The sequence below is a fragment of the Methylobacterium sp. UNC300MFChir4.1 genome (assembly GCF_900110155.1).
GTDB lineage: Bacteria > Pseudomonadota > Alphaproteobacteria > Rhizobiales > Beijerinckiaceae > Methylobacterium.
The window spans coordinates 1-110,035 of the sequence record NZ_FOCS01000016.1 but is presented as its reverse complement, the minus strand read 5'-3'; the positions used below and the strand labels follow the sequence as shown (position 1 = coordinate 110,035).

110 protein-coding genes (1 of these 110 cut by a window edge) are annotated in these 110,035 nt (G+C 72.4%); 59 read left to right on the top strand and 51 right to left on the bottom strand.

The genetic code is table 11. The features are described from left to right. From BMY19_RS20650 to BMY19_RS20640, 3 genes are all read right to left on the bottom strand, one after another. Positions 1-323 carry the beginning of an MATE family efflux transporter gene (locus BMY19_RS20650; protein WP_100252787.1) on the bottom strand. Its footprint begins 1,114 nt before the window's first position, so 323 of the gene's 1,437 nt are visible here — the first part of the coding sequence; the start codon lies at positions 321-323; its stop codon lies beyond the left edge, outside the window. Positions 324-340: 17 nt separating this feature from the next. Further along, positions 341-2,314 (bottom strand): monovalent cation:proton antiporter-2 (CPA2) family protein, encoded by a 1,974-nt coding sequence (locus BMY19_RS20645; RefSeq protein WP_020093861.1) that lies wholly within the window; start codon positions 2,312-2,314, stop codon positions 341-343. Between the two features lie 185 nt (positions 2,315-2,499). Further along, positions 2,500-4,116, bottom strand: coding sequence for a glucosamine inositolphosphorylceramide transferase family protein (locus tag BMY19_RS20640; RefSeq protein WP_020093860.1), 1,617 nt, complete (start codon positions 4,114-4,116; stop codon positions 2,500-2,502). A 343-nt stretch (positions 4,117-4,459) separates the two neighbouring features. Between BMY19_RS20640 and BMY19_RS20635 the strand changes: the two genes are divergently transcribed. Beyond that, a complete protein-coding gene (locus BMY19_RS20635; RefSeq protein ID WP_020093859.1) occupies positions 4,460-4,759 on the top strand; it encodes a hypothetical protein in 300 nt (99 codons plus the stop codon). A gap of 38 nt (positions 4,760-4,797) precedes the next feature. Here BMY19_RS20635 and BMY19_RS20630 read toward each other — a convergent pair whose 3' ends face one another. Next, positions 4,798-5,298, bottom strand: a complete 501-nt coding sequence (locus BMY19_RS20630; protein WP_026605034.1) for an RT0821/Lpp0805 family surface protein — start codon at positions 5,296-5,298, stop codon at positions 4,798-4,800. A 92-nt stretch (positions 5,299-5,390) separates the two neighbouring features. Between BMY19_RS20630 and pdxH the strand changes: the two genes are divergently transcribed. After that, the gene (pdxH, locus tag BMY19_RS20625; protein WP_020093857.1) at positions 5,391-6,014 is read left to right on the top strand and encodes a pyridoxamine 5'-phosphate oxidase; all 624 of its coding nucleotides are present in this window, start codon (positions 5,391-5,393) and stop codon (positions 6,012-6,014) included. A gap of 71 nt (positions 6,015-6,085) precedes the next feature. Here pdxH and BMY19_RS20620 read toward each other — a convergent pair whose 3' ends face one another. From BMY19_RS20620 to BMY19_RS20580, 8 genes are all read right to left on the bottom strand, one after another. Beyond that, complete coding sequence (locus tag BMY19_RS20620; protein ID WP_020093856.1) at positions 6,086-6,769, bottom strand: 50S ribosomal protein L25/general stress protein Ctc; 684 nt, start codon at positions 6,767-6,769, stop codon at positions 6,086-6,088. Positions 6,770-6,958: 189 nt separating this feature from the next. Beyond that, positions 6,959-7,846 (bottom strand): ABC transporter permease, encoded by an 888-nt coding sequence (locus BMY19_RS20615; RefSeq protein WP_056523607.1) that lies wholly within the window; start codon positions 7,844-7,846, stop codon positions 6,959-6,961. A 2-nt stretch (positions 7,847-7,848) separates the two neighbouring features. Then, complete coding sequence (locus BMY19_RS20610; RefSeq protein ID WP_100252786.1) at positions 7,849-8,784, bottom strand: ABC transporter permease; 936 nt, start codon at positions 8,782-8,784, stop codon at positions 7,849-7,851. A gap of 277 nt (positions 8,785-9,061) precedes the next feature. Next, positions 9,062-10,324, bottom strand: coding sequence for an ABC transporter substrate-binding protein (locus BMY19_RS20600; protein ID WP_100252784.1), 1,263 nt, complete (start codon positions 10,322-10,324; stop codon positions 9,062-9,064). 11 nt (positions 10,325-10,335) lie between these two features. Continuing rightward, complete coding sequence (locus BMY19_RS20595) at positions 10,336-11,331, bottom strand: ABC transporter ATP-binding protein (protein WP_091681839.1); 996 nt, start codon at positions 11,329-11,331, stop codon at positions 10,336-10,338. Between the two features lie 48 nt (positions 11,332-11,379). Continuing rightward, positions 11,380-12,807, bottom strand: coding sequence for a dihydropyrimidinase (gene hydA / locus BMY19_RS20590; protein ID WP_100252783.1), 1,428 nt, complete (start codon positions 12,805-12,807; stop codon positions 11,380-11,382). Between the two features lie 235 nt (positions 12,808-13,042). After that, the gene (locus tag BMY19_RS20585; protein WP_100252782.1) at positions 13,043-14,113 is read right to left on the bottom strand and encodes a GlxA family transcriptional regulator; all 1,071 of its coding nucleotides are present in this window, start codon (positions 14,111-14,113) and stop codon (positions 13,043-13,045) included. Beyond that, positions 14,110-14,670 (bottom strand): isochorismatase family protein, encoded by a 561-nt coding sequence (locus tag BMY19_RS20580; RefSeq protein ID WP_020093849.1) that lies wholly within the window; start codon positions 14,668-14,670, stop codon positions 14,110-14,112. Before BMY19_RS20580 ends, BMY19_RS20585 begins: the two co-directional genes overlap by 4 nt. A gap of 120 nt (positions 14,671-14,790) precedes the next feature. Between BMY19_RS20580 and BMY19_RS20575 the strand changes: the two genes are divergently transcribed. The 3 genes from BMY19_RS20575 to BMY19_RS20565 all read left to right on the top strand — a co-directional run bounded on the left by BMY19_RS20575 (position 14,791) and on the right by BMY19_RS20565 (position 17,119). Beyond that, complete coding sequence (locus BMY19_RS20575; protein ID WP_100252781.1) at positions 14,791-15,504, top strand: SIR2 family NAD-dependent protein deacylase; 714 nt, start codon at positions 14,791-14,793, stop codon at positions 15,502-15,504. A gap of 282 nt (positions 15,505-15,786) precedes the next feature. Next, positions 15,787-16,011, top strand: coding sequence for a hypothetical protein (locus tag BMY19_RS20570; protein ID WP_012320868.1), 225 nt, complete (start codon positions 15,787-15,789; stop codon positions 16,009-16,011). A 313-nt stretch (positions 16,012-16,324) separates the two neighbouring features. Continuing rightward, positions 16,325-17,119, top strand: a complete 795-nt coding sequence (locus BMY19_RS20565) for a DUF1194 domain-containing protein (RefSeq protein ID WP_100252815.1) — start codon at positions 16,325-16,327, stop codon at positions 17,117-17,119. Positions 17,120-17,357: 238 nt separating this feature from the next. Here the strand turns inward: BMY19_RS20565 and BMY19_RS20560 are convergent, their stop codons facing one another. The 7 genes from BMY19_RS20560 to ispG all read right to left on the bottom strand — a co-directional run bounded on the left by BMY19_RS20560 (position 17,358) and on the right by ispG (position 25,454). Next, positions 17,358-17,741, bottom strand: a complete 384-nt coding sequence (locus tag BMY19_RS20560; RefSeq protein WP_020093846.1) for a hypothetical protein — start codon at positions 17,739-17,741, stop codon at positions 17,358-17,360. 74 nt (positions 17,742-17,815) lie between these two features. Beyond that, positions 17,816-20,146 (bottom strand): xanthine dehydrogenase family protein molybdopterin-binding subunit, encoded by a 2,331-nt coding sequence (locus BMY19_RS20555; RefSeq protein ID WP_100252780.1) that lies wholly within the window; start codon positions 20,144-20,146, stop codon positions 17,816-17,818. Beyond that, positions 20,143-20,622, bottom strand: a complete 480-nt coding sequence (locus tag BMY19_RS20550; protein ID WP_100252779.1) for a (2Fe-2S)-binding protein — start codon at positions 20,620-20,622, stop codon at positions 20,143-20,145. The genes BMY19_RS20555 and BMY19_RS20550 overlap by 4 nt, the downstream gene beginning before the upstream one ends. A gap of 462 nt (positions 20,623-21,084) precedes the next feature. Then, a complete protein-coding gene (locus BMY19_RS20545; RefSeq protein ID WP_100252778.1) occupies positions 21,085-21,489 on the bottom strand; it encodes a type II toxin-antitoxin system VapC family toxin in 405 nt (134 codons plus the stop codon). After that, on the bottom strand, positions 21,489-21,734 hold the full coding sequence (locus tag BMY19_RS20540; RefSeq protein WP_091681826.1) for a type II toxin-antitoxin system VapB family antitoxin: 246 nt from the start codon (positions 21,732-21,734) through the stop codon (positions 21,489-21,491). The genes BMY19_RS20545 and BMY19_RS20540 overlap by 1 nt, the downstream gene beginning before the upstream one ends. Before the next feature lie 63 nt (positions 21,735-21,797). Further along, the gene (locus BMY19_RS20535) at positions 21,798-23,816 is read right to left on the bottom strand and encodes a potassium transporter Kup (RefSeq protein ID WP_056523636.1); all 2,019 of its coding nucleotides are present in this window, start codon (positions 23,814-23,816) and stop codon (positions 21,798-21,800) included. 312 nt (positions 23,817-24,128) lie between these two features. After that, the gene (ispG, locus tag BMY19_RS20530; protein WP_026605032.1) at positions 24,129-25,454 is read right to left on the bottom strand and encodes a flavodoxin-dependent (E)-4-hydroxy-3-methylbut-2-enyl-diphosphate synthase; all 1,326 of its coding nucleotides are present in this window, start codon (positions 25,452-25,454) and stop codon (positions 24,129-24,131) included. A gap of 384 nt (positions 25,455-25,838) precedes the next feature. On the opposite strand from ispG, the gene BMY19_RS20525 reads away from it, so the two are divergent. From BMY19_RS20525 to deoA, 9 genes are all read left to right on the top strand, one after another. After that, a complete protein-coding gene (locus BMY19_RS20525) occupies positions 25,839-26,966 on the top strand; it encodes a patatin-like phospholipase family protein (protein ID WP_056523645.1) in 1,128 nt (375 codons plus the stop codon). A 246-nt stretch (positions 26,967-27,212) separates the two neighbouring features. After that, positions 27,213-28,904 (top strand): methyl-accepting chemotaxis protein, encoded by a 1,692-nt coding sequence (locus BMY19_RS20520; RefSeq protein WP_170863011.1) that lies wholly within the window; start codon positions 27,213-27,215, stop codon positions 28,902-28,904. A 148-nt stretch (positions 28,905-29,052) separates the two neighbouring features. After that, positions 29,053-29,619 carry a glutathione peroxidase gene (locus BMY19_RS20515; RefSeq protein WP_100252777.1) on the top strand — a complete coding sequence of 189 codons (567 nt, stop codon included), beginning with the start codon at positions 29,053-29,055 and terminating at the stop codon, positions 29,617-29,619. Between the two features lie 55 nt (positions 29,620-29,674). Beyond that, a complete protein-coding gene (locus tag BMY19_RS20510) occupies positions 29,675-30,310 on the top strand; it encodes a sigma-70 family RNA polymerase sigma factor (RefSeq protein ID WP_100252776.1) in 636 nt (211 codons plus the stop codon). Positions 30,311-30,411: 101 nt separating this feature from the next. Beyond that, complete coding sequence (locus tag BMY19_RS20505; RefSeq protein ID WP_026605029.1) at positions 30,412-31,179, top strand: anti-sigma factor; 768 nt, start codon at positions 30,412-30,414, stop codon at positions 31,177-31,179. Between the two features lie 64 nt (positions 31,180-31,243). Next, positions 31,244-31,684, top strand: coding sequence for a cytidine deaminase (locus BMY19_RS20500; RefSeq protein WP_020093835.1), 441 nt, complete (start codon positions 31,244-31,246; stop codon positions 31,682-31,684). Next, on the top strand, positions 31,677-32,501 hold the full coding sequence (locus BMY19_RS20495; RefSeq protein WP_100252775.1) for a purine-nucleoside phosphorylase: 825 nt from the start codon (positions 31,677-31,679) through the stop codon (positions 32,499-32,501). The genes BMY19_RS20500 and BMY19_RS20495 overlap by 8 nt, the downstream gene beginning before the upstream one ends. Continuing rightward, entirely contained in the window at positions 32,494-33,225 is a 732-nt protein-coding gene (gene deoC, locus BMY19_RS20490) for a deoxyribose-phosphate aldolase (RefSeq protein WP_100252774.1), read from the top strand. Before BMY19_RS20495 ends, deoC begins: the two co-directional genes overlap by 8 nt. 2 nt (positions 33,226-33,227) lie before the next feature. Beyond that, on the top strand, positions 33,228-34,526 hold the full coding sequence (gene deoA, locus BMY19_RS20485; RefSeq protein WP_100252773.1) for a thymidine phosphorylase: 1,299 nt from the start codon (positions 33,228-33,230) through the stop codon (positions 34,524-34,526). Between the two features lie 54 nt (positions 34,527-34,580). On the opposite strand, the gene BMY19_RS20480 is transcribed toward deoA, so the two are convergent. From BMY19_RS20480 to dnaK, 4 genes are all read right to left on the bottom strand, one after another. After that, positions 34,581-34,898: a hypothetical protein gene (locus tag BMY19_RS20480; RefSeq protein ID WP_100252772.1), complete on the bottom strand. Its 318-nt coding sequence runs from the start codon at positions 34,896-34,898 to the stop codon at positions 34,581-34,583. A gap of 109 nt (positions 34,899-35,007) precedes the next feature. Next, positions 35,008-35,646: a class I SAM-dependent methyltransferase gene (locus tag BMY19_RS20475; protein WP_100252771.1), complete on the bottom strand. Its 639-nt coding sequence runs from the start codon at positions 35,644-35,646 to the stop codon at positions 35,008-35,010. 139 nt (positions 35,647-35,785) lie between these two features. Continuing rightward, the gene (gene dnaJ / locus BMY19_RS20470; RefSeq protein WP_020093829.1) at positions 35,786-36,934 is read right to left on the bottom strand and encodes a molecular chaperone DnaJ; all 1,149 of its coding nucleotides are present in this window, start codon (positions 36,932-36,934) and stop codon (positions 35,786-35,788) included. Between the two features lie 251 nt (positions 36,935-37,185). After that, entirely contained in the window at positions 37,186-39,102 is a 1,917-nt protein-coding gene (gene dnaK, locus BMY19_RS20465) for a molecular chaperone DnaK (protein WP_029359089.1), read from the bottom strand. A 392-nt stretch (positions 39,103-39,494) separates the two neighbouring features. Here dnaK and BMY19_RS20460 point away from each other — a divergent pair, with 392 nt between their 5' ends. Beyond that, the gene (locus tag BMY19_RS20460) at positions 39,495-40,481 is read left to right on the top strand and encodes a hypothetical protein (RefSeq protein WP_100252770.1); all 987 of its coding nucleotides are present in this window, start codon (positions 39,495-39,497) and stop codon (positions 40,479-40,481) included. A gap of 145 nt (positions 40,482-40,626) precedes the next feature. Here BMY19_RS20460 and BMY19_RS20455 read toward each other — a convergent pair whose 3' ends face one another. Beyond that, the gene (locus BMY19_RS20455) at positions 40,627-41,265 is read right to left on the bottom strand and encodes a YqgE/AlgH family protein (RefSeq protein WP_100252769.1); all 639 of its coding nucleotides are present in this window, start codon (positions 41,263-41,265) and stop codon (positions 40,627-40,629) included. Between the two features lie 186 nt (positions 41,266-41,451). On the opposite strand from BMY19_RS20455, the gene BMY19_RS20450 reads away from it, so the two are divergent. The 3 genes from BMY19_RS20450 to BMY19_RS20440 all read left to right on the top strand — a co-directional run bounded on the left by BMY19_RS20450 (position 41,452) and on the right by BMY19_RS20440 (position 43,033). Further along, positions 41,452-41,709 carry a hypothetical protein gene (locus BMY19_RS20450; RefSeq protein ID WP_020093825.1) on the top strand — a complete coding sequence of 86 codons (258 nt, stop codon included), beginning with the start codon at positions 41,452-41,454 and terminating at the stop codon, positions 41,707-41,709. Between the two features lie 111 nt (positions 41,710-41,820). Continuing rightward, on the top strand, positions 41,821-42,300 hold the full coding sequence (locus BMY19_RS20445) for a peroxiredoxin (protein WP_020093824.1): 480 nt from the start codon (positions 41,821-41,823) through the stop codon (positions 42,298-42,300). 91 nt (positions 42,301-42,391) lie between these two features. Beyond that, positions 42,392-43,033 (top strand): DedA family protein, encoded by a 642-nt coding sequence (locus BMY19_RS20440; RefSeq protein WP_100252768.1) that lies wholly within the window; start codon positions 42,392-42,394, stop codon positions 43,031-43,033. A 6-nt stretch (positions 43,034-43,039) separates the two neighbouring features. On the opposite strand, the gene BMY19_RS20435 is transcribed toward BMY19_RS20440, so the two are convergent. Then, positions 43,040-43,798 carry a restriction endonuclease gene (locus tag BMY19_RS20435; RefSeq protein WP_020093822.1) on the bottom strand — a complete coding sequence of 253 codons (759 nt, stop codon included), beginning with the start codon at positions 43,796-43,798 and terminating at the stop codon, positions 43,040-43,042. A gap of 110 nt (positions 43,799-43,908) precedes the next feature. Further along, the gene (locus tag BMY19_RS20430; RefSeq protein WP_020093821.1) at positions 43,909-44,322 is read right to left on the bottom strand and encodes a Ros/MucR family transcriptional regulator; all 414 of its coding nucleotides are present in this window, start codon (positions 44,320-44,322) and stop codon (positions 43,909-43,911) included. A gap of 394 nt (positions 44,323-44,716) precedes the next feature. Here BMY19_RS20430 and BMY19_RS20425 point away from each other — a divergent pair, with 394 nt between their 5' ends. Further along, positions 44,717-47,404 carry a bifunctional acetate--CoA ligase family protein/GNAT family N-acetyltransferase gene (locus BMY19_RS20425; protein ID WP_100252767.1) on the top strand — a complete coding sequence of 896 codons (2,688 nt, stop codon included), beginning with the start codon at positions 44,717-44,719 and terminating at the stop codon, positions 47,402-47,404. Positions 47,405-47,458: 54 nt separating this feature from the next. Here the strand turns inward: BMY19_RS20425 and BMY19_RS20420 are convergent, their stop codons facing one another. Both BMY19_RS20420 and BMY19_RS20415 read right to left on the bottom strand, forming a co-directional pair. Beyond that, positions 47,459-47,992 carry a Dps family protein gene (locus tag BMY19_RS20420; protein ID WP_020093819.1) on the bottom strand — a complete coding sequence of 178 codons (534 nt, stop codon included), beginning with the start codon at positions 47,990-47,992 and terminating at the stop codon, positions 47,459-47,461. Positions 47,993-48,128: 136 nt separating this feature from the next. After that, positions 48,129-49,949, bottom strand: a complete 1,821-nt coding sequence (locus BMY19_RS20415; protein WP_100252766.1) for a L,D-transpeptidase family protein — start codon at positions 49,947-49,949, stop codon at positions 48,129-48,131. A gap of 383 nt (positions 49,950-50,332) precedes the next feature. Here BMY19_RS20415 and BMY19_RS20410 point away from each other — a divergent pair, with 383 nt between their 5' ends. Next, the gene (locus BMY19_RS20410) at positions 50,333-51,451 is read left to right on the top strand and encodes an acyltransferase family protein (protein WP_100252765.1); all 1,119 of its coding nucleotides are present in this window, start codon (positions 50,333-50,335) and stop codon (positions 51,449-51,451) included. On the opposite strand, the gene BMY19_RS20405 is transcribed toward BMY19_RS20410, so the two are convergent. Beyond that, positions 51,438-52,616, bottom strand: a complete 1,179-nt coding sequence (locus BMY19_RS20405) for an endo-1,4-beta-xylanase (RefSeq protein ID WP_100252764.1) — start codon at positions 52,614-52,616, stop codon at positions 51,438-51,440. The genes BMY19_RS20410 and BMY19_RS20405 overlap by 14 nt on opposite strands. A gap of 156 nt (positions 52,617-52,772) precedes the next feature. Between BMY19_RS20405 and BMY19_RS20400 the strand changes: the two genes are divergently transcribed. Continuing rightward, positions 52,773-53,615 carry an SDR family NAD(P)-dependent oxidoreductase gene (locus BMY19_RS20400; protein WP_100252763.1) on the top strand — a complete coding sequence of 281 codons (843 nt, stop codon included), beginning with the start codon at positions 52,773-52,775 and terminating at the stop codon, positions 53,613-53,615. Positions 53,616-53,764: 149 nt separating this feature from the next. Here BMY19_RS20400 and BMY19_RS20395 read toward each other — a convergent pair whose 3' ends face one another. After that, positions 53,765-54,052: a GIY-YIG nuclease family protein gene (locus BMY19_RS20395; protein ID WP_020093814.1), complete on the bottom strand. Its 288-nt coding sequence runs from the start codon at positions 54,050-54,052 to the stop codon at positions 53,765-53,767. 219 nt (positions 54,053-54,271) lie between these two features. On the opposite strand from BMY19_RS20395, the gene zwf reads away from it, so the two are divergent. Together zwf and BMY19_RS20385 are read left to right on the top strand one after the other, a co-directional pair. After that, positions 54,272-55,744 (top strand): glucose-6-phosphate dehydrogenase, encoded by a 1,473-nt coding sequence (gene zwf / locus BMY19_RS20390; protein ID WP_091681801.1) that lies wholly within the window; start codon positions 54,272-54,274, stop codon positions 55,742-55,744. A 122-nt stretch (positions 55,745-55,866) separates the two neighbouring features. Then, positions 55,867-56,067 (top strand): hypothetical protein, encoded by a 201-nt coding sequence (locus BMY19_RS20385; RefSeq protein ID WP_100252762.1) that lies wholly within the window; start codon positions 55,867-55,869, stop codon positions 56,065-56,067. A gap of 41 nt (positions 56,068-56,108) precedes the next feature. Here BMY19_RS20385 and BMY19_RS20380 read toward each other — a convergent pair whose 3' ends face one another. Then, entirely contained in the window at positions 56,109-57,623 is a 1,515-nt protein-coding gene (locus BMY19_RS20380; RefSeq protein WP_100252761.1) for an OpgD/OpgG family glucan biosynthesis protein, read from the bottom strand. 271 nt (positions 57,624-57,894) lie between these two features. On the opposite strand from BMY19_RS20380, the gene mdoH reads away from it, so the two are divergent. Both mdoH and BMY19_RS20370 read left to right on the top strand, forming a co-directional pair. Next, positions 57,895-59,823, top strand: coding sequence for a glucans biosynthesis glucosyltransferase MdoH (mdoH, locus tag BMY19_RS20375; protein ID WP_091681797.1), 1,929 nt, complete (start codon positions 57,895-57,897; stop codon positions 59,821-59,823). A 225-nt stretch (positions 59,824-60,048) separates the two neighbouring features. Then, the gene (locus tag BMY19_RS20370; protein WP_091681796.1) at positions 60,049-60,714 is read left to right on the top strand and encodes a L,D-transpeptidase; all 666 of its coding nucleotides are present in this window, start codon (positions 60,049-60,051) and stop codon (positions 60,712-60,714) included. Positions 60,715-60,934: 220 nt separating this feature from the next. Here BMY19_RS20370 and BMY19_RS20365 read toward each other — a convergent pair whose 3' ends face one another. Next, positions 60,935-61,255: a cupin domain-containing protein gene (locus BMY19_RS20365; RefSeq protein WP_020093808.1), complete on the bottom strand. Its 321-nt coding sequence runs from the start codon at positions 61,253-61,255 to the stop codon at positions 60,935-60,937. Between the two features lie 173 nt (positions 61,256-61,428). Further along, positions 61,429-61,851, bottom strand: a complete 423-nt coding sequence (locus BMY19_RS20360; protein WP_056523722.1) for a gamma-butyrobetaine hydroxylase family protein — start codon at positions 61,849-61,851, stop codon at positions 61,429-61,431. An 81-nt stretch (positions 61,852-61,932) separates the two neighbouring features. Here BMY19_RS20360 and moaA point away from each other — a divergent pair, with 81 nt between their 5' ends. Continuing rightward, complete coding sequence (moaA, locus tag BMY19_RS20355) at positions 61,933-62,985, top strand: GTP 3',8-cyclase MoaA (RefSeq protein ID WP_100252760.1); 1,053 nt, start codon at positions 61,933-61,935, stop codon at positions 62,983-62,985. Between the two features lie 106 nt (positions 62,986-63,091). Here moaA and radA read toward each other — a convergent pair whose 3' ends face one another. After that, on the bottom strand, positions 63,092-64,528 hold the full coding sequence (gene radA / locus BMY19_RS20350; RefSeq protein WP_091681792.1) for a DNA repair protein RadA: 1,437 nt from the start codon (positions 64,526-64,528) through the stop codon (positions 63,092-63,094). A gap of 45 nt (positions 64,529-64,573) precedes the next feature. Then, positions 64,574-65,683: an alanine racemase gene (gene alr, locus BMY19_RS20345; RefSeq protein WP_139215652.1), complete on the bottom strand. Its 1,110-nt coding sequence runs from the start codon at positions 65,681-65,683 to the stop codon at positions 64,574-64,576. A 276-nt stretch (positions 65,684-65,959) separates the two neighbouring features. Here alr and BMY19_RS20340 point away from each other — a divergent pair, with 276 nt between their 5' ends. The 5 genes from BMY19_RS20340 (at position 65,960) to BMY19_RS20320 (ending at position 70,776) form a co-directional block, all read left to right on the top strand. Continuing rightward, positions 65,960-66,568 (top strand): CvpA family protein, encoded by a 609-nt coding sequence (locus BMY19_RS20340; protein ID WP_056523728.1) that lies wholly within the window; start codon positions 65,960-65,962, stop codon positions 66,566-66,568. A 131-nt stretch (positions 66,569-66,699) separates the two neighbouring features. Continuing rightward, positions 66,700-68,175: an amidophosphoribosyltransferase gene (gene purF, locus BMY19_RS20335; protein ID WP_026605025.1), complete on the top strand. Its 1,476-nt coding sequence runs from the start codon at positions 66,700-66,702 to the stop codon at positions 68,173-68,175. A 64-nt stretch (positions 68,176-68,239) separates the two neighbouring features. Beyond that, positions 68,240-68,989, top strand: coding sequence for an SDR family NAD(P)-dependent oxidoreductase (locus BMY19_RS20330; RefSeq protein WP_100252759.1), 750 nt, complete (start codon positions 68,240-68,242; stop codon positions 68,987-68,989). A gap of 196 nt (positions 68,990-69,185) precedes the next feature. Beyond that, positions 69,186-69,596 carry a dihydrofolate reductase gene (locus BMY19_RS20325; protein WP_100252812.1) on the top strand — a complete coding sequence of 137 codons (411 nt, stop codon included), beginning with the start codon at positions 69,186-69,188 and terminating at the stop codon, positions 69,594-69,596. Between the two features lie 61 nt (positions 69,597-69,657). Next, positions 69,658-70,776 carry a carboxylate-amine ligase gene (locus tag BMY19_RS20320; RefSeq protein WP_100252758.1) on the top strand — a complete coding sequence of 373 codons (1,119 nt, stop codon included), beginning with the start codon at positions 69,658-69,660 and terminating at the stop codon, positions 70,774-70,776. A gap of 123 nt (positions 70,777-70,899) precedes the next feature. Here BMY19_RS20320 and der read toward each other — a convergent pair whose 3' ends face one another. The 3 genes from der to BMY19_RS20305 all read right to left on the bottom strand — a co-directional run bounded on the left by der (position 70,900) and on the right by BMY19_RS20305 (position 73,731). Continuing rightward, entirely contained in the window at positions 70,900-72,249 is a 1,350-nt protein-coding gene (der, locus tag BMY19_RS20315; RefSeq protein ID WP_100252757.1) for a ribosome biogenesis GTPase Der, read from the bottom strand. Positions 72,250-72,280: 31 nt separating this feature from the next. Beyond that, positions 72,281-72,991 (bottom strand): tetratricopeptide repeat protein, encoded by a 711-nt coding sequence (locus BMY19_RS20310; RefSeq protein ID WP_091927367.1) that lies wholly within the window; start codon positions 72,989-72,991, stop codon positions 72,281-72,283. Positions 72,992-73,119: 128 nt separating this feature from the next. Further along, a complete protein-coding gene (locus BMY19_RS20305; RefSeq protein WP_100252756.1) occupies positions 73,120-73,731 on the bottom strand; it encodes an NnrU family protein in 612 nt (203 codons plus the stop codon). 115 nt (positions 73,732-73,846) lie between these two features. Between BMY19_RS20305 and BMY19_RS20300 the strand changes: the two genes are divergently transcribed. Then, positions 73,847-75,115: a hypothetical protein gene (locus BMY19_RS20300; RefSeq protein WP_170863010.1), complete on the top strand. Its 1,269-nt coding sequence runs from the start codon at positions 73,847-73,849 to the stop codon at positions 75,113-75,115. A gap of 77 nt (positions 75,116-75,192) precedes the next feature. Here the strand turns inward: BMY19_RS20300 and BMY19_RS20295 are convergent, their stop codons facing one another. Next, a complete protein-coding gene (locus tag BMY19_RS20295; RefSeq protein ID WP_100252755.1) occupies positions 75,193-75,414 on the bottom strand; it encodes a hypothetical protein in 222 nt (73 codons plus the stop codon). A 137-nt stretch (positions 75,415-75,551) separates the two neighbouring features. Between BMY19_RS20295 and BMY19_RS20290 the strand changes: the two genes are divergently transcribed. From BMY19_RS20290 to BMY19_RS20280, 3 genes are all read left to right on the top strand, one after another. Continuing rightward, the gene (locus tag BMY19_RS20290; RefSeq protein ID WP_170863009.1) at positions 75,552-75,842 is read left to right on the top strand and encodes a hypothetical protein; all 291 of its coding nucleotides are present in this window, start codon (positions 75,552-75,554) and stop codon (positions 75,840-75,842) included. Between the two features lie 48 nt (positions 75,843-75,890). Next, positions 75,891-76,151: a hypothetical protein gene (locus tag BMY19_RS20285; protein ID WP_020093792.1), complete on the top strand. Its 261-nt coding sequence runs from the start codon at positions 75,891-75,893 to the stop codon at positions 76,149-76,151. A 72-nt stretch (positions 76,152-76,223) separates the two neighbouring features. After that, positions 76,224-76,994 (top strand): lytic transglycosylase domain-containing protein, encoded by a 771-nt coding sequence (locus BMY19_RS20280; protein ID WP_100252754.1) that lies wholly within the window; start codon positions 76,224-76,226, stop codon positions 76,992-76,994. Between the two features lie 6 nt (positions 76,995-77,000). On the opposite strand, the gene BMY19_RS20275 is transcribed toward BMY19_RS20280, so the two are convergent. The 9 genes from BMY19_RS20275 to BMY19_RS20235 form a co-directional block, all read right to left on the bottom strand. Next, a complete protein-coding gene (locus tag BMY19_RS20275) occupies positions 77,001-77,669 on the bottom strand; it encodes an SOS response-associated peptidase (protein WP_091927371.1) in 669 nt (222 codons plus the stop codon). Positions 77,670-77,783: 114 nt separating this feature from the next. After that, positions 77,784-78,959, bottom strand: coding sequence for a zinc-dependent alcohol dehydrogenase (locus tag BMY19_RS20270; RefSeq protein WP_056523740.1), 1,176 nt, complete (start codon positions 78,957-78,959; stop codon positions 77,784-77,786). A 185-nt stretch (positions 78,960-79,144) separates the two neighbouring features. Next, positions 79,145-80,386 (bottom strand): cytochrome P450, encoded by a 1,242-nt coding sequence (locus BMY19_RS20265; protein ID WP_100252753.1) that lies wholly within the window; start codon positions 80,384-80,386, stop codon positions 79,145-79,147. Next, positions 80,379-81,704, bottom strand: a complete 1,326-nt coding sequence (locus BMY19_RS20260; protein WP_100252752.1) for an NAD(P)/FAD-dependent oxidoreductase — start codon at positions 81,702-81,704, stop codon at positions 80,379-80,381. The genes BMY19_RS20265 and BMY19_RS20260 overlap by 8 nt, the downstream gene beginning before the upstream one ends. Beyond that, entirely contained in the window at positions 81,701-81,937 is a 237-nt protein-coding gene (locus tag BMY19_RS20255) for a ferredoxin (protein ID WP_020093786.1), read from the bottom strand. The genes BMY19_RS20260 and BMY19_RS20255 overlap by 4 nt, the downstream gene beginning before the upstream one ends. After that, positions 81,937-83,253: a glycosyltransferase gene (locus BMY19_RS20250; protein ID WP_100252751.1), complete on the bottom strand. Its 1,317-nt coding sequence runs from the start codon at positions 83,251-83,253 to the stop codon at positions 81,937-81,939. The genes BMY19_RS20255 and BMY19_RS20250 overlap by 1 nt, the downstream gene beginning before the upstream one ends. Before the next feature lie 303 nt (positions 83,254-83,556). Continuing rightward, positions 83,557-84,189 (bottom strand): TPM domain-containing protein, encoded by a 633-nt coding sequence (locus BMY19_RS20245; protein WP_091927376.1) that lies wholly within the window; start codon positions 84,187-84,189, stop codon positions 83,557-83,559. Further along, entirely contained in the window at positions 84,179-84,991 is an 813-nt protein-coding gene (locus BMY19_RS20240) for a TPM domain-containing protein (protein ID WP_100252750.1), read from the bottom strand. Before BMY19_RS20240 ends, BMY19_RS20245 begins: the two co-directional genes overlap by 11 nt. A gap of 34 nt (positions 84,992-85,025) precedes the next feature. After that, complete coding sequence (locus tag BMY19_RS20235; protein ID WP_020093782.1) at positions 85,026-85,661, bottom strand: LemA family protein; 636 nt, start codon at positions 85,659-85,661, stop codon at positions 85,026-85,028. Between the two features lie 218 nt (positions 85,662-85,879). On the opposite strand from BMY19_RS20235, the gene BMY19_RS20230 reads away from it, so the two are divergent. From BMY19_RS20230 to BMY19_RS20195, 7 genes are all read left to right on the top strand, one after another. Continuing rightward, the gene (locus BMY19_RS20230; RefSeq protein WP_020093781.1) at positions 85,880-86,254 is read left to right on the top strand and encodes a hypothetical protein; all 375 of its coding nucleotides are present in this window, start codon (positions 85,880-85,882) and stop codon (positions 86,252-86,254) included. Positions 86,255-86,279: 25 nt separating this feature from the next. Then, positions 86,280-87,200, top strand: a complete 921-nt coding sequence (locus tag BMY19_RS20225) for a LysR family transcriptional regulator (protein WP_100252749.1) — start codon at positions 86,280-86,282, stop codon at positions 87,198-87,200. A gap of 100 nt (positions 87,201-87,300) precedes the next feature. Further along, positions 87,301-88,494, top strand: coding sequence for a CaiB/BaiF CoA transferase family protein (locus tag BMY19_RS20220; RefSeq protein WP_020093779.1), 1,194 nt, complete (start codon positions 87,301-87,303; stop codon positions 88,492-88,494). Further along, a complete protein-coding gene (locus BMY19_RS20215; protein WP_020093778.1) occupies positions 88,491-89,417 on the top strand; it encodes a hydroxymethylglutaryl-CoA lyase in 927 nt (308 codons plus the stop codon). The genes BMY19_RS20220 and BMY19_RS20215 overlap by 4 nt, the downstream gene beginning before the upstream one ends. A 339-nt stretch (positions 89,418-89,756) precedes the next feature. Further along, entirely contained in the window at positions 89,757-91,085 is a 1,329-nt protein-coding gene (locus BMY19_RS20210; RefSeq protein WP_056523767.1) for an MFS transporter, read from the top strand. 475 nt (positions 91,086-91,560) lie between these two features. Then, entirely contained in the window at positions 91,561-91,968 is a 408-nt protein-coding gene (locus BMY19_RS20200) for a Ros/MucR family transcriptional regulator (protein ID WP_020093775.1), read from the top strand. A 3-nt stretch (positions 91,969-91,971) separates the two neighbouring features. After that, the gene (locus BMY19_RS20195; RefSeq protein WP_100252747.1) at positions 91,972-92,223 is read left to right on the top strand and encodes a hypothetical protein; all 252 of its coding nucleotides are present in this window, start codon (positions 91,972-91,974) and stop codon (positions 92,221-92,223) included. Positions 92,224-92,312: 89 nt separating this feature from the next. On the opposite strand, the gene BMY19_RS20190 is transcribed toward BMY19_RS20195, so the two are convergent. After that, positions 92,313-93,941: an inorganic phosphate transporter gene (locus tag BMY19_RS20190; protein WP_100252746.1), complete on the bottom strand. Its 1,629-nt coding sequence runs from the start codon at positions 93,939-93,941 to the stop codon at positions 92,313-92,315. Positions 93,942-94,150: 209 nt separating this feature from the next. Between BMY19_RS20190 and BMY19_RS20185 the strand changes: the two genes are divergently transcribed. The 7 genes from BMY19_RS20185 to phnE (BMY19_RS20155) all read left to right on the top strand — a co-directional run bounded on the left by BMY19_RS20185 (position 94,151) and on the right by phnE (BMY19_RS20155) (position 100,406). Then, entirely contained in the window at positions 94,151-95,299 is a 1,149-nt protein-coding gene (locus tag BMY19_RS20185; protein ID WP_100252745.1) for a ceramide glucosyltransferase, read from the top strand. A 25-nt stretch (positions 95,300-95,324) separates the two neighbouring features. After that, positions 95,325-96,011 carry a DUF1045 domain-containing protein gene (locus BMY19_RS20180; protein WP_091980041.1) on the top strand — a complete coding sequence of 229 codons (687 nt, stop codon included), beginning with the start codon at positions 95,325-95,327 and terminating at the stop codon, positions 96,009-96,011. Next, a complete protein-coding gene (locus tag BMY19_RS20175; protein WP_100252744.1) occupies positions 96,004-96,624 on the top strand; it encodes an LbetaH domain-containing protein in 621 nt (206 codons plus the stop codon). Before BMY19_RS20180 ends, BMY19_RS20175 begins: the two co-directional genes overlap by 8 nt. A 114-nt stretch (positions 96,625-96,738) precedes the next feature. After that, positions 96,739-97,587 (top strand): phosphonate ABC transporter ATP-binding protein, encoded by an 849-nt coding sequence (gene phnC / locus BMY19_RS20170; RefSeq protein WP_020093769.1) that lies wholly within the window; start codon positions 96,739-96,741, stop codon positions 97,585-97,587. Positions 97,588-97,718: 131 nt separating this feature from the next. Further along, a complete protein-coding gene (gene phnD / locus BMY19_RS20165) occupies positions 97,719-98,645 on the top strand; it encodes a phosphonate ABC transporter substrate-binding protein (RefSeq protein WP_012320793.1) in 927 nt (308 codons plus the stop codon). A 16-nt stretch (positions 98,646-98,661) separates the two neighbouring features. Continuing rightward, positions 98,662-99,543, top strand: a complete 882-nt coding sequence (gene phnE / locus BMY19_RS20160; protein WP_020093767.1) for a phosphonate ABC transporter, permease protein PhnE — start codon at positions 98,662-98,664, stop codon at positions 99,541-99,543. Continuing rightward, the gene (phnE, locus tag BMY19_RS20155) at positions 99,540-100,406 is read left to right on the top strand and encodes a phosphonate ABC transporter, permease protein PhnE (protein ID WP_100252743.1); all 867 of its coding nucleotides are present in this window, start codon (positions 99,540-99,542) and stop codon (positions 100,404-100,406) included. The genes phnE (BMY19_RS20160) and phnE (BMY19_RS20155) overlap by 4 nt, the downstream gene beginning before the upstream one ends. Before the next feature lie 163 nt (positions 100,407-100,569). Here phnE (BMY19_RS20155) and phnF read toward each other — a convergent pair whose 3' ends face one another. Next, positions 100,570-101,313 (bottom strand): phosphonate metabolism transcriptional regulator PhnF, encoded by a 744-nt coding sequence (gene phnF / locus BMY19_RS20150; RefSeq protein WP_100252742.1) that lies wholly within the window; start codon positions 101,311-101,313, stop codon positions 100,570-100,572. Positions 101,314-101,392: 79 nt separating this feature from the next. On the opposite strand from phnF, the gene phnG reads away from it, so the two are divergent. The 9 genes from phnG to phnN are packed head-to-tail and all read left to right on the top strand — an operon-like array spanning position 101,393 to position 108,099. Next, positions 101,393-101,875, top strand: coding sequence for a phosphonate C-P lyase system protein PhnG (phnG, locus tag BMY19_RS20145; RefSeq protein WP_091980051.1), 483 nt, complete (start codon positions 101,393-101,395; stop codon positions 101,873-101,875). Between the two features lie 2 nt (positions 101,876-101,877). Beyond that, complete coding sequence (gene phnH / locus BMY19_RS20140; RefSeq protein ID WP_100252741.1) at positions 101,878-102,465, top strand: phosphonate C-P lyase system protein PhnH; 588 nt, start codon at positions 101,878-101,880, stop codon at positions 102,463-102,465. Between the two features lie 3 nt (positions 102,466-102,468). Then, positions 102,469-103,581 carry a carbon-phosphorus lyase complex subunit gene (locus BMY19_RS20135; RefSeq protein ID WP_100252740.1) on the top strand — a complete coding sequence of 371 codons (1,113 nt, stop codon included), beginning with the start codon at positions 102,469-102,471 and terminating at the stop codon, positions 103,579-103,581. After that, complete coding sequence (locus tag BMY19_RS20130; protein ID WP_020093761.1) at positions 103,578-104,465, top strand: alpha-D-ribose 1-methylphosphonate 5-phosphate C-P-lyase PhnJ; 888 nt, start codon at positions 103,578-103,580, stop codon at positions 104,463-104,465. Before BMY19_RS20135 ends, BMY19_RS20130 begins: the two co-directional genes overlap by 4 nt. Before the next feature lie 8 nt (positions 104,466-104,473). Further along, entirely contained in the window at positions 104,474-104,947 is a 474-nt protein-coding gene (locus BMY19_RS20125; RefSeq protein ID WP_100252739.1) for a GNAT family N-acetyltransferase, read from the top strand. Next, positions 104,944-105,717 (top strand): phosphonate C-P lyase system protein PhnK, encoded by a 774-nt coding sequence (gene phnK / locus BMY19_RS20120; RefSeq protein ID WP_100252738.1) that lies wholly within the window; start codon positions 104,944-104,946, stop codon positions 105,715-105,717. The genes BMY19_RS20125 and phnK overlap by 4 nt, the downstream gene beginning before the upstream one ends. Continuing rightward, positions 105,714-106,421, top strand: coding sequence for a phosphonate C-P lyase system protein PhnL (phnL, locus tag BMY19_RS20115; RefSeq protein ID WP_100252737.1), 708 nt, complete (start codon positions 105,714-105,716; stop codon positions 106,419-106,421). Before phnK ends, phnL begins: the two co-directional genes overlap by 4 nt. An 11-nt stretch (positions 106,422-106,432) precedes the next feature. Continuing rightward, on the top strand, positions 106,433-107,569 hold the full coding sequence (locus BMY19_RS20110; protein ID WP_100252736.1) for an alpha-D-ribose 1-methylphosphonate 5-triphosphate diphosphatase: 1,137 nt from the start codon (positions 106,433-106,435) through the stop codon (positions 107,567-107,569). Continuing rightward, positions 107,569-108,099, top strand: a complete 531-nt coding sequence (gene phnN, locus BMY19_RS20105; RefSeq protein WP_100252735.1) for a phosphonate metabolism protein/1,5-bisphosphokinase (PRPP-forming) PhnN — start codon at positions 107,569-107,571, stop codon at positions 108,097-108,099. The genes BMY19_RS20110 and phnN overlap by 1 nt, the downstream gene beginning before the upstream one ends. Positions 108,100-108,266: 167 nt before the next feature. Here the strand turns inward: phnN and BMY19_RS20100 are convergent, their stop codons facing one another. Continuing rightward, complete coding sequence (locus BMY19_RS20100; RefSeq protein ID WP_020093755.1) at positions 108,267-109,130, bottom strand: outer membrane protein; 864 nt, start codon at positions 109,128-109,130, stop codon at positions 108,267-108,269. Between the two features lie 308 nt (positions 109,131-109,438). Here BMY19_RS20100 and BMY19_RS20095 point away from each other — a divergent pair. Beyond that, positions 109,439-110,035: GTP-binding protein (locus BMY19_RS20095; RefSeq protein ID WP_139215651.1), on the top strand; the 597-nt coding region annotated here is incomplete at its 3' end.

Genomic DNA, 110,035 nt, shown 5'->3' with positions numbered 1-110,035 from the left:
CTGCCGAGGACCAGCGCCGAGGTCGCGAGGCGCCGCGCCGCCGCGCGGTCGCGCGCGCCGACGGCCTTCCCGACCAGGGCGCCGGCGGCGATCATCAGGCCGATATTCACCGCCGTGGCGAAGAACTGGACGATGCCGGCGAAGCCGACCGCCGCCGTGAGGTTCGGGTCGCCCAGCGTCGAGACGTAGAGCAGCGACAGGAGATCGACGACGAAGATCGCCATCAGGCCCACCGAGCCGGTGGCCGCCATCACCACGACGTGGCGGAGGATCGAGCCGGTGACGAAGCGGCCCGCCTCCGCCGGGGGCGGCCCGTCGGACATGTCAGACATCCCGCCCGTCACGCATCCCGGGCGCTGCCTTCCGCCTCGAGCTCGGCCTCCGGATCGGGATCCTCGGCGGCTTCCGTCTCCTGCGGGGCCAGGGCGGGCTTCTCCAGGAGCCGCTCGGCGGCCTCGCGCCGGTCGCTGCCCACGAGGTCGCGGGTCTCGGTGCTGAGCGCCCGGGCCGGCCGGACCGGGGCGGTCAGCGGCTCGGGCTTCAGCCCGGCCGCGGCGCCGCGCATCCAGCTGGACCCGTCCGGCAGGGCGCCCGCCTGCTGCAGGACCAGCCGCGCGATGTCCCGCTTGCGCACGTCGTCGGTCCGGGCCGTGGCGGCCTCCGGCGACAGGCCGAGCCCCTCCAGAGCCGCCCGCCCGAAGGCGAGGGCGGATTCGGCGGTCTCGCGGATCTGGTAGTCGACGTCCCGGTTCATCAGCTCCACCGCGTGCAGGCGGTCGTAGGCCCGCACGAAGGTCCGCACGCTCGAGAATTCCTCGTGGACGATGTCGACGATCTTGAGGGCGCCCTCCCGGTCGTCGACGCAGATGCAGACCAGCTCGACCCGGCCGATCCCGGCGGCGCGGAGCACGTCGAGGCGCGTGCCGTCGCCGTAGTAGATGCGGAAGCCGAAGCGCGAGGCCGCGCGCAACTGCTCCACGTCCTTGTCGATCACCGTGACCGGGATGCCCTCGGCCATCAGCACGTGCGTCAGCACCTGCCCGAACCGGCCGAAGCCGATCACCAGCACCCGCGCGTCGCCGCTCTCGGACAGCTCGGTGGAGGGCTCCTCCAGCGCGAAGGTGCTGCGCGCGTTGCGCCGCTCGATCAGCTTGTCGAGACCCTTGGCGGCGATGGGGCCGATCAGCATGGTCAGCGCGGCGAGCGCCACCGCGAAGCGCGTCGCCGTGACGCCGGTGAGGCCGAGATCCTGGGCCTGCGGCAGCAGCACGAAGGCGAACTCGCCCGCGGGCGCCAGGACCGCGGCCCCCCGCAGGGCCCCGAGGGTATCCGAGCCGAACAGCCGGAACAGGCCGGCCACGATGGCGACCTTGACCAGGATCGCCGCCAGGGTCGCGCCGAACAGGGCCGGCCAGACCTCGCGCACGAGGGTACCGTCGATCGACATGCCGACGCTCATGAAGAACAGGCCGAGCAGCATGCCGCGGAACGGCTCGATGTCGGCCTCCAGCTGGTGGCGGAAGTTCGACTCGGCGAGCAGGATGCCGGCGAGGAACGCGCCCATCGCCATCGACAGGCCGACCTGCTCCATGAGCAGCGCGGTGCCGAGCACCACCAGGAGCGCCGCGGCGGTCATCACCTCCCGGGCGCCGCTCGCCGCGAGCAGCCGGAAGAACGGGTTCAGGCCGTAGCGGCCGACCAGCACCACCGCGAGGATCGCCGCGAGCGCCTTGCCGGTGGAGACCGCGGCCTCCCCGAGCCAGGAGACGTCGGTCGCCTCGCCGGCCGAGGCCAGCAGCGGCATCAGCGCCAGGATGCCGACCACCGACAGGTCCTGGAACAGCAGGACCGCGAAGGCGCGCGCGCCGTAGGCGCTGCCGAGATCGCCCCGCTCCTCCAGGAGCTGCAGGGCCACCGCGGTGGCCGAGAGGGCGAGCGCGAGGCCGATCACCGCGGCGGCGCCGAAGCTGAGGCCCGCCACGAGGCCGGCGCCGCCGAGCACGAGCGCGCAGACGACGAGTTGCGCGGCGCCGAGGCCGAAGATGTCGCGGCGCATCGAGACGAGCTGCGACAGGTGAAGCTCCAGCCCGACGATGAAGAGCAGGAGCACCACGCCGATCTCGGCGACGCTCGCGGCCGTGTCGGGCTCGGCGATCAGCGACAGGCCGGAGGGCCCGATCAGCACGCCGGCCACGAGGTAGCCGAGCACGGCGCTCTGCCCGATCAGCCGGAAGATCGGCACGCCGATCACGGCCGCCGTGAGGAAGGTCAGGACCGGCGGCAGGAAGCTCGCATGTTCGACGGGGCTCGCCATGGTGATCGTCCCGGCGGTTCTGCTGGATCGGCGCAGGTGGAGCCCCCGCTTAGCGCGCACGGGGCCGGGATGCGAGCCGTAAGCGGGTGCCGTTCGGCACCGACGGGCCCGCGCGGGGCGGTTCGGCCCCGGCTCGGCCCGAGAGGCGCGCTCAGCCCAGAGACGCGCTCAGCCCAGAGACGCGCTCAGCCCAAGAGGCGGGGGCGCGCCCGGTGCGATCCGTCGATGAACTCGAAGCCACCGGCGGCGCTCAGCATGTGCAGGCGCGTACCCGGCCAGGCCGCGCCCGGGCACAGGCGCGTCTCGACCTGCTGCGCGTAGGCCTCCTCGTCGAGGCGGAGGATCCGGGCGAGGCCGAGCGCCGCGCCGTAACCCTGGCGGCAATCCTGGACGGGCCGGATCAGGCCGCCGTCGCGCGCCACGATCGGGCCCGCGGCCCGGGCGGAGCCGATATCGATCAGCACCGGGTTGTGCCGGTGCGGCGTCCAGGGCCCGCGGAAATGCGGCGCGTGCCAGAGATGGAGCGTGTCGGAGTAGCTGCCGCCGCCGGCCCGGACCGTGGCGAACATCCACCAGTGGCCCCCGTGCTGCAGCAGGGTCGCGTCCCCGGCCACGACCCCGTCGAGGAGCACCGCCTCGTGGACCCAACCGCGCGGGAAGTCGGTGGCCCGGTAGAGGTCGATCGTCCCGGAGGCGTGGGATTCCGGGATCATCCAGACCTGCCCGTCCGCCTCGAACACGAACGGATAGGAGAGGTGGGTCTCGAGCTCGAGCACCGGCTCCGGGCGGCCGCGGGGGCCGTTCGCCCCGAAATCCACCGCGGCGATCACGCCCTTGCCGCGGCGGTAGTCGAACTCCTCCACGAACAGGGTCACGGCGCCGTCCCGAGCGATCGCGAAGGGGTCGGCGTAGAAGCGGCGCCCGTCGTCGGGAAGGACCTGCCAGCCACCCTCGGGATGCCGGCGCAGGTCGATCAGGTCGGGGCCGACGATCCGCCGCCAGCCCACCCGCCAGTGCGGGCCGTGGAAGCAGAGGGCGTAGAGCCGGCGGGCGATCTGCCGGGCGAGCCCCCCGGCGGCCCGGCGGCGGGCGCCCAGGCCGCCGAGGTCGTAGGCGGTCGCGGGCTGGAGGGGCGCCCCGGCTCCGTCGGGGAGCGCCGTCGAGGCGGCGCCGTCGAGGGCGGCGAGGATCAGCGTGATGGTCCGCGCGAGGTAACCCTCGAAGGCCGTGAGCATCACCGTGTGCGATTCCGTGCCGAGGCGGCCGATCGCCACCGGCGCACCGTCCGGACCGCGCAGGGCCGCCACCGGCGCCCCGTGGGCGAACAGGGCGGCGAGGAGGCCGGCCTCGCCCGGCATCCCGTCGTAATCGAGCCGCCAGGCCGGCGCCGGGCCCGGATCCGCGGGGCTGTCCGAGAGGTCGAGGACGAGGTCGGCGGCGCTCCCGCCGGGCTCCGCGCCGTCGGGGCTCGCCTCGTAGGGGGCGAGGGCCACCGGCTCCGCCGCGGTCGCCAGGCCCGGCCGCGGCAGGCCGTGGATGGCGGCCTCCAGGCGGAACAGGAGCTCCGCGTTCGGCGGCAGGCCCTCCGCGTGCTCGACCCAGGCGACGCGGATCCGATGGTCGGGCCGCTGCCCGAGCTGGTCGAGGAGCCGGATGTGCCAGCCGCGCAGGGACCGGCGGTCGAGCCGCACGACGATGGTCCGGGTGCGGGCGCGCGTCCCGGAGGGCGACGGCTCCGTCCGGGCGGGAGCCCGGCTACCGGTCGCCGACGGCCGGTCCGTGCCTCCGATCACCCGCTCCATCAGCCGGTCGGCCCCGCGCCCCGCGTGCCGGATTTCGTATCGACGCTCACGGCGGCCAGACCCAAGATGCGCCCGGCCTCGACCCTCGATACGGTCGAGCCAGGCTCGAATGCTGTTACGCCGCGCCACGATCAAGCACGGCCGCGTGGCTGTCTACAGGTTCAAGCTTAACGTGCGGGACGATTTCTGGACGATGAACCGGAAAAATCGAAACGCCGTCCTTCAAATAAACGCGTGTTGGCGGGTCGTGATACAATGTCGCGAGGCGGTGGCGGTTCGCCGAGGGGAACTCCACCTCCAGCTGGACCGTTCGCCAGTCAAGGACGTGGTGCGGAGACAGGACATGACGCGCAAGACGCTGACGATGCCCCTCGCGGCGATGCTCCTCGCCGCCATTCCGGGAACGGCCTTCGCCTGGGGCGGTGGCGGCGGTGGCGGCGGCGACAGCGGGAGCGGCCTCTCCCCCTACGCGGCGCTGAGCGGCAACGACCGCTCGGCCGGGGTCAACAACGGCAATTATCGCGACCCGGCCCTCGACCCCTACATCCGGACCTACGATCCGGAGGCCGCGGCCCGCTACGCGGCGCCGCCGGCCGCGCAGCCGCGCCTGCGCGTGCGGCCGTACTACGGCTACCCTTACTGAGGCGATCCGCGGAGGCCGTCGCGCGACGGCCTCGTCGTTCAGGAGCGTCCGAGGCCGCTCGCGGCCCGGACGCGCTTGAGCGTCCACGGTCCGCCCGAGAGCTTGCAGCCGGTGCCGCGGACGAAGCGGCTGCGGGTCGGCGCGATCACCGATGCCAGGAAGTTGCGGCAGATCAGCTCGTCCGAGACGTACGGGAGCCCGGTCGGATTGACCGACCCGTGGAGCCCGGTCTCCGGGTTGTCCCACTTGACCGGCCGCCCGTTGCCCTGCGGATCCAGGGCGACGCTCAGGGCGGCCCGCGCCCGGCGCCAATCCTCCTCGGCGAGGTCGTCCCCGAAGCTCACAGGCCGCTTCTCGATGCTGCCGGTGACGGTCGGCTCCTCGACGACGCGCGGCGGCGCCGCCGGCGGATCGCCCCGGAAGACCAGCAGGGGCTGGCTGCAGCCGCACAGGGCCATCGCCATCGCCATCGACACCACCGACACGGACGCGCAGATGCGCGACCGCCGGCTTGGCCCTTTACACGCGCATCCCCGCATTACACCTGACTCACGACGGGCTATTCGCTCGACCGAACATGCCGATGTCGGTGCCCCCTCAGGCCCTGGACGCGGCTGGCAGGAGTCTTGGCGTGGATCAGTTAAGGACCGATGACCCGAAGAGCGCGGACTTCACGCTGAGCGAGGACCCCGTCGGGCTGTTCGCGGCCTGGATGAAGGAGGCCGAGGCCTCCGAGCCCGAGGACGCGAACGCGATGGCGCTCGCCACCGCCGGATCGGACGGGCTGCCGGACGTGCGAATGGTCCTGCTGAAGGACTTCGACGCCCGAGGCTTCGTCTTCTACACCAACACGCAGTCCACCAAGGGGGAGGAGCTGGCGCAGAACCCCCAGGCGGCCCTGGTGCTGCACTGGAAGAGCCTGCGCCGGCAGGTGCGGGCCCGCGGGCCGATCACGCCGGTCACGGCCGCGGAGGCCGACGCGTATTTCCAGAGCCGCCGCCGCGAGAGCCGGCTCGGGGCGATCGCCAGCCAGCAATCCCGCCCGCTGGCCGACCGCGCCACGCTGATGAACGCGGTGGCGGAGCTGTCCGAGCGGTACGGCGACGGGCCGATCCCCCGGCCGGAGCACTGGACCGGATTCCGGATCGCGCCGGTGAGCGTCGAGTTCTGGCAGAACGGCGATTTCCGCCTGCACGACCGGGTCCGCTTCACCCGGACGGGCGCGGGCTGGAGCCGGGCGCGGCTCTATCCCTGACATCAAGCCGAAACGCAGAGAGCCCCGGCAGGGCCGGGGCTCTCGCGTCGCGTGACGGGTGGCGCTGAGGCTCAGGCCTCCTCGCCGTCCTTCTTCTCGTCCTCGGCGGACTCCTCGGCCTTCTCCTCGGCGGCCTCGGCCGACTGCGCCTCGGCGATGGCGGCCTCCTCGGCCTCCACCTCGGCACCCAGCACGGTCGGCGGCACGATGTTGGCCACCGGGTCGGTCTGCTCGCCGGTGTAGGTGCCGGCCGGGATCTTGATGTCGGAGACGTGGATGACGTCGCCGATCGCGCGGCCGGTCAGGTCGACCTCGATCGCGTCCGGGATCTGGTCGGGGGCGACGTCGAGGCTCAGCGTGTGGGCCACGATGTTGAGGGTGCCGCCGAGCTTCTTGATGCCGGGGGCCGCGTCCTCGTTGACGAAGTGCACCGGCACCTCGACCGTGACGGTCTGGCCCGAGACGACGCGCAGGAAGTCGACGTGCAGCGGCACGCCGGTCACCGGGTCCAGCTGGAAGTCGCGCGGGATCGCGCGGACCTTCTTGCCGCCGGCGTTGATCTCGAACAGCGTGGTCTTGAAGCCGCCGGCGTAGATCAGGGTGCGGGTGCGGATGAGGTCGACCGCGATGGATTGCGGCGGCTGGCCACCCCCGTAGATGACGGCGGGAACTTGGCCCTGGCGACGAACGGCCCGGGCGGCCCCCTTGCCGACCCGGTCGCGTGCCACGGCCTCAAGCGTCTTCACAGCGCTCATGGCGTGATCCTTTACGATTGCTGGAGCCGGAAAACGAAAAGGCCGCCCCTGGCGGACGGCCACATCCTTCCCGGCGCGCCCCTGCCTCCAAGGGTGTCTCGGGGGCGCGCCGTGCGCATACACGGGCGGGGGCGGATTGGCAATGCGGCGGCGCCGCCGACCCGCGGCGGCCCGGCCGTCCGGCATCGATCACAGGCCCGCCAGCGCCCGCCGCGCCCGGCGCTTCTGCAGCCACAGGGTCAGGCCGAGCGCGGTCCCGATCACCAGCGCCGAGACGGCCGTGGTGACCGTGCCGAGGGCGTAGATCTCCGGCGTCGTCACCGTCGTGGTCAGGCCCTGCAGCTCCAGCGGCAGGGTGTTGCGGCCGCCGATCGCCTGGCTGGTGCGGGCAAGCTCGTCGAACGACAGGGTGAAGCCGAACAGCGCGACGCCGACGAGCGCGGGCGCGAGGATCGGCACCACCACGTGCCGGAGCGTCTGCGGGCCGCTGGCGCCCAGGTCGCGGGCGGCCTCCTCGTAGGCCGGGTCGAACCGGTTGAACACCGCGAACATGATCAGCAGGCCGAAGGGCAGGGTCCAGGTGAGATGCGCGCCCAGCGCCGAGCTGTAGAGGCCCATCAGCGTGCCGTGATCCTGCAGGAAACCCCAGCCGGTGGCGGCGGCGAGCGCCTTCACGGCGTCGTCGAGGAGCCGGAACTCCAGGCCGATGCCCAGCGAGACCACGATCGAGGGCACGATCAGGCTCGAGACTGCCAGGGCGAAGACGAGGCCGGCCCCGCGAAACCCCTTCCGGAAGGCGAGGCCCGCGTAGAATGCGATTCCCACGGTGAGCGCCATGACCACGAGGCCGAGGGCCAGCGAGCGCCGCAGCGCCGCCCAGATGTCGATCACGCCGACGCCTTCCCACAGCTTGGCGAACCAGTGGGTCGAGACGCCGTTCATCGGGAAGGTCAGGCCGCCCGAGGGGCCCTGGAAGCTCAGCGCCAGGATCGTCAGAGTCGGCCCGTAGAGGAACAGGACGTAGAGGGCGAAGACCGCCGCCAGCAGGTAGAAGGCGCGGCCACGGGGCTGGTCCATCGCTACAATTCCCGCCGGAGGTCGATCATCCGGGTGAGCCCGAGGATCATCAGCAGCACGGCGGCGAGCAGCACCACGGCGTTGGCGGCGGCGGCCGGGAACTGCAGGTAGGACATCTGCACCTGGATCACCTTGCCGACGCTGGCGATCTGCTGGCCGCCCATCACGCCCACGGTGACGAAGTCGCCCATCACCAGGGTCGTCACGAAGATCGTCCCGATGGCGATGCCGGGCTTGGCGAGCGGCAGGATCACGTTCCAGAGGATCTGCGCGCCGGACGCGCCGCCGTCGCGCGCCGCCTCGATCAGCCGCCGGTCGATGCGCGCGAGGCTGTTGAAGATCGGCACGATCATGAACACCGTGTCGAGGTGCACGAAGGCCAGCACCACCGCGAAGTCGGAGTAGAGCAGGCCGTCGATCGGCTGCCGGATCAGCCCGAGGGTGCGGAGCGTGTCGTTGACGAGGCCGTTGCGGCCGAGCAGCGGGATCCACGAGATCATGCGGATCACGTTCGAGGTCCAGAACGGGATCGTGCAGAGCAGGAACAGGCCCATCCGCACTGTGCCGGAGCGGATGTGGAAGGCCAGGAAATAAGCGATGGCGAAGCCCAGCGGCAGGGTGATCGCCAGCGTCAGCGCGACGAACTTCACCGTCGACAGGTAGGTGCGCACGGTCGTGCAGAGGTCGGCCGACAGGCAGCCGTCGAACACGTCGGCGTAGTTCTGCAGGGTGAGCGCCGGGATGATCTCGTACTCGTTGTATTCCCAGAGCGAGACGATCCCGGTGAGCACCAGTGGCACCACCAGGAAGACCAGGAAGACGAGGGCCAGCGGCGCGGCCTGGAGGTAGGCGAGGGCGCGGCCGCGCGGGCGGGCCGCGACGGTGGGCGCTGCGGCCCGCTCGGCGGACGCGGCGGCGGGCAGGGCGAGATCGGTCATCGGATACGCCCCACGCGTGCCGACGCTTCCCTCCACCTCCGCGGGGTCCGACGTTCATACATCGGCTCCTGCGAGGCGCGCCGCGCCCCCTCTCCCGTGCGGGAGAGGGTTGGGATGAGGGGGCCGGTCCTTCCGGAGAAGTCGCATCCCTCACCCTGTCCCTCTCCCGCACGGGAGAGGGGACCCGCGTTCCATCCGGCGGCCGCGTCGCTGCGCCGGATGGGCGTCTCCGAGTGCCCTTGGAGAGAGGAGGGCGGGGAGGCGGCGCGCACCGCCCTCACGCCGCGATGAACTCGTTCCACTTGCGCACCATGTAGGTGTTCTCGTCCATCACGGCGTTCCAGCAGGCGACCGCGCCCATCCGCGCGTCGAAGGAGCCGCCGTCGCGGGTGGCGCCGCCCTTCTCGATCAGGGTGCCGTCGGGGCCGAGGATGTCCTTCTCGGCGGGCTTCCCCTCCATCCAGAAGGCCCACTCGTAGGGCTGCATGTTCGCCTGGGCGGTCTCCAGCACGGCGGAGTAGTAGCCTTGCCGGTTGAGGTACGCCCCGGCCCAGCCGGACAGGAACCAGTTGATGAAGTCGTAGGCCGCGTCGAGCTTCCGGCCGCTCAGCGTCTTGGGGATGCCGAAGCCCGAGGCCCAGGCCCGGTAGCCCTCCTTCAGCGGCTGGTAGGTGCAGGGCACGCCCTGCGCCCGCACCTTGGTGACGGCGGGCGACCACATCGACTGGATCACCGTCTCGCCCGAGGCCATCAGGTTCACGGATTCGTTGAAGTCCTGCCAGAAGGCGCGGAACTGGCCGGCGCGCTTGGCCTCGATCAGCACCTTGATGGTGCGGTCGATCTCGGGCTTCGTCATGTTGCCCTTGTCGCCGTAGGTGTAGTCGCCGGTCGCCTCCACCACCATGGCGGCGTCCATGATGCCGATCGACGGGATGTTGAGGATCGAGGCCTTGCCCTTGAAGGCCGGGTTCAGGAGCTCCTTCCAGCTCGTGACGGGCATCTTGATCAGGTCCGGCCGGATGCCCAGCGTGTCGGCGTTGTAGACGGTGGGGATCAGCGAGATCCACTGAGTCTGTTCGCCGGCAAATTTTTTGGAGTCGATGCCCTCCAGGTAGAAGACCTTCTTGGGCGCCGTGCCCTGGTCGCCGATCTTCTTGCCCGCGACCTGGCCCTTGGTGAAGACCGAAGAGATCTTGTCGGCGAGCTTGATCCGCTTGGCGTCCATGCCCTGCAGGTTGCCAGAGGGCAGGATCTTCTTGAGGCTGAAATACTCGGTGTCGATCAGGTCGAAGGAGTTCGGCTGGGTGACCGCCCGCTTGGTCACCTCGTCGGTCACCACCGGAATGTATTCGAGGGTGATGCCCAGATCCTCCTTCACCTTCTTGGCGATGTCGGCGGACTGGTTCACGGCGGTGCCGAGATAGCGGAGGGTCACGGGCTCGGCGGCGTGCACCGCCGGGAAGCCGGTCACCGGCGTCGCGGCGAGCGCGGCGGCCCCCTTCAGGAGCGTGCGCCGGCTCGGCTTCTGGGGCAGGTCCATGGTGGTCTCCGTTAGGCGTCGAGGCGGTGGGCGGCTGAAGCGTCCCAGCCGACCGGGATCATGTCGCCGGGGCGGAGCGGGCGGGCCGCGAACTCCGCGTCGCTGAGGATCGCCGTGAGGGCGGCGGGGCTCTCGGGCGCGCGCTCCAGCCCCTCGGCGTCGAGGCCGACATGGACGCTGGTGCCCTGGTACTCGACGGCCACCACCCGGGCCGGCCGCGCGGCGGGGCCGGCCTCGGCGCCGAGCCGCATCCGGTCCGCCCGAACGGCGACGAGCCCCTCCGGCAGCCGGATCACGTTGTGGCCGCCGATGAACCGGGCCACAAAGGCGGTGGCCGGGCGCTCGAACACGGTGCGCGGGTCGGCAGCCTGCTCGATCCGGCCGGCATTCATCACCACCACGAGGTCGGAGAGCGCCATCGCCTCCTCCTGGCTGTGGGTGACGTGGATGAAGGTGAGCCCGAGCTCGGTCTGGATCCGCTTCAGCTCGACCCGCATCCGCACCCGCAGGAACGGGTCGAGGGCGGAGAGCGGCTCGTCGAGGAGCAGCACCTTCGGGCCGGTGACGAGGGCGCGGGCGAGGGCCACGCGCTGCTGCTGGCCGCCCGAGAGCTGGGCCGGCAGGCGCCCGGCGAGGTGGCCCATCTGCACGAGGTCGAGCATGGCCATCGCCTTGGTCCGGCGCTCCGCCTTGCCGATCCCGCGCATCTTGAGGCTGAAGGCGACGTTGTCGCGCGCGTCGAGATGCGGGAACAGCGCGTAGCTCTGGAACATCATGGCGGTGCCGCGCTCGGCCGGGGCGGCGTCGCCCACCGCCTTCGGGCCGATCACCACGTCGCCCGCGCTGGCGCGCTCGTGCCCGCCGATCATCCGGAGCGTCGTGGTCTTGCCGCAGCCGGAGGGGCCGAGCAGGCAGCAATAGGCGCCGGACGGCACCTTCAGGTCGATGCGGTCGACCGCAATGGCCGCGCCGTAGCGCTTGGTCAGGCCGATCAGCTCGACGTCCATGCGGTTCTCCCCCGGGAGCTGCAGGCAAGCGGCGGGCCAGCGCGGCCGTCAGGCGTCCCGCCGCTCGGCCGGATCGACGGCCCGGTCGAGCACCCGCCCGCGCCCCGGCTCGGACAGGACCCGGCCGTCCTCGGCGATGACCTGCCCGCCCGCGATGGTCATGACCGGCCAGCCGGTGACGTCGAAGCCTTCCCAGGGCGTGTAGTCGGAGCCGTGGTGCAGGTTCGCCTGGCGGATGGTCTCGCGCCGGTTCGGGTCCCACAGGGTCAGGTCGGCGTCGAAGCCCGGGGCGATCGAGCCTTTGCGCGGGTAGAGCCCGTAGAGCTTCGCGTGGTTCGTGGCGGTGAGCGCGGCAAACTGGTTGAGGCTGATCCGCCCCTTCGAGACCCCCTCCGAGAAGAACACCGGCAGCCGCGTCTCGATGCCGGGAATGCCGTTCGGGATCCAGCGGAAGGAGGTCTTCCCCCGCGGGTTCAGCTTGCCCTGCGGATCGTCGTAGCGGAACGGGCAATGGTCGGACGAGACCACGTCGAAGATCCCGCGCCGGATCCCCGACCAAACCGCCTCCTGGCTCTCGACGTCCCGCGTCGGCGGCGAGCAGACGTACTTCGCCCCCGCCATGAGATCCTCCTGGCCGAGACCCTTCATGTCCTCGGCCGTGAGGGTGAGGTATTGCGGGCAGGTCTCGGCCCGGATCTTCAGGCCCCGCGCCTGCGCCCAGGCGATCTGCTCGGTGGCCTCGCGACCCGAGACGTGGACGATGACGATCGGCAGGTCGATCAGCTCCGCGTGGCTGATCGCCCGGTGGGCCGCCTCCCGCTCGACGATCTCCGGGCGCGACAGGGCGTGGCCGTAGGGCCGGGTCTCGCCCGCTCGCTCCAGCCGCTCGCTCAGGTAGCGGATCGCGTCGTAGCCCTCGGCGTGGACCATGACCCGGGCGCCTTGCCGCCGCGCGACGTGGAACACGTCGAGGAGCTGGCGGTCGCTCAGCACGAGGTCGTCGTAGGTCATGAAGACCTTGAACGAGGTGTAGCCGTCGGCCACCAGCGCCGGCAGCTCCTGGCCGAGCACCGCCTCGGTCGGGTCCGAGATGATCATGTGGATCGCCACGTCGACGTGGCACTGGCCCTCGGCCCTGGCCCGGTAGGCGTCGACGGCGCCGCGCAGCGAGGCGCCCCGGGGCTGGAGCGCGAAGGGCATCACGCAGGTGGTGCCGCCGGCCGCCGCCGCCCGGGTGGCGCTGGCGAAGTCGTCGGCCATGACGATGCCGGGGCCGGAATCCTGGGCGATGTGGACGTGGCTGTCGATGCCGCCCGGCAGGACCAGCAGGCCGGAGGCGTCGATCACCCGGGCCGCGTCGGCGATACCCTCGGCCACCGCCACGATCCGCCCGCCGCGCACGCCGATATCGGCCCGGACCGTGTCGCTCGCCGTGACCACCGTGCCGCCCCGGATGGCAAGGTCGAATTCGGGCATGCCGCTCACTCCTCCGCGCCAGCGGGCGCGCCGGGCCGATGCAGGGTCCGCGCCGATTCGGGCTGACCGGTTCGGCACGGCAGGAGGTCACAGGCCGCTGTTCGGGTCCAGCGGGCCGCGAGCGGCACGGCCTGACGCACGCGGTTCCAGCCGAAGCCTTCGGCCGTCGTCGCTCTCCCGTCATCACGAGCGCAGCGACGTGACCCAGGGGCGCGCGACGCCGGAAAGCGGAGCGCTACCCTGGATTGCTTCGCTCCGCTCGCAAGGACGGGTGTCTCGCGGGGTGCCTCGGTCGGACCGGCGCGGACGCCCCGTCCGCGGGTCCGGCACGCAGGCGCGACGGCGCCGCTGCGTGGAACTGCCGCCAGACGCGGCGCATGTGCCGGGCGGAGCCGAAGCCGGCGCGCTCGGCGACCCGCTCCAGGCCGAGGTCGCTCTGCGCGATCAGATCCCGGGCCAGCGCGACGCGGGACCGGTTGACCGCGTCCGTCACGGTCATGCCGGCGTGGAGCCGGAACAGCCGCGCGAGGTTGCGCGGGCTCGCGCCCGCGACCCGGCCGAGCAGCGCCGGCGACCAGTCCCGAGCCGGGTCGGCGGCGATCGCGTCCTGGGCCCGGTGGACCGCCGGGTGCAGGTGGCTGCGCCCCTCGAGCCAGGGCGAGAGCTGGGGATCGTCGGGCCCGCGCCGCATGTACACGACGAGCGTCCGCGCGACGGCGACCGCCGTCGCCGGACCGGCCCACTCCGCCACGAGGTGCAGCATCAGGTCGATGCCGGCCGTGACGCCGGCGCTGCTGAACCGGTCGCGGTCCTGCACGAACAGGCGGTTGTCCACGACTCGGGCCCCGGGGGCCGCCGCCCTCAGCCGGTCGCAGCTGGCATGGTGGGTGGTGCAGACGTAGCCGTCGAGGAGCCCGGCCCGCGCCGCGAGCAGCGCGCCCTCGCAGACGGTCGCCACGATGTGGCCCGGCCGGACCGCGACGCGCAGCCACGCGACGATCTTGGCCTCCGCGTCGGCGTCGGGCGCTCCAGCCGGCCCGTCGCCGAGCACCTGCGTGGCGGAGCCCGGCAGGAGCACGACCGTCCCGTCCGCCACCGTCTCCGGCAACGGTCCGGCACCGCCCAGGTCGAGCCCGATCGAGCAGCGGGTGAGCGCCCGCGGCGCCGCGTACGCCACCGCGAAGCCGACCCGGTCCTGGACGGTGCCGGCGATCCGCAGCACTTCCAGCGGGCCGGCGAGGTCGAGCAGCAGCGCGCGCGGCGGCAGGACCACGAGGACCGGGATGTGCCGCGCCGCCCCGCTCACGCGGCGACCGGCAGGTCCGGGCCGGCCAGCGCCTGGTCCACGGTGGCGATCCGGGCGAACCGGTCGGTCAGCACCAGCTCGGTGCGGGCCTTGATCTCGTCCGCGCCGAAGCGGCGGCCGTCCGGGTGGGTCATGGCGAAGGTCAGGGTGGCCTCGGTCACGTAGTCGACCTGCCAGCCGCTGTCGGAGGCGTGGCGGGCCGTGGTCTCGCAGCACTGCTCGGTCCGGATGCCCGACACGATCAGCCGGCGGATGCCGTGCTGCGTCAGCCAGCCCGACAGGCCGCTATCGACCAGGGCGCTGTGCCGGCGCTTGTGGAAGGTGGCCGTCGGCGCGATCACGACCGGCGCGAGGGTACGGACGTGGCCGGAGGCGATGGCGAACGGGCCGCTCTCGGCCACGTGGAACACCTGCAGGACCGGGATCCGCCGCGCGGCGGCGCCGTCGATGAGCGCCTGCAGGCGCGCGGTGAAGGGCGGGACATCGGCGTCGTTCCAGAAGGGCCTGTGCCGGAAGGATTCCTGGACATCGATGACCAGCAGCGCAACATCGGACATTTCGTGTCTCCCGTTCGGTGAAGCGAGCCGCAGCATTCACCGCCGGGACCCGGCGGGAAAGAAACCGCACCGCCAACGAGCGGACATATCCGGCCATTCTCGGGCGAACAGGAGCCGCGCGTGAGCGACCATCCCAAGACGATCTTCGTGCTGACCGGGGCCGGCGTCTCGGCCGAGAGCGGGCTCGGCACGTTCCGCGACCGCGGCGGGATCTGGGCGCGGTTCGACCCGATGAAGCTCGCCACACCGGAGGCCTACGCGGCCGATCCCGACACGGTGCTCGACTTCTACGACCATCGCCGCCGCGGCGTGGTCGCGGCCGAGCCGAACGCCGCGCACTTCGCTCTGGCGCGGGCCGAGGCGCGGATCGCCGACCGGGGCGGGCGGCTGTTCCTGTGCACCCAGAACGTCGACGACCTGCACGAGCGGGCCGGCTCGCGGGCGGTCACCCACATGCACGGCGAGCTGCTCAAGGCGCGCTGCTGCGCCTGCGGCGCGGTCACCCCGTGGCGCGCCGACCTGAGCAGGGCGGACAGCTGCCCCACCTGCAGCACTCCGGGCCGGATGCGGCCGGACGTGGTCTGGTTCGGCGAGATGCCGATGCACCGCGACGCGATCGAGGCGGCGCTCTCCGAGGCCGACCGGTTCGTGGCCGTGGGCACGTCGGGGGCGGTCTACCCGGCGGCCGGCTACGTACGGCAGGCCCAGGCCCTCGGCATCCCGACCTGCGAGGTCAACCTGGAGCCGTCCGACAACGCCGACGCCTTCGACGCGACCCGCTACGGGCCGGCGAGCGTCGCGCTGCCGCGCTACCTCGACGAGCTCGGCCTCTAGCGGGGCGACCGGCCGACGGCGGGGATTCGGGACCGGCCGCAGACGGGGCCGACCACGCGGCGTTCGCCTTCGGGCTCGCCAACCTGTTGTGCGAACGGGGTTTCTCGGCCCGTGATCCGCCGGACCGGGCCAGGATCAAAATCTTAAATGACGCGAATCACATCGGCGCGAGCTGTCAAGAACTGGTCGGGCAGTTGCCCACGGGTTACAACAGTCAAGCTCGGGATCGGCGTCGCGGCCTACCCGAGCGTTCGTTGAAGCCACAAGGGGAAGCAACTACCCATGCAGCACTTCACCGTAACCGACCGCGAGCGTGACACCGTCCTGGCGGCACTGCGCTATTACCAGTTCTACCGGATGCAGGGTCATCCGTTCGACCCCCGTCAGGATCACCTGATCGACACCATCGCCGGCCGGGCCGGCGAGGCGCTGGACCTCGCCGAGATCGACGATCTCTGCGCCGGCCTGAACGGCAACCCGCACGCCCTCGCCGCCGCGGCGGCCTGAGGCAGCTTCCGGGGCGGCCGAGGCCGCCCTCGACGACCCCGCGGCCGGCCCAGGGACGGGGCCGGAGGACGGGCAACCTCCGAGATGAGCGGGCCACCGCCGCCGGAGCGAACCTTCCTCACCGGGGCCGGGCTTCGCGCCCGAACCACACCCTGCCGACGCGCATCCGGGCCTGCCCCGCGGCGCGTCGGTCCGACGGGCGGGTCCGCGCGGCGGGCCCCCCGAAAGGCCGGTTTCGCGCGACGCCGAAACGTGGCCTAACGGATGCGCGACGGCCGCAGGGCCGCGCCTTCCGGGAGCGCCGAGGCCGATGATGCGGACGGGTTCGCGACGGATCCGCCGCGGCGTCCTGCGGGGCGCCGGCCTGCTGCTCCTCGGGCTCGCGCCCGCCACACCCGAGCCCGTTCAGGCCGCGCCCGAGAGCGTCGCCACCGCGCTGGTCGTCTCCGTGGACGTGTCGCAATCCGTCGACGACGCGCGCTTCCGGCTGCAGATGGAGGGCATCGCCGAGGCCCTGGAGGATCCGTCGGTCCTCGGCGCGATCACCGGCAATCCGGGCGGGATCCTGTTCGCGATGGTGACCTGGGCCGACCGGGCGACCCTCGCGGTCGGCTGGCGGCGGATCGCCGGCCGGGCCGACGCCGCGGCGGCCGCGGCCCTGGTGCGGGCGACGCCGCGCCAGGCGGGCGAGTTCACCTGCCTCGGCCAGATGTTCCGCACCGTGACCGCCGCCGTGCTCCCGGCGCTCCCGGTCCCGGCCGAGCGCGTGGTGGTCGACGTCTCCGGCGACGGGATCGACAACTGCACCGACGCCGCCAGTCTCGCGGAGGCGCACCGGTCACTGCTCGACACCGGCGCGACGATCAACGGCCTGCCGATCCTGGTGCCGGGCGAGAACGACGTGGTCGGGGCCGGGGCCTACCGGGCGCCCGGCTACGGCCTGCTCCCGACGCCGCTGCCGCAGGAGCGCACGGGCCTGGAGCAGTGGTACCGCGCCCACGTCATCGGCGGCCCGGGCGCCTTCCTGCTGGCGGCTGCCGGCTACGGCGACTTCTCGCGGGCGCTGCGGCGGAAATTCGTGATCGAGATCAGCGCGCTGGGGCGGTGACGGGGCTCTCCCCGGACGTACGTCACGCGGATCGAATCGCCCTCGCGGCCGGCCCTGGGCCTACCGTGACGGGCCGGCTCGGACCTGACGGAGGCTGGGGTATTACGTGCTCCGTCATCATGAGCGAAGCGACCCAGGGCAGCGCGACCTCGGAAGGCTTGGCGTGACCCTGGGTTGCTTCGCTCCGCTCGCAAGGACGGTGGGGCAGAAACGGATAACCGAGAAGCGTATCAGCCCCTCAGGGTGCCTTCTTCAGCTGCTGCTCGGCGCGGGTGAGCGCCGCCTCGCACGCCTGCGCGTCGCCCTTCTGATCCGCCGTGCGCGCCTCTTCCAGGGCGACCTTCGCCTGCTGGGCGGCGTCCGCGCCCTGGCCAGCCTGGGCCGACTTCTCTGGCGGCGCCTGCGGCGACTCGTTCGCCCGTTGGCCCTCCGTCCCGGTGACACCCTCGCCGCCGCGCTTGGCGGCGTTACCCTGGCCGCTGGTCGAGGCGGAGATCGACTGGGTCAGCTCGGACTGGACCCGCTTGGAGACGCCCTCGATCCGGTCGCCGCAGGGCGAGGCGAGGGCGGGGGCCGCCGTCAGGATCAGGGTGAGGCAGGCCGTCAGGGCGGGACGCATCATCGGGTCGAGTACTTTCCAAGAGAATGGGGCCGCGGGTTTCCCCACGGCCCCAACGCCTCGCGACGGGTGACGGTTCAGGCGCTCAGCTGATCGCGGATCGGCAATTGCCGGACCCGCCGGCCGGTGGCCGCGAAGATCGCGTTGGCGATGGCCGGCGCCACCGGCGGCACGCCGGGCTCGCCGACGCCGCCGAGGGGACCGTCCCAGCGGCCGCTGGGCACCAAGTGCACGCGGACCGCCTTCGGGGCGGCGTCGATCCGGAGGACCTCGTAGCCGTCGAAGTTGTTCTGGACCGCCCGGCCCTGCTTGAAGGTGATCTCGGAGGTGAGGGCGAGCCCCATCCCCATGACCACGGCGCCCTCCATCTGCGAGCGGATGCGCTCCGGGTTGACCTGCGGGCCGCAATCGACCGCGATGTCGATCGCCTTCACCTGGACCTGGCCCTTGTCGTCGACCTCCACCTCGGCCGCCACCGCCGTGTAGGTGACGAAGCTGTAGTGGCCGGCGATGCCGAGGCCGGTGCCCTTAGGCATCTGGCGACCCCAGCCCGCGCCCTTGGCGGCCGCCTCGATCACGCCGCGCAGGCGGTCGGTCTCGATCGGGTAGCGCTTCGGGTCCTCGCCGTAGTTCCAGACGTCGCCGATCTCGGTCGGGCTGATCTTGCGATCGGGTCCGATGAGCGCGAGCAGGTACTCCTTCGGCTCGCGGCCGGCGGCGTGCGCCAGCTCCGACACGAAGGACTGGATCGCGAAGGCGTGCGGAATGTTCGACACCGAGCGGAACCAGCCGATGCGGGCATGCGCGGCGGCCTCGGGGTTTTCCAGCCGCATGTTCGGGATGTCGAGCGGCGTGTTGACCAGCCCCATCCCGAGCTCGAACGGCAGCTCGTGCTTCGGGTCGGGCGCGAAGATCGAGCCGATCGTCGGCGCCACCGAGCGGTGCAGCCACGCCACCGGCATGCCCTTGTCGTCGAGGCCGGCCTCCAGCCGCTCCACCGAGATCGTGTGGTAGAAGCCGTGGTGGAGGTCGTCCTCGCGGGTCCAGGCGAGCTTCACCGGCGCGCCGTCGACGGCCTGCGAGCAGAGCGCCGCCTCGACCACGTAATCGGGCTTCGACTTGCGCCCGAACCCGCCGCCGAGCAGCGTGACGTTCACCTTGACCTTGTCGTCGGGCAGCTTGAGCGCCTTCATCAGGCGGTCGTTGGCGGCCTGCGGACCCTGGACGCAGGCCCAGGCCTCGCAGAACCCGTCCTTCACCCGGGCTACCGCCGCCGGGGGCTCCATGGGGGCCTGGGCGAGGTGCGGCACGAAGTACTCGGCCTGGACCTTGGTCTTGGCCTTGGCCATGGCGCCGTCGACGTCGCCCTGCGTGCGCACGACCTTGCCGGGCTTGCGCGCGGCGGCCTCCAGCTCCTTGCGGAACGCGTCGGTATCGTAGCCGGCGTTCGGGCCGTCGTCCCAGGTGATCTTGAGCGCGTCCCGGGCCTTCAGGGCCGCCCAGGTGTTCTTGGCCACCACGGCGACGCCGCCGAGCGGCATGAACTCCGAGGGGATCGGGGTGGCGTCGATCTTGAAGATCTTCACGACGCCCGGGACCTTCTTGGCCTCGCTGTCGTCGAAGGACTTCACCGTGCCGCCGTAGACGGCCGGGCGCGCGACGACCGCGTACAGCATCCCGTCGAGCTTGGTGTCGAGGCCGTAGACCGCCTTGCCGGTGGTGATGTCGAAATTGTCGATCAGACCGATCTTGCCGGTGCCGATGTAGCGGAAGTCCTTGGGATCCTTCAGCTTGACGTCGGTGGGCACCGGCAGCTCGGCGGCGGCCTTGGCGACCGCTCCGTAGCCGAGGGTGCGGCCCGACTTGGCGTGGGTCAGGGTGTGGTTGACGGCCGTAACCTCGGAGGCAGGCACGCCCCACTGCTTGGCGGCGGCCTGGATCAGCATCAGCCGCGCGGCGGCGCCGGCGTGGCGGAAGTGCTGGAAGAAGTGGCGGGTCGAGCGCGAACCGTCCGTGTCCTGGTTGCCGAAGCGGCTCTCGTCGCCCCAGGCCTGGACGACCTTCACCTTCGCCCAGTCGGCCTCCAGCTCGTCGGCGACCGTGAAGGCCACAGAGGTGCGGATGCCCTGGCCCATGTCGGAGCGGTGGTTGGTCACCGTGACGGTGCCGTCCGGCGCGATGGCGACGAAGACCTTCGGGTCGTCGCGCCAGCCGTGCGGCATGCCGTCGGCGCCGAACTTCTGCTCCTTCTGCTCCTTGGTCTGGGTCTCGTCGGCCCGGGCCGGGCGCAGCGAGAGGGCCAGAACCAGGGCGCCGGCGCCGCCGAGGATGCCGCGGCGGCTGACGTTGTCGAGGGCCGGCGTGGTGCCGGCGGCGTGCTCAGCGGTGAGCTTGGCGTCGTGGATCACAGGCGCTCTCCCTTGCTGGCGGGCGCCGTCTGGCCGGCGGCCTGATGGATCGCGGCGCGGATGCGCGGGTAGGTGCCGCAGCGGCAGATGTTGCCGCTCATCGTGGTGTCGATGTCGTCGTCGGTGGGCTTCGGCGTGTCCTTGAGGAGGGCGGCCGCCTGCATGATCTGGCCGCACTGGCAGAAGCCGCACTGGGCGACGTTCTGGTCGCGCCACGCCACCTGCACGGGATGGTTGCCGTCCGGCGACAGACCCTCGATGGTCACGACCTCCTGGCCGGCGGCCGCCGAGACCGGCGTAATGCAGGCGCGGGTCGCCGCGCCGCCGAGATGGATGGTGCAGGCCCCGCAGAGCGACACGCCGCAGCCGAACTTGGTGCCGGTGAGCCCGAGCTCGTCCCGCAGATACCACAGCAGCGGCATGTCGGGGTCGCCGTCGAAGCCGCGCGCAGCCCCGTTCACGGTGAGTTTGATCATCGTTGCGTCCTGTCTGGCGGCGCCGGAGCGGCGATCAGTCGGGTCCGAGCCGGGCCGGGGGCCTCGGCCGGCTTAGCCGGCTCACGTTCCCCGGTGCGGACAGGCCGCGGGGCGAACGCTCAAGCTCAGAATAATAAATATTCTAAGGCACGCGGCGGGGTCGGCGCAACGCGGGGACGCGGCCGGTCATCCCCGAGCCTCTGCGCCCCGGGCATGCCGCGTGCGGCGGCGCACATGGGCGACCATCGATGCGGAGACGCGGGCGGGTCGATTCAGGCCGGCGGCCCGGTCAGCCGCGCGCCGTGGCCGCGGTTGGTTCGAAGCGCGAACGCATCGTTACGCCCCGACATAGCGTGTCGATCCTCAGGCGTTTCGCTCGCGAGGACGGTGTTTCGCGTCCAACTCAGAGCCCCTGGCACTGACCCATTCCGGATGCAACCGAGGCACGTCGGTCGCAGACCGTCACGGCACGGTCTCTAGATCCGTCCTGCGGAACTCGTCGGCCGTGGCCAGGATCGGCGTGCGGTAGAACCGTGCCGCCGCGTAGTGGAGACAATCGCCGAGGTTGAGGCCGCGGCGGCCGGCCCGGTATCGATGCGCGGCCGACAGGGCGAGCGCCGTCGTCTCGCTGGCCGGCGGCAGGTCGCAGATCTCGATGCCCCTGGCCTCGAGAAATTCGAGGACGATCGGCCCGACCGCCTCGACCGTCATGTCGAACTTGTCGGGCCGCGCGAGGGCCAGCACCGTTTCGAGGACGGCAACGGGCGACGTTCTGCTTTGGTGTGCCGAGGCGAGCGCCGTGGAGATCCGCTCGGCCTCGGGCTCGTCGGCGAGCAGGGCCACGATCGCGGACGCATCCACGAACATCAGGCGCTTTCCCACATCGCGTCATACGCGTCCCGCGCGAGAGGCACGCGGGCGGTCTCGCTGAGCGCGACCCCGTGCTTCTGGCGCACCCGTGCGGCGGTCTCCCGCGGGGACTCCTCCCGGTGGCGGCGCTCGATCGCCTCACGCATGGCGATGACGATCGCCTCGGTGATGCCGACTCCCGCCAGGGCGGCGAACCGGCGTGTCAGCGCGTCGGCCTCGGGATTGTTGACGTTGATCGGCATGCGGTCGGCCCTCGGGCATGATGTAGATAAGCCCTTCCGCCGGTCTACACCAGCGTGCGGCCCTCAGACCGTCACCTGCGTCCCGACCTCCACCACGCGCCCGGTCGGGATCTGGAAGAAGTCCGTCGCGTCGTTGGCGTTCTTGGCGAGGGTGATGAAGATCCGGTCCTGCCAGAGCGGCATGCCGGAATGCGCCGCCGGCCGGATCGAGCGGCGCGACAGGAAGAACGACGTCGCCATGATGTCGAACTTGAAGCCCTGGCGGCGCAGCAGCACCAGCGTCTTCGGGATGTTCGGCGTCTCCATATAGCCGAACTTCATCACGACCTTGTAGAAATGCGGGCCCACCGGCTCGATCCGCACCTTGTCGGCCTCGTTCGAGCGCGGCGTGTCCACCGTCTCGACGGTGAGGATCACGTTCTTCTCGTGCAGCACCTTGTTGTGCTTGAGGTTGTGCAGGAGCGCCGCCGGGGCGATCTCGGGATCGCTCGTCAGGAACACCGCGGTGCCGCGCACGTGGTGGGGCGGGCTCTTCTCCAGCATGCCGACCAGCTCGACCAGCGGCACGTCGGTCTTGCGGGTCTTGTTGAACAGGATCGTCACCCCGCGGACCCAGGTCCACATCAGGATGATGAGGCCGCCCGCGAGCAGCAGGGGTACGTAGCCGCCCTCCACGACCTTGATCAGGTTGGAGAGCAGGAACAGGAACTCGAGGACGATGAAGGGCAGCATCACGGCCGCGGCCGCCACGGGCGACCACTTCCACATGCGCCACATCACCAGGAAGGTCAGCGAGGCGGTGAGCAGCATCGTGCCGGTCACCGCGATGCCGTAGGCCGAGGCCAGCGACGACGAGGTCTTGAACAGCACGGCGAGCAGCACGACGCCGAACATCAGGAGGGCGTTGATCTGCGGCAGGTAGATCTGGCCGGCATGCGACTCGGAGGTGTGGCGGATCTCCAGCCGCGGCAGCAGGCCGAGCTGGATCGCCTGCCGGGACAGCGAGAAGGCGCCGGTGATCACCGCCTGGCTCGCCACCACGGTCGCGATCGTGGCGAGCACCACCATCGGCAGCAGGCCCCAGGCGGGCACGAGCTGGAAGAACGGATCGGCCGTGTCGGGCTTTTCCAGCACCAGGGCCGCCTGCCCGAGATAGTTGAGGGCGAGCGCCGGGAAGACGAGGCAGATCCAGGCCACCTGGATCGGCTTGCGGCCGAAATGGCCGAGATCGGCGAACAGGGCCTCGGCCCCGGTCACCGCCAGGAACACCGCCCCCAGGGCGATCAGCGCGCCGCTGCCGTGGCCGAGCAGGTAGTGCACGGCGTGCCAGGGATTGAGCGCGCGGAACACCTCCGGGTGCAGGGTGATGTGCGGCAGCGCCGCGAGCGCCATGGCGAGGAACCACACGACGGTCACCGGCCCGAAGAAGGCCGCCACCTTCCCGGTCCCGCGGTTCTGCACGAGGAACAGCGCGACGATGATCACCACGGTGATCGGCAGGACGTACTCGTCGAGGGCGGGCGTGACGAGCTTCAGGCCCTCCACCGCCGAGAGGACCGAGATCGCCGGCGTGATCACCGCGTCGCCGTAGAACAGCGAGGCGCCGAGGAGCCCCAGCATGAACACGATGCGCGAGCCGCCGAGCGCCTTCCGGGCCAGCGCCATCAGCGAGAGGATGCCGCCCTCGCCGTTGTTGTCCATGCGCAGCAGGATCGCGACGTACTTGACCGTCACGATCATGAAGAGGGCCCAGAGGATCAGCGACACGGTGCCGATCACCTCTTCGGGCAGCAGGATGCCGTCGGTCCGGGCCGGGACCAGCGCTTCGCGGAACGCGTAGAGCGGGCTGGTGCCGATATCGCCGTAGACGACGCCGACGGAGCCGACCAGCAGCGTCCAGAACCCGGCATGGCCGTGCTGGGTCTCGGCCTTCTCGGGGGCGTCGAGGCTGCCGGCGGTGGCCGGCCCGTGCGTCGGCGCCGGGGCGCCGGTCTCGTCAGCGGCCTGGGCGGCCGCGCGCGCGGCGTCGGGGGCTGCGGGCGCGGGCTGGGGGGCTACGCCGGGTGCGAAGGTTTGGCTCATGCGGATGTCGGAAGCTCGGGCGTGGCCGGCGCTTCGCGGTTCGGCTCAGGGGCCAGTCGGGGCCGGGCAGAAAACGCGAAGACTCCGCCGAACCGTGCGGGCCGGCCACCGGGCCGACCGCTCGCGGGATCGTGCGGCCTTGCTATCATGCCCTCGTGCGCCCGGAAACCGTGTGCACCCGCGAAGAACGCGGAGCTGGGTCTCGGCACGGCGGGCCACGCCGCCAACGTTAACCGGACGCGCGGCGCCCCGGAGCGACGGTGGGAGGCGACGCGGTCTCCGTCTCGCGGGACCTGCGCGTCGGCCCGCCCGTCACTCGGCGGCGGTGCGGTTCCCGCCCTGGCCGAATCGGCGCTCGATGTAGTCGATCACGATCGTCTCGAAGTCCTTGGCCAGCGTCGGGCCGCGGAGCGTCATCGCCTTCTTGCCGTCGATGAAGACCGGCGCGGTCGGGGTCTCGCCGGTGCCGGGCAGCGAGATGCCGATATCGGCGTGCTTCGATTCGCCCGGGCCGTTCACGATGCAGCCCATCACGGCCACGTTCAGCCCCTCGACGCCCGGATAGGTCTTCTTCCACTCCGGCATGGAGGTGACGATCCAGTTCTGGATGTCGCGGGCGAGTTCCTGGAACGTGGTCGAGGTCGTGCGGCCGCAGCCCGGGCAGGCCGCCACCATCGGCACGAAGGTGCGGAACCCCATGGTCTGCAGGAGTTCCTGGCTGGCCTTGACCTCGACGGTCCGGTCGCCGCCGGGCTCGGGGGTCAGCGAGTACCGGATCGTGTCGCCGATCCCCTCCTGGAGCAGCACGCCGATGGCGGCCGAGGCGGCCACGAGACCCTTCGAGCCCATGCCGGCCTCGGTGAGGCCGAGATGGATGGCGTAGTCCGAGCGGCGCGCCACCTCGCGGTAGACGGCGATCAGGTCCTGCACCGCCGAGACCTTGGCCGAGAGGATGATCTTGTTCTGCGGCAGGCCGAGCTCCACGGCGCGGTCGGCCGAGCTGATCGCCGAGCGGACCATCGCCTCGCGCATCACCGCCCGGGCGTCGATCGGCCGCGGCGCCTTGGCGTTCTCGTCCATCAGGTGAGTGAGCAGCTCGCCGTCCAGCGAGCCCCAGTTGGCGCCGATCCGCACGGTCTTGTTGTGCTTGATCGCCTGCTCGATGATCGCCGAGAACTGCGTGTCCTTCTTGTCCTTGAAGCCGACGTTGCCGGGGTTGATCCGGTACTTGGCCAGCGCCTCCGCGCAGGCCGGATGGTCGGCGAGCAGCTTGTGGCCGATGTAGTGAAAGTCGCCCACCAGCGGCACGTGGACGCCGATCCGGTCGAGGCGCTCGCGGATCTTCGGCACTGCGGCCGCCGCCTCGTCGCGGTCGACCGTGATGCGCACGAGCTCCGAGCCGACCCGGGCGAGCTGGGCGACCTGCGCCACGGTGGCGTCGATGTCGGCCGTGTCGGTGTTGGTCATCGACTGGACGACGATCGGGGCGCCGCCGCCGACGGTGACCGCGCCCTCGCCCTCGCCGACCGTGACGCCGACGGTGCGGTGGCGCGGGGCGGGGCCGGCGATCTCCGGTCCGCCGCCGGCCAGCGGGTTGTCGGCGGGGTTCTCGGAACGGGTGGCTTCCATGACTTCCATCGTGGACTTTCGCGGGCGCGCCTCGCGGGTGCCGGAGCCGTGACGGCTGCCGGGCCGGTCCCGGGGACACGCCTCGCCGGAACTTCGGGGCTGCCGCGGGTTAGCTGCGGACGACCCGGCGCCGCGTCAACCCGGCGCCGCGCGGGACAGCATCGCGCAGGACAGCATCGCGGCTGTCATGTCGTATCCGGGCGCGGATGTCGAGTTTCCTGCACGTCCCGGAGGCACCCGCCGCCGTCGCCGGCCGGTTTTCGTCGGACTCTGTTGCCGATTCGCTCAGGCCGGGACAGGTGCCGGCGCGGGGCGGGCACCCCGCCGCGATCCCGTCGCACGGTTGATGCTGCATCGCAGCATCCCATCTGTGTGGTGGATCAGGAGGCCGACATGAGCGAGCAATTCGGTGGCGCCGAGCCGCACAACCCCGCCACCGCCGTTCCCGAATCGCCCGTCACCGACGCGATCGAGGCGCAGCCGGCGCAGGCGCCGGGCCCCGCGCTCGCCGGGCCCAAGTTCGAGAAGCCGGTGGCGCTCGCTCTCCAGGGCGGCGGCGCGCACGGCGCCTTCACCTGGGGCGTGCTCGACGCTCTCATCGAGGACGGCCGCCTCGGCTTCGAGGCGGTGACGGGGGCGAGCGCCGGGGCGATGAACGCCGTCGTTCTGGTGGATGGCTGGCTGAAGGGCGGCCCGGACGGGGCCCGCGAGGGTCTGGAGCGGTTCTGGCGCGAGGTCAGCCTCGACGGCGACCTGGGGCCGGCCCAGCGCAACCTCGTGAGCGGCCTGTTCAGCCTGTGGAAAGGCAACCCGGTGGCCGAGTTCTGGGCCAAGATGCTGGCGCCGAGCCCCTACGTGTCGAACCCGCTCAACATCAATCCGCTGCGCAAGGCGCTCGCCGAGCAGGTCGATTTCGACCGCCTCCGCGAGGCCGACACGGCGGGCCTGTTCGTCTCGGCGACCAACGTCTGGACCGGCAAGCTGGCGGTGTTCGAGCGCGAGCGCCTGACCGTCGACCACCTGATGGCCTCGGCCTGCCTACCCACGGTCTTCCAGGCGGTGGAGATCGACGGCGTGCCCTACTGGGACGGCGGCTACCTCGGCAACCCGCCGCTCTACCCCCTGCACCGCGGCGCCCAGACCCGCGACATCCTGCTCGTGCAGATCAACCCCGTGGAGCGGCGCGAGACCCCGCGCACGGAGGCCGAGATCCGCGACCGGCTCAACGAGATCACGTTCAACGCGAATCTGATGCGCGAATTGCGGGCGATCGACTTCCTCGACGGGCTGATCGAGGAGGGCACCCTCGGCCAGGGCCAGTACCGCCGGGTCCTCGTGCACCGGATCGACGGCACCGACGCCCTCGAGGACTACAACGCCGCCTCCAAGCTCGACGCGCGCTGGACCGTGTTCAAGCGCCTGCGCGACAAGGGCCGCGCCGCCGCGCAGGCCTGGCTCGCCGAGAACTACGAGCGGATCGGCCGGGATTGCACGGTCGACCTTCAGCAGGCGTATCAGTGATGGGCCCTTCGGGCCGCGTACGGATAATTGATCTCAAGACATTTTCCTGTCGAGGTCTGTCAAAGATTATCAGATCTGGCAGATTATCGGCCTGACGTTCGGTGGAAGGAAAGGAGTTTGCGTAGATGGATCTTGGTCTGACTTTGAGCTAATAAAAATTTCTCTTTATAAGCGACGATGAAGCGTCTACGGGCAGAGCGCGGTTGATGAGGCGGCGACTCACTCACCGCGGGGAGAGCCCGAGACATGTCATTTCGTATGTCTGACTACAGGATCAGCATCAAGATCGCCCTTGTCATGGGCGCGATGCTCATCGTTACATTGGTCGTGGCCGGCATAACCTTGCGGAACATCGGTGACATCCGGGAAGCTCAGGACCGGATCGAGCACACGCAGGCGGTGCTGGAACAGGTCGAGCGGATGAGCCTCGCGATGGTGAATCGGGAGACCGGCCTGCGCGGCTACCTGATCGCCGCGGAGCCGCGCTTCCTCGAGCCCGAGACGGCCGGACGTGAGGCCTTCGCGGCGGCCTGGTCGGAGATGCGGCGGCTGGTGGCGGACAACCCCGCGCAGCAGGCACGCTTGACGGACCTGAAGTCCCTGGCTGATCGCTGGGGCAGCGCGTTCGCGGATCGCGAGATCGCCCTGATGCGCGATGCCGCGACGCGGGAAGAGGCGCGCCGGATCATGATCTCGGGCGTCGGCAAGGCGATCATGGACGAGATCCGCGCCAAGACGGCCGAGATCGCCGACACGGAGCGCGCGCTGATGAACGGCCGGGCTCAGGCCGCGGCGACGGCCATCGCGGCGACGCGTTCGGCGAGCCTGATCGGCCTCGGCCTGATGGCCGGCATCGGGCTGATCGGTCTGGCGCTCCTGCAGATCGGCATCGCCAAGCCGGTCCGCGCCATCACGGCCGCGATGACCCGGATGGCGGCGAACGATCTCCGGACCGAAGTGCCCGGAGTCGGCCGCGGTGACGAGATCGGTGCCATGGCCGATGCGGTCCGAGTCTTCCGCGACGGCCTCGTCCGAGCCGCGACCCTCGAAGCCGAGGCTGCGCAGGCCCGTGCCGCCCTCGATGCGCAACGCAAGGCCGCGATGGTCGAGATGGCCGACGGCTTCCAGGCGGCGGTCGGCGGCGTGGTGCGGGCCGTCTCGTCGGCGGCGAGCGAACTCGAATCCACGGCCGCGCGCATGAGCTTCGCCGCGGCCGAGACGGCCGACCAGTCGACGACGGTCGCGGCGGCGGCCGAGCAGGCGGCCACGAATGTCAGCACGGTGGCCGCCGCCGCCGAGGAACTCGGCACGACCATTCACGAGATCGGCCGTCAGGTGCAGACGGCGGCCGACTTCGCCGACACGGCCGTCGCTGAGGCCGGACGATCCGCGGACCTGATGCGCAGCCTGCGGGAGAGCGCGACGCGGATCGGCGATGTGGTCGGCCTCATCTCGGGCATCGCCGGCCAGACCAACCTGCTGGCCCTCAACGCCACGATCGAGGCGGCCCGCGCCGGCGCGGCGGGTCGCGGCTTCGCGGTGGTCGCGAGCGAGGTCAAGGAACTGGCCGAGCAGACGGCGAGAGCCACCGACGAGGTCGCCCGACAGGTCGGCGAGATCCAGTCCTGGACCGGGGACGCCTCCGACGCGATCACGCGGGTCGTCAGCCGCATCAACGAGATCAGTGCAGTGTCGAGCGGGATTGCCGCGGCGGTCGAGGAGCAGGGTTCGGCGACTCAGGAGATCGTCCGGAACGTCGGGCAGGCGGCACTCGGGACCGGAGCCGTCACCAACAACATCGCGGCCGTGGCCCGTTCGGCGGAGGAGGCCGGGAGCGCCGCCGCACAGGTGCTCGAGGCGGCGTCCGGGCTGCTGGGGCAGGCTCAACAGCTCGACGCGGAAGTGGGCCGCTTCCTCGACACGGTCCGGACCGGTTGAGGCCGCCCGCCGGCCTTCCGATCCGCCGGCGGTCGAGCCTGCGTCGAAACGACCGTCGCGGCGCATGAAACCGTGGCGGGTCGGGCGCGTTGCCGCGCGGAAAATTGCGCGCTCAGTGGCGCGACGAGGTCGCGAAGAGGTCACCGCCATGACGCTGCTGCGCCGCGAGGCCCTGATCCTGATCGGTGCCGGTCTCGCCGGCGGCGCCCGCGCCGCGGAGCAGCCCGCCGGCACCGCGCGGGCCACGGATTTCGCCTTCGAGACCCCGGAGGCCGCGCTGATGCCGCTCTCCGCCTACGCGGGGAAGCCGATTCTCGTGGTCAACACCGCGACAGCGTGCGGCTATGCCGGGCAGCTCACCGGGCTGCAGACGCTCTGGACGCGGTTCGGCGATCGCGGGCTCATCGTGCTGGGCGTCCCGTCGCCGGATTTCGGCAACCAGGAACCCCTGGACGGCCCGGCCATCGCGGAGGCGGCGCGGAGGAATCACGGCGTCACTTTCCCGCTCACGGCCAAGACCCGGGTGAAGATGCCGGGCGCCCACCCGTTCTACCGCTGGGCGGCGGCCGAGCGCCCCGCCGAGACGCCGCGCTGGAACTTCCACAAGTACCTGATCGCCCGCGACGGCACCCTCGCGGCGGCCTTCGCCACGCAGGTCGAGCCGACCGATCCGCGGGTGATCTCGGGGATCGCCGCCACCCTCGACCAGGCCTGACGGCGACGCCGGGCCGGGGGCGGGATTAAACGCGCGGGCCCCGCGTTCACACATCATGGCATCGGACAAGAACAAGCGCGCGGACCTCCTCGGCCTGCTGGTGCCCCTGCGGCGCTACGCGCGGTCGCTCACCCGCGACACGCTGCGGGCCGACGACCTCGTGCACGACACGCTGGTGCGAGCCCTGGAGATGCAGGGCTCGCTCCGGCCGAACACCAATCTGCGCACCTGGATGATGACGGTGCTGCACAACGCCTTCATCGACGAGCAGCGCCGCCGGCAGGTCGAGGCGCGGCACGCCGACACGCTGGTGCGGATGAGCGAGGACATGGCGCCGCCGGCCCAGGAGGGTCAGGTGCGCCTCGCCCAGATCCGGCAGGCCTTCCTCAAGCTGCCGGAGGAGCAGCGCGCCGCGCTTCACCTCGTTACCCTGGAAGGCATGGCCTACGCCGACGCGGCGGCGGTCCTCGGCATCCCGATCGGCACGCTGATGTCCCGTCTCGGCCGCGGCCGGGCGGCCCTGCGGGCCTTCGAGGAGGGGACGCGGACCGACCGCGGCTCCGACGAGGCGGAGACTGCCAAGACACCCGAGACGCGGCGCGGACCGCCCTCCACCCTCCGGCTCGTCGTGTCCGACGAGCCGCGGGAAAGGTCCGCCTGGCCTCTGCGACGCGCCGTCGGAGAGAGCTGAACACGGAGCTGATGAAGGACCGGCACCCGCGGGCGCCGGTGCCGACTGACGATTGCGACCGGCGGATCGCCTCCGGGCACGCTGGATTCGAGGACTTCACGATGATCGATCCGATCACAGACGACGATCTCATCGCCTTCGTCGACGGCCAGATCGACCCAATGCGCCGTCTCGACGTCGAGGCGCACCTCGCGGCCAATCCCGAGGCCGCGGCCCGGGTGATGGCTGAGATGCACGATCGCGACGCTCTTAGGGCCTGCTTCGAGCGCGTTCCGGGGCCCGGGCCGGACCGGAACATGGTCCTGGCGCGCCGCTTCGACCGGAACCTGCGCTGGCGCCGCGTCGCCTCGCGCCTGAAGCGGGCCGCCGCGATCGCGGTGCTCGTGGGCGCGGGCTGGCTGGCCCACGACGAGATCGGCCGCTTCGGCGTTCCCGACACCCTGGCGGCGACCCCGGATCCGGCCCTGATCGCAGATGCGCGGCAGGCCCGGGTCGTGGCGCAGCTGCGCAAGAGCATCGGTGGCCAGGCCGACGATCCGGTCTACGACCGGGCGCGCCTCCGCTCGGCGACCGGCATCGACCTGCCGGCCCTGCCCGACGGCTGGCGGGTGCGCGACATCCAGGTCTTCCCCGCCCGGCACGGCACCGGGATCGAGGTCGCCCTCGAGACCGAGCGCTTCGGCGAGGCGTCGCTGTTCGCCACCCGCGGCATCCGCGGCGGACCGACGACGCTCATCACCGGCTCGGACGACGGCGACGTCGTCTCGTGGAACGCGGGCGACACCGCCTACGCCCTGAGCGGCCCGCGCAGCGACGCGGACCTGCGTCAGGCGGCGAGTCTCCTCGGCGCCGGTCCGGCGACCCGCTGAGCGCCGCGCCGGACTCCGGCCCGGGGCCTCGACAGGGCGCCCCGGCGGGTGCCAAAGATCGGCCATGCAGGCCGCGGATCCAGCACGGGACCCAGCACGGGACGATGACGGGCTCGCAGCCCTGTTCGAGGCGGCGCGCGCGGTGCGCGCGCACGCGCACGCGCCCTATTCCCGCTTCCCCGTCGGGGCCGCGCTGCGCGACGAGCGCGGCGCGATTCACGCCGGCTGCAACGTCGAGAACGCCGCCTACCCGGTCGGAACCTGCGCGGAGGCCGGGGCGATCGCCGCCATGGTGGCGGCCGGCGGCCGGCGCATCGCGGCGATCCTGGTCTGCGGCGACGGCAACGGCTTGGTGACGCCCTGCGGCGCCTGCCGCCAGCGCATCCGCGAATTCGCCCGGCCGGACACCCCGATACACGCCGCCGGTCCGGGCGGGGTCGCCCGCACCTTCACGCTGGCGGAGCTGCTGCCGGAATCCTTCGGCCCGGAGACGCTCGGTGAGTGAGGCGGCCGCCCGCGACGCCCTGCGCGCCGCCGGCTTCGCGGGTCCCTACGCCTGCGCGGTGGTGACCGGCACCGGCCTCGGCGGGATCGCGGCGGCCCTCACGGACGCGAGCGCCGTCGACTACGCGGCGATCCCCGGATTTCCGGGGCCCGGCGTCAGCGGCCACGGCGGCCTCCTGCACCGCGGCCGCCTCGCGGGGCGGCCGGTCCTGATCTTCGAGGGGCGGGCCCACGCCTACGAGCGCGGCGATCCGGCGGCGATGCGGGTGCCGCTCGCCTGCGCCCGGCACCTCGGCGCCCGGCGCCTCCTCCTCACCAACGCCTCCGGATCGCTGCGGCCCGGGACCGGGCCCGGCAGCCTCGTGCTGCTCGCCGACCACATCAACCTCTCCGGCCTGAACCCGCTGATCGGCGAGGCCAGCGACGCCCGGTTCGTGCCGATGACCGAGGCCTACGACCCGCATCTGCGGGCGCGGCTCCGCGCGGCGGCCGAGACCTGCGGCGTGCCCCTGGGGGAGGGGGTCTACGCCTGGTTCTCGGGCCCGAGCTTCGAGACGCCCGCGGAGGTGCGGATGGCCGGCATCCTGGGCGCCGACCTCGTGGGCATGTCCACCGTGCCGGAGGTGATCCTCGCCCGGTTCCTCGACCTGCCGGTGGCGGCGGTCTCGGTGGTGACGAACCTCGCGGCCGGCATCGCCGGCGGCGCGCCGCACCACGCGGAGACGAAGGAAGTCGCGGCCCGGGCCGCGGAGGATCTCGGCCGCCTGGTCCGGGCGTTCGTGGCCGGCCTGCCCGACGGAGAGACAGCCGATGACTGACCCCGAAGCCGGCGCGGTCGCCCGCCGGGCCCTGCCGCTCCTCGACCTCACCGATCTCGGCGAGACCTGCACCGAGACCCGGATCGACGTCCTCTGCCGGGACGCGAAGCGCGGCGGCGTCGCGGCGATCTGCGTCTGGCCGCGCTTCGTCGCGCAGGGCGCGCGGGCGCTCGCGGGCACCGCGATCCGGATCGCCACGGTGATCAACTTCCCCGCGGGCGGCGAGGACTGCACCCGCGCCACCGACGACACCGCCGAGGCGCTGCGCGACGGCGCCGACGAGATCGACCTCGTCCTGCCCTACGGCGCGCTGCTGCGGGGCGAGGCGGCGGTCGCCCGCGACATGGTCGAGGCCGTGCGCGACACCTGCGGGTCCGCGACCCTCAAGGTGATCCTGGAGACGGGCGAACTCGCCGATCCCCGGTGGATCCGGGAGGCCGGCCGGATCGCCCTGGAGGGGGGCGCCGACTTCCTGAAGACCTCCACGGGCAAGAGCCCGGTCTCGGCGACCCCGGAGGCCGCCGAGGCGATGCTGGCCGAGATCCGCGCCAGCGGCCGCCCCGCGGGCCTGAAGGTCTCCGGCGGCCTGCGCAGTGTCGCCGACGCCGCCACCTACCTCGACCTTGCCGACCGGGTCATGGGCCCCGGCTGGGTGAGCCCGAGAACCTTCCGGCTCGGGGCGAGCAGCCTGTTCGAGACCTTGATGCGGGCGCGGACGCTGTGAGCGTGCGGCTGCCTCAGGAGACGATCCGGACCAAGCGCGACGGCCAGCCCCTCGATCCGGACGAGATCGGGGCCTTCATCCGCGGCCTCACCGACGGCACGGTCGGGGAGGGGCAGGCGGCGGCCTTCGCCATGGCGGTGTTCTTCCGCGGCCTGTCGCTGCCGGAGCGGGTGGCGCTCACCCGCGCGATGGCGGAATCGGGCCGGATCCTCGCCTGGGACCTGCCCGGGCCCGTCCTCGACAAGCACTCCACCGGCGGCATCGGCGACGCGGTGAGCCTGCCGCTCGCTCCGATGGTCGCGGCCTGCGGCGGCTACGTTCCGATGATCTCGGGGCGCGGCCTCGGCCATACCGGCGGGACGCTGGACAAGCTCGGCAGCATCCCGGGCTACGACGCCACGCCCGGGCTCGACGCGTTCCGCCGGGTCGTCGCGGAGGTCGGCTGCGCCATCATCGGCCAGACCGCCGAACTCGCGCCCGCGGACCGGCGCCTCTACGCGATCCGCGACGTCACCGGCACGGTCGAGTCCCGCGACCTGATCACCGCCTCGATCCTGTCGAAGAAGCTCGCCGCCGGGCTCGACGGGCTCGTGATGGACGTGAAGCAGGGCTCTGGCGCCTTCATGGCGGGCGTGCCCGAGGCGCGGGCGCTGGCCCAGAGCATCGTCACGGTTGCGGAGGGGGCCGGCCTGCACACCGCCGCGCTGATCACCGACATGGACGCGCCGCTCGCCAGCGCGGCCGGCAACGCCGTCGAGGTCGCCTACGCGCTCGACTACCTGACGGGCGCGCGCCGCGAGCCGCGCTTCCACGCGGTCACGGTGGCGCTGGGCGCCGAGATGCTGGTCGTGGGCGGCCTGGCGCCGGACCGCGACAGCGCCGCGGAGCGGCTGGAGCAGGCCCTCGCCTCGGGGCGGGCGGCCGAGGGCTTCGGCCGCATGGTCGCGGCGCTCGGCGGACCGGGCGATCTCCTCGAGCGGCCGGAGGCGCATCTGCCCGCCGCGCCGGTGCGCCGGGCGGTCCGTCAGGACGGGACCGTCGCGGGGATCGCGACGCGGGCGCTGGGCCTGGCGGTGATCGGACTGGGCGGCGGCCGCACGCGGCCTGAGGATCCGGTCGACCCGCGGGTCGGCTTCACGGATCTTGCCGGTCCCGGATCGTCCGGCGGGCTGCTCGGGATCGTCCACGCGGCCGACGAGGCCGCCGCGGACCGGGCGGAGGCCGCGCTGCGGGCGGCCTACCGGATGGGCGACGCGCCGCCGGAGCGCCCGCCCGTCCTCGAGCGGGTGGGCGCCGGCTAGCGGGCGCGCCCGGCCATCACGGAGCCGTGGCCGGGCGCGGCGGGCTCGGAGCCCTTACCAGCGGCCGTAGCCGTGGCGATGGCCCCAGCCGCCGTGGTGATGGTGACGCGGGCCGAAGCCGCGGTGCCCCCAGCCGTGATGATGGCCCCGGCCCCAACCGTGGTGGTGATGGCGCGGGCCGTAGCCGCGGTGACCCCAGCCGCCGTGGCGGTGCCCGTAGCCGTAGCCGTACTGGACGGTCTGGATGTCGCCGGCTTCCGCCTGCAGGCCGGCATCGCGGCCGAGGGGCGCGGCCATGGCCGGCGCCGCGAAGGCGAGTCCGCCGAAGGCCAGGGCGGCGGCCAAACGGGTCCGTGCGGTCTTGGTGAACATCGGCGTTCTCCTGATCCACGCCGGTCGCCCTGTGGCGTCCGGCCGTGTCCCAGGTGTGCGCCTTTCCAGTTGACGCAAACGTGACCTATTCGCTCAGGCCGTGTTCAGGTCAGGGTCGGCGGTAGACCCAGACCCGCGCCGGCGGCAGGTTCAGCCAGACCCGGTTGGAGCGATCGGCGGTGTAGCTGCCGGCCTCGCAGCGGGCCGGGATCGGCGGAACGACCGCGTAGGTGAACTGCACGAAGGGCGCGCCCGGCCGCATCAGGTCGTGCGCGGTGTTGAGCAGGTCGAGCCGCTGCTCCAGCGGCTTGGTGAACAGCGGCAGGCTCGAGATCGTCGCGGCGGCGGGCTCCGTCAGCACGTCCTGGAGGCTCGCGCGCATGTTGTAGGCGTCGCCCTGGATGACCCGCACGCCCGGGAAGCGATGGGTCAGGAGGCGGCAGAAATCGGGGTTGAACTCCACGAGGATCAGCCGCTCCGGCGCGACGCCGCGCCGGATCAGCGCCTCGGTCACAGGACCGGTGCCGGGGCCCAGCTCGACCACGGGCCCTTCGAAGCGCGGGTCGACGTAGGCCGCCATGGTCCGGGCGAGCATCTTGCCCGAGGGCGTCACGGCCCCCGTGACCAGGGGGCGCTCCAGCCAGGACCGCAGGAATCGGGCCTCGTCCTCGAGGGGGTCGCGCCGCGGCCCGAAAATCGCGCTCCTGCCCGCAGGAGCCTTCGCGTTGGGACGGCGGAGCGGCGGCAAGTCCTGGATTCCTTGATGCCGGATGAGAATGAATGGCTAGGGACGGCGCTGTCTTACAGTCAAGCCGGCGCCGCGCCTAGGGGATGCAAGCCACGCCGGCCGCTTGCATAACGGGTCTTCCCGGGATTCGGATCCGGCCTCACGGCCGGACCGCGCCCCCGAAGAAGTCCCGCACCTTCGAGAAGAAGCCCGCGGACTCGGGATGGTTCTCCGGGGAGGCCGACTGGTCGAACTCCTGGAGCAGCTCGCGCTGGCGCTTGGTCAGGTTCTGCGGGGTCTCGACGAAGACCTGGATGTAGAGGTCGCCGACCTCCCGCGAGCGCAGCACCGGCATGCCCTTGCCCTTGATGCGGAACTGCTTGGCGGTCTGCGTCCCCGCCGGGATGCGCACCTGCGTCTGCGAGCCGTCGATCACCGGCACGGTGATCTCGCCCGAGAGCGCGGCCGTGACCATCGAGATCGGCACCCGGCAGAACAGGTCAGCGCCGTCGCGCTGGAAGAACTCGTGCTGCTTGATCGATAGGAAGACGTAGAGGTCGCCCGCCGGCCCGCCGCGCAGCCCGCTCTCGCCCTCGCCGGCGAGCCGGATCCGAAGCCCGTCATCGACGCCCGCCGGCACGTTGATCGAGAGGGTGCGCTCGCGGTTGACGCGCCCGGCGCCCTGGCAGGCGGTGCAGGGGTCGTCGACGATCTCGCCGCGGCCGTGGCAGTTGGGGCAGGTCCGCTCGATGGCGAAGAAGCCCTGCGCCGCCCGGACCCGTCCGTAGCCCGCGCAGGTCGGGCAGGTCCGCGGCTTCGAGCCGGGCTTCGCGCCGGACCCGTCGCAGACCTCGCAGGTGATCGAGGTCGGGATCTTGATGGTCTCGGCCTTGCCGGTGAAGGCCTCCTCCAGGGTGATCTCGAGGTTGTAGCGCAGGTCGGCCCCGCGCTCGCGGCCCGGCGTGCCGCCGCGTCCGCGGCCACCGCCGGCGGCCCCGCGGCCGTCGCCGAAGAAATTGTCGAAGATGTCCGACATGAAGTCGCCGAACTCGTTGCCGAATCCGGGACCGCCGGCCCCGCCCTGGCTGAAGGCCGCATGGCCGAACCGGTCGTAGGCGGCGCGCTTCTGGCCGTCGGAGAGGCACTGATAGGCCTCGTTGATTTCCTTGAACTTGATCTCGGCGTCCTTGTCGCCGGGATTCCGGTCGGGATGATAGGTCATCGCGAGCTTGCGGAAGGCGACCTTCATCTCGCCTTCCGTGGCGGTCTTGGTGACCCCCAGGATCTCGTAGTAGTCCCGCTTCGACATCCCGCCCTCAGGTGCCTTCCCGTCCCGTCCCGTACCCCGGGCCGCGACGCTTCTCTACCACCGCGCCGCCGTTCCGGGAGGCCGCGACGAGCCCGGAAACCGGAGGCGCCGACGACGCGGATCCGCGATCGGCCGGCGGCTCCCGGTTCCGGGCCCCGCAGGCCCGGCATGACGGAGCTTCTGAATACGCTTCTCACGCAAAGGCGGGGCCGGATCGCTCCGGCCCCGCGCGGTCGTATCAGATCTGCGCCTCAGGCGCGCTTCTTCTGGTCCTTCTCGTCGACCTCCTGGAAGTCGGCGTCGATAACGTCGTCCTTCTTCTCGGAGGCCGCCGCCTCGGCACCGGCATCCGGGCCGGCCGCCTGGTTGGCGGCGTACATGGCCTCGCCGAGCTTCATCGAGGCCTGCATCAGGTCCGTGGTCCGGGCCTTGATGGTCTCGACGTCGTCGCCCTCCAGCGCGGTCTTGAGCGCGGTCATCGCGGTCTCGATCGCGCCCTTGTCGGCGGCCGGTACCTTGTCGCCGTACTCGGTCACCGACTTCTCGGTGGCGTGGATCAGGCTCTCGCCCTGGTTCTTCACCTCGACGAGCTCGCGCCGCTTCTTGTCGGCCTCGGCGTTCGCCTCGGCGTCCTTCACCATCCGGTCGATGTCGGCGTCCGACAGGCCACCCGAGGCCTGGATGCGGATCTGGTGCTCCTTGTTGGTCGCCTTGTCCTTGGCCGTCACGTTGACGATGCCGTTGGCGTCGATGTCGAAGGTCACCTCGATCTGCGGCATGCCGCGGGGCGCCGGCGGGATGCCGACGAGGTCGAACTGGCCGAGCAGCTTGTTGTCGGCCGCCATCTCGCGCTCGCCCTGGAAGACCCGGATCGTGACCGCGTTCTGGTTGTCCTCGGCGGTCGAGAAGGTCTGGGACTTCTTGGTCGGGATCGTGGTGTTGCGGTCGATGAGCCGGGTGAACACGCCGCCCAGCGTCTCGATGCCCAGCGACAGCGGGGTCACGTCCAGCAGCAGCACGTCCTTGACGTCGCCCTGGAGCACGCCGGCCTGCACAGCGGCGCCGATGGCCACGACCTCGTCCGGGTTGACGCCCTTGTGGGGCTCCTTGCCGAAGAAGGACTTCACCACCTCCTGGATCTTCGGCATGCGGATCATGCCGCCGACCAGCACCACCTCGTCGATCTCGGAGGCCGACACGCCGGCATCCTTGAGCGCCTTGCGGCAGGGCTCGATCGTGCGCTGCACCAGATCGTCGACGAGCGACTCGAACTTCGCGCGGCTGAGCTTCAGCGCGAGGTGCTTCGGGCCGGTGTTGTCGGCGGTGATGTAGGGCAGGTTGATCTCGGTCTGGGTGGCCGAGGACAGCTCGATCTTCGCCTTCTCGGCGGCCTCCTTGAGGCGCTGGAGGGCGAGCTTGTCCTTGGTCAGGTCGATGCCCTGTTCCTTCTTGAACTCGGCCGTCAGGTACTCGACGATCCGGTTGTCGAAGTCCTCGCCGCCCAGGAAGGTGTCGCCGTTCGTCGACTTCACCTCGAAGACGCCGTCGCCGATCTCCAGGATGGAGACGTCGAAGGTGCCGCCGCCGAGGTCGTAGACCGCGATCGTGCCGGACTTCTTCTTGTCGAGGCCGTAGGCGAGCGCCGCCGCGGTCGGCTCGTTGATGATGCGCAGCACCTCGAGGCCCGCGATCTTGCCGGCGTCCTTGGTGGCCTGACGCTGGGCGTCGTTGAAGTAGGCCGGGACCGTGATGACCGCCTGCGTGACCGGCTGGCCGAGATGCGACTCGGCAGTCTCCTTCATCTTCTGCAGGGTGAAGGCGGAGATCTGCGAGGGCGAGTACTTCTTGCCGTCCGCCTCGACCCAGGCGTCGCCGTTGTCGCCGCGGGCGATCTTGTAGGGCACGAGGCCCTTGTCCTTCTGGGTCATCGGGTCGTCGTAGGTCCGGCCGATGAGCCGCTTGATGGCGAAGAACGTGCGCTCGGGGTTCGTGACCGCCTGGCGCTTGGCCGGCTGGCCGACGAGCCGCTCGCCGTCGTCCGTGAAGGCGACGATGGACGGCGTGGTGCGCGCGCCTTCCGAATTCTCGATGACCTTGGGCTGCGTGCCTTCCATCACGGCCACGCAAGAATTGGTGGTGCCGAGGTCGATGCCGATAACTTTACCCATGGTGGGATCCCTCTTTGTGTCGCGTTCAAGCAGACCGCCGAGCCCCGAAGCAGCTCGGCCCATGGCGGTGTCGGGGGTGATGTGAGTATGGGACCCGGGCCGGATCAAGGGCCGTGAACGGCTGAAACCCAGCGCGCAATCCCGCGTCGAGGGCGATATAAGAAGCCCGTTCCGGGCCCGCAAGGCGAAGCCTGCGCGGCGGGATCGGTCCCGCGGATCCGCGCCATCCCCTTGTCATTCCGGCAGGATCTCGCCGCTCGGACGGCGTCGGCCCGGTGGCGTGGCTGCATTTTGTTGCTCCGCTGCCACGTCCGCGCCATCGACGGCGTGTTAACGTTTCGACAAGGGGTTGCGCGTGGCCCCGCCACTTCGTCTCCCCGTCGTAGAGTCCGATGCGCCCGACCCGCAGCCTCCTGCTCCCGATCCTGGCGGTCGCCGTCGCGGCGCCCGGGATGCTCGCCGCGCCCCCCGCGCAGGCCCAGAACTTCTTCGAGCGCCTGTTCGGCATCAAGCCGGAGCGGCCGCCGACGCCGCCGCGGGGCCTGCCGGAACCGGCGCCCGTCCCGGGGGCCCCGGGCGAGCCGGGCCCGCCCGCGGCGGCTCCCGAGGCGCCCCGGCCCGCCCCCGCCCCGGCCCGCCCGGTCGTGCTGAAGACGCCCTCCGAGGACGGCGTGATCGGCCAGGAGCTGCAGCTCAACGGCCTGTCCGGGTCCCTGAAGCTGGAGCGCTCCGGCACGGCCGTCACGGCGCGGATCAAGCTGCCCGGGACCAAGATCTCGCAGCCGGCGGATTCGTGCACCGTCCCGCTCGCGGGCGGCAATCCGGTGCCGCTCACCGCCGAGGGCAAGCCCGAGGGCGTGCCCCGCTTCGAGGCCGCCGGGGCCGAGTGCCCGCTGCGCTTCGACGTGACCGACGGCGGCGTCCTGGTCTCGAGCCTGGGTTCGGGCCCGGTCTGCACCTTCTCGGCGGCGGATTGCGCGACCACGCCGGTCGGTCTCTGGGGGCCAGGCGCCGCCACCCTGATCCCGCGGGCCGGCGAGTTCGACACGGCCCGGGGCGTCGCCGACAAGGCCGTACGGGACAATTACAAGCTGATGACTCAGCGGGCCCGGCGCGAGGACGTGCGGCCGATCGTCAGCGAGCAGGCGGCGTTCTCCTCAGACCGGGAGCAGCTCTGCCGCACCTACGCGCGCGAGGGGACGCACGGGTTCTGCCATCTGCGGGTGACGGAGAACCGCGCCCTGGCCCTGGCGACCCGGCTCGGCGCCAACACGGCGACGCCCACCGCCGCCGTGGCGCCCCGGCGGCCCCGGCCCAAGCCGGCCGTTGAGGGCATGAACCCGGACGCGGTCGGCGGCGGCGACGCCGTTCCGGAGTAAGACCGCCCCGTGACGGCCCGGCGCGACCGTCTTTGCGGGCGGAGCGAAGCAGCCCAGGGTAGCGCGAGGCTGGCCGGCGTAGCGTTCCTGGATCGCTTCGCTCCGCTCGCAAAGACGGCGTGCCGCCCCGGCGAGCGCGGTCGGGTCAGGCCCGGCCGGCGGTCATCGACAGCATCGCCGGGTCGATGCCGTTGGCCCGCAGGGCGAGGTCGTACTTGGCGTCGAGGTCGGCGTTGAAGATCAGGGCCGGGTCGGCCGGGCAGTTGAGCCAGCCGTTGGCCATGATCTCGCTCTCCAGCTGCCCGGCCTGCCAGCCGGCGTAGCCGAGCGCCAGCACGGCGCTGGCCGGCCCCTCGCCGCTGGCGATGGCGCGGAGGATCTCCACGGTCGCGGTCAGGCAGATGCCGTCGTCGATGATCAGCGTCGATTGCTGTATGTGGAAATCGTCGCTGTGGAGCACGAAGCCGCGCCGTCCCTCCACCGGGCCGCCCATCAGGACCGGCATGTGGCCGACCCGCTCGCGCAGGCGGATCGCGTCCGCCTCGGGCGCCACGTCGAGCTGGACCAGCAGGTCCGGCATGCTGATGTCGGTCGCCGCCTTGTTGACGATGATGCCCATGGCCCCGTCGGCGGAATGGGCGCAGATGTAGATCACCGAGCGCGCGAAGCGCTCGTCGGCCATGCCGGGCATGGCCACGAGGAACTGCCCGTCGAGGAAGTGCGGGCCCGACAGCTCCGTGCGGAGCGGCGCCGCCTTCCCGGCCTGGGACGACGCTGCCGACATGGGATCGGGCCTGCGGTGCGGAGGGTGCGCCATGCGTCCATGCTACGCCGCGCCCCTCCGTTGTCCAGCGGGCAAAAGGGACGCAGCAAGCCTCCCCCAAGCTTGTGCGGGTCTCAATCCCTGTCCCACAATACCCGGGTCGGTCCGCGTCGCGGCCGGCGCGGTCACCGTTGAGGCTCGCTGGTCATGGCGGATGTCGCACCCGCTCCCACCTTCGACATCGAGGAGCAGCGGGCGCGGATCGAGCGGTCCCAGGAGGAGACCCGCAAGTTCGTCGCTGAGCAGCACAAGCTGATCGCCGAGCAGGCGAAGCTGCTGGCCGAGCAGGCCAAGCTCGGCCGTGACCGGGCCCTGGCGCCCTGGCAGGTGGCCCTCTCGGGCATGGCGGCGGGAGCGGCCTTCTTCGGGGCCGGGGCGGCCTTCATCAAGCTGATCGGCCCGTGAGGGCGGTGCAAGCCGGAGCTGGCCGCATCCTCGACAGGCACCCCCTGCCACGCTAGGTCAGGCGCGCTGCTCACGCGCGCCATCCCAGCGCGCGACAACGAGGGACCCGCGATGATCCAGGTCGGCGACCACCTGCCCCAGGCCACCTTCCGGGTGATCGGCCCCGAGGGCCCGATCGCGCGCACCACCGACGACGTGTTCAAGGGCCGGCGCGTGGTGCTGATCGGCGTGCCGGGCGCGTTCACCCCCAGCTGCCACCGCAACCACCTGCCGGGCTTCGTCACCCACCGGGACGAGATCCTCGGGCGCGGTATCGACGCCATCGCGGTGACGAGCGTCAACGACGTGTTCGTGCTCGACGCGTGGTCGAAGGCGAGCGGCGCCGAGGGGCTGGAATTCCTCGCCGACGGCAACGCCGATTTCGCCAAGGCCCTCGGCCTGGAGATGGACGGCACCGGCTTCGGCCTCGGGATGCGCTCGAAGCGCTACTCGATGCTAGTCGAGGACGGCGTCGTCCGGATCCTCAACGTCGAGGAGACGCCCTCGAAGGCCGAGGCGTCCGGCGCCGAAGCACTGCTGAAGGTCCTCTGAGGACGCCGCCGGCCGCAGATCGGCCCTCTTAAGGCCACGTTCCGTCCGCTTGTGTCGCCGGGCTCTGCCCGGAGACCGGCCCGAGGACCGCATGGCCTTCCTGAACGACCTGCCCGTCGCCGACCTGATCGCGAATTACGGATACATCGCGATCTTCGTGATCATCACTCTCGAGAGCGCCGGCGTGCCGTGCCCCGGCGAGACGGTGCTGATCTCGGCCGCCGTCTACGCCGGCAGCACCGGGAACCTGAACATCGGCCTGGTCATCGCCGCGGCGGCGACGGCGGCGATCCTGGGCGACAATGTCGGCTACTGGGCGGGGCGGCGCTGGGGCATGCCGCTGCTGCTCCGCTACGGCCATCTCATCGCCCTCGACCACGGGCGGCTCAAGCTCGGCCAGTACCTGTTCCGCCAGCACGGCGGGAAGATCGTGTTCTTCGGCCGCTTCACCGCGATGCTGCGCGCCTACGCGGCCCTGCTCGCCGGGGTCAACCGCCTGGACGCGCGCCGCTTCTTCGCCTTCAACGCCCTCGGCGGCATCGTCTGGGCCGGCAGCATGGGCATCGGCTCGTACTATTGCGGGCGCCAGATCGAGCACATCGTCGGCCCGGTGGGCCTGACCCTGCTCGCCCTGGTGGTGTTCGGCGGCCTGGCCCTGTGGCTGTTCGTGCGCCGCCACGAGGCGCGCCTGCTCAGCGAGGCGGAGATCGCCATCCCCGGCCCGCTCGCCTGACGGGCATCACGTCTCCGCGAGGTCGAACGCCTCGATCGCCTCGAGGGCGTCGTGGTGCAGGAGGAGGACGCCGGTGGCCGTGGCGAGCCGGCGCGCCGCCGGCGTGAAGCCGGCGTTCGACACCACGGCGGCCCGGTCCCCGTCCCAGTAGCGCAGGGCCGCGGCGGCTTCCTGCACGGCGGCGTTGCCCACGGGCTTGCTCAGCCGCTTGCACTGCACGACGAGGCGCAGCCCGTCCCGCACCGCCACGATATCGGCGCCCTGGTCGCCGCTCGCCGGCGTCCGGTGCGCCCGCCAGCCCGCCCGGACCAGGCGCTCGGCGCAGTAGCGCTCGTAGTCCAGCCCGTCCCCGGGCGCCTCGTCCTCCTCCGGGAGCGCGACGGCGGCGGCCTCGGCCTCGACGATAGCCAGCATCCGCGCGTGCTCCGCCTCGGCGAGGTCGGCGAAGCGGGGACCGAGCTGCGGCAGGACGGTCCGCTCGAGGAAATAATCGCGCTCGCGCAGCCAGCCGTCTTCGATCCGGTTGCCGTAGGGGTCGGTGTAGCTCTCCTGCCGCCGCCGCAGCGCCAGCGTCTCGGCATGGGCGCGGGCGATCCGGCGCACCCGGGCCCGGAACCGGCGCGGGCGCCCGAGATGCCGCAGCAGGACGAGCGCGAGGGCGAGTCCCGTCGCGGCGAGCGCCGGCCGGCCGTACCAGAGCCCGAAGGGAAGGCCGATCACGGCCGTCCAGAACAGGCGGGCGACGAGGCTGGGCTTGCCGGGCATCGGGTCTCGGGGGCGCTGACGGGCCCCCGACCCTCGCAAGCGCGGCTTGCCCGATGCCTAACCCGCCTCCGAAAGCTGTGGACGCGGACGCGGATGAGAGCGCCGCGCCGTCAGCCCTTCCGGCGCTGGTGGCCGAGGCCCATGCTCTTGGCGAGGCTGGACCGCGCCGCGGCGTAGTTCGGCGCCACCATCGGGTAGTCGGGCGGCAGGCCCCACTTTCCCCGATACTCCTCGGGCGTCAGGTTGTAGTGCGTCCGCAGGTGGCGCTTCAGCGACTTGAACTTCTTGCCGTCCTCCAGGCAGACGATGAAGTCGGGCTGGACCGAGCGCCGGACCGGCACGGCCGGCCGCAGCTGCTCCGCCGGCGGGGCGGACGGCTCGCCGAGCCCGTGCAGCGTCGCGTGGATGGCCGCGATCAGCCCCGGCAGTTCCGGCGCGGGGACCGGATTGTTGCTCACGAAGGCCGACACGATGTCGACGGACAGCGTGAGATAGTCCGGTTGCCCTTCACCCGTGGCGTCCATCCCGTAACCTCCAATCGATCCCAGCCGGCCACCGACGCCGGCCGGGATCTGTCTCTGCTCGACCCGATACAGGGTAGTTAATGGGCAGTTACTATGGTGGTGTGAATTCAATAGCAAGTCCAATCCACACATGCCCACAAGTGCCGTCTTAGAGTGGATAAATGGCGCCCGATATTGAACAAAAGGAGGTCTGGAGACCGCGCTCGCGTCGACCACGCGATTTCCGGCCGGCGCGTGCCGACCGGGCGTTGCAGGCGCGCCGGATCGCGCCATCTGGGAGGGCGGCGGGCGCCCCGGCGCCTCGTCCGTTCGGACGTGAGCGAGAGGCCAGATGCGTGCCGCCAGGAACGGCCTGCGGGACCGCGTCCCGTGACGATGTCGTGAGCCGCCGGTCGTGAGCACCTACCGGTTCGACAAGCTGCTGGCGCCCCGCTCGATCGCCCTGGTCGGGGCGGTGGGGCGCGAGGGCTCGCTGGGGCGCAGCGTGCTCGACAGCCTGCGCGCCGCGGGCTTTCCCGGCGCGATCATGCCGGTCCAGCCCGACCAAACGACCGTCGACGGGCTGGCCTGCGTGCCGCGGGTCGCGGATCTGCCCGCCGCCCCCGACCTCGTCCTGATCGCGGTGCCGCCGCCGAGCGTGCCCGAGGTCGTCGCGCAGGCCGCCGCGATCGGCGCCGGGGCGGCCGTGATCCTCACGGCGCGGCTCGGATCCGGGCCGGAGGATCCCGGTCCGGTCGCCCACGGGATCGCCCGCGCCCACGGCCTGCGCCTGCTCGGGCCCGACAGCGCCGGCTTGGCGGTCCCGGGCGCGAGGCTCAACGCCAGCCTGTTCGCCCAAGCGCCCGAGGCCGGCGACCTCGCCCTCGTCTCGCAATCCGGCACGGTCGCGGCCGCCATCGTCGCCTGGGGCGCCCGCCACGGCACGGGCTTCTCGGCGGTGCTGTCGCTCGGCAGCGTCCTCGACATCGGCGTGGCCGACTGCCTCGACCACTTCGCCGCCGATTTCCGCACCCGCGCGATCCTGCTCTGCCTCGACCGGGTCGCGGATGCCCGCCGGTTCATGTCGGCCGCCCGCGCCGCGGCCCGGGCTAAGCCCGTCGTGGTCCTGCGGGCCGGCCGGCACCGGCCCGACACCCGCGCCGCCGTCACCCATACCGGCGCCCTGGCCCGCCCGGACGCGGTCTACGCCGCGGCCTTCCGGCGGGCCGGCCTGCTGGCCGTGCCGGACCTCGACGCGATGTTCTCCGCCGTGGAGACCCTGGGGCGGCAGCGGCCGTTCCCCGGCCACCGGCTGGCGATCGTGTCCAACGGCCGTGGCATCGGCCTCCTCGCGGCGGACCGGCTGATCGAGCGGGCCGGGACCCTGGCGGCGCCCGCCGAGGCGGAGGGCCGCGCGCCGGGAAACCCCCTCGACCTCGGCGTCGACGCCGCCGGTCCGGCCTTCGCGTCCGCGCTGACGCCGCTGCTGACGGATCGGACGAGCGACGCCGTGCTGGCGATCCACGTGCCGACGATCCGCTCGGAGGCCGGCGCGGTGGCCGAGGCCGTCGCCGCGACGGTCAAGGCCGCCCGCGCCGGCCAGACCCGCAAGAAGCCGGTCTTCGCGGTCACGCTGGGCGACGCGGAGGCGGCGCGCGAGACCTTCGCGCAGGCCGGGATCCCGCATTTCACCACCGATTCCGAGGCGATCGAGGGTTTCCTGCATCTCGTGCGCTACCGCGAGGCCCAGGACGACCTGATGCGCACGCCGGACTCGCTGCCGCGGGACTTCTCCCCCGACACGGCGCGGGCCCGCTCGATCGTCGCCGGGGCCCTGCGCCAGGGCGCCGCGTGGCTCGACCCGGTGGCGGTGAACGGCCTCCTGCAGGCCTACGGGATCCCGACCGTCCCGATCACGCTCGCCCCCGACACGGACGCGGCCGCGGCGGCCGCGTGGCCGATCATCGCGGCGGGCGGGACGGTGGCGCTGAAGGTCGTCTCGCCGGACATCGTGCACAAATCCGACATCGGCGGCGTCCACCTCGACCTGACCAGCGAGGCCGACGTCGCGGAGGCCGCCCGCAGCATCCTGGCCCGCGCGCGCCGGGAGCGGCCCGACGCCCGGGTCACCGGCTTCGCCGTGCAGCCGATGGTCCGCCGCGGCCAGCGCCGGGAGCTGATCGCCGGGCTCGCGGAGGACGCGGTGTTCGGCCCGGTGGTGGTGTTCGGCCGGGGCGGGACCGCCGTGGAGGTGATCGACGACCGCGCCCTCGGCCTGCCGCCGCTCGACCTGACCCTGGCGCGCGATCTCATTGCCCGCACCCGGGTCGCGCGCCGCCTGGAGGCCTACCGCGACGTGCCGGCGGCCGATCTCGGGGCGATCGCGCTGACGCTGGTGAAGCTGTCCCAGCTCGCCGCCGACCTGCCGCAGGTGCGCGAGCTCGACATCAACCCGCTCCTGGCCGACGAGACCGGCGTGCTGGCCCTCGACGCCCGGGTCCGGATCGGGCGCGCCGAGCGCGGCGACCACGGCAGCGTCCACGGCCGCGGCCACCCGCGCTTCGCGATCCGGCCCTATCCGGCCGAGTGGATCCGCACGCTCAACCTCAAGGACCGGACCGTGCGGGTGCGGCCCGTGCGCCCGGAGGACGAGGGCCTGTTCCTGGCCTTCTTCAAGGGTCTTGACCCGGAGGACCTGCGGCTGCGGTTCTTCGGGCCGGTGCGCGAGTTCAGCCACGCCTTCCTGGCCCGCCTGACGCAGCTCGACTACGCCCGCGCCATCGCGTTCGTGGCCACGGAGATCGGGCCGGGCGGCGGCGAGCGCATGCTCGGTGCGGTCCGGCTCCACGCCGACGCCAACCACGAGAGCGGCGAGTACGCGATCGCGGTGGGCCGCGACGCCCGCGGGACGGGCCTCGCCTTCGCGCTGATGCGCCTGATGATCGACTGGGCGCGCTCCGAGGGGATCGGCCGGGTCGAGGGCACGGTGCTCGCCGAGAACCGGCCGATGCTGGCGGTGTGCCGCCGCCTCGGCTTCACGCAGGGGCGCGACCCGGACGATCCGGGCCTCGTGAAGGTGCACCTCGATCTCGCCGCCGGCTAGCGGCGCGGCGAGGCCCGACCCGGCGCCGGCCGCGCCGGTGCCGGGGCGCGCGGCTCAGTGGCCGCTGTCGGTCGCATTGCGGGTGGTCTCGTAGAGGAACCACGTCCGCTCCTCGGACTGGTCGATCCACTCCTCGAGCTGCGAGGTGGTCGCCACGTCGCCGGCCTCGTCGGTGACCCCGTGGAGCGTCCGCATGTTGGCGGTGAGGGCCTTGTTGTCGTCGCGCAGCTCCTTGAGCATGTCGAGAGGCGAGACGTACTCGGCATCGTTGTCGGCCACGCGGGTCAGGCTCTTGGCCTGGCCGAGCGAGCGCAGGACCGTGCCGCCGATCTTGCGGGCGCGCTCGTTCACCGCGTCGATGATCTCGAAGATCTGGGCCGACTGCTCGTCCAGCAGCAGGTGGTAGTCGCGGAAATGGGGTCCGCTCATGTGCCAGTGGAAGTTCTTGGTCTTGATGTAGAGGGCGAACAGGTCCGAGCTCAGGACCGTCAGGCCCTCGGCGATCGTTCGGACGTCGCTCGGATCGAGGTCGGTCGGGGTGTTGAGGCGCGCGCTCTCGATGCGACTGCTCGGCTTGGCCTTGGCCATGGTCGTCTCCAATGCGATTCGCTGGCTCGGCGCGCCGCTCCGTCACTCCGCGGAGGGGCGGACGCGCTTTCTGCAGGCCAATGGCCGGCCCGCCGGGATGTTCCGGCGTGCCGAGAATCGCATGGCTGGGTTGGCTTTAGCGGATAGGTTCGACGGATTCCAAACTGCGGTGCTCGGTAACGGGCCGCTCCGGCGACGGCTTCGCCGGTGCGGGCCTGACCGGCGGAGGCCCGACCGTCGCGGGCTTGGCCGCGGCAGCCCGCGCGGGAGCCGGCTTCGCGTCGTGGGCCGCACCAGGCCGGGGCGGGACCGGCGCGGTGGCGGGGGCCGGCTTCGCGGCGTCCGCGCCCGCCGCGGGCGGGATCGCGCCGGTGGCGGCGGGCTCGGGCGCCGGCGTGTCGAGGTTGTAGATGTCGTCGCGGAAATGCGCCTTCCCGTCCGGTGTGGCGAAGCCGGTGAGGTACACGAAGGTGACCGGGATCGGCTTGGTGAGCTTGATGTCGCGGCGCTCGCCGTCGGCGATGCCGGTCTCGATCTCGATCGGCCCCCAGCTCGTGCCCGGCCCGTTGGGGCCGTCCGTGCCCTGCAGCAGCCAGCCGACCAGCTCCTTCACCTGTCCGACCCGGACGCAGCCGTGGCTGTGGAAGCGCACGCTCGCGGCGAAGAGCGACTTCGCCGGCGTATCGTGCATGTAGACGGCAAAGCGGTTCGGCATGTCGATCCGCACCTGGCCCAGCGAATTGTCGAGCCCGGAATCCTGGCGCAGCGTGTAATTGACGGCCTTCTGGCCCGCCCAGTCGATCCGGGTCGGGTCGACCTCGCCCGCCGGGCCCAGGATCCGGATGCGGTTCTTGGCCAGGTAGCCCGGGTTCTTGCGCATCGCCGGGATGATCTCGTTCTTCACCACCGAGGCGGGGACGGTCCAGGTCGGGTTGAAGTTGATGTCGGTGATCCGCGTCTCGACGGACGGCGTCGCCTTGTCGGGGGAGCCGACCACCGCGACGTAGCGGCGCGTCACGGCGCCGTTCTCCACCGCCTCCACGGCGGCGGACGGGATGTTGACCACCACGTAGCGCTCGCCGAACGGGAATTTCGAGCCCATCAGCCGGGCCGCGGAGGCGGCGAGCTGGCGCTGGCGCACCGCGGCCGGCACGTTGAGCGCGTTGATCGTGAGCCGGCCAAGGATACCGCTGTCGGGCAGGCCGTGACGGGCCTGGAAGGCGGCGATCGCCGCCACCAGGGGCGGGTCGAGGCGGTCGTTCGCGGGGGCATCCGCCGGCAGGTCGCCGGTCAGCGTCAGGTGGTGGCGCAGGGCGGGGATCGCCGGGTGGCGCTCGCCGGGCTTGAGGCGCGCGAGATCGTCTGGCAGCCGCTCCCAGCCCCCGGCCTCCGCGAAGGCCGCGTAGCGCTCGGCCGCCCGGAGCGTGTCGAGGAACGTCCGGGGTGTCAGCGTCGGGTTCGGGTCGGCGGAGACCTTGGCGTAGACCAGCGGCGCCGGCTCGCGGGATCTCTTCGCCGCTTCCTGAGGCTTGGCCGGCTGGGACTTGGTCTCGGCCGATCGGGCGTCCGACGCCTTGCTGTCCTGTGCCTTCGCGTCCTGCGCCCTGGCATCCTGCGCCTTGCCCTGCGCCGGGACGGGCTCCGGCGCGGCCTCGGTCGCCCGGGTCTCGGCCGGCCTGGTCTCGGCCCGCTTGGCCTCCGCCGGCTTGACGGCCGCGCCCTTCGCCTCACCCTTCGCCTCCGGTGCGCGGGGCTCCTGGCTCTTCGCGGTCTCGCCCGCGGCGGGCGGCACCGCGACCGGCGCGGCGAGCGGCGGCACCGGCGCAGGGCCGCCCTGCGCCGCGCCGGTCCCCTGCGCCAGGGCGACGCCGGGCGCTCCGAGCAGGGCCAGCAGGGACAGGCCCGCACCCAGCGCGGCGTGCGGGCGGGCGTGACGGCGGGGCTGGACCGGGACCATACGCAACACTCCCGACGCGCTCAGGCGGCGCGACCGGGCCGGATGATGGGCCGGCGTGGTTACCAATCTCCTCCGACCCCGAGAGCGGGCAGGATCGGGATTCACGATGCCGCCATTGATTCATCCGCGTGTGACGTCGCGGATGTCGGTCGGCGTGAACGTCCCGCTCATACATTCGTGCGTTGCTGGTTCCGGCGCCCGCGTCTTTGCGAGCGGAGCGAGCGATCCAGACGGCGCGACGCCGCCCGTCGTCGCGCTGCCGCGGGTCACTTCGCTCCGCCCGCGATGACGGAGTAGGACACCTTCATCGAAGCGTTCCGTCGGACACCGCAGGGCCGGGCCGCCACGGCTGCCTAGGCCCGGACAGGAGATCGGTCCCCAGCATGCCGGATTCCGGTGATCCGATCCCGAGGACGATGCCCTACCTGCCGCAGCTCGACGGGGTGCGGGCGCTCGCCATCCTGATCGTGTTCGCGGCCCATTGCGGCTACGGCCACGTGGTGCCGGGCGGCTTCGGCGTGACCGTCTTCTTCTTCCTCAGCGGCTACCTGATCACCACGCTCCTGCGGATCGAGCGGGCGCGGACCGGGACGGTGTCGCTTCCGGCCTTCTACCTCCGGCGGAGCCTGCGCATCCTGCCGCCCATGTACCTGACCCTGCTCGCCTCCGGCGCGCTCTACGCGGCGGGGTGGCTCGACTGGATGCCGGTCGCGCCGGCGGCGGTCCTCGGGCAGGCGACCTTCCTGACGAACTATCCCGGCCTGTTCGGCACCGAGGCGGTGCTGCCGGTGCCGCTCTGGAGCCTCGCCATCGAGGAGCACTTCTACCTCGTCTTCCCGCTGGTCTTCCTGCTCTGGCTCGGGCGCCTGCGGCCGCGCCGCGCGGCCCTGGCCTGCCTGGGGCTCTGCGCGGCCGTCCTGGCGATCCGGTGCGTCAACGTCTGGCGGCTGCCGGATTACAGCCTGAACTACAGCTGGACCCACACCCGGATCGACGCGATCCTGTTCGGGTGCTGCCTCGGGCTGTGGAACAACCCGGTGGTCCCGGCCGACCGGGCGAGGCGCCCCGCGCCCTGGCACGTCGCGGCGAGCCTCGCGGTGATCCTCGGGACCCTGGCGGTCCGCGATCCCGCCTTCCGGGAGAGCCTGCGCTACACGCTCCAGAGCGCCGCCCTGTTCGTGCCCTTCGCGTACCTGCTGCACGGCGAGGGACCTCTGGTGCGGCTGCTGGCCAGCCGGCCTATGCGCCGGCTCGGTCTCTGGTCCTACAGCTTCTACCTCGCGCACATGACCGTGGTGGCCCTGGTGCTGCACCTGCGGCCCGGGCTGCACGGCGTCGGCCTGATGCTGGCGGCCTTCCCGGTGACCCTGCTGTGGTGCTGGGGCATGTACGGCCTCGTCGAGCGCCCCTGCGCGCGCCTCCGCCGCCGGCTCCTGGCGGACCGGCCGCCGGAGCCGAGCCTGGCCGAGGACGGCCGCCGGGCCGGCGTCACGCCCGCCTGAGCTTCTCGCGGGCGGCCCTGTGGTCGGGCGCTGCCTCGAAGGCCGCCTTCATCGCGTGCCACAGGGGCTTGCGCCGGAACTGCGCGTCGAGCGGCAGCGCCCGCTGCGGCAGGCCGTCGGGCCGCTTGCGGTAGGGGTGGTCGTTCAGCCACGTGTCCGGGTCGTAGATGTCCCAGGTCAGGACGTCGAGGCAGGCGGGCTCGTCCAGCACCACGTCGAGGTAGCGGCGGGCGTAATCGGCCACCATCCGGTCGCGGGTCGCCACGTCGGACGGGAAGTCGCGGTCGTCGATGTCGAGCTCGGTGATCTCGATGCCGAGACCCATCTGGCCGATCTCCCGCAGGAAGCGCCGCAGCTGGCCCTGGTCGATCGGGATCGTGCTGGTGAGGTGCGACTGGAGCCCGAAGCGCCGGATCGGCACGCCCCGGGACCGCATCGCCTCCAGGCGGCGCAGGACCTTGGTGCGCTTGGCCTCCATCCAGGGCACGCCCTGCTCCACCGCGTCCTCGTTCCACGTGCCGGCGGCGGCCGGATCGGTCTCGTGCAGGATCCGGAAGGCGAGGTCGACGTAGCCGGGCCCGATCGCGGCGAGCCAGGGCGAGTCGCGCAGGCCGCCGCCGCGGTCGGGATCGGACTCGTTGCCGAGGATCTCGTTGACCACGTCCCAGGCGACGATCTGGCCGCGGTAATGGCCCGCCACCGTCTCGATCCAGCGCCGCATGAAGTCCTCGGCCTGGACGGCGCTCGCCCGGCCGAGCAGCGGTCCGACCCAGGGCGGCAGCGCCGCGTGCCAGACGAGCGTGTGGCCGCGCATGCGCTGGCCGTTCGCTCTCGCGAAGCGCAGGATGGCGTCGCCGCGGGCGAAGTCGGTCTTGCCCGGCGCCGGCAGGACCTCCTCCATCTTCATCTCGGTGCCGCAGACGAGGATGCCGCATTCCCGCGCCACCGCCTGCCGGTAGGCGGGCGTCGCGTCGAAGCGGTGGAACGGCACCTCGCAGCCGTATGTCAGGCCCTTGGCGGCCGCGGCGGCCTGGAGGCTGTCGGCCGACCAGGACGGCCGGCCGAGGGGACCGAACCCCGCCGGGCCGGCCGCGCGCGCCGCGCCGGCGAGGCCGAGGGCGGCCGCGCCGGCGAGGATCGACCGGCGGTGCGGGAGAGGGGGCATCCGGGTGCTTCGTTCCGTGACATGCCCGCCACCCTAGCAGAAGCCGCCGCGGCGGCGATCCGCAGGTTCTGCCGGGGCGGCGCGGGACCGCGGCGCGAACTCGCCTTCCGCCCGGGGCGCCCCATCTGATGGGCGCCCGTCAGCCGAGGATCCGTCATGAGCCAGCACCCCGCGATCAGTCCGGGCCGCAGCGCGGTCGTCACCGGGGCTGCGAGCGGCATCGGGCTCGCCGCCGCGCAGGCCTTCGCCCGGGCCGGCATGAACGTCTGGCTCGCCGACCTGCCGGGCCCGGCCCTGGACGCGGCCCGGGCCGCCGTCGCCGAACTCGCCGCCGTCGAGGTGCGCGCCGTGCCCACCGACGTGTCGGACCGGGGCGCCGTCGAGGCCCTGGCGGCCGCCGTCGCCAAGGGCGGGCCGCCCGCCCTGGTGATGCTGAACGCCGGGATCGAGGCCGGCGGAAAACTGTTCTCCGACGCCGACACTTGGACGCGGATCCTGGGCACGAATCTCGGCGGCGTGGTCAACGGCATCCACGCCTTCGCGCCCGGCATGATCGAGGGCGGCAGGCCGGGGGCGATCGTCGTCACGGGCTCGAAGCAGGGCATCACCACCCCGCCGGGCAACGCGCCCTACAACGTCTCCAAGGCGGGCGTGAAGGCGGTCACCGAGGCGCTCGCCCACGAGCTTCGCAACCGGGAGGGCTGCCACACCACCGCCCACCTGCTGATCCCGGGCTTCGTCTATACCGGGCTCACCAAGGCCCGCGGCGTCGCCGAGAAGCCCGCCGGGGCCTGGACGCCCGACGAGACCGTGGCCTTCCTGCTGGAGCGGCTCGCCGCCGGCGATTTCTACATCCTCTGCCCGGACAACGAGACCACCCGCGCCCAGGACGCGAAGCGGATCGCCTGGGCGTCCGGCGACATCGTCGAGAACCGGCCCGCCCTCTCGCGCTGGCATCCGGACCACGCCGAGGCGTTCAAGCGGTACATGGCGGGGTGACCCGCGCGGCCTCGCGCTGCCCTGGGTCACTTCGCTCCGCTCGTGATGACGGAGTGTGTGAAGGCGGCCTGGGGGGCCGCGATGAGCCAGACAACGCCGTCTTTGCGAGCGCAGCGAAGCAATCCAGGGATCCGCGACGCCGGACCCGTTCACGCGAGATCGGGATACAGGTCGTTCCAGTCCGGATTCATCGCCTCGATCAGGGCGAGCTTCTTCTTCCGTGAGCCCGCCTTGATCTGCTTCTCGCGGGTGATGGCCTCATTCATCGTGGGATAGCGCTCGTACCAGACGAGGCGTTGGCAAGCGTAGCGGCTCGTGAAACCGGGAAGCAGCCCCTCCCGGTGCTCGTGGACCCGCCGTGCGAGGTCCGAGGTCACGCCGGTGTAGAGCGTGCCGTTGCGGCGGCTCGCCATGATGTAGACGGCCGGCTCGCGCATCGTGCTGTCCTTCGGCGCCGCCGCGCTGCCCTGGGTTGCTTCGCTGCGCTCGCAAGGACGGAGCGTGGCAGCGTGGACTTGCCCGGATCTGTCCCGGCCGCCCCCTGAACCGGACAGCGCTGGCCTGCACCCCTCGTCTGGCGAAGCCCTTGCACACGGGCTAGGTCAGTGCGACGCAGCCGCCGCACGAGACCAGCGCACGACAACCGGGAGCCGCACTTGGCCACGATCATCCCCGTCGCTTCCTTCGACTGCGTCGTGTTCGGCGCGACCGGCGATCTGACCGCGCGGAAGCTCCTGCCGGCCCTGTTCTACCGATTCCGCGACGGCCAGATCCCCGAGACCAGCCGGATCATCGGCGCCTCGCGCTCGGAACTGTCCCTCGACGCCTTCCGCGAGCACGCCCGCGACGCGCTCAAGCGCTTCGTGCCGGCGTCCGACCTGTCCGACGACATGCTCCACCGCTTCCTCGACCACGTCGACTACGTCGCGGTCGACGGCGCCGGCGACAGCGGCTGGACCGACCTCGTCGCCAAGCTCGACGAGCGGCCCGACCAGGTCCGGCCCTACTACCTCGCCACCTCGCCCGACCTCTACGGCTCGATCTGCCGCAACCTCGCCGCCCACGGGCTCGTCGGCGAGAAGTCCCGCGTCGTGCTGGAGAAGCCGATCGGCAAGGACCTGAAATCGGCCCGGGCGATCAACGACGCGGTCGGCGAGGTCTTCCCCGAATCGCAGATCTTCCGGATCGACCACTATCTCGGCAAGGAGACGGTCCAGAACCTGCTCTCGCTCCGCTTCGCCAACACGATCTTCGAGCGGCTCTGGACCTCCGACGTGATCGACCACGTCCAGATCACGGTCGCCGAGACGGTGGGGGTCGAGGGCCGGGCCGGCTACTACGACACGTCGGGCGCGATGCGCGACATGCTGCAGAACCACATCCTGCAGCTCCTCTGCCTCACCGCCATGGAGAGCCCGCTCAATCTCGAGGCGAACTCCGTCCGCGACGAGAAGCTCAAGGTGCTGCGCGCCCTGAAGCCGATCACCAGTCAGGACATCCCGCTGGTGACGGTGCGCGGCCAGTACGTGGCGGGCGCCGTCGACGGCAAACCCGTCGAGGGCTACCTCGCCGAACTCGGCCACGAGAGCCGGACCGAGACCTTCGTGGCCATGAAGGTCGAGATCCAGTCCGGGCGCTGGGCCGGGGTGCCGTTCTACCTGCGGACCGGCAAGCGCCTGCCCCAGAAGCTGTCCGAGATCGTGGTGCAGTTCCGCGCCTCGCCGTTCTCGATCTTCCCCGAGGAGGCCTTCGGCCGCGAGCCCAACCGCCTCGTGATCCGCCTGCAGCCGCAGGAGGGCATGAAGCTCGAGGTGATGACCAAGGATCCGGGGCCCGGCGGCCTGCGGCTGCGCCCGACCGACCTCGACATCTCCTTCGAGGAGACCTTCAAGCAGCGCTACCCCGACGCCTACGAGCGCTTGCTGATGGACGTGGTCCGCGGCAACGCGACGCTGTTCATGCGCCGCGACGAGGTCGAGGCGGCCTGGGCCTGGGCGGACGGCGTGCTCAAGGCCTGGGCCGACCGGCCCGAGGCGCCGCGGCCCTACCCGGCCGGCAGCTGGGGCCCGACCGCCGCCATCGCGCTGATCGAGCGCGATGGCCGGACGTGGCACGAGGAATTGCGGTAACGACGCGCCGCGGCTCATGGCCAAGCTGCCTTGATACGGTCAAGCCGGATGTGAAATCTGTCGGCGCTGCCGGATACCGCCCCGCCAGAGGGTGGAGACGGCGCAGCACGAGGGATCATCACATGCTGGACCATCATCGGGACGCGGCCGTCCAGGCCGAGCGTCGCCTGGAGCGTTCGGTCGCCGCCGCCCTGCGCGTCATCGCGGCCGCTTACGACGAGCGGCAGGCGCCGCCGGTCACCGCGGCCCGCCGCCGCCTGAGCGAGGTCTACGGCGCCACCCGCCTGGCCCGGCGCCTGGAGCAGGAGCGCCGGACCGCCTGAGACACGCCGTCTTCGCGAGCGCGGCGACGCGATGACGGAGCCTACACGGCGGCGTCCCAGGTCTCGCTGAGGGGGACGGTTCCGCGGACCAGCCGGGCGCGCAGCACGACGTCGCCCGGCGGCACCGGCTCCGGCGGGCGCCACTCGACGTAGATCCGCCAGCCTCCGGTCTGCGGCACGAAGTTGGCCACCGGATCGTGCAGCGTGCCGGCGCTGGCCGAGACCTCCGCGTCGACCGCGTCGTCGGGACCCTTCGGCAGGCCCGGACCCTCGAAGTCGATGACGCAGAGCCGCCGCCGCGGGTCGGGCGGGTTCGACGGGCGCAGGCGCTCCGCCGAGCCGAGTCGCGTCGACGTCACCCGGGCGAGGGCGGTCTCCGGGATCGCCGGCACGGGCTCGGCCCCCACCGTGGTCAGCCCGTAGCGGACGTGCAGCGGCGCGCCGGGCTGCGCCGGGGCCGCCGGCACGAAGGCCGCCACGATGTTGTCCATGTACTCCTCGCCCGACGGGATCTCGAAGAGCTGCACGGCGCCGTCCGCGAAGGCGCCCCCGGCGGAATCCGGCGCCACCCACAGGCCCGGCCGCGCCTCGTGGCGCGCCTCCACGTCGAGGTAGGCCGCGAAGCTCCGCTCCCGCTGCAGCAGCCCGAAGCCGGCGAGCGGCCGGGCCGCGAAGGCGGAGATCTGCGGCTGCGCCCGCCCGTTGACCAGGGGCCGCCAGATCCGGTCGATCCGCGCCGGGTCGGCCCCCGCCGCGACGCAGAGCCCGTCGGAGTCGTGCACCTGCGGCCGGAAATCGTCGAACGGCTTGGCGCCCCGGGCCCCGGGCCCGTTCTGGCCGTACAGGAACATGCTGGTGAGCGGCGCCAGCCCGAGCTTCGGGAGCGCCCGGCGCGGGTGGAGCGCCGCCGTGACGGCGATCCGGGCCGGGTCGCCGGGCGCGATCTCGAACCGGTAGGCGCCGGCCACGCTCGGGCTGTCGAGGAGGGAGAGCACCGTGAGGGTGCGCGCCTCCGGCTCCGGCTCGCAGATCCAGTGGGCGACGAAGTCGGGGAATTCCTCGCCCTCCGGGGCGCCGGTGCCGATGGCGAGCCCCCGGGCCGAGAGCCCGTATTCCTGGTTCGCCGCCCGCAGGCGGAAGTAGGAGGCGCCCAGGAAGACGAGGAACTCCTCCTGGAAGCCCTTCGGCCGCCAGGCGGGCGTGTCCGGGAAGGCGTAGTGCAGGCGGAAGCCCGCGAAGCCGAGATCCGCCGGGAAGCCCTGGCCGGCGAGCCGCGTGCCCAGGTCGAACAGCCCCGTGTCGTAGGGGATCGGCCGCGCGGGCCCCCGGAGCGGCTGGAGGTGGAGCGCCACGCGCCGGCGCTGCAGGAAGCCGCGGTGGAACAGCTGGGCGCTGAAACGCGCGCCGAGCCGCAGGCCCGCGTCCGGCCGGAAGGTGATCGCCCGGTAGCCGTCGTAGTCGAGGGCGGCGAGCGCTGGCGGCAGGTCCTCGGGCGGCGGGGCGTAGGGCGCTGCGGCGCGCCGCGCCGCCTCGGCCGAGAGGGTCTCGAAGGTCATCGCGTCGCCCTGCGGCGGAAGCGCCGGCCCGGCCCACGTTCTGGACCCATTCAGATCCGTCGCGCTAGGTAGAACCGTGCCGGCAGCCGCGGCCAGGACTGTTCGAAGAACGCGGCGCCGGGAGGGGGGATTGATCCGTTCGGCTTCCGGCGGCCTGGGCTGCCGGGTCGGCTCCGTATCCTCACCCCGCACATCGGTATCCACGGTCATCGGTTCCCGGCCCCGCACGGCCGGGCGGCCGGCAGCCTTCCACGGTCGAGTTCCTCGCGCCATGTCGTCACGCGTCACCTCCTCCGCCGAGCGGTCGCACCGGAACGCGGCTCCCGCCATACCCGATCCGTCGGAGAACGCAGCCTGCCGCGAGGTCTGGACCGACGCGCCGCGCGGCGCCCTGCGCGCCCGCCGCCTCGCCCTGGCCGTCCCGAGCCTCGCCACCGCCGGCGGCCTCGTCTGGCTCGCCGCGCTCGCCTACCCGGCGGGTGTCAGCCCGCTGGCCTGGGCGGTCCTGGTGCTGTTCGGCCTCGTGATGGGCTGGCAGGCCTTCGTCGCCTGCCAGTACGTCTACGGGTTCGTCGCGGCTCTCCTGGGCGATCGGGCGAAGTCCGCGCTGGAGCGCCGCTCCGAGCAGGCTGGCGCCGGCCCGGACGGGGCCGGTCGCACCGCCGCCGTGGTGGCAATCCACGCCGAGGACGCGGTCGCGGTCTTCGCCCGCCTGCGGGTGATGGCCCGGTCGCTCGCCCGCGCCGAGGCGCGGGGCATCGACATCTTCGTCCTCTCCGACACACGGGACGGCGCGATCGCCGCCGTGGAGGAGCACGAGTACGCCCGCATCCAGGCCTGGGCGGCCTCCGACCCGGCGCTGCCGCGGATCCGCTACCGGCGCCGGACGGAGAATGTCGGCCGCAAGGCCGGCAATATCGGCGAGTTCTGCCGCACCTACGGCGGCGAGTACGCCTTCATGATCGTGCTGGACGCCGACAGCCTGATGACCGGCGCGGCCATGGGCCGCCTCGTCGGGCTGATGCAGGCGAGCCCGCGCACCGGCCTGATCCAGACCGTCTCGTACGCGGCCGGCCGGGACACGCTCTTCGCCCGCATCCAGCAATTCGCCGTCCGCCTCTACGCGCCGCTGGCCTTGCGCTGCCTGGAGACCTGGCAGGGCCCGGAGGGCAGCTACTGGGGCCACAACGCGATCCTGCGGGTCGAGGCCTTCGCGGAGAACGCGCAGCTCCCGAAGCTCCCGGGCCGGGAGCCGCTCGGCGGCGAGATCCTGTGCCACGACATCGTCGAGGGCGCGCTGATGGTGCGCGCCGGCTGGGAGGTGCGGCTGCTGCCCGAGATGGGCGGCACCTGGGAGGAGATGCCCACCAACCTCGTCGACCTGCTGGGCCGCGAGCGCCGCTGGTGCCAGGGCAACCTCCAGCACCTGCGGGTGCTGCCCTGGGCGGGCCTTCACGGCGCGAGCCGCTGGCACCTCCTCGTCGGCATCCTCTCCTACGGGGTGCTGCCGCTCTGGATCGCCTTCCTGGGCCTCGCCGCGTGGCAGGCCGCCCGGACCGGCGATCTCGGCCTCCTGGCCTACGGGCTGACCGGGCAGGGCGCCGCCGCCCACGCGCTCGCCGCCCTCAGCGTGGCCGTGCTGGCCCTGCCCAAGCTCCTGAGCCTCGGCCACGTCCTCGCCTCCGCGGAGCGCCGGGCGGCCTTCGGCGGCACGCGGGCGCTGCTCGCGAGCGCCGCCCTGGAGCAGGCGGTGTGGGTGGTCCTGTGGCCGGTCCTGACCCTGTTCACCGCCGGCGCCGTGGTCTCGACCTTCTTCGGCCGGGTGGTCCGCTGGGAGACGCAGGACCGGGACGACCGGCAGGTCTCCTGGGCGGAGGCGTTCCGGCTCCAGGCCGACGCCGTGGTGGTCGGCGCGCTGATGGTGCTCGCCCTGGTCCTCGTCGGGAACCCGTGGCTCGCCCTCTGGCTGGCGCCGATCGCCCTGGCGCTGCTCACGAGCCCGGCCCAGAGCGTCTGGACCAGCCGGGCCGATCTCGGCCGCGCCGCCCGGGCGCGGGGCCTGTTCCTGAACGCCGACGACACCGCGCAGGCGCCGGAGCTCGCCGAACTCGCCCAGCTGCGCGGTCTGCCCGCCGCCCCGGCCCCGCTCCGCCCGGCCGCGCGCGAACCGGCGATCTGGCTCGCCGCCGACGAGGCCTGACGGGGGGCGCGAACGCGCGGATCCGCGCCCGTCATCCCGGCTCTTACGGCCAAGCTGCCACAGTGTTGCCATCGAGTCACGGGCGGGCGGAACCGCCCCGGCCGGGCGGTTTCAGGCTTGGATTTGAGGCGCGAGCGTTTACCCCTTGGCGAGGATCGGCACGGCATCGTGCCGCGGTCTTCGCCGCGTTCCCGCCATAGTCCGCGCCTGCCCCGAGAGGCTTTGATGCGTCGTTTTCTCCCCGCCCTGATCGGGCTTCTCGGCGCGGCCGCCTGCGCCGCGCCGGCACTGGCCTACGAGATCGACCCGCTGACCCGCCAGCCGCTGAACGACGCGCTCACCGTGCGCGTCCGCCCGCAGGCCGTCGAGACCGTCGCGGTGCCGGTGGCCAATGCTGCCCTGAACCCCGCCGACCCGCTGAGCGCCGACGCGGCGGTCCCGCAGATGTCGGCGATCCCGCGCGAGACGGTGGCGTATAACGGCCCCTACGGCGCCGGCACGATCGTCGTCTCCACCGCCGAGCGGCGGCTCTACTACGTGCTCGGCGGCGGCCAGGCCCTGCGCTACGGCGTCGGCGTCGGCCGGCCGGGCTTCACCTGGGGCGGTGTGCAGACCATCACGATGAAGCGCGAGTGGCCGGATTGGCGCCCGCCGTCGACCATGCTGAAGCGCCGGCCCGACCTGCCGCGCTACATGAAGGGCGGTCTCGAGAACCCGCTCGGCGCCCGCGCCATGTATCTCGGCGGCTCGATTTACCGCATCCACGGCTCCAACGAGCCGGAGACGATCGGCACCGCCGTCTCGTCGGGCTGCATCCGCATGACCAACGACGACGTGACGGACCTCTACACCCGCGCCAAGGTCGGCACGAAGGTCATCGTCCAGCGCTGATTCCTTTTCGGAGCTTCGACGAGGGGGCCGGCCGCGAGGTCGGCCCTTTTCGCGTTTCGTAGGGTTTCCGGTCGATGGCTTCGGCGCGGCCGTCTTTGCGAGCGGAGCGAAGCAATCCAGCGGCGCCACGCCTGCAGAGGTCGCGCTGCCCTGGGTCACTTCGCTTCGCTCGTGATGACGGGATAGGCACATCAACCGAAGCGTTCAAACGGAAACCGGATCACGGCAGCGTGACCAGCGCGTCCGGACGCTTCACCTCGATCTCGACGAACGCGATCGGGTGGTCGGACCCGTTCATCACGTCGTGCCGAATGCCCGCCGGGCGCATGTAGGATTGCCCGGCCGCGAGGGCCGTCTCGCTGACCGCCGCGCCGTCGTGAACGCGCAGGATCCCGTCCACCAGCATCACCACGAAGTAGGGCCAGCCGTGCTCGTGCCAGCCGGTCACGCCGCCGGGCGGGAAGTCCCAGCGGGTGATGCGCACGGCGGCGTCGTCCTGCTGGATCGTGGGCGTCGCGGGGATGGTGCAGGCGAAGGCCATGGCGGCTCCGAAGGTGCGGGCTGACAGGTGCGCGGCTCGACTCTGCCGTCATCGCGAGCGCAGCGAAGCGACCCAGGGGTGCGCGACGCCGAAAATCGTGGCGCCACTCTGGATTGCTTCGCTCCGCTCGCAAAGACGAGGCTCGGGGCCGGAGTGAGCGGGAGCAGCTGCCCTCAGTGGCAGCCGCACGAGCCCGACCCGCAGCCCCCGCCCTGCTTCACCGGGGCGGTGCGCGCGGTCTCGCGGTCCAGGCCGCGCTCGGCGAGCTCGCCGAGATAGGTGTTCCAGCGCGTCTCGTACTCGCGGCCCAGGGTGTGGAGGTAGCCCCAGCCGTAGATGCCGGTGTCATGCATGTCGTCGAAGCCGAGCTTCACCGCGTAGTTGCCGACCGGCTCCACCGCCAGGATGGCCACGGCGCGCTTGCCGCCGATCACCTTCCGCTCCAGCGGCGAGTGGCCCTGCACCTCGGCCGAGGGGCTCGACACCCGCAAATACTCGGCCGGCAGGGCGTAGCGGGCCCCGTCCTCGAAGGCGACGTTGAGCACCCGCCGGTCGGCCGACAGGCGGATCTCGGTCGGCCACAGATCCTCGCTCACGGGTCACACTCCTCACGCAATCTGGGACTGCGGCGCGGGATCGGCTTGCCCGCGACCGCCGGTGGCATCATATGCCGGACGATGCTCGATGACAGCTCCCTGACGCCGCAGACGTCCGCGGTCGGCGCGCCCGCCGGGCCCGCGCCGCTGATCGACCCATTCCAGCGGGCGATCTCGTACCTGCGCATCTCGGTGACGGATCGCTGCGACCTGCGCTGCGCCTACTGCATGTCCGAGCACATGGAGTTCCTGCCCAAGCGCGACCTGCTGACCCTGGAGGAGCTGGACCGGCTCTGCGGCGTGTTCATCGCCCGGGGCGTGCGCAAGCTCCGGATCACCGGCGGCGAGCCGCTCGTGCGCCGCGACATCATGCACCTGTTCCGCCGGCTCTCGCGTCACCTCGATTCGGGGGCGCTGGAGGAGCTGACGCTCACCACCAACGGCACGCAGCTCACGCGCTACGCCGACGAGCTGGCGAGCCTGGGCGTGCGCCGGATCAACGTCTCGCTCGACACCCTCGACCCGGACAAGTTCCGGGAGATCACCCGCCGCGGCGACCTGAAGGTGGTGCTCGACGGCATCGCGGCGGCGCGGGCCGCCGGGATGAAGGTGAAGATCAACGCGGTGGCGCTGCGCGACGTCAACGCCGACGAGATCCCCGACATGATCGCCTGGGCCCACGGCCTCGGCATGGACATGACGCTGATCGAGGTGATGCCGCTCGGCGAGATTGAGGCGGACCGGACCGACCAGTTCCTGCCCCTGTCGGTCGCCCGGCAGCGCCTGGAGACCCGCTACACCCTGACGCCGCTGCCCGACCGCACCGGCGGCCCGGCGCGCTACGTGCGGGTCGAGGAGACCGGCGGGAAGCTCGGCTTCATCACGCCGCTGACCCATAATTTCTGCGAGAGCTGCAACCGGGTCCGCCTGACCTGCACGGGCCAGCTCTACATGTGCCTCGGCCAGGAGGATTCGGCCGACCTGCGCGCGGTCCTGCGCGCCTCCCAGGACGACGCGGTGCTGGCCGCGGCGGTGGTCGAGGCAATCACCCGCAAGCCCAAGGGCCACGACTTCGTCATCGAGCGCCAGCGCCCGGCCGCCGTGCCGCGGCACATGAGCGTGACGGGGGGCTGACCGCCTCCGTCTTTGCGAGCGCAGCGAAGCAACCCAGGGCAGCGGGCCCTTCCCGGACGTAGCGCATCCCTGGATTGCTTCGCTGCGCTCGCCAGGACGGACGCGCTCACATCTCCTCGTCGGCGTAGCGGGCCTGCTGCCGCCCGCGCTGGCCGGATCCCCGCCGCGGCGCGCCCGCGCTGATTCCCGCCACCAGGTCGGCGATGTGGCGGAGCGTCTCCACGGAGAGCGCCTTCTCGCCCTCGCCGCGGCCCTGCGGGATCAGCGCCTTGGCGAAGCCGAGCTTCTGCGCCTCCTTCAGCCGGGAGCCGGCCTGCGCCACGGGCCGGATCGCCCCCGACAGGCCGATCTCGCCGAAATAGACCGTCTCGGGCGGCAGCACGGCCCCCGACAGCGACGAGACTAGCGCTGCCGCCACCGCCAGATCCGCTGCCGGCTCGGTGATGCGCAAGCCTCCGGCAACATTCAAATAGACGTCGTGGCTGCCGAGCCGGATGCCGCCGTGGGCTTCCAGCACGGCGAGCACCATCGACAGACGGTTCGGGTCCCAGCCGACCACGGCGCGCCGGGGCATGCCGAGCGATGAGGGCGCCACCAGCGCCTGGATCTCCACCAGCAGCGGCCGCGTGCCTTCCATGCCGGCGAAGACCGCGGTGCCCGCCGCCTGATGGTCGCGGCCCGCCAGGAACAGGGCGGAGGGGTTCGGCACCTCGCTGAGGCCCGCGTCGGTCATCTCGAACACGCCGATCTCGTCGGTGGGCCCGAACCGGTTCTTCACGGCGCGCAGGATGCGGAAATGGTGGCCCTGGTCGCCCTCGAAGGAGGCGACCGCGTCGACCATGTGCTCCACCACGCGGGGACCGGCGATCTGCCCGTCCTTGGTGACGTGGCCGACCAGGATCACCGCCGTGCCGGTGGTCTTGGCGAAGCGGATCAGCGCCTGCGCGGAGGAGCGCACCTGCGTGACCGTGCCGGGGGCCGATTCCACCGTCTCGGTCCACATAGTCTGGATCGAGTCGATGATCGCGAGCGCGGGCGGGCGCCCCTGGCTCAGGGTCTCGACGATGTCCTCGACGTTGGTCTCGGCGGCGAGCTGGACCGGGCGCGCGCTCAGGCCCAGCCGCTCGGCCCGCAGGCGCACCTGCCCGACCGCCTCCTCGCCCGAGATGTAGGCGACCCGCTCGCCCGTGCCCGCCATGGCGGCCGAGGCCTGCATCAGCAGGGTCGACTTGCCGATGCCGGGATCGCCGCCCAGCAGGATCACCGAGCCGCGCACGAAGCCGCCCCCGGTCACCCGGTCGAGCTCGCCGATTCCCGAGGGGATGCGCGGCGCCTCCTTGGCCTCGCCGGTCAGACCCTCCAGGGGGAAGACTCGGCCGCGGTTGCGCGACGGCCGGGTCGCCGCCGGCCCCGACTGGCCGGGCGCCGAGGGCGCCTCCTCGACGATCGTGTTCCAGCCGTTGCAGGCCTCGCAGCGTCCGCGCCAGCGATTGTAGACCGCCCCGCAGGACTGGCAGACGAAGGTCTGATGGATCTTGGCCATACGGGTCCGGGCGCCGACGATCCGGCGTGTCAGGGTGGAGTCGGGTCAGCCTACATAAGTTCGAACATACCGAGAACCCAGCCCGGTCAGGATCTCGTACCCGATCGTGCCGGCGGCGCGGCCGACCGCGTCGATGTCGAGGCTGTCGCCGATCAGCACCGCTTCCGCGCCGCGCCGGGCCGCGGGTGCCGCCGTGACGTCGAGGATGATCAGGTCCATGGAGACGAGGCCCAGGATCGGGCACGGGACGCCGCCGACCAGCGCGTGGCCGCGGCCACTGATCGCCCGGGGGAAGCCGTCGGCGTAGCCGAGCGAGAGCGTCGCCAGCCGGCTCGGCGCGGCGGCGGTCCAGCGGCCGTTATAGCCCGCGGTCGCACCGGCCGCGACGCCGCGCACCTGCGCGATCGCCGCCTCCAGCCGCACCACCGGGCGCATCGGGTTCGCGGCGCCCGGCGTCGGGTTGCCGCCGAACAGGGCGTAGCCCGGCCGCAGCAGGTCGTGCCGGGCCCCGTCGAGGAAGACCCCGGACGAGTTCGCCAGCGAGGCCCGGAGCCCGGGATAGGCCGCCCGGACCCGCGCGAAATCGGCGATCTGCCGGGCGTTGACCGGGTCCTCCGGCTTCTCGGCGCTGACGAAGTGGCTGAGGAGCAGGTCGATCCCGGCGGCCGCGATCCGCGCGTCCCCGGCGAGGTCCAGCGCCTCGGGCACCGACAGGCCGAGCCGGTTCATGCCGGTATCGACGTGGAGCGCCGCGGGCGGCCGGCTCCCCGGGAACGCCGCCCAGTCCGACAGCTCCTCGACGCTGCCGAGCACCGGGCGCAGACCGTAAGCCACGAAGGCCGCCGCGGCGCCCGGGGGCAGACCGTTCAGGACGTAGATCGCGGCGTCCGGCAGGGCGGCCCGGGCGGCGACGCCCTCGGACAGGTGCGCGACGAAGAAGGTCCGGCATCCGGCGGCCCACAGGGCCGGCCCGACGCGGCCGACGCCGCAGCCGTAGGCGTCGGCCTTCACCACGGCGGCGCAGTCGGCGCCCGCGCCGCGGGCCGCCAGGACCCGCCAGTTGGCCGCGATCGCCCCGAGGTCGATCGTCAGCCGGGCGCCGTGGGCGCCGATCTCCGTCACAGGTCCGGCCTCGGACACGCGGAACGCCTCCATCCATTCGCCACCGGGAGTCCGGACGCGCGGACCGGACCCCGGGCGCGACCCATAGCACCGGGACGGTGCCCGGGTGGAGCCGGGCATTCCGCGCGGCGGCGCGCGCCACGGTGACCGGCGCGTCCGATGCACGGTCTGATGCATGGACGGCACAGGCGCGCGATCAGGCGGGCGCGCCAGGGTGACGGCCGAGGTCGGGCTTGGTATAAATCCGCCGCGGTCCGGGGGAGCCGCACGGCCGACGCGCTATCCCCGCGGGTACCAAAAAGCTCAACGATGCCGTTTACCGTCCTGGATCTCGCCGTGCTCGGCATCGTCGCGGTCTCCGCGCTGCTCGCGGCCGTGCGTGGTGTGACCCGCGAGGTCCTGGCGATCGTCGCCTGGGTGGCGGCCGCCGCGGTCGCGTGGACGCTCCACCCCATGCTGCTGCCCACCGTGAAGCAGCACGTGAACAGCGACACCGTGGCGCTCGTCGCCTCGATCGCAGCGATCTTCCTCGGCACCCTGATCGTCGTGTCGATCATCACGGTGAAGATCTCCGACGTCGTGCTCGACTCGCGGATCGGCGCAGTCGACCGCTCCCTCGGCTTCCTGTTCGGCGCGGCCCGCGGCTTCCTGATCTGCGTGATCGGCTGGGTATTCCTGTCGTGGCTGGTGCAGGGCAAGGTGCCGGACTGGGCCGCCCAGGCCCGCACGCGCCCGATGCTGGAGAAGTCCGGCGACGCCCTGGTGGCGCAGCTGCCCGAGAATCCGGAAGGCTTCCTCAAGCAGTTCAAGAAGCCGAAGACCGGCGCGCCGCCGAGCGATTCCGCCGACGCCCCGGCCGAGACCGACGCGGCGCCGCAGCGCCGGACCGAGACCGCGCCGACCCCGACGCGACGCTGATCTGCGGTATTCGCCGTAGGTCTCGTCGCGCGGAACGCCTAGATAGCGGTTCCGGTGGTGTACGGATTGCTTCCGCGACGACCGGCGCGCCGGCCCGTCGCCGCCGGGATCTGTGAGTGATCGACAGCCCCATGTCACACGCCGCCGCCACCACCGACACCTTCGATCTCGATCTCGACGGCGACACGCTCCGCGAGGAGTGCGGCGTCTTCGGCATCTTCGGCCATCCGGACGCCTCGGCGATCGTCGCGCTGGGCCTGCACGCCCTGCAGCACCGGGGCCAGGAGGCGGCCGGCATCGTCTCCTTCGACGGCTCGGTGTTCCACTCCGAGCGACGCCCCGGCCTCGTCGGTGATTCCTTCTCGGACGGGGACACGATCGCCCGCCTCAAGGGCCGCGCCGCCATCGGGCACGTGCGCTACTCGACCACCGGCGGGACGATCCTGCGCAACGTCCAGCCGCTCTTCGCCGAGCTCGCCAGCGGCGGCCTCGCGGTCGCCCATAACGGCAACCTCACCAACGCCCTGTCGATCCGCCGCGACCTCGTGCGCGACGGCGCGATCACGCAGTCGACCTCCGACACCGAGGTGATCCTGCACCTCGCGGCCCGCTCGCGGAAGCCGCGGATCATCGAGCGGTTCATCGACGCCCTGCAGGCGATCCAGGGCGCCTACGCGATCGTGGCGCTCACCAACAAGAAGCTGATCGGTGCCCGCGACCCGCTGGGCATCCGCCCGCTGGTGCTGGGCGAGCTCGACGGCCGCTACATGCTGGCCTCCGAGACCTGCGCGCTCGACATCATCGGCGCCCGCTTCGTGCGCGACATCGAGAATGGCGAGATCGTGGTGATCTCCGAGGAGGGGATCGAGTCGATCCGCTTCGCCGACGCCGTTCCGATGCGGCCCTGCATCTTCGAGTACATCTACTTCGCCCGGCCGGACTCGGTGGTGAACGGCAAGAGCGTCTACGCGGTGCGCAAGGCGATCGGCCGGGAGCTGGCCCGCGAGGCCGCGGCGCCCGCCGACATCGTCGTGCCGGTGCCGGATTCCGGCGTGCCGGCGGCGCTCGGCTTCTCGCAGGAGACCGGGATCCCGTTCGAGATGGGCATCATCCGCAACCACTATGTCGGCCGGACCTTCATCCAGCCGACCCAGTCGGTGCGCGAGCTCGGCGTGCGGATGAAGCACTCGGCCAACCGCGCGGCGATCGAGGGCAAGAGTATCGTCCTCGTGGACGACAGCCTCGTGCGCGGCACGACCTCGGTGAAGATCGTCCGGATGATGCGCGAGGCCGGCGCCGCGGAGGTGCATTTCCGGATCGCCTCGCCGCCGATCACCTACCCGGACTTCTACGGGATCGACACGCCCGAGCGGGAGAAGCTGCTCGCCGCGACCCACGATCTCGAGGCGATGCGCAAATATATCGGCGCCGATTCGCTGGCCTTCCTGTCGATCCCCGGCCTCTACCGGGCGATGGGCGAGGAGGCGCGCAACGCGGCCTGCCCGCAATACACCGACCACTGCTTCACGGGCGACTACCCGACCGGCCTGACCGACCTGTCCATCGCCGGCCCGAAGCGCTTCGCCATGCTGGCCGAGGCCGACTGACAGGATCCGGCCGTTTCGCGCGATCGGGCATCCCCTGCGCGCGGAAATGCGCTAGGTCCACGCCATGGCTGAGTCTCAGAGAATCCTGGAAGGCCGCGTCGCGGTCGTCACCGGCGCGTCCCGCGGCATCGGGCGCGCCGCCGCCCTGGCGCTGGCCGGGGCCGGCGCGCACGTCATCGCGGTGGCCCGGACCGTGGGCGCCCTCGAGGAGCTCGACGACGCCGTCCGGGCGGCCGGCTCCAGCGCCACCCTGGTGCCGTTCGACCTCGCCGACTACGACGCGATCGACCGCCTCGGCGCGGCGATCAACGAGCGCTGGAAGCGCCTCGACATCCTGGTCGCCAATGCCGGCATCCTCGGCGCGCTCATGCCGATCGGCCACATCACCCCGAAGATCTGGGGGCAGGTGATGGACGTGAACGTCACCGCCAACTGGCGCCTGATCCGCTCCCTCGACCCGCTGCTGCGCATGTCGGACGCCGGCCGGGCGATCTTCGTCTCGTCGGGGGCCGCCGCGAAGTGTCGGCCCTACTGGGGGCCCTACTCGGTCTCGAAGGCGGCGCTGGAGGCCCTGGTGCGGACCTACGCGGCCGAGAACGAGAGCGCGGCGATCCGGGCCATGCTGCTCAATCCGGGCCCCCTGCGGACCGGCATGCGCCGCTCGGCCATGCCCGGCGAGGATCCCGAGACCCTCCGGACGCCCGAGGAACTCGCGCCCCATTTCGTGCGGCTCGCGTCCCCGGACTGGACCGAGACCGGCAAGCTCTACGATTTCCCCACCGACCGGGTGCTGAGTTTCCGCGCACCCGAGTGAGCCCCTGCGCTGTTATTCGAACGCACATCCCACCGCCTGCCTCATCCTGAGGTGCCGGAGCGAAGCGGAGGCCTCGAGAGAACGGCCCGGAGGTCGCGCGATCCCTGGCGCCCTCCTTCGCGGTCCGCTCGCGCGGGCATCTCGGGATGAGGGGTTGTATGGGACGGGCCTGATCTTCCTCTCTGAGTTCATCACGATGATCGACGTCCGCTGCATCTGCGCGATCGGCCTGCGGGGCCAGCTCGGCCTCAACGGCCACCTGCCCTGGGAGGGCAACATCGACCCGCTCTTCGTGGAGGACGTCACGCGCTTCTTCGCCCTCACCATGGGCCACGTGCTGATCGCCGGGCCGAAGACGGTGGCCTCGGTACCCGAATTCGCCTTCAAGGACCGCACCATCGACGTGATCCGCAGCCACGAGGATCCGGAGGCGGTGCTCAAGCGCTATCCCGGGCGGCGGATCTTCGTCGGCGGCGGGATCGCGGTGTGGAACGTCTACGCGCGGTACATCCAGAACTGGGACATCACGCGCCTGCCCTACGACGGCGAGGCCGACCGCTGGTTCGACCCCGCCTGGCTGGTCGGCGGGCCGCTGCGGACGCCCTGAGCGGCACCTTCGTCCCCGCCGGCGCGTTGGCGCGCACGCGTCGCGTTTTCCGGAGACCACGATGAGCGCCCCGAGCTACCGCTTCGGCATCGAGGAGGAGTACTTCCTGGCCGATGCCGAGACCCGGGGGACGCCGCGGGGCGACCTCGCCGCCTTCCACGCGCGAGTGAAGGCGGAGCTCCCCGAGACGGGCCGCGAGCTGGTCGCCGCGCAGGTCGAGGTCTGCACGCCGCCGCTCACCGACGCGGCGGCCGCCCGCGACAACCTCGGCGGCCAGCGGGCGCAGCTCGCCGGGATCGCGGCCGAGAACGGCCTCCGGCTGCTGGCCTGCGGCACGCACCCCCTCGCGCGCTGGTCGCGCCAGACCGCCACCGACGGCGCGCGCTACAAGGGCATCCTGTCGGATGTCGGCATCGCGGCGCGGCGGGCCCTGATCTGCGGCATGCACGTCCACGTCGAGGTTCCGGACCCCGACGCCCGGGTCGACCTGATGAACCGGCTGCTGCCGTTCCAGCCGCTGCTGCTCGCGCTGTCGGCCTCCTCGCCGTTCTGGCAGGGCGAGGCGACGGGCCTGCGGGCCTACCGGCTCAGCGTCTTCGGGGAATTGCCGCGCACCGGCCTGCCGGAACTGTTCGCCGACGCCGCCGCCCACGCGCGGTTCGTCGCCATCATGACCCGGTCGGGCGCCATCGCGGACGCGAGCTTCCTGTGGTGGTCGCTGCGGCCCTCCATCAAGTTCCCGACCCTGGAGCTGCGCATCGCCGACGCCTGCACGCGCCTCGACGATTCGCTCTGCATCGCCGCGCTGTTCCGCTGCCTCGTGCGCCTGTGCGCGCGCCGGCCGGATCTCCATGCCGGGCTCGATGGCGTCTCGCGGGCGCTGGCCTCGGAGAACCTCTGGCGCGCCCAGCACAGCGGCGTCGCCGCGTCCCTGATCGACGAGGCGCGCGGCGAGGCCATGCCGTTCGCCGAGGTGCTGGAGGCGGTGCTCACGCTGGTGGCCGAGGACGCGGACGCTCTCGGCTGCGCGGCGGACGTGGCCCGCGCGCGGGCGATCGTCGCCGAGGGGACCAGCGCGGACGGGCAGATCGCGGCCTACGAGGCCGCGCTCGCCGCGGATCAGGACGAGCGCGCAGCGCTGGCGGCCGCGGTGGACTGGATCGCCGACGCGGCGCGCTGAGCACTGCCGCATCCGCGCCGTCATCACGAGCGGTGCGACGTGACCCGGGGTGCCGCGACCTCGACCAGCGCGGCGCGACACTGGGTTGCTTCGCTCCGCTCGCAAGGACGACCGGAGCTCGGATCAGCCCTTGTCGAACGGGTTCTGCGAGGTGCGCAGGGACAGGCGGATCGGCGTGCCCGGCAGGTCGAACGCCTCGCGCAGGCCGTTCACGAGGTAGCGCGTGTAGGATTTCGGCAGAGCGTTGAGCTGGTTGCCGAACAGCGCGAAGTGCGGCGGCCGGCTCTTCACCTGGGTGGCGTAGCGGATCTTGATCCGCCGGCCCGATACTGCCGGCGGCGGGTTGCGGGAGGTGGCCTCGTTCAGCCAGTCGTTGATGCGCGAGGTGGAGACGCGCCGGTCCCAGACCTCGGCGGCCTGCACCACCGCCTGCATCAGCTTGTCGACGCCGTCGCCCGCGAGACCCGAGAGCGGCACGACCCCGACGCCGCGCACCTGCGGCAGCAGCCGGGTGCAATCCTCGCGGAGCTGCTTGAGCAGGCCCGGCTGGTCGGCGACCAGATCCCACTTGTTGAGGCCGATCACCAGGGCGCGGCCCTCGCTCTCGACGAGGTCGACGATGGTGAGGTCCTGCTTCTCGAACGGGATCGTCGCGTCGAGGAGCACCACCACCACCTCGGCGAAGCGCACGGCGCGCAGACCGTCCGAGACCGCGAGCTTCTCCAGCTTGTCGTCGATCCGGGCGCGGCGGCGCATCCCGGCGGTGTCGTGCAGCTTGATCCGCCGCCCGCGCCACTCCCAGTCCAGGGAGATCGAGTCGCGGGTGATGCCGGCCTCGGGGCCGACGAGCAGCCTTTCCTCGCCGAGCATGCGGTTGATCAGGGTCGACTTGCCGGCATTCGGGCGGCCGACGATCGCAACCTTCAGGGCGCGGCCGCCGGGGGCGTCATCGTCGGCCTCCTCGTCCTCGTCGCGCTGGGGCAGGGCGCCCTTGAGCGCCTCGTGCAGCTCGCCCAGGCCCTCGCCGTGCTCGGCGGAGAACGGGATCGGGTCGCCGAGCCCGAGGGTGAAGGCCTCGTAGGCGCCGGCGAGGCCGGCGCCGCCCTCGGCCTTGTTGGCGATCAGGATCACCGGGCAGCCGGCGCGGCGCACCAGCTCGGCGAAGGGCTGGTCGGCCGGAAGCACGCCGGCGCGGGCGTCGATCACGAACAGGACCACGTCGGCGGCGAGGATCGCCGCCTCGGTCTGCATCCGCATCCGGCCCGTGAGGGTCTTCTCGTCGGCCTCTTCCAGGCCGGCGGTGTCGATCACCCGGAACTGGAGGCCGCCGAACGCGACGTCACCCTCGCGCCGGTCGCGGGTCACGCCGGGGCGGTCGTCGACCAGCGCGAGCTTCTTGCCCACGAGGCGGTTGAACAGGGTCGACTTGCCGACGTTCGGCCTCCCGACGATCGCGACGGTCGGCATATCCATGGTGGTTCTCGAAACAGTCCGGACGATGAAATCAGCGCGTGATCGGCGGGGGCGGCGCGGCGGGCTCGGGCTTGGCCGCGGTCACCGTCACGGGACCGCCCGCCACGATCGCCGCGTAGACCTCGATCCGCTCGCGCAGGTTCCGCGGCGTGTCGGGATCGGCCACGATCTGGTCGAACCAGCGGCTGGCGTCCTCGTAATCGCCCTTCTTCAGGGCGGCGAGGCCCAGCATCTCGCGGGCCGTGTGGCGGAACGGGGTCCCGGCCGCGAGGCCCTGGAGGTTGGCGAGCGCCGGATCCGGGTTCTGCCCGTCGAGGCGCAGCAGCGCGGCGCGCAGGCGCGCGAGGTCGCGCAGGCCGTCGCCGAGGCCGGTATCGTCGGCGAGCTTGTCGAACTCCGCGGCCCCGGCAGCCGGGTCGCGCTTGCCGGTCTCCGCCGCGGCGCGGAACCGGGCGAGCAGGCGGTAGCCCGCCGGACCCTGCGCCTCGAGGGCGTCGAAGGCCTTGTCGGCCTCCGCGACCTTGCCGTCCTTGGCGAGGCGGTTGGCGTCGTCGAACTGCACCGAGGCGACCTCGGCCGCCGCGCGCTGCTGGGCCTGCCAGTAGCGCCAGCCCGCGACGCCCGCCACCAGCAGCACGGCGAGCGCGATGATCACGCCGCTGTAGCGCTTCCAGATCTGGAGGATCCGGTCGCGGCGGTAATCCTCGTCGACCTCGCGGAGGAACTCGTTGTTCTCGGCCATTCTATCCCGGCCCGCATGATCTCAGCGGGCCACCTCGTCGCGTTCGGGCCCCGCGCCTAACACACGGGCGCCGGGTTGGCGACAGGCCATGTCTCGGGGCCGCCTCGGGTGTCGTCTCGGGGGCCGGCTCAGGCCGGGGTACCCGGCCAGACCGGCACGCCGATCACCGGGTAGTGCAGGTAGCGGGCGAAGACGAACCACGCAGCCGTGCCGATCACCAGGGCCAGGACGTCGTTGCGCCAGCCCAGCGGGGCCGCCGCCGGACCGCCGTGCTGGGCCGCGACCGCCCCCGGAGCGAGGCCCCGGCGCTTGGCGCTGATCCGCGCGGTCACCGCCCAGGCGAGGAAGCCGCCGAACAGCAGTATCGAGCCGAGATCGCCGTTGGCGAGGAGGTGTGCCGTCGCCCAGATCTTCACGGCGAGCAGCATCGGGTGCTTGGCCTTGGCGCGGATATGGCCCGGCAGGTAGGCGGCCGCGAGGCACACGAAGGCGGCCCAGACCAGCGTCAGGGCGAGGTGGCGCGTCCAGACCGGCGGGTCCCAGACCGGGATGTAGCCAGCGAGCCGGTAATCGTGGAAGCCGATCCCGATCAGCACGAGCCCGAGCAGCGACAGGGCGGTGTAGCCGAGCTTGTAGCGGCCCTCGCCGATCCGGCCGACGATCGCGGCGCGGCGGGTGCGGGCCATCGAGAAGGCGTGCGTGCCGAGGAACAGCACCAGCCCGAGGATCAGGAGAACCATGGATGACTTTCGGTCGGGCCGCGCGTCCGGTCGGCGGCAAGCACTCTGTAATGGTTCTCAAGCGAATCTCCGCCTGTTTGTCCAGGCGCGGCCGGGACGCAGCCGGGTGGCGATCATGGGTTGGGCGAACGGGATCGCCGGACGGACGCGCGCCGCGCGCTTAACCGGCTCCGGGACGGCGGCGCGCCGGATCCTGCCGACGCTTTCCCTGGCGCTATCCGTGGCACTCCCCCTGGTGCTTCTGCCGCTCCTCCCGCGCGTTGCCGCGGCCGCGCCCGAGCCGCCGCTCTCGGCGCTGACGCTGGTCGGGCCACCCGCGCTCGTCTTCAAGGCGGGGCGCGACGCCTGCGACGGCGCCGACGTGCCCGACGCGCCGGCGCGCGCCTTCCGGGACGCGTCGGGCGCGGTGGCGCTCTACGGGATGCATTACCGCAACCGGGCGCTGCGTGGTCCCGACCTCGAGCATCTCAAGATCGACTGCGCGGTGGTGCTCGATTCGGGCGAGAAGCCCGATCCGGCCACCTACGACGACCGCTCCTGGATCACCGCCACCTGGACCGAGGACGGGAGCCGCGTGGCCGCGCTCCTCCACCACGAGTACCAGGCCAACGAGCATCCCGGCCGCTGCCCGGCGGCCAGCTACATGGCCTGCTGGTACAACACGATCACGGCCGCAGCCTCGACGGATGGCGGCCGCAGCTTCAAGCGCCAGAGCCCGCCTGTCGTGGTCGCCGGGGCGCCGTTCCGGCAGGAGATCGACCAAGGCCGCCACCGCGGCTTCTTCAACCCGTCGAACATCGTCGCGGACGGGATGTGGCGGTACTTCCTCGCCTCGACCACCGGCTGGACCCGACCGGGCAGCGATCAGGAGGCCGGGGTCTGCCTGTTCCGCAGCGACGACCCGGCCGATCCGACCCGCTGGCGGGCCTGGACCGGCACCGGCTTCACCGCCGCCTTCCCGGACCCCTACCGCGCTGCCCGCCCGAATACGGCGACCTGCCGGCCGGTCGGGCCGTTCCCGGGCCCGGTCGGCGCCGTCGTCCGGCACCGCGGCACGGGCGCCTGGATCGCCGTGTTCATGGCCAAGGCGGGGGAGGGCTTTCCCCGGTCGGGCTTCTACTGGACCACCTCCCGCGACCTGATCACCTGGGACAGCCCGCGCCTGCTGCTCGAGGGCGCGACCCTCTACGACGACCCGTGCGCGGCGACGGCGCCGCTCCTCGCCTACCCGTCGCTGCTCGACCCGGACGCGCGCGGCCGCAATTTCGACGACGTCGGCGACCGGGCGCTGCTGACCTACGCGAGCCTGCGCATGGAGGGCTGCACGATCACCTCCGACCGCGACCTGCTGCGCCGCCCGGTGGCGATCCGCGTCTGGCCCTGATCCCGCTCGACCGGCGCGGCCCCACCGCGCGACACCGTCCCGAGCCTCGGGCGCATCCCGTCCGACCGGACGCGGCTCTACGGAGCGGGCCGGCCGAGCGCCACCGTGTAGGACGGGCCGGCCGCGACGGAGCGCCCCGGGAGGCCGATCCGCTGGCAGAGCACGGTGCCGAGGGTGACGCTCAGCATCAGCGCGGTCGCGGAGAGCAGGAGCGTGGTCGCCCGGGCATAGGCGCGACCGGCATGGATCAGCAGGCAGCCGAACGCGAAGATCGCGACGGCCTGGAACAGGTGCTGCACGGGCGACGTCCTCTCTGGCGGCGGACGCGCGGTCCGGGCCGGCCGGGATCGAGCGCCATCGTCTCCGAGCGGCGTGAAAACGCGGTTAACGTCGGGTATAGCTGGCTCCGGAGTCGCCCGCTCGGAGAGGAATCCGCATGTCGCGTTCGAGGGTTCCGGAGGCGCAGAGCCGCCCCGACGGGACGGGGGTGATCCCGTCCCACGACACGGCGATCCTGGGATCGGGCGCCGTCGGCGCGGGGGCGATCGGGGCGTCGGCCCTGGGCGCGCTGGCTCTCGGGGCCGCGGCCCTCGGCGTCGTGGCGGTCGGCGCCTTCGCGATCGGCCGCCTCTCGGTGGGCCGCGCCCGGGTCGGCACCCTGGAGGTCGGTTCGCTGGAGATCGACACGCTCACGGTGCGGTCGGTGCGGATGCCGGACCGCGACTGAGCCGCGGCGCCGGGGACCGGCGCCGGGAGGAATGCGAGGAGGGGAGCGATGACCGATCGGAAACCGCCCTTCCGGCCCGCGGACGCGGTCGACGCCCTCGGCGAGGTCGAGGGCGATTTCGTCCTGCCGCTCTGCCTGCCCGGATCCAACCTGCTGATCGGCGAGGACCTCGCCATGCTGGTCCTCGACACGATCCACGGGCAGCGGGTCGGCCTGCCGCTGAGCCAGCAGGGCGCGGCCGACCTCCACGCGGTCCTGGGCGAGGCCCTGCGGCTGCTGCAGGCGCGGGATCGCGGCCCCATCCAGTAGGGCGCGTGCCGGCGAAAGGCTTCGTTGAGGCGGCCGGGATAGACAGGTTCCGGTTCCTCTCCGTGGCGGCCGATGCGCGCTCCGTTGCTTCTCCTGCTGCTGACCTGCGCCGCCCCCGCGCAGGCCCGGCCCGCCACCTTCCTGGCGGTGCACGCCGTCGGCATGGCCTCGCTGCCGCCGGTCCCGCCCGCGCCTGCGGCCGTGCCCGCACTCGCACCGGTCGTCGCCGACGCCCGCGCCCGCTACCTGCCGCTCATCGCCCGCGAGGCCGCCGGCACCGGCCTGCCCCTCGCGGTGGCCGACGCCGTCGCGCGGATCGAGAGCGGCTACGATCCCACCGTCGTCGGCAGCGTCGGCGAGGTCGGTCTGATGCAGGTCCGCCCGACCACCGCGGCGATGCTCGGCTTCCGCGGCACCGTCGCCGAGCTGGCGTCGCCGGAGATCAACGTCCGCTACGGCGTCCGCTACCTCGCCGAGGCGTGGCGCCGGGCCGACGGCGACCTCTGCCGCGCCCTGATGAAGTACCGGGCCGGCCACGGTTCGGAGGCGATGTCGCCGCTGTCGCAGCTCTACTGCGCCCGCGCCCAGGCGATCCTCGGCAACCCGGAGGCGCGCGTCGTCCGGGCGAGCGCCCGCGCGGCCGCGCCGGACCGCCTCGCCGCGCGGCCGACGGGCCCCGTCCAGCGGACCCGCGTCGCCGCCGTCCCGGCGAAGCCGATGTCGTTCTGGGAGGCGCACCGGGCGCGCATCGCCCGGCTCAACGCCGCCGTGGTGTCGCGCTGGCGGGCCCGCGGCTGGTCGGCCGCGCCCGACGGGTCCTCCGGCGAGCCGGCCGGCGGCTAGCGCCCCTCACGCCTCGGCTTCGGCCTCCGGCCCGTCCGAGCGCGCGCCGCGGGCGACCTCGCGCATCGCCGTGTCCGGGAGCGGCCGCTGGAGCCGGAGCGCCTCCGCGGTCGGCGCCTCCAGCCACGTCGCCCATTCCTCCGGCTTCGTGAGCAGGACCGGCATGGCCTTGGGGTGGACCGGCCCGACGACGCCGTTCGCCTCGGTGGTCAGGAAGGCGAAGAGCCGGTGCTCCGCGGCGACCCGGTCGGGGTTCTCGCGCTTCGTGCCGCGCACGCCGGTCCAGGGCCGCCAGATCCCCGCGAAGGCGAAGAGCGGCCGGTCCTCGTCCAGGGCGAACCAGACCGGCGTCTTGCGCGGCTTGGTGTCGGCGTACTCGCTGAAGGCGGTGACCGGCACGAGGCAGCGGTGGGCGACGCCGAGCCAGGGCCGCCAGTGCGGGCTCGCGGCGTTGCGCACGTTGGTGATCGGGTGCTCCCCGAACGCCTTCGGGCCGGGCATGCCCCAGCGCATCATCGCGAGGTCGCGGCCGGTCGCGCCGTTCAGGACCACAGGCGCCAGCTGGTCGGGAAAGATAGCCGGCAACAGCGGGAGGTTTCCGGTGCGATCCTCCGCGATCTCGAAGGCCCGGCGCAGGTCCGCGGGGCCGGTCCGCAGGCTGTAGAGATTGCACATGGACACCCCGCGTGGTCGGTGAGCGCGTTGCCGGCTCTACACGCTTTCGGGACGCCGCGCCCAGCCCGGCGGAGAGGGGCGTCCCGGCCGATCGCCGACCGGGACGCCGCCGCCTCAGTTCAGGTGGAACACCACCTTCACGCAGCCGTCCTTCTTGTCGCGGAAGGTCTTGTAGAGGTCCGGACCCTCCGCGAGGTCCTGCGAGCGGTGGGTGATCAGGGAGGTCATGTCGATCTTGCCCTCTTGGATCAGCTTGGTCAGCGGCTCGAGGTAGCGCTTCACGTGCGTCTGGCCGCTCTTGAGGGTCAGGCCCTTCTGGACGATCGAGCCCATGTTGACCGGGATCGGCCCGCCGTAGACGCCCGGCACCGAGACGATCCCGCAGGGGCGGACCGCCTTGATGGCCTCGGCCAGCGCGTAGGGGCGCTCGGTGGCGGTGAGCTTTTCCTGAACCGTCGACAGCATGCCGGTGAGGCCGCCGTGGCCGGCGCTCGCCTCCATGCCGACGCAGTCGATCACACCGTCGGCGCCCTGGCCCTTGGTGATCTCCTTGATCCGCTCGAACACGTCCTCGTTCATGAAGTCGATGACGTCGGTGGCGCCGGCCTTCTTGGCCAGGGCGATCCGCTCGGGCACGGTCTCGATGGCGATGATCCGCTCGGCCCCCATGATCTTCGCGGACTGGATCGCGAAGATGCCGACCGGGCCGGTGCCCCAGACCGCGATCGTCTCGCCGCCCCGGATCTCGCAGTGCTCGGCGCCCTGCCAGCCGGTGGGCAGGATGTCGGTGAGGAACAGGACGGATTCGTCGTCCATGCCGTCCGGCACCTTCATGGGGGCGACGTCCGCCATGGGCACGCGCACGTACTCGGCCTGGCCGCCCGCGTAGCCGCCGGTGAGGTGCGAGTATCCGAACAGGCCGGCCGTCGTGTAGCCGAACTGCGCGGCCGCCATCTCGGCGTTGCGGTTCGACCGCTCGCAGACCGAGAAGTTGCCGAGCTTGCACTGCCGGCATGCACCGCAATTGATGTTGAAGGGCACCACGATCCGGTCGCCCTTCTTGAACTTGGTGAAGCCCTGTCCGACCTCGACGACCTCGCCCATGAATTCGTGGCCGAGGACGTCGCCGCTCTTCATGGTCGGCATCAGGCCGTCCATCAGGTGCAGGTCCGAGCCGCAGATCGCGCAGCTCGTCACCTTGATGATGACGTCGCGGGAATCCTCGATGACCGGATCCGGGACCGTGTCGCAGCGGATGTCGTTGCGGCCGTGCCAGCACAATGCCTTCATGGCGTCGTCTCTCCGGAAGCTCTCGGGATTGCGGCCGTCTCGGCCGCTCTCCCGTAAAGCCCGCTTCGGCACGGCCAAGTTCCGGCGTCGCCGTCCGGGCGACCGCGGACGAAGGGGTTTACGAATGTTTCACGTGAAACAGCCCCGTTCACCGTCGCTTTACGACTCGCGCGGCTCCGCTCGGATCAGGCGATCCCGTCGATGCCGATGCCGAGCTGCTCGGGCCCCCGGAGCGACGCGCCCGGCCGGTAGGGCGGCGGATCGACCGCGAGCCGCGGGGCGACGAGGCGGCGGCTCAGCGCCACCAGGGCGATCTCGGCCTCGAGCCGCGCCAGGGGCGCGCCGACGCAGTAGTGCAGGCCCCCGCCGAAGCCGAAATGCTCGATGTCGCCCCGGTCGGGATCGAAGCGGTCGGGATCCGCGAACCGGTCGGGATCGCGGTTCGCGGCGGCGAACATCAGGATGACGGGTGCCCCCTTCGGGATCATCTCGCCGGCCACCGCGATCGCGCCGAGAGCCTTGCGGGTCCGGAAGTGCACCGGCGGCTCGTAGCGCAGAACCTCCTCGATCAGCCGCGGCGCGCGCTCCGGATCGGCCCGGAGCCGCTCCAGCTCTTCGGGGTGCCGGAGCAGGGTCAGCATGGCGTTGGTGATGAGGTTCACGGTGGTCTCGTGACCGGCGACCAGCAGCAGGACCGCCGTCGACAGGAGGTCGAAGTCGCTCATCTGCTTCCGGCCGTCCGGACCGGGGGCGGCGAGGCCGCTCAGCATGTCGTCGGCCGGGCGCCGCCGCTTCTCGCGGATGAGGTCGCGCATGTAGGCGGCGATCTCGTCGAAGGCGCCGACGATCTGGCGCCGGGTCGTGTCGTCGTGGCGCGCGTCCGGCTCGACGGCCGTGGCGAGCTGCGTCGCCCAGGCCTGGAACCGCGGCTCGTCCTCGCGCGGCACGCCGAGCAGCTCGCAGATCACCGTCACCGGCAGCGGGTAGGAGAGGTCGCTCACGAGACAGACCTCCCGCCGGTCCCGGCAGGCGTCGATCAGGCCGTCCACCTCCTGGGCGATCCGCGGCCGCAGCGCCTGAACCCGCGCGATCGAGAATTCCCGCATCACCAGGCTGCGCAGCCGGTCGTGGTCCGGCGGATCGCGGAAGATGAACGGGCGGTGCGTGGCGCTGATGCGGTTCTTGATCGGGTTGAGGATCAGGTCCTTGAGCGGGTTGCCGGTGCGGGGCCGCCGGGGCGGCGGCAGATCCTCGGAGCTGAGCCGCGGGTCGAACAGCAGGCTGCGGATCGCCGCGTGCGTGGAGACGACGTAGCTGCCGTCGCGCTGGCGGGAGACCGGCTGCTGCCGCATCCGTCGATAGAGCGGGTACGGGTCGGCCCGGTTGGCCGGATCCATTACCGCGGCGAACAGCGCGTCGTCAGACATGGACGGTCTCGGCGGAAGGCCCCGCCGGGGCGGCTCGGTGCGGCGGCGGGAAGCCCGGTGCCGCCATCTCGACGCGCGGCCGGTCGGTGGCGTCGGTGATCGGCGGGAACGGGTCGCCGGCCGTGATCGCCTCCGCGTAGGCCGGCAGCCAGCGGGCCTGATCGAACGAGACGGCCGCGATGCTGCGCCCGGCGCGGCCGTAGACGGCGAGGAAGCGCCGGGAGGCCCGCGAACCCTGCACCACCGCCACGGAATCGGCGCCGTCGGGGAGGCCGACCAGCTTGATGTTGATCCCGAACTGGCTCGACCAGAAGGCCGGCAGGTGGCCGTAGGGGCGCTGGTCGTCGGGCCCGGCCAGCATGTTGCGCGCGGCGTGGGCGGCCTGCTCGACGGCGTTGCCCCAGTGCTCCACGGCGATCAGGCGATTGCCGTAGAGCGGGATCGGCCACCGGGCGACGTCGCCCGCGGCGTAGATGTCCGGGCAGGGCACCCCGTCGGCGTCGAGGGCCCGGCAGGCCGCGTCGCAGGTCACGCCGCCGGCATCCGCGCGCAGGCCCGCGCCCCGCAGCCAGTCCGTCGCCCGGGTCGCCCCAAGGGCGGCGATGACGAGGTTGGTCTCGACGGTGCTGCCGTCCGCCAGCCGGGCCCGGGCGACGTGCCCCGCCGCGTCGCCCTCGAACGCCCGCACCATCGTGCCGGGGCGGAACGTGGCGCCGGATTCGCGCAAACGCTCGGCGATCACGCCGCCGACGAAGGTCCCGAGACCCCGGGCCAGGGGCGCGGCGTTCGGGTCGACCAGGGTCACGGGCAGGCCGAGGTCGCGCAGGCAGGAGGCCGCCTCGCAGCCGATCAGGCCGCCGCCGACGATGAGCACCTGCCGCGGGCGCGCCAGCAGGGCGTCCCGCAGGGCGGCCGCGTCGTCGCGCCCGCGCAGGGTGAAGATGCCGGCGAGCCCGCCGCCGGCCTCGGCCGGCCAGGGCCGGGCCTCTGCGCCGGTGGCGATGAGCAGGGCCTCGTAGGCCAGCGCCGACCCGTCGGCGAGCCGGAGCGTGCGGGCTGCCCGGTCGAGGGCGACGGCCGGGCTCCCGAGACGCCAGCGGGCGCGCAGATCCGCCAGCTCCGGCAGCCGGGTCGCGTCGGCGGCGAGTTCCCCGGCGAGCACGTGCTTCGACAGGGGCGGCCGGTCGTAGGGCCGGTACGGCTCGGCGCCGACCAGCGTGAGCGGGCCGCCGTACCCGCCCCGCCGCAGTGCCTCGGCGCCGCGCAGGCCGGCGAGGGAGGCGCCGACCACGACGATGCCGGCGGGTTCGGGAGTCACGGCGCGTCTCCGTCGTCCGGGCCGGCCTGGAGGCTGATGGCGCGGACCGGGCAGGCCTGCACGGCCCGCTCGATGGCGCCGCGGCGGTCGGCCGGCGGCGCGGGATCGTAGAACAGGATCTCGTGGCCGCGGATCGCGAAGGCGTCCGGTGCGGCGTAGCAGCACTGGGCGTAGCCCTGGCAGCGGTTGAGATCCACGACGACCCGGAGCGCCGCGGTGTCGGAGGCCGGCATCACGCCGACCTCGCCAGCCGGCGCGCGGTCCCGGCATCGGTCCCGGCGCGCGCGAGATCGTCCAGAGCCGTCAGGATCGACGCCATGGCGTCCCGGGCCGCGAAGGCGTCCCGCAGCGCCCCGGCGCGCGCCCGGAAGTCGGACTCGCCGAGCACCCGCGCCACCGCGGCGCCGACCGCCTCCGGGGCCGGCGCGTTGGTCCCGAGGTTGATCCCGACGCCGGACCAGCCGATGCGCGCGTTCACCTCCGCCTTGTCCTCGGTCAGGCCGGCCGACACGATCGGCACGCCGGCGGCGAGCGCCTGCGAGATGCTGCCGTAGCCGCCGTTGGTCACCAGCACGCTCACCCGCGGCAGCAATTCGCGGAACGGCAGGAAGCACGACACCCGGGCGTTGGCCGGAACCGGAACCTTCAGCGCGTCCACCGGGCGGCCGCCGGTGGTGGCCAGGACCAGCAGATCGTCCCGGTCGGCCAGGGCGGTCAGTGTCGGCTCGACCAGCTCGCCGAAATCCGCGTTGGCCAGCGTGCCCTGGGTGACCAGCACGACGGGCCGACCCGCCGCGTTTGCCGCCTCCAGATCGGGCCACCAGTCCGGGAGCGGCGCGGGCGGCGTCGGCGGATCGAGCAGGCCGATGAAGCGCAGGCCGGGCGGCAGGGTGCCGTACTCGTACTCGAAGCCCGGCACGGTCGGCTGCAGGAACAGGTCCGGCAGGACCACGATCGAGTGGGGCAGGGACGCCGGCAGGGGCGGCAGGCCGTGCGCGGCGAGCTTCGCGTCCGTGTAGGCCCGCACCGGGTTGACGAAGGCCGCGTCCATGCCGGCCTTCAGGGTGGCGTAGCGGACGAGGTCGTCCCGGTCGCGGGCCGGCGGCAGGCCGAGGCCCACGGGCGCGTGGTCGGGCCGGTCGAGGAACAGGATGCTGACGTTGACGGTCACGATCGGCGGCCGCGGCGCGCTGTCGAGCAGCAGCGGCAGCGCGCCCAGGAACATGCTGCCGGCCAGGATCACGTCGGGCGCCTCGGCCGCGATCAGCGCCCGCAGGGCGGCGGCCTGGACCGGCATCGGATCCACGAACCGGCGCTCGAACTCGCGGCGGTAGCGCTCCGGGCCGGCCGGCAGCTCGGTCTCGCGGTACTCGGCCGCGTGGTTGTCCGCGTAGGGCGTGAAGCGCAGGCCCGCCGCCTCGACCTTCGGCCGGAAGGCCGGGTCGGTGAGCACGAGGACGTCGTCCCCCCGGGCCGCCACCTTCCGACCGATGGCGAGGAGCGGGTTCACGTGGCCGGTGAGCGGCGTCGCGGCGATCAGGATCTTCATCACGGCCTCCTCGAGCGCCGCCGGTCGGGCCGGCGTCGCTCCTGCTCGGGTGCCGGCGCCTTCACGCGCGGGTGCCCCGTGGCCCCCGGCGCGCCGGACTCACAGGGGAAATCGCGGCCGGTCCAGCGCAGTTACACAACCCCAAGGTGCTTGGTGCGGCGCCGCACCATGGCATCCGGTTGAAGTCCGACGCAATATCGGAGTGTCACAGGCCACAGCGATCGTGCGGCCTGCCGGATTTGGGCGCGTCCACCGTTCGAATGACGCGTCACCGGCGCCCGACCGCGACGGCCGGCGGCGCCGTCAGTCGACCACGACGACCCGGTTCGGCAGCTCGTCGGGATCGCCCGGGCCCGCGGGGAGATGCTCCGCCAGGCAGGCCCCGACGCGCGCGACCGCCGCCGTCAGGCCGTCCTCGATGGCGCCGCGCCCGAGCGCCGGTATCAGCTCGGCGAGGATCCCGTCCCAGGCGGAGGGCGGGATCTCCCGCAGGACGCCGAGATCGGTGACGATCTCGGCGTGCCGCTCGGCGAGCGACAGGTAGAGCAGGATGCCGGTGCGCCGGCGCGTCAGGCTCAGGCCGCGCGACCAGAAGGCTCGCCGGGCCGCCTCCCGGGCGCGGGCGCGGCGCAGGCGGCGCGGCACCAGGGCCATGCGCAGCCGCTCGTTCTGGCTCGCCGCGAGGATCGCCGCCACGAGGGCCGCCTGCGCCAGCAGGATCGACGCGGCGCTCCAGGCGGTCAGGGCGATCAGCGGCCAGGGCAGGACCAGCGCCGCGACGAGGGCGGTGAGCAGCACGATCGAGCGGTAGGCGCCGGCGCGCCGGCTCACCATCACGACGATCTCGCCGGAGGTCCCGGCCTCCGCGCGCCCGACCGCCTGGGCGAGCCGCTCCCGCGCTTCCGGAGTCAGGACAGCCGCGCGTCTACCAGTCACCGGAGGCCCCTCCGCCGCCCGACGAGCCGCCGCCGCCGGAAAATCCACCGTCGAAACCGCCCGAGGAGCCGCCCGACCCGCCGTCCGAGAAGCCGCCGCCCCACCCGCCCGAGCCGGGCCCCGGCAGGATGACGAGGCCGCCGGGTCCCGAGCGGCCACCGCGGCTCATGCGCCACGCGACGAACATAACGATCAGGAGCAGGACGACGAAGACCGCCACCTGGGCGGGATCGACCTCGTCGGACCGCACCTGCGGATTGCGCTGCCAGTCCTGCGCGTCGCCGGCCAGGATCGACAGGATGCCGTCGACGCCGGCGTCGAGGCCGCCGAAATAGTCGCCGGTCTTGAAGCGCGGCGTGATGGCGCCGGCGATGATCACCTTGGACAGGGCGTCGGTCAGCGCCCCCTCCAGGCCGTAGCCGACCTCGATCCGGACCTTCCGCTCGCTCGGCGCCACCAGCAGCAGGACGCCGTTGTTGGTCTTGGCCTGCCCGAGCTTCCAGTCCCGGAACAGGCGGTTGGCGTAGTCCTCGACGGTCGTGCCCTGCAGGTTCGGCACCGTGGCGACGACCACCTGGTCCGAGGTCTTGTCCTCGTGCGCCTTCAGCTTGGCCTCGAGGGTGCCGCGCTGCTCCGGCGTCAGGATGCCGGCCGCGTCGACCACGCGGCCGGTCAGCGCCGGGAAAGTCAGCTCGGCCGCCAGCGCCCCGAGCGCGAAGACCGTCAGGCAGGCAGCCAGGACGGCGAGCGACAGGGCGAGCCGCACCCGGTCGGGCAGGATCCCGCCCCGGGTCCGGGTCATGGTCGGTCCTACGCGCCGCCCCACGCGCCGCATCCTAGAACTTCACGTTCGGCGGCCGGTCGGCGTTCGGCGTCGCCGTGAAGGTCTCCATCGGCTTGGCGTCGGGATACAGCACGGCCGCGATCCAGCGGCCCGGGATCGTGCGCACCTCGGTGTTGTAGGCCTGGACCGCCGTGATGTAGTCGCGCCGCGCCACCGCGATGCGGTTCTCGGTGCCCTCCAGCTGGGATTGCAGGGCGAGGAAGTTCTGGTTCGACTTGAGGTCGGGATACCGCTCCACCGTCACCAAGAGGCGTCCGAGCGCGCCCGAGAGCTGGTTCTGGGCGTCTTGGTACTCCTTGAACTTCTGCGGATCGCTGACCGTGGAGGCGTCGACCTTCACGCTGGACGCCTTGGCGCGCGCCTCGGTGACGCCGATCAGCACGTCCTTCTCCTGCTGCGCGTAGCCCTTCACGGTCTCGACGAGGTTGGGGATCAGGTCGGCCCGCCGCTGGTACTGGTTCTGCACTTCGCTCCACGCGGATTTGGCCTGCTCCTGCAGCGTCGGCACCCGGTTCACCGCCCCGCAGCCGGAGAGACCCGCGGCCACCAGGATCACCGAGAGCACACCGAGGAGGCGCGCCGCGGGCGATGTCCGGCGCACCGCGCCGGCCGTCAGCGTCGTTCCCATATCGTCCCCCATCTGCCGGCCGAGACTCGGCCGCTTGATCACAAGCCCGAGAGATAAGGGCCGGAACCGCCAAGGTAAGGCCCTCGCCCGACGGGTCTTGAAGGTTTGTGGCGCGGCCGGCTAAGGGCGTCGGCAACGGACCGGGCCGGCGCACGTTCGGACCCTCGAGCCGATGGTCCGGCCGAGGACCGATCGGCGCGGCGCCGCGGAGGCCGGGAATGGATGCAGCACTCGCCGACGATGTCAGGGCCGCCAGCGCCGACGCGCGGCGCCACGCCCGGGCGTACCGGGCGCCGTCCGGCAAGGACGCGCTGCCCTGGTCGGTGATCGCGACGTTCGACGCCCGGGTCCGGGGCCACCTCGCCCGCGACCCGCGGATCGAGGACGAGCGCGACCGCGTCCTGATCGCCGCCGTGAAGCTCGCCGAGACACCGGTCGAGGAGGGGGACGAGAGCGTCGCCGCGGCGCGCGCCCACCTCGTCGACGCGATCGACTACCTGGAGCAGGCTGTGCTGCGCTTCGGCCTAGTAAACCGGGAGGGGGCCAAGGCCGGTCTCGGCACCTACGGCCAGCCGGTCGGATCCCGCGACTGACGGCGCGCCCGGACCGAGCCGCCGGATGTCCGCCGACCTGCCCGCGGCCGCGACCCTGAGCCGCCTCGACCTGAAGACGCTCCGGCTGTTCGCGGCCATCTGCGCGGAGGGGACCCTGAACGGCGCGGCCCGCCGGGCGGCGATCGCGCCTTCGGCGGTGAGCAAGCGCCTCGCCGAGCTCGAGCACGCGCTGGGCTGCACCCTGCTCACCCGCGAGCCGCGCGGCATGCGGCTCACCCCGGCGGGCGAGACCCTGCTGCACCACACCCGGCGGATGCTGGCGAGCGCCGAGCAGATCGCCCTGGAACTCGCCGAGCACGCCCGGGGCGTGCGCGGCTTCGTGCGGGTGCTCGCCAACCTCTCGGCCATCGTGGAGTTCCTGCCCGAGGACCTGCAGGCGTTCCTGGCGGCGCAGGACGGGATCCGGGTCGACCTGGAGGAGCGGCCGAGCGGCGGCGTCGTCGCCGGCGTCGAGGAGGGCTTCGCCGATCTCGGCCTCTGCGCGGACAACACCGACACCCGCAGCCTCACCGCCTACCCGTACCGGAGCGACCGCCTTGTCCTGGTGATGCCGGCCGGACATCCCCTGAGCGGCCGCGGCGCCGTCGCGCTGGCCGACACCCTCGACTACGACCATGTCGGGCTGCATGCGGAGAGCTCGATCTACGCCGCCCTGCGCGACGAGGCCCGGCGCCTCGGCCGGCCGCTGCGGCTGCGCATGCACGTCCCGAGCTTCGACGCGATCTGCCGCATGGCGCAGGTCGGGCTCGGCCTCGGGACCGTGCCGGAGCGCGTCTACGCCCTGCTCGGCCCCCCGATGCGGCTCGCCGCGGTGCCGCTCACCGATCCCTGGGCCGTGCGCACGCTGCGCCTCGTCGTCCGCCCGGGCGCCCTGTCGCCCGCGGCCGCCCTCCTGCTGGAGCATCTCCGGGAGGCCGGGCGCTGAGCCCGCGTTCTCCGTCGGCGAACGCACGGTGGTGCATGGCGTTTGGACTTGGCTACCGGAAGAGCCCTATCTCCGGGGCAACAAACGATGGAGGAAAGCCGTGTCCGGTCCGCTCAGCGGTATCCGCGTTCTCGAGCTCGGTCAGCTGATCGCCGCGCCCTTCGCGACGCGGCTGATGGCCGAGTTCGGCGCCGAGGTCATCAAGGTCGAGCCCCCGGGTGAGGGCGATCCCCTCCGGAAGTGGCGCAAGATGCACGAGGGCACCTCGCTCTGGTGGTACCTGCAGTCGCGCAACAAGAAGTCGATCGCCGTCAATCTGAAGTCGCCCGAGGGGCTCGACATCGTCAAGCAGCTCGCCGCGAGCGCCGACGTGGTGGTCGAGAACTTCCGTCCCGGCGGCCTGGAGAAGCTCGGCCTCGGCTGGGACGTGCTCTCCGCCCTCAACCCGAAGCTCGTGATGGTCCGGATCTCCGGCTACGGCCAGACCGGCCCCTACCGCGACCGGCCCGGCTTCGGCGCCATCGGCGAGTCGATGGGCGGGATCCGCTTCACCACCGGCAGCCCGGAGGCCCCGCCGGCCCGGGTCGGCGTCAGCATCGGCGACACCCTGGCCTCGCTCCACGGCGTCATCGGCGCGCTGATGGCCCTGCTGCGGGTCAAGACCGGGCAGGGCGCCGGTCAGGTCATCGACGTCTCGCTCGTCGAGAGCGTGTTCAACGTCATGGAGAGCCTCGTCCCGGAATACGACCTGCTGGGCGAGGTCCGCACCCGCACCGGCGGCGCCCTGCCGGGCATCACCCCGTCGAACACCTACCCGACGCGGGACGGCGGCTACGTGGTCATCGCCGGCAACAGCGACCCGATCTTCCGCCGCCTGATGACGGCGATCGGCCGGCCCGACCTCGCGGACGACCCGGCGCTGCGCAACAACGAGGGCCGCTCCAGGCAATCCGCCATGCTGGACGGCACCATCGCCGACTGGTCGAAGACGCAGACGGTCGAGGAGGCGCTCGCCGCCCTCGACGCCGCCGACGTGCCGGCCGGCCGCATCTACTCGGTGGCCGACATCGTGGCCGACCCGCATTATCAGGCGCGCGACATGATCCTGCAGGCGGAGCTGCCCGGCGGGACCGCGGTGAAGATGCCCGGCATCGTCCCGAAGCTCTCCGACACGCCCGGCGAGGTCCGCTGGCAGGGGCCGGCCCTCGGCGCCCACACCGATTCCGTGCTCGCCGAGCTCGGTCTCGACCCGGCGCGCATCGCCGCGCTGCGCGAGAAGGGAGCCGTGGCATGAGCGGCGACGCGCTGATCGTCCAGGAGGTCGCGACCCGCGACGGCTTCCAGATCGAGCCGGTCTTCGTGCCGACGGCGGAGAAGATCCGCCTGATCGACGCCCTGGCGGCGGCCGGCTTCAGCCGGATCGAGGTCTCGTCCTTCGTCTCGCCGAAGGCGGTGCCGGCGCTCGCCGACGCGGCCGAGGTCTTCTCCGGGATCCGGCGCCGGTCCGGGACCGTCTACGTCGCCCTGGTGCCGAACCCGAAGGGCGCCGAGCGGGCGCTCGCCGCCAGGGTCGACGAGATCAACCTCGTCGCCTCGGTGAGTGAGACCCACAACCGCGCCAACATGGGCATGAGCCCGGCCGACTCGATCGCCGGCTTCGCGCGGATCATGGATTCGGTGCGCGGCGCCCCACTCAGCACCAACGCCACGGTGGCGACCGCCTTCGGCTGCCCGTTCGAGGGCGACCAGCCGGCCGACAGGGTCGTCGCGCAGGTGGAGCGCTACCTGTCGCTGGGCGTCGACGGGGTGACGCTGGCCGACACGACCGGCATGGCCAATCCCCGGCAGGTGAGCCGCCTCGTCGCGCGGGTCCTGCCCCTGGTCGGTCCCGGGCGCCTGACGCTCCACTTCCACAACACGCGCGGCCTCGGCCTCGCCAACGTGCTGGCGGCCTACGACGCGGGCGCCCGGCGCTTCGATGCGGCGCTCGGCGGCCTGGGCGGCTGCCCGTTCGCGCCCGGTGCCACCGGCAACATCTGCACCGAGGATCTCGTCAGCATGGCCCACGAGATGGGCCTGCCGACAGGCCTCGACCTCCCGGCGCTGATCGGCCTGTCGCGGGACCTGCCGCGCCTCGTCGGCCATGACGTGCCCGGCCAGGTCGCCAAGGCCGGACGGCCCTGCGACCTGCATCCGGCCCCCGCCCGGGCGGCCTGAGCCGGAGACGGGGAGGGGCGGGCTCACAATGGCCCGCCCCACGCTTTGGACGCGACGCGCTCCCTCTCCCGTTCGGGAGAGGGTCGGGGTGAGGGATGAGAACTCTCCGGATGCGGCACACCGTCGACGCGCCGGCAGGACGCTTCTCATCCGGACAGACCTGATCCCTCACCCTGTCCCTCTCCCGCACGGGAGAGGGTACCCGCGCCTCGTCCGGCGAAGGCGGCGTCGCCGTCGTGTGCCGTGAGCTGCGCCCGAACCTGACTTCGCGGGAAGCCGCCCGCCCGAAGGCGGCACCGCCCACGACACGTCCCTCAAGAACACACCACGGAGGAAACCATGACCGCAGCCCTGTCCGGGTCGCCGGCCGCCGCCGAGGCCGGCGCGGTGACGGAGACCGGCGTCGTCCGCAAGGTCGCGTGGCGGCTCATGCCGCTGATCATGATCTGCTACATGTTCGCGTTCTTCGACCGCATCAACATCAGCTTCGCCAAGTTCCAGCTCCAGAGCGACCTCGGCTTCAGCAACGTCGCCTACGGGCTCGGCGCGAGCATGTTCGTCGTCGGTTACGTGATCTTCGAGGTGCCCTCGAACCTGTTCCTCTACCGGGTCGGGGCGCGGCGCTGGATCGCCCGGATCATGATCTCCTGGGGCATCGCCACCGCGCTGATGATCTTCATCCGCAGCGAGTGGCACTTCTACGCCCTGCGCTTCCTGATCGGCGCCATGGAGGCGGGCTTCGCGCCGGGCATCCTCTATTACCTGACCATCTGGTTCCCGGCCTCGCATCGCGGCCGCATCACCTCGTTTATGTTCGTGGCCTCGGCCTTCTCGGGGATCTTCGGGGCGCCGGTGGCGGGCCTGATCCTCGGCGGCCTCAACGGCGTCGGCGGCCTCGCCGGCTGGCAATGGCTGTTCCTGGCCGGCGGCCTGCCCTGCCTCGTGCTCGGAATGCTCGTGCTGACGCGCCTCGACGACCGGATCGCCGATGCCCGCTGGCTGTCCGAGCCCGAGAAGGCGCTCCTGTCGAGCCGGATCGCACACCACAACCGGGACATCGGCGACCACTCGCTGATCGGGGCGATCAAGCAGCCCGGCTTCCTGATGATCGCGCTGATCTACTTCCTGCTCCAGATCGGCTCGTACGGCCTGAATTTCTGGGGGCCGGACCTGATCAAGACTGCGAGCGGCGGGCAGGCGGCCTCGGTGGGGTTCCTGACGGCGATCCCCTACATCTGCGGGGCGATCAGCATGGTGGTGATCGGGCGCCTGTCCGACGCCTCGGGCGAGCGGCCGAAATTCGTCGCGGGCCTCGCCATCGCGGCGGCGCTCGGCTTCTTCGGCGCCGGCCTGTTCGACAAGCATATCGTGCCGCTGATGTTCGCCCTGGCGCTCCTCGGCGCCGGCATCGTCGCCTCGATCCCGACCTTCTGGACGCTGCCGGCCAAGCTCGTCACCGGCGTCGGCGCGGCGGGCGGGATCGCGCTGATCAACACCCTCGGGCAGTTCGGCGGCATCGTCAGCCCGGTTATGGTCGGCTGGGTGAAGGATCTCACCGGCTCGACGACGCCCGCGCTCTACGGGATCGGCGTGCTCTGCCTCGTCGCCGCCGGGCTGGCGCTCTTCGCCATGCCGGCGAGCCTGCGCCGGAGCGACCGCGCGGCGTGACATGGACCGCCGCCCCGGCGCGGCCGGTGCGGCGGGTCGCGTCTGGCCCCGGAGCGGGGCCAGACGGGCGTCGCCGCACGCCGCGCGGGCGGGATCGGTCAGGCGCGCGACCGCCGCGACCGAGCGGTCCCGGATCGGCGCCGGGCCCCCCGAGGTTGCGTGCCGCCGGGATCGGCCGATGCCGATATCCGTTCAGACGCCGATCTCAGCGACCGAAATCTGTGAACGTATCAGTAACCATGGCGGGAATGCCGCCGGTTGCGCGGTGGAGCAAAAAACCTCGCGCTGCCGGACAAACCGCTGGCCGCTCATATTGTATATTATCTGCAACCTCAAGAAACGGAGTGAAATCAACTTGAGGTAGAAATCCCTCGGCTGGCCCGTCGCCTCGGTTTCGTCCCGCAAAGCCCGCGCGAGCGGGTCCACCGGAGACGGAGCGCGCGGATCGGGATGCCCTCGAACAGCGATGTCTCAGATGGACCACCTCACCGACCACCGTTCAACCTTCATGCTGGAGAAGGTCGGCGCGATCGTCGCGGCCTACGTCTCGCGCAACGCGATCGAGGTCACGGCGCTGCCGGCGCTGATCGACCAAGTGCACACGGCGATCGCGGTGCTCCGCTGCGCGCCGTCGGAGTTCGGCGGGGTCGGGCTGAGCCAGTCGCAGGTCGACGCCTCGATCCAGCAGGACGGCCTGATCAGCTTCATCGACGGCCGGTCGTACCAGACCCTGAAGCGCCACCTCACCGCGCACGGCCTCACCCCCGAGCGGTACCGGGCGAAGTACGGCCTGCCGGCCGACTACCCGATGGTGGCCCCGGGCTACGCCGCGCGGCGCTCGGAGATCGCCCGGGCGATCCAGCTCGGCCACAAGGCGGCCTGAGCGATGGCGCCCGACGCTTCCGCGGATCCGGCCCGGGACCGCGCGCCGTCCCCGGGGGCGGCGCGCACGAGCGACGCCCTGAGCCGCATCGCCGGCATCCTCGACGTGCCGGTGGCGAGCTTCTACCCGGATGCCGACCGGCCCGACGCGGCCATGACCCAGGCGGCCGACCTCGTCTCGGCCTTCGTGGCGATCGATAGTCCGGCGGCGCGCCGGACCTGCCTGGCCTTCGTGCGGGCGATGGCGAGTTCCTGAAGCGCCGGGGCGCGCTGCGGGAAGCCGGAGACCTGGTCGCTTCGTCGGGGGGCGGAGCGCGGTCTCCGGCCCGTCCGGCCGGGCCCGCGTCAGAACAGGTGGCGCAGGAGGTAGAACAGAGCGGCCGCGAGGGTGATCGCCGCCGGCAGGGTCAGGATCCAGGCGAGCGCCATGTTGCGCACCGTGGACATCTGGAGCCCCGAGCCGTTGGCCGCCATCGTGCCGGCGACGCCCGACGACAGGATGTGGGTGGTCGAGACCGGCAGGCCGTAGAGCTCGGCCAGCCCGATCGTGCCGGCGGCGACGATCTCGGCCGAGGCGCCCTGCGCGTAGGTCAGGTGGGTCTTGCCGATCTTCTCGCCCACCGTGACGACGATGCGCTTCCATCCGACCATGGTGCCGAGACCCAGCGCCAGGGCGACGCAGACCTTCACCCAGCCCGGGATGTAGCGCGTGCCGTCGTTGAGCAGGCCCGCGTAGCGCTTCAGGTCGGCCTTGTCGGCCTCCGAGAAGTCCGCCCCGGCGCCCGGCAGGACGCGCACCGCGTCGGCGGCGAGGTACATGTCGCTGCGCAGGTTCTGGGTCTGGGCAGCCGGCACCGTGCGGATCGCGCCGTAATTCTTCACGCTGGCGGCGATGTCGTCCGAGAGCGCCGCCAGCGCCGCGTAGACGGGCGGCGTGTTCAGCGCCTTGGTCTTGAGCGCCTCCGTCACGGTCCGGCGCGCGGCGGCGGCGTCCGGAACCGCCGCGCCGGGGGCGCGGGCGGAGAACACCGCGCTCGCCGCCGTCGAGGCCTGCACGAAGGCGGGCGTCGTGTCGTCCGCCATGGTGCGGTTGAGCGCGTAGGCGGTGGGGGCGGCGCCGATCAGGATCAGCATGATCAGGCCCATGCCCTTCTGCCCGTCATTGCCGCCGTGGAAGAACGAGACCAGCGTGCAGGTGAGGATCAGCAGGCCGCGGATCCACGGGGGCGGCGGCGCCTCGCCCGCGGGCGCCTCGTAGAGGTCCCTGCGGCGGACCGTGACCTTCAGGGCGAGCAGCAGCAGCGCCGCGAGCACGAAGCCGCAGACCGGGGAGAACAGCAGCGCCTTGAACACGTTGAGCGCCTGGGTCCAGTCGACGCCCGCGGTGCCGTCGCCGCCGTTCATCAGCTGGTTGGCGAGGCCGACGCCGAGCACCGAGCCGATCAGCGCGTGGGACGACGAGTTCGGCAGCCCGAACGCCCAGGTCCCGAGGTTCCAGATGATGGCCGCCAGCAGCAGCGCGAAGATCATCGCGTAGCCCGCGTGCGAGCCGACGTTGAGGATCAGCTCGACCGGCAGCAGCGTGACGATCGCGTAGGCCACGGCGCCCGAGGACAGCATCACGCCGAGGAAGTTGAACACGCCCGACCAGATCACCGCGACGAGCGGCGGCATCGAGTGCGTGTAGATCACCGTGGCGACCGCGTTGGCCGTGTCGTGGAAGCCGTTCACGAACTCGAAGGCGAGGGCGATCAGCAGGGCGAGGCCGAGCAGCGCGAAGGCGCCGTAGGCCAGGGGCGCTTCCCCGACCGCGTTCATGTCCGCGATGAGGCTCACCACCGCGTAGCCCAGGCCCGCCACGAGGACGAGGAGGAACGCGACGACACCGCCGAGATGCATCCCGTGGTCGAGGCGCGGGCCGCCCGCCTGCCGGCCTTTCACCGCCCCCGACGGCATCACGGCGGTATCGGACATGAACCCTCGCGCGGAATCTTTCGTGGTGAGCGGGGATTAAAACCGCGCGGTGACGGTTGGGTGACGGCCCGCGACGCCGCGCGTCGGCGAGCGTGTCCGAGAGCGTGTCCGAGAGCGTGTCCGAGAGCGTCGGGCGGCGCTGTCACACGCCTGACGCGGTCCGGCCGCTAGCGGACCGGACCGCTCGCCCGATCGCACGAGGGATCCGCATGATTGACGCCACGGTGCCGGCCCTGTCCCTCGGCGCGCTCCTGGCCGTCGTCCAGATCGGCAGCATCGCCGTCGCGGCCCGGCGCCTCGGCCGGGACCACGGCCCGTCGCGGTTCCCGGACGGCGCGCCCGTCTCCCTGGTCCGCCCCCTGCGCGGGGTCGAGGCCTACAGCGAGGAGATGCTCCTCCGCAGCTTCCGTCTCGACTACCCGTCCTACGAGCTGATCTTCTGCGTGGCCGACCCGGCCGACCCGATCGTCCCGATGGTGGAGCGCCTGATCGAGGCCCACCCGCACGTGCCCGCCCGCCTGATCCTCGGCGACGAGCGCGTCAGCGCGAACCCGAAGCTCAACAACTGCCTGCGCGGCTGGCGCGCCGCCGCCCACGACTGGGTGGTGCTCGCCGATTCCAACGTCGCCATGCCGCCGGACTACCTGCAGCGGCTGCAGGCGGCGTGGCGCGCCGATACCGGCCTCGTCTGCTCCACCCCGGCCGGCGCCCGCCCGGGCAGCTTCATGGCGGAGGTGGAGTGCGCCTTCCTGAACACCCTGCAGGCGCGCTGGCAATACGCCGCCGAGGCCTTCGGGCTGGGCTTCGCGCAGGGCAAGAGCATGCTCTGGCACAAGCCCTTCCTGGAGGCGCAGGGCGGCCTCCAGGCGCTCGCGGCCGAGATCGCCGAGGACGCGGCCGCCACCAAGCTCGTGCGTGCCGCCGGCAAGCGGGTCCACCTCGTGGCGAGCCCGTTCGAGCAGCCGCTCGGCCCGCGCGGCTTCCGGGAGGTCTGGTCGCGGCAGCTGCGCTGGGCGCGCCTGCGCCGCGTGACCTTCCCGCTGTTCTTCGCCCCCGAGATCGGCAGCGGCGTCCTGCTGCCGGCGCTCCTCGTCGCCCTCTGGGCTGGAAGCCTCGCGGGCCTCGCGGGCGCTGCCGGCCTCGCCGCCCTGTGCTATGCCGCCGAGCACCGGCTCGCGGTCCGCGCGGGCTGGCACCGCTCGCCCCGCACGCTGGCCGCCTTCCTGGCGCGCGATGCCCTGATCCCGGCGATCTGGGTCGGCGCCTGGATGCGGAGCGCCATCGTGTGGCGGGGCAATGCCATGGACGTGCGCCCCCGGCGGGCCGCCGACGCGCGCACCTACGCGCCGACGGCCTGACCGCCCGGCGATCGGAGACCCTGACGTGTCGCGCCGCTACGCCCTCTACTGGCTGCCCGCCCCGGATTCGCGCCTCGAAGCCTTCGGCCGGGCGATCCTCGGCACCGACAACGTCACCGGGCTGCCGGTGCCGCACCCGGAGGGGCTCGGCGATCTCGCACCCGTCACGGCGGGCGCGCGGGTCTACGGGTTCCACGCCACCCTCAAGGCGCCGCTGCGCCTCGCCCCGGGCACCGGGGAGGCCGACCTCGTGGCCGCCGCCCGCGCCCTCGCGGCCGCGCACCCGCCGGTGGCGGTGGGGCCGCTTCGGGTCGCCGCCCTCGGGCCGTTCCTCGCCCTGGTGCCGGAGACACCCCCGCCGGAGCTCGGGCTCCTCGCCGCCGAGTGCGTCGCCGCCCTCGACCCGTTCCGGGCACCGCTCACGGAGGCCGAGCGCGCCAAGCGCCGGCCGGAGCGCCTCGACCCGCGCGGCCGCGCGCTCCTCGACCGCTGGGGCTACCCCTACGTGTTCGAGGCCTTCCGCTTCCACATGACCCTGACCGACGCCCTGCCGGAGGCGGAGCGCGACCTCTGGCACCGGCGCCTGTCCGAGGCCTACGCCGCCGCGGGACCGGAGCCCCTGCGGATCGACGCCGTCAGCCTCCTGACCCAGGACGGGTCGGGGCCGTTCCGGCTCCTGGCGCGCCTGCCCTTCGGAGAGGCCCGTGGTTGACCGCCCCCTCGGCCTCGAACCCGCGCTCGATCCGAGCGCCCGGGTCGTCGACAGCCGCCTCGGCCGCTACACCGAGGTCGGCGCCCGCACCCGCCTCACCGAGACGACCCTCGACGACTATTCCTACATCGGTGAGGACGGCGAGGTGATCTACACCGCGATCGGCAAGTTCTGCTCGATCGCCGCCAGCGTGCGGATCAATCCCGGCAACCACCCGATGGAGCGGGCGTCGCAGGCGCACTTCACCTACCGGGCCCGCGCCTACTGGCCGGAGGAATCGGACGAGCCCGCCTTCTTCGACCGGCGCCGGGCGAACCCGGTGGCGATCGGCCACGATGTCTGGATCGGCCACGGCGCGGTCGTCCTGCCCGGGCGCACGATCGGCACCGGCGCGGTGGTGGGGGCGGGCGCCATCGTCACCCGCGACGTCGAGCCCTACACGATCGTCGTCGGCAATCCCGCCCGGCCGGTCCGGCGCCGCTTCCCCGAGGCCGTCGCGGACCGTCTGACTCGCTTGGCGTGGTGGGACTGGGACCACGAGCGCCTGCGCCGGGCGCTGCCGGATTTCCGCGGGCTGCCCATCGAAGCATTCCTGGAGCGCCACGAAGATTAAGTCGGCTATCGAAAAGCCGAGATGCTGCGCCGGCAAATATAATCGTTCCGAATACGTCATCCAATCGTCGTCAAACCGGCGTCTACGTGCGGCCGTTCCCCGGCGGATGGTGGCATGCTGGTTATCGAGGATCTCACGCGCCAGTACGGCGACCGACGCGCCGTCGACGGCGTGTCGCTCCGGATCGAGCCCGGCAGCTTCGTCGGGGTGATCGGCCGGTCCGGTGCCGGCAAGTCGACGCTGCTGCGCCTCATCAACCGGCTGGCGGATCCGAGCTCGGGACGCATCCTCCACGACGGCCGCGAGGTCACCACCCTGCGCGGCCGCCCGCTGCGCGAGTGGCGCACCCGCTGCGCCATGATCTTCCAGCAATTCAACCTCGTCGGCCGGCTCGACGTCATGACCAACGTGCTGATGGGGCGCCTCAGCCACGTGCCGACCCACCGCGCCCTGCTCCGGCAATGGTCCGCCGAGGACCGGGCCATGGCCCTCGCCGCCCTGGAGAGCTTCGACATGGGCGAGTTCGCCGGCCAGCGGGCCGACGGCCTGTCGGGCGGCCAGCAGCAGCGCGTCGCCATCGCCCGCGCCCTCGTGCAGGAACCCGAGATCCTGCTCGCCGACGAGCCGGTCGCCTCGCTCGACCCGCGCAACACGCGGCTCGTGATGGACGCGCTCGCCGACGTGAACCGGCGCTACGGCATCACGGTGCTGTGCAACCTGCACTCCCTCGACCTCGCCCGCGCCTACTGCGACCGCCTCGTCGGCCTCGCGGCCGGGCGGGTCGTGTTCGAGGGCGGCCCCTTCGACCTCACCGAGGACGTGGCGCGCCGGCTCTACGGCCTGGAGGCCGGCGAGGTGCTGGACGATTCCGCGCAGCGCGAGGCGGAGCAGCGGGCCGCGATGCCGGGCCGGCCCGGTCTCGTGCCGGTCCGCCCGGTCCGCGAGGCCGCCCTCGGCGCCTGATCCGGGCCCCGGGCCCCAACAAGCACCGCCAGAGCGCACCGCCAGAGTGCACCGCCAGAGCGCACCGTCTTGGAAACGCCCGACCGGCCTCCGGCCGGCCGAACCTCGCCGACGCCACGAAGGACGACCCGATGATCACCCGACGCACCCTCGCCGCCGCCGCGGCCCTCGCCCTCCTCGGCCTGCCGGCCGCCGCCCAGGACTGGAAGGCCCAGTATCCGGAGTTGACGCTGGGCGTGATCCCGGCCGAGAACGCCTCGGGCACCGCCGACCGCTGGGCGCCGCTCACCGCCTACCTGACCAAGACGCTCGGCGTGCCGGTCAAGCTGCGGGTGGCGAGCGACTACGCCGCCGTGATCGAGGGCCAGCGCGCCGGCAACATCCAGATCGCGTGGTACGGGCCGGCCTCGTTCGCGCGGGCCGTGATGACCGGCGTCAAGATCGAGCCGATCGTCAACCAGAAGCACGAGACCGGCGCCTCGGGCTACTATTCGGTGGTCTACGTGCTGGCCTCCAGCCCCTACAAGACCGTCGAGGATCTCAAGGGCAAGAACCTCGCGCTGGTCGATCCGAACTCCACCTCCGGCAACCAGGCGCCGCGCTTCTTCCTGAAGCGGGCCGGCTACGACGTCGAGAAGTTCTTCGGCAAGACCTTCTACGCGGGCAGCCACGAGAACGCCGTCCTGGCGCTCACCCAGGGCACGGCCGACGCCGCCGCCAACCTGTGGAACTCCGAGACCGACACGATGGTCACCCGCATGGCCGCCAAGGGCATGCTCAAGAAGCCCGACGGCACGCCGATGCAGCAGTCGGACTTCCGGGTCGTGTTCAAGTCCGACTTCCTGCCGGAGGGGCCCTTCGCCGTGCTGGCGAGCCTGCCGGACGACCTGAAGGCCAAGATCCGCGACGCCTTCGTGGCCCTGCCGAAGGCCGACAAGGCCGCGTTCGACCGGCTCTCCGACGGCAAGGACCAGGATCTCACGCCGGTGACCCTCAAGGATTACCAGCCGATCATCGACATGCTGCGGTTCAACGACGAGCAGCGTCGGAAGTCCTGATCCGGAGCCGCCCGCCTTGCGCGGTCTGACACCCCTGTCGCCGGAGCGGGCAGCCGCCCTCTCCGGCCTCTACGCGGCGGCGACCGGCGAGGCCCGCCGCCGCACGCTGGCGGGCTTCGCCCTGGTGGCGGCGCTCGCCGTGGTCGCGGGCCTGATCGCCGAGGTGCGGCCGCTGGTCTTCGCCGAGAACATCGGCAAGTTCACCGCCTACATCCAGCAGATCCTGCCGCCGATCAGCCTCGAGCACCCGCTGGAGGACGTCCGCGCCTGGTACTGGGGCCTGCCCAAATGGCTGGGCCTGCTGGGCGAGACCCTGCTCATGGCCTATCTCGGGACGCTGCTCGGGGGGCTGGCGGGCTTCGCCCTCAGCTTCGTGGCCGCCGCCAACCTCGTGCGGTCGCGCGTGCTGCGCGTCGGCGCCAAGCGCCTCTTGGAACTGTGCCGCACCGTCCCCGAGGTCGTGTTCGCGCTGATCTTCGTCATCGCCTTCGGCCTCGGCCCGATGGTGGGCGTGCTCGCCATCGCGATCCACACCACGGGCGCGCTGGGCAAGCTGTTCTCCGAGGTGGTCGAGAACATCGACATGCGGCCCGTCGAGGGCCTGTCGGCCTCGGGCGCGACCTGGGTCCAGACGGTGCGCTTCGCGGTCCTGCCGCAGGTGCTGTCGAACTTCGCCTCCTACGCGCTGCTGCGCTTCGAGATCAACGTGCGCGGCGCCGGGGTGATGGGCTTCGTCGGCGCCGGCGGCATCGGCCAGGAATTCCTCGTGGCGATCCGCAATTTCTACTACGCGGACGTGAGCGCGATCCTCGTGCTGATCATCCTGACCGTCTTCTGCATCGACCTCGTCACCGAGCGGGTCCGCCACCGCCTGATCGGCGCGGAGCACGCCCGATGAGCGCGCGTCCCGAGACCCTGCGAGCGGCGGCCCGGGCCGACCTCGGCCGCCTGCGCGCGCGCTACCCCGCGCAGTTCCGCACCGACTGGCCGGGGCGGGCGCGGCTCGCCGCCCTGCTCGTCGTCCTGGTGGGACTCGCGGCGCTCGGCTACTGGCGCCTCGACTTCTCGGTGGCGCGGATCCTCCACGGGCTCGGGCGGCTCGGCACCTTCGCGGTGCTGATGCTGCCGCCATCGCCGGAGGGCCAGTTCTGGACCTTCCTGCACGCGCTGGGCGAGACCCTCGGCATCGCCTTCCTGGGCACGCTGACGGCGGCGATCCTCTCCTTCCCGGTGGCGTTCCTGGCGGCGCGGAACGTCGTGCCCAACCCGTTCGCGCGGTTCGCGGTCCGCCGCGGCCTCGACGTGATGCGCTCGGTCGACGTGCTGATCTGGGCGCTGATCTGGATCAACGTCGTCGGCCTGGGCCCGTTCGCCGGGGCGCTCGCGATCGCGTGCTCGGATTTCGGCGCGCTCGGCAAGCTGTTCTCGGAGGCGATCGAGACTTGCGACAAGCGGGCCGGCGAGGGCGTCGTCGCCTCGGGCGGCTCGGCGCTCCACCGCATCCGCTTCGGGCTGATCCCCGGGGTGCTGCCGGTGCTGGCGAGCCAGGTTCTCTACTTCTTCGAGTCGAACACCCGCTCGGCGACGATCATCGGCATCGTCGGCGCGGGCGGCATCGGCCAGTACCTCACCGAGCTGATCCGCGTGCTGGAGCTGCAGCAAGTCGCATTCCTGGTTCTGATGATCCTCGTGACCGTGGCGGCGATCGACTGGGTCTCGACCCGCCTGCGCCGGGCGATCATCGGGCCGGCGGCGCGCTGAGGGAGGCCTCGGCTTTCCGGCATCACGCGCGGAGCGCAATGACCCAGGGTCGCGCTGCCCCGGGTCGCTTCGCTCCGCTCGCGAGGACGGAGTGCCGAGGCCCTCGCGCGGACATCGCGCGGACATCGCGCGGAGGTCGCGCGGAGGTCGCGCGGACATCGCATCACCCGCCGATCACCAGCTCCACGCGGTCGGCGGCGAACAGGGTGCGGTTCGCCTGGATCGGCACGCCGGCGGGATCGATGTTGACGCTCGACACCACCAGCACGACCCGCGCCGGCGCGATGTCGAGGCGCTGCGCCTCCGCGGAGTCCGCGGGGCGGGCCCGGATCCGCGTCGAGAGCCGGGTGTAGTCGTGGACGCCGCAGGTCGCGAAGGCCCGGGTGATCGAGCCGCGCGCCGCGTAGGCCTCGGCGAAACCCGCGAAGCGCGGCAGCGGCAGCCAGGTCAGCGCCGTCGAGAGCGGGGCGCCGTCCGCCCGGTGGACCGTCAGCAGCTCCAGGATCGGCGCGCCGGGGGCGAGGGCCAGGGACGCCGCCTGCTCGGTCCCGGCCGGGACCGTGGTCGCCGCGACGAGGTCGCCCCAGGCCTCGCGCCCGGCCCCGGCGACGATCTCGGAGAAGCGCGTGCGCGGCCCGATCGGGTAGGCGAGCGGCGCCTCCTCCACGAAGGTGCCCCGGCCCTGGCTGGCGCGCACGAGCCCGCCCTCGGCCAGCGCCGCGAGGGCGCGCCGCACCGTGTGCCGGTTCACCGCGAACCGCGTCGCCAGGGCGGCCTCGGCGGGGAGCTGCTGTCCCGGCGCGTAGCGTCCCGCCGCGATCTCGGCCGTCAGCGCGTCGGCGATCTGCCGCCACGCCGTCAGCCCCTCGCCCCGGACGAGGCCGGCCGCCTGCTCCTGCGCATCCATCCTGTCATCCAAACTTCATTTGTGCGACGCACGCCAGTTGTCTATACACCTAGACAACCGAGCGACGAAGGGATTCGCGATGACGACGACCCCGAGACATCCGGGATCCGAGGGCGAGACCGCGGCGCGCCAAGCGGTCATGGCCCTCTGTGCCGAGGCGAGCCGCGCGGATCTCGAGGCGGCCCTCGAGGCGGCCGTGTCGGGCCTCGAAGCCCCCGCGGCCGCGGACCTGCGTCCGCCTGAGACCGGTCTCGTGATGGCGTCGGGCCGGATCGGCGGCGACGGTCGCCCGTTCAATCTCGGCGAGGTCAGCGTGACCCGGGCCGCCATCCGCCTCGCGGACGGTCCGGCGGGCTTCGCCTACCATCTCGGCCGCGACCGCGCGAAGGCGCGGCTCGCCGCGATCCTCGACGCCCTCTGGCAGGATCCGGTTCGGCGCGCCCGGGTCGAGGCCGCCCTGGAGCCCGCCGCCCGGCGGCTCGCGGCCTCCCGGGATCGGGCCGCCCGGCGCACGGCCGCCACCCGGGTCGACTTCCTGACCCTCGCCCGCGGAGAGGATTGAGCATGCTCGCCCCCGGCTTCGCCGACCCGGTTCACGACGCGCAGGACACGTTCCGCGCCGTGATGGACGCCCTCGCCCGCCCCGGACGCGTCCGGCCCCTCACGCCGGACCTCGCGCCGCCCGCGCCCCTGACGCCGGAACTGGCCGCCGTCGCGCTGACGCTCACCGATGCCGACACGCCGGTCTGGCTCGATCCGGCCCTCGCCGCGGCGCCGGAGGTCGCGGAATACCTGCGCTTCCACACCGGCGCGCCGCTCACCGGCGACCCGGCCGCGGCGGCCTTCGCGCTGGTCAGCGACCCGGCGCGCTGCCCGCCGCTGGCGGAGTTCGCCGCCGGGACGCCGGCCTATCCCGACACCGCCACGACGCTGGTGCTCGCCCTCGACGCGCTCGCGGAGGGGGAGGGGCTGCGCCTGTCCGGCCCCGGCATCCGGGGCACCGCCGGGATCGCGCCGGCGCCCCTGCCGGACGGCTTCGCGGCGCAGCTCGCGGGGAACCGGGCGGCCTTCCCCCTCGGCGTCGACCTGATCCTCACGGCGCCCGGCCGCGTGGCCGGCCTGCCGCGCTCCACGACGGTGACGGAGGCCTGATCCATGTACGTGGCCGTGAAGGGCGGCGAGGCCGCCATCGACAACGCCCACCGGCTCCTCGCCGAGGCCCGCCGCGGCGACCCCGCGGTGCCGGAGCTCTCCGTCGAGCAGATTCGGGAGCAGATGGCGCTGCTCGTCGACCGGGTCATGACTGAGGGCTCGCTCTACGATCCGGACCTCGCGGCTTTGGCGCTCAAGCAGGCGCGCGGCGACGTCGTCGAGGCGGTGTTCCTGGTCCGCGCCTACCGGACCACGCTGCCGCGCTTCGGCGCCTCCGCCCCGGTCGACACCGGCGCCATGGCGGTCGAGCGCCGGATCTCCGCGACGTTCAAGGACCTGCCCGGCGGGCAGGTGCTCGGGCCGACCTTCGACTACACCCACAGACTGGTCGACTTCGCGCTCGCGGCCGAGTCCGAAGCCGGGATCGAGCCCGCCGCCGAGGCCGCGCCGCGCGCCGATGCCGGCACCTGCCCGCGGGTCACCGACCTGCTGGCCCGGGACGGCCTGATCGAGCCCTCGCCCCCGGACGACGGCGCGCCCGCGGGCGACCTCACCCGCGAGCCGGTGGACTACCCCGCTGACCGGGCGCTCCGCCTTCAGGCGCTGGCCCGGGGCGACGAGGGCTTCGTGCTCGGCCTCGCCTACTCGACGCAGCGCGGCTACGGCCGCACCCACCCGTTCGTCGGCGAGATCCGGGTCGGGGAGGTCGCGGTCGAGTTCGTGCCCGAGGAACTGGGCTTCGCGGTGCCGCTCGGCCGGGTGCGGCTGACCGAGTGCCAGATGGTCAACCAGTTCAAGGGCTCGGGGGCGGCCCCGCCCCAGTTCACCCGCGGCTACGGGCTGAGCTTCGGGCAGAGCGAGCGCAAGGCCATGGCGATGGCCCTGGTCGACCGGGCGCTCCGCGCGGAGGAGCTGGGCGAGCCGGTGGCGAGCCCGGCCCAGGATCAGGAATTCGTGCTGGCCCACTGCGACAGTCTCCAAGCGACCGGCTTCGTCGAGCACCTGAAGCTGCCCCACTACGTCGACTTCCAGGCCGAGCTGGAGCTGGTTCGCCGGCTACGTACCGAGTTCGAGCGCGGGTCCGACACCGTCGAGATGCAGGAGGCCGCCGAATGAGCGCCGCGATCGCGCACCGCCCGGAGAGCGAACCGGGCTACAACTTCGCCTATCTCGACGAGGGCACGAAGCGGATGATCCGCCGGGCCATCCTCAAGGCCATCGCGGTGCCGGGCTACCAAGTGCCCTTCGCCTCCCGCGAGATGCCGATGCCCTACGGCTGGGGCACCGGCGGCGTGCAGGTGACGGCCGCGATCCTCGGCCGCTCGGACGTGCTGAAGGTCATCGACCAGGGCGCCGACGACACCACCAACGCGGTCTCGATCCGCCGCTTCTTCGCCAAGACCTCCGGGGTGGCCACCACCACCCGCACCGCGGAGGCGACGGTGATCCAGACCCGCCACCGCATCCCCGAGACGCCGCTCACCGAGGGGCAGACCCTCGTCTACCAAGTGCCGATCCCCGAGCCCCTGCGCTTCCTCGAGCCCCGCGAGACCGAGACCCGCCAGCTCCACGCGCTGGCCGAGTACGGCGCCATGCACGTGAAGCTCTACGAGGACATCAGCCGCCACGGCCACATCGCCACCACCTACGCGTACCCGGTGGAGGTGGCGGGCCGCTACGTGATGGACCCGTCGCCGACGCCGAAATTCGACAACCCCAAGATGGACGACTGCCCGGCGCTCCAGCTCTTCGGCGCGGGCCGCGAGCGGCGGATCTACGCGGTGCCGCCCTACACGCGGGTGCGGAGCCTCGACTTCGAGGACCACCCGTTCCGGATCCAGGCGTTCGAGCATCCCTGCGCGCTGTGCGGTGCCGAGGGCGTCTATCTCGACGAGGTGCTGCTCGACGATGCGGGCCGGCGCATGTTCGTCTGCTCGGACACCGACCATTGCGAGGGGCGCCGCGCGGACGGCCATGTCGGCACGGGGGACGCGGCATGAGACGCGCTATGACCGACCTCACGGTCCGCCGGGCCGGGAAACCTGACCTGCCCGCGATCCTCGACCTCTACGCCGAGCTGAATGGCGGGCGGGTGGCGACCCTGGCACACGCCGGGGCGCTGCTCGACCGGCTCGCGGCCTATCCCGATTACGGGCTCTACGTGGCCGAACGCGACGGCGCTGTCGTCGGCACCTTCTGTCTCGTCATCCTCGACAACATCGCCCACTGGGGCACGCCCTCGGCGCTCGTCGAGAGTGTCGTGGTCGCGTCCCGGCACCGCGGCGGCGGTCTCGGCCGGGCGATGATGCACGAGGCGGCCCGGCTCGCCGAGGCGCGGGGCTGCTACAAGCTCGCCCTGTCGTCGAACGTCGACGCCAAGCCGGCCCACGTCTTCTACGAGAGCCTCGGCTTCGAGCGCTACGGCTACAGCTTCCGCCTCGATCCCCCCTTCCTGCCCGACGCCGCGGAGGCGACCCGATGAGCGAATCCCTGCTTCAGGTCCGCGGCCTGACCAAGCGCTACGGCGCCCGCCTCGCCTGCGCCGACGTGTCGTTCGACCTCGTGCCCGGCGAGGTGCTGGCCATCGTGGGCGAGTCCGGGTCCGGCAAGTCGACGCTGCTCTCCCTCATCGCCACCGAGCTGGCGCCCGATTCCGGGACGGTCGCCTACCGGATGCGCGACGGCGCGCTGCGCGACCTCGGCACCCTGAGCGAGGCCGGGCGCCGGGCGCTGATGCGCACCGAGTGGGGCTTCGTCCGCCAGGACGCGGCCCAGGGCCTGCGCATGGCGGTCTCGGCCGGCGGCAATGTCGGCGAGCGGCTGATGGGGCTCGGCGACCGCCACTACGGCCGGATCCGCGCCCAGGCCCTCGACTGGCTCGGCCGCGTCGAGATCGCCGCCGACCGGATCGACGACCCGCCGACGCGGTTCTCCGGCGGCATGCGCCAGCGCCTGCAGATCGCCCGGAACCTCGTCACCGGTCCCCGCCTGGTGCTGATGGACGAGCCGACCTCCGGCCTCGACGTCTCGGTCCAGGCCCGGCTCCTCGACCTGATCCGCCGGCTCTCGGCCGAGCTGGGGCTCGCGGTGATCATCGTCACCCACGACCTCGCGGTGGCGCGGCTCCTCTCGCACCGGATCATGGTCATGCGCGCCGGCCGGGTCATCGAGACCGGCCTCACCGACCGGGTGCTCGACGATCCCGAGCACGCCTACACCCAGCTCCTCGTCGCCTCGGTGCTCGCCGCATGACCGCGCTTCTGACCTTCCAGGACGTCGCCAAGAGCTTCACCCTGCACCTGCGCGGCGGCGTCGTGCTGCCGGTGGTGGGCGATGTCAGCTTGTCCGTGGAGCCCGGCGAGTGCGTGGTGCTCGGCGGCCCGTCCGGCGCGGGAAAATCCTCGCTGCTGAAGATGGCCTACGGCAACTATCGCTGCGACGGCGGCGCGATCCTGGTCCGCGACGGCGCGACGGTCGTGGACGTCGTCCGGGCCGACCCGCGTGCGGTCCTGGCGCTGCGGGCCCGGGTCATCGCCTACGTGTCGCAGTTCCTCCGGGTGATCCCGCGGGTCCCGGCCCTCGACGTCGTCGAGGCCGCGGGCCGCGAGGGCGGATTGCCCGAGGCGGCGGCGCGCGCGCGGGCCGAGACCCTGCTGGCCCGGCTCAACCTGCCGGAGCGCCTCTGGAGCCTGCCGCCCGCGACCTTCTCGGGGGGCGAGCAGCAGCGGGTCAACATCGCCCGGGGCCTGATCGCCGACCGGCCGCTCCTGCTCCTCGACGAGCCCACCGCCTCCCTGGACGCGGAGAACCGCGCCGTGGTGGCCGAGCTCGTGCGCGAGAAGCTCCGGGCCGGGGCGGGCGTGCTCGGCATCTTCCACGACAGCGAGATGCGCGACGCTGTGGCGACCCGGGTGGTCGATGTCACCCGCTTCGCGCCGCGCGCCCGGGCAGCCTGAGGATCCTCACGATGGACGACTTCATCCTCGAGAACGCGACCCTGGTCCTGCCGGACCGGGTGCAGCGCGGCTGGCTCGCGGTCTCGGACGGGGCGATCGCCGAGATCGGCGAGGGACGCCCGCCCGCGCGCGGCCTCGATCTCGGCGGCGACCACCTGATCCCCGGGCTGATCGAGCTGCACACCGACCATCTGGAGAGCCATTTCGCGCCGCGCCCGAAGGTGCGCTGGCACCCCCTCGGCGCCGTCCTGGCCTACGACGCGCAGATCACCGCCTCGGGCATCACCACGGTGTTCGATTCGCTGCGCGCCGGCAGCGACCCGGACGGCAGCGGCCTCGGCTCCGAGCTGGAGCAGCTCGCCGGCGCCATCGCCGCCGCACGGGCCGGGGACCTGTTCCGGGCCGAGCACTTCACGCACCTGCGCTGCGAGCTGCCCTCCCTGGACGTGCTCGACACGGTGGCGGACTTCACGGCCCGCTACCCGGTGGGGCTGATCTCGCTGATGGACCACACGCCCGGCCAGCGGCAGTTCCGCGACATGGAGAAGTACTACACCTACGCCACCCGGGGCGGCCGGCCCATGGAGGAGATCCGCGCCAACACCGAGCGCAAGGTCCGCGACGGGCGGGCGCTCAACGCGAAGAACCGGCCGGCCCTCGTCCAGTTCGCCCGCGAGATGGGCATCCCGCTCGCGAGCCACGACGACACCACCCTGGCCGACGTTGACCTCGCGGTCGGCGAGGGCGTGCGGCTGGCCGAGTTCCCCACCACCCTGGAGGCGGCCGAGGCCGCGCACAGGCTGGGCATCACCGTGATGATGGGCGCGCCGAACCTGATTCGCGGCGGCTCGCATTCCGGCAACGTCGCGGCCCTGGCGCTGGCCGAGGCCGGGCACCTCGACATCCTGTCGTCGGACTACGTGCCGGCGAGCCTGCTGATGGCGGCCTTCCTGCTGCCCGAGCAGGCGCCCGGGATCACGCTGCCCGCGGCGCTCGCCACCGTCACGTCGAACCCCGCCCGCGCCACCGGCCTGACCGATCGCGGCGCCCTGGCGCCCGGGCTGCGGGCCGACCTCGTGCGCGTGCAGCGGGCCGAGGGCGTGCCGGTGGTCCGCCAGGTCTGGCGCGCCGGCCGGCGGGTCGCCTGATGGCGGGCTGCCTCGTCCTCGTGGTCGGCCCGAGCGGGGCCGGCAAGGACACGTTGATCCGGCTCGCCCGGGCGGCGCTCGCCGACGACCCGCGCTACGTCTTCCCGCGCCGCCTCGTCACCCGCCCGCCCTCGGCCGACGAGGACAACGACGAGATCGACGAGGCCGCCTTCGCCGAGGGCTGCGCGGCCGGGCGCTTCACCCTGAGCTGGCGCGCCCACGGCCTCGGCTACGCGCTCCCGGAGGCGGTCGGCCGGCGGGTCGCGGAAGGCCACGTGGTGGTCTGCAACGTCTCGCGCCGCGTCGTCGCGGGGGCGCGGGAGTCCGGCCGGCGGGTGAGCGTCGTCGAGATTACGGCGCCGCCCGAGATCCTGGCGCGGCGCATCGCCGCCCGCGGCCGCGCGCAGGACGGCGACCTGGCCGCGCGTCTCGCCCGCGAGGGCAGCGTCACCGCGGACCTGACGATCCTCAATACCGGCGCCGCGGATGAGGCGGCCGCGCGGCTGGTCGCGCACCTGCGCGCCTGCTGACGCGGCTCTCGGCGGCTCGGGCCGCGATCCCGGTCGCGGTTCGCGGGGCGCGATCCGGGTCTCACGCGCCGGCCGCGCGGCGCGCGCGACCCACGAAAAAGGGCGGGCGCCGATGCCGGAACCCGCCCTCGCTGGGATCCGCCGGGGAGCCCCCGGGGTCGTCCGACTCAGATGCCGCCGAACTTGTAGTTGAAGCCGGCGCGGACGATGCTGCCCTCGGTGCGGAAGCGCGAGATGTACGCGCCGTTGCCCACGCCCGGGACCGCGCCGACGAGCACGTTCTGGCTGCCGAGGTCGTAGTGCAGGTACTCGGCCTTCACCGTGATGGCGTCGTACTTGATGCCGATGTAGCGGCCGAGCGCGAAGGTGTTCAGGAAGCTGTCGGTCGGCAGGGCGAACTCGATGCCGCCGCCGTAGGCGAAGCCGGTCTTGAAGTCGTCGTAGCGGCCGGCGAACTGCAGGCGGCCGCCCGGGGTGTAGAAGTTGGCGTCGTGGAACACGTTGCCGTAGGCGAGGCCGCCCATCCCGTAGACCAGGACGCGGTCGAAGGCGTAGCCGACGCGGCCGGTGAGGGTGCCGAGCCAGTCGAGGCTCTGGCGGAACTGGCTGATGTTCGGCGGGCCGCCGGCGACGTTGCCGGTGCCGAGCACGACCCGGTTCTTGGTGATGTCCGTCCAGTCGATGCTGTTGGCGATACCGACGACGATGCCGGCGCCCGGCGTGAACTGGTAGTTGTAGCCGGCGGTGCCGCCGATGTTGGCGAAGCCGTCCTGCGAGGTCGAGGTCGCGAACGGGCGGCGGCCGAGGGCGACGTTGGTGGCGTTGCCGGGCTGGACGCCGACGGTCGTGATGCGCTCACGGTCGGTGAAGGTGTAGGCGGACTCGAGACCGGCGTAGAAGCCCGTCCAGGTGAAGACCGGCACCGGCGTGAAGACCGGCGGCGGGGCGGCGCGACGCGGCAGGTCGGCGGCGGAGGCGGCCGTCGTGACCAGGGCCGTCGCGGCGGTGGCGAGGAGGAGCTTCTTCATCATGGCGGGGGTCCGAGGTGACGCGTTGTTGTCGCCACTTAAGCTCGGCCGCACGGATCCCGCTATGCCCGCGAAGCCACACTGTGGCGCGAAAGCGGCGCGGATACTGCCTGTGATTGATCTTTCTCCGTTCAAGACTCGCATCCGCAGCTTGACAGCGCGGTCAGTCGGCGGGCCCCCGCGCGTCGCGGAGCTTGATCCCTGGCGGCCGACCCTCTAAGCGGACCGCGTTTTTCGCCCCTGTCGGAACTTCGGGGCGGCGGACCAGGATTCGGGGCCCTTGCGTGGTCCCCGCCGCAGGAATGGGAATCATGGGCAAGGAAAAGTTCTCCCGCACCAAGCCGCACTGCAACATTGGCACGATCGGCCACGTCGATCACGGCAAGACGTCTCTGACGGCGGCGATCACGAAGGTCCTGGCCGAGACGGGCGGGGCGACGTTCACGGCCTACGACCAGATCGACAAGGCGCCTGAGGAGAAGGCGCGCGGGATCACGATCTCGACGGCGCACGTGGAGTACGAGACGCAGAACCGTCACTACGCGCACGTGGACTGCCCCGGCCACGCCGACTACGTGAAGAACATGATCACGGGCGCGGCGCAGATGGACGGCGCGATCCTGGTGGTGTCGGCGGCCGACGGCCCGATGCCGCAGACCCGCGAGCACATCCTGCTGGCCCGCCAGGTCGGCGTCCCGGCGCTGGTGGTGTTCCTCAACAAGGTCGACATGGTCGACGACGAGGAGCTCTTGGAGCTGGTCGAGCTGGAGGTGCGCGAGCTGCTCTCCAAGTACGACTTCCCGGGCGACGACATCCCGATCACCAAGGGCTCGGCGCTGATGGCGCTCGAGGACAAGGAGCCGAAGATCGGCAAGGAGGCGGTCCTGGCGCTGATGGCGACCGTGGAC

Excerpts from the sequence above, each read along its gene's own strand:
- BMY19_RS20595 (WP_091681839.1), bottom strand. The coding sequence starts at position 11,331 with ATGGACGTCGAGCTGATCGGCCTGACCAAGCGCTACGGCGCGGCCATT.
- BMY19_RS20395 (WP_020093814.1), bottom strand. The coding sequence starts at position 54,052 with ATGCGCGAGCCGGCCGTCTACATCATGGCGAGCCGCCGCAACGGCACG.
- BMY19_RS20645 (WP_020093861.1), bottom strand. The coding sequence starts at position 2,314 with ATGGCGAGCCCCGTCGAACATGCGAGCTTCCTGCCGCCGGTCCTGACC.
- BMY19_RS20420 (WP_020093819.1), bottom strand. The coding sequence starts at position 47,992 with ATGGCCAAGGCCAAGCCGAGCAGTCGCATCGAGAGCGCGCGCCTCAAC.
- BMY19_RS20290 (WP_170863009.1), top strand. The coding sequence starts at position 75,552 with ATGTCGCGTTCGAGGGTTCCGGAGGCGCAGAGCCGCCCCGACGGGACG.
- hydA (WP_100252783.1), bottom strand. The coding sequence starts at position 12,807 with ATGCCCGAATTCGACCTTGCCATCCGGGGCGGCACGGTGGTCACGGCG.
- BMY19_RS20480 (WP_100252772.1), bottom strand. The coding sequence starts at position 34,898 with ATGTTCACCAAGACCGCACGGACCCGTTTGGCCGCCGCCCTGGCCTTC.
- deoC (WP_100252774.1), top strand. The coding sequence starts at position 32,494 with ATGACTGACCCCGAAGCCGGCGCGGTCGCCCGCCGGGCCCTGCCGCTC.
- BMY19_RS20250 (WP_100252751.1), bottom strand. The coding sequence starts at position 83,253 with ATGAAGATCCTGATCGCCGCGACGCCGCTCACCGGCCACGTGAACCCG.
- purF (WP_026605025.1), top strand. The coding sequence starts at position 66,700 with ATGTCACACGCCGCCGCCACCACCGACACCTTCGATCTCGATCTCGAC.
- phnK (WP_100252738.1), top strand. The coding sequence starts at position 104,944 with ATGAGCGAATCCCTGCTTCAGGTCCGCGGCCTGACCAAGCGCTACGGC.
- BMY19_RS20225 (WP_100252749.1), top strand. The coding sequence starts at position 86,280 with ATGTCCGCCGACCTGCCCGCGGCCGCGACCCTGAGCCGCCTCGACCTG.
- BMY19_RS20110 (WP_100252736.1), top strand. The coding sequence starts at position 106,433 with ATGGACGACTTCATCCTCGAGAACGCGACCCTGGTCCTGCCGGACCGG.
- BMY19_RS20275 (WP_091927371.1), bottom strand. The coding sequence starts at position 77,669 with ATGTGCAATCTCTACAGCCTGCGGACCGGCCCCGCGGACCTGCGCCGG.
- BMY19_RS20510 (WP_100252776.1), top strand. The coding sequence starts at position 29,675 with ATGGCATCGGACAAGAACAAGCGCGCGGACCTCCTCGGCCTGCTGGTG.
- BMY19_RS20340 (WP_056523728.1), top strand. The coding sequence starts at position 65,960 with ATGCCGTTTACCGTCCTGGATCTCGCCGTGCTCGGCATCGTCGCGGTC.
- BMY19_RS20265 (WP_100252753.1), bottom strand. The coding sequence starts at position 80,386 with ATGTCTGACGACGCGCTGTTCGCCGCGGTAATGGATCCGGCCAACCGG.
- BMY19_RS20320 (WP_100252758.1), top strand. The coding sequence starts at position 69,658 with ATGAGCGCCCCGAGCTACCGCTTCGGCATCGAGGAGGAGTACTTCCTG.
- radA (WP_091681792.1), bottom strand. The coding sequence starts at position 64,528 with ATGGCCAAGATCCATCAGACCTTCGTCTGCCAGTCCTGCGGGGCGGTC.
- BMY19_RS20635 (WP_020093859.1), top strand. The coding sequence starts at position 4,460 with ATGACGCGCAAGACGCTGACGATGCCCCTCGCGGCGATGCTCCTCGCC.
- BMY19_RS20515 (WP_100252777.1), top strand. The coding sequence starts at position 29,053 with ATGACGCTGCTGCGCCGCGAGGCCCTGATCCTGATCGGTGCCGGTCTC.
- phnC (WP_020093769.1), top strand. The coding sequence starts at position 96,739 with ATGCTGGTTATCGAGGATCTCACGCGCCAGTACGGCGACCGACGCGCC.
- BMY19_RS20640 (WP_020093860.1), bottom strand. The coding sequence starts at position 4,116 with ATGGAGCGGGTGATCGGAGGCACGGACCGGCCGTCGGCGACCGGTAGC.
- BMY19_RS20600 (WP_100252784.1), bottom strand. The coding sequence starts at position 10,324 with ATGGACCTGCCCCAGAAGCCGAGCCGGCGCACGCTCCTGAAGGGGGCC.
- BMY19_RS20405 (WP_100252764.1), bottom strand. The coding sequence starts at position 52,616 with ATGCCCCCTCTCCCGCACCGCCGGTCGATCCTCGCCGGCGCGGCCGCC.
- BMY19_RS20310 (WP_091927367.1), bottom strand. The coding sequence starts at position 72,991 with ATGGCCGAGAACAACGAGTTCCTCCGCGAGGTCGACGAGGATTACCGC.
- BMY19_RS20240 (WP_100252750.1), bottom strand. The coding sequence starts at position 84,991 with ATGACCCGGACCCGGGGCGGGATCCTGCCCGACCGGGTGCGGCTCGCC.
- BMY19_RS20330 (WP_100252759.1), top strand. The coding sequence starts at position 68,240 with ATGGCTGAGTCTCAGAGAATCCTGGAAGGCCGCGTCGCGGTCGTCACC.
- alr (WP_139215652.1), bottom strand. The coding sequence starts at position 65,683 with ATGGAGGCGTTCCGCGTGTCCGAGGCCGGACCTGTGACGGAGATCGGC.
- phnH (WP_100252741.1), top strand. The coding sequence starts at position 101,878 with ATGCTCGCCCCCGGCTTCGCCGACCCGGTTCACGACGCGCAGGACACG.
- dnaK (WP_029359089.1), bottom strand. The coding sequence starts at position 39,102 with ATGGGTAAAGTTATCGGCATCGACCTCGGCACCACCAATTCTTGCGTG.
- BMY19_RS20450 (WP_020093825.1), top strand. The coding sequence starts at position 41,452 with ATGGCGGATGTCGCACCCGCTCCCACCTTCGACATCGAGGAGCAGCGG.
- BMY19_RS20505 (WP_026605029.1), top strand. The coding sequence starts at position 30,412 with ATGATCGATCCGATCACAGACGACGATCTCATCGCCTTCGTCGACGGC.
- moaA (WP_100252760.1), top strand. The coding sequence starts at position 61,933 with ATGCTCGATGACAGCTCCCTGACGCCGCAGACGTCCGCGGTCGGCGCG.
- BMY19_RS20100 (WP_020093755.1), bottom strand. The coding sequence starts at position 109,130 with ATGATGAAGAAGCTCCTCCTCGCCACCGCCGCGACGGCCCTGGTCACG.
- BMY19_RS20500 (WP_020093835.1), top strand. The coding sequence starts at position 31,244 with ATGCAGGCCGCGGATCCAGCACGGGACCCAGCACGGGACGATGACGGG.
- phnL (WP_100252737.1), top strand. The coding sequence starts at position 105,714 with ATGACCGCGCTTCTGACCTTCCAGGACGTCGCCAAGAGCTTCACCCTG.
- BMY19_RS20125 (WP_100252739.1), top strand. The coding sequence starts at position 104,474 with ATGACCGACCTCACGGTCCGCCGGGCCGGGAAACCTGACCTGCCCGCG.
- BMY19_RS20130 (WP_020093761.1), top strand. The coding sequence starts at position 103,578 with ATGAGCGCCGCGATCGCGCACCGCCCGGAGAGCGAACCGGGCTACAAC.
- BMY19_RS20365 (WP_020093808.1), bottom strand. The coding sequence starts at position 61,255 with ATGGCCTTCGCCTGCACCATCCCCGCGACGCCCACGATCCAGCAGGAC.
- BMY19_RS20610 (WP_100252786.1), bottom strand. The coding sequence starts at position 8,784 with ATGACCGATCTCGCCCTGCCCGCCGCCGCGTCCGCCGAGCGGGCCGCA.
- BMY19_RS20445 (WP_020093824.1), top strand. The coding sequence starts at position 41,821 with ATGATCCAGGTCGGCGACCACCTGCCCCAGGCCACCTTCCGGGTGATC.
- dnaJ (WP_020093829.1), bottom strand. The coding sequence starts at position 36,934 with ATGTCGAAGCGGGACTACTACGAGATCCTGGGGGTCACCAAGACCGCC.
- der (WP_100252757.1), bottom strand. The coding sequence starts at position 72,249 with ATGGATATGCCGACCGTCGCGATCGTCGGGAGGCCGAACGTCGGCAAG.
- mdoH (WP_091681797.1), top strand. The coding sequence starts at position 57,895 with ATGTCGTCACGCGTCACCTCCTCCGCCGAGCGGTCGCACCGGAACGCG.
- BMY19_RS20410 (WP_100252765.1), top strand. The coding sequence starts at position 50,333 with ATGCCGGATTCCGGTGATCCGATCCCGAGGACGATGCCCTACCTGCCG.
- BMY19_RS20305 (WP_100252756.1), bottom strand. The coding sequence starts at position 73,731 with ATGGTTCTCCTGATCCTCGGGCTGGTGCTGTTCCTCGGCACGCACGCC.
- BMY19_RS20135 (WP_100252740.1), top strand. The coding sequence starts at position 102,469 with ATGTACGTGGCCGTGAAGGGCGGCGAGGCCGCCATCGACAACGCCCAC.
- BMY19_RS20325 (WP_100252812.1), top strand. The coding sequence starts at position 69,186 with ATGATCGACGTCCGCTGCATCTGCGCGATCGGCCTGCGGGGCCAGCTC.
- BMY19_RS20520 (WP_170863011.1), top strand. The coding sequence starts at position 27,213 with ATGTCATTTCGTATGTCTGACTACAGGATCAGCATCAAGATCGCCCTT.
- BMY19_RS20430 (WP_020093821.1), bottom strand. The coding sequence starts at position 44,322 with ATGGACGCCACGGGTGAAGGGCAACCGGACTATCTCACGCTGTCCGTC.
- BMY19_RS20550 (WP_100252779.1), bottom strand. The coding sequence starts at position 20,622 with ATGATCAAACTCACCGTGAACGGGGCTGCGCGCGGCTTCGACGGCGAC.
- BMY19_RS20560 (WP_020093846.1), bottom strand. The coding sequence starts at position 17,741 with ATGATGCGTCCCGCCCTGACGGCCTGCCTCACCCTGATCCTGACGGCG.
- BMY19_RS20580 (WP_020093849.1), bottom strand. The coding sequence starts at position 14,670 with ATGTCCGATGTTGCGCTGCTGGTCATCGATGTCCAGGAATCCTTCCGG.
- BMY19_RS20210 (WP_056523767.1), top strand. The coding sequence starts at position 89,757 with ATGACCGCAGCCCTGTCCGGGTCGCCGGCCGCCGCCGAGGCCGGCGCG.
- BMY19_RS20615 (WP_056523607.1), bottom strand. The coding sequence starts at position 7,846 with ATGGACCAGCCCCGTGGCCGCGCCTTCTACCTGCTGGCGGCGGTCTTC.
- BMY19_RS20525 (WP_056523645.1), top strand. The coding sequence starts at position 25,839 with ATGAGCGAGCAATTCGGTGGCGCCGAGCCGCACAACCCCGCCACCGCC.
- phnN (WP_100252735.1), top strand. The coding sequence starts at position 107,569 with ATGGCGGGCTGCCTCGTCCTCGTGGTCGGCCCGAGCGGGGCCGGCAAG.
- BMY19_RS20460 (WP_100252770.1), top strand. The coding sequence starts at position 39,495 with ATGCGCCCGACCCGCAGCCTCCTGCTCCCGATCCTGGCGGTCGCCGTC.
- phnE (WP_100252743.1), top strand. The coding sequence starts at position 99,540 with ATGAGCGCGCGTCCCGAGACCCTGCGAGCGGCGGCCCGGGCCGACCTC.
- BMY19_RS20540 (WP_091681826.1), bottom strand. The coding sequence starts at position 21,734 with ATGCCGATCAACGTCAACAATCCCGAGGCCGACGCGCTGACACGCCGG.
- BMY19_RS20630 (WP_026605034.1), bottom strand. The coding sequence starts at position 5,298 with ATGCGGGGATGCGCGTGTAAAGGGCCAAGCCGGCGGTCGCGCATCTGC.
- BMY19_RS20230 (WP_020093781.1), top strand. The coding sequence starts at position 85,880 with ATGGATGCAGCACTCGCCGACGATGTCAGGGCCGCCAGCGCCGACGCG.
- BMY19_RS20215 (WP_020093778.1), top strand. The coding sequence starts at position 88,491 with ATGAGCGGCGACGCGCTGATCGTCCAGGAGGTCGCGACCCGCGACGGC.
- BMY19_RS20195 (WP_100252747.1), top strand. The coding sequence starts at position 91,972 with ATGGCGCCCGACGCTTCCGCGGATCCGGCCCGGGACCGCGCGCCGTCC.
- ispG (WP_026605032.1), bottom strand. The coding sequence starts at position 25,454 with ATGGAAGTCATGGAAGCCACCCGTTCCGAGAACCCCGCCGACAACCCG.
- BMY19_RS20620 (WP_020093856.1), bottom strand. The coding sequence starts at position 6,769 with ATGAGCGCTGTGAAGACGCTTGAGGCCGTGGCACGCGACCGGGTCGGC.
- BMY19_RS20235 (WP_020093782.1), bottom strand. The coding sequence starts at position 85,661 with ATGGGAACGACGCTGACGGCCGGCGCGGTGCGCCGGACATCGCCCGCG.
- BMY19_RS20400 (WP_100252763.1), top strand. The coding sequence starts at position 52,773 with ATGAGCCAGCACCCCGCGATCAGTCCGGGCCGCAGCGCGGTCGTCACC.
- BMY19_RS20535 (WP_056523636.1), bottom strand. The coding sequence starts at position 23,816 with ATGAGCCAAACCTTCGCACCCGGCGTAGCCCCCCAGCCCGCGCCCGCA.
- BMY19_RS20185 (WP_100252745.1), top strand. The coding sequence starts at position 94,151 with ATGATTGACGCCACGGTGCCGGCCCTGTCCCTCGGCGCGCTCCTGGCC.
- BMY19_RS20435 (WP_020093822.1), bottom strand. The coding sequence starts at position 43,798 with ATGCCCGGCAAGCCCAGCCTCGTCGCCCGCCTGTTCTGGACGGCCGTG.
- BMY19_RS20380 (WP_100252761.1), bottom strand. The coding sequence starts at position 57,623 with ATGACCTTCGAGACCCTCTCGGCCGAGGCGGCGCGGCGCGCCGCAGCG.
- BMY19_RS20190 (WP_100252746.1), bottom strand. The coding sequence starts at position 93,941 with ATGTCCGATACCGCCGTGATGCCGTCGGGGGCGGTGAAAGGCCGGCAG.
- BMY19_RS20280 (WP_100252754.1), top strand. The coding sequence starts at position 76,224 with ATGCGCGCTCCGTTGCTTCTCCTGCTGCTGACCTGCGCCGCCCCCGCG.
- phnD (WP_012320793.1), top strand. The coding sequence starts at position 97,719 with ATGATCACCCGACGCACCCTCGCCGCCGCCGCGGCCCTCGCCCTCCTC.
- BMY19_RS20565 (WP_100252815.1), top strand. The coding sequence starts at position 16,325 with ATGCGGACGGGTTCGCGACGGATCCGCCGCGGCGTCCTGCGGGGCGCC.
- BMY19_RS20545 (WP_100252778.1), bottom strand. The coding sequence starts at position 21,489 with ATGTTCGTGGATGCGTCCGCGATCGTGGCCCTGCTCGCCGACGAGCCC.
- BMY19_RS20300 (WP_170863010.1), top strand. The coding sequence starts at position 73,847 with ATGGGTTGGGCGAACGGGATCGCCGGACGGACGCGCGCCGCGCGCTTA.
- BMY19_RS20570 (WP_012320868.1), top strand. The coding sequence starts at position 15,787 with ATGCAGCACTTCACCGTAACCGACCGCGAGCGTGACACCGTCCTGGCG.
- BMY19_RS20200 (WP_020093775.1), top strand. The coding sequence starts at position 91,561 with ATGGACCACCTCACCGACCACCGTTCAACCTTCATGCTGGAGAAGGTC.
- phnF (WP_100252742.1), bottom strand. The coding sequence starts at position 101,313 with ATGGATGCGCAGGAGCAGGCGGCCGGCCTCGTCCGGGGCGAGGGGCTG.
- BMY19_RS20385 (WP_100252762.1), top strand. The coding sequence starts at position 55,867 with ATGCTGGACCATCATCGGGACGCGGCCGTCCAGGCCGAGCGTCGCCTG.
- BMY19_RS20285 (WP_020093792.1), top strand. The coding sequence starts at position 75,891 with ATGACCGATCGGAAACCGCCCTTCCGGCCCGCGGACGCGGTCGACGCC.
- BMY19_RS20255 (WP_020093786.1), bottom strand. The coding sequence starts at position 81,937 with ATGCCGGCCTCCGACACCGCGGCGCTCCGGGTCGTCGTGGATCTCAAC.
- BMY19_RS20270 (WP_056523740.1), bottom strand. The coding sequence starts at position 78,959 with ATGAAGGCATTGTGCTGGCACGGCCGCAACGACATCCGCTGCGACACG.
- BMY19_RS20370 (WP_091681796.1), top strand. The coding sequence starts at position 60,049 with ATGCGTCGTTTTCTCCCCGCCCTGATCGGGCTTCTCGGCGCGGCCGCC.
- phnG (WP_091980051.1), top strand. The coding sequence starts at position 101,393 with ATGACGACGACCCCGAGACATCCGGGATCCGAGGGCGAGACCGCGGCG.
- BMY19_RS20455 (WP_100252769.1), bottom strand. The coding sequence starts at position 41,265 with ATGTCGGCAGCGTCGTCCCAGGCCGGGAAGGCGGCGCCGCTCCGCACG.
- BMY19_RS20440 (WP_100252768.1), top strand. The coding sequence starts at position 42,392 with ATGGCCTTCCTGAACGACCTGCCCGTCGCCGACCTGATCGCGAATTAC.
- BMY19_RS20415 (WP_100252766.1), bottom strand. The coding sequence starts at position 49,949 with ATGGTCCCGGTCCAGCCCCGCCGTCACGCCCGCCCGCACGCCGCGCTG.